This is a genomic window from Bacillus sp. AFS088145, assembly GCF_002564465.1.
Lineage (GTDB): Bacteria > Bacillota > Bacilli > Bacillales > Bacillaceae_G > Gottfriedia.
Genome location: NZ_NUUX01000009.1, coordinates 136,957 through 219,283 on the forward strand (window position 1 = coordinate 136,957; position 82,327 = coordinate 219,283).

At 32.6% G+C, this 82,327-nt stretch carries 79 protein-coding genes and 1 riboswitch; of the genes, 63 read left to right on the forward strand and 16 right to left on the reverse strand.

Annotated features, from left to right (window positions below):
* Positions 1–23: 23 nt before the first annotated feature.
* From COI44_RS06685 to COI44_RS06730, 10 genes are all read left to right on the forward strand, one after another.
* Positions 24–1,094: a GerAB/ArcD/ProY family transporter gene (locus COI44_RS06685; RefSeq protein ID WP_098427220.1), complete on the forward strand. Its 1,071-nt coding sequence runs from the start codon at positions 24–26 to the stop codon at positions 1,092–1,094.
* Complete coding sequence (locus tag COI44_RS06690; RefSeq protein WP_098427221.1) at positions 1,091–2,557, forward strand: spore germination protein; 1,467 nt, start codon at positions 1,091–1,093, stop codon at positions 2,555–2,557. Before COI44_RS06685 ends, COI44_RS06690 begins: the two co-directional genes overlap by 4 nt.
* 8 nt (positions 2,558–2,565) lie before the next feature.
* Complete coding sequence (locus tag COI44_RS06695; protein WP_179887030.1) at positions 2,566–3,681, forward strand: Ger(x)C family spore germination protein; 1,116 nt, start codon at positions 2,566–2,568, stop codon at positions 3,679–3,681.
* A gap of 126 nt (positions 3,682–3,807) precedes the next feature.
* The gene (locus COI44_RS06700) at positions 3,808–4,527 is read left to right on the forward strand and encodes a hypothetical protein (protein WP_286163796.1); all 720 of its coding nucleotides are present in this window, start codon (positions 3,808–3,810) and stop codon (positions 4,525–4,527) included.
* Positions 4,528–4,589: 62 nt separating this feature from the next.
* The gene (gene cobU, locus COI44_RS06705; RefSeq protein ID WP_218926911.1) at positions 4,590–5,156 is read left to right on the forward strand and encodes a bifunctional adenosylcobinamide kinase/adenosylcobinamide-phosphate guanylyltransferase; all 567 of its coding nucleotides are present in this window, start codon (positions 4,590–4,592) and stop codon (positions 5,154–5,156) included.
* Positions 5,157–5,166: 10 nt separating this feature from the next.
* Entirely contained in the window at positions 5,167–5,907 is a 741-nt protein-coding gene (cobS, locus tag COI44_RS06710; RefSeq protein WP_098427223.1) for an adenosylcobinamide-GDP ribazoletransferase, read from the forward strand.
* Complete coding sequence (locus tag COI44_RS06715; RefSeq protein WP_098427224.1) at positions 5,904–6,503, forward strand: histidine phosphatase family protein; 600 nt, start codon at positions 5,904–5,906, stop codon at positions 6,501–6,503. Before cobS ends, COI44_RS06715 begins: the two co-directional genes overlap by 4 nt.
* Positions 6,504–6,517: 14 nt before the next feature.
* Positions 6,518–7,015: an ECF transporter S component gene (locus tag COI44_RS06720; RefSeq protein WP_179887032.1), complete on the forward strand. Its 498-nt coding sequence runs from the start codon at positions 6,518–6,520 to the stop codon at positions 7,013–7,015.
* Positions 6,996–7,766 (forward strand): hypothetical protein, encoded by a 771-nt coding sequence (locus COI44_RS06725; RefSeq protein WP_098427226.1) that lies wholly within the window; start codon positions 6,996–6,998, stop codon positions 7,764–7,766. Before COI44_RS06720 ends, COI44_RS06725 begins: the two co-directional genes overlap by 20 nt.
* 34 nt (positions 7,767–7,800) lie before the next feature.
* On the forward strand, positions 7,801–8,889 hold the full coding sequence (locus COI44_RS06730; RefSeq protein ID WP_098427227.1) for a DNA alkylation repair protein: 1,089 nt from the start codon (positions 7,801–7,803) through the stop codon (positions 8,887–8,889).
* Between the two features lie 231 nt (positions 8,890–9,120).
* Here COI44_RS06730 and COI44_RS06735 read toward each other — a convergent pair whose 3' ends face one another.
* Both COI44_RS06735 and COI44_RS06740 read right to left on the reverse strand, forming a co-directional pair.
* Entirely contained in the window at positions 9,121–9,993 is an 873-nt protein-coding gene (locus COI44_RS06735) for a hypothetical protein (RefSeq protein ID WP_098427228.1), read from the reverse strand.
* A 479-nt stretch (positions 9,994–10,472) separates the two neighbouring features.
* Positions 10,473–11,723, reverse strand: a complete 1,251-nt coding sequence (locus tag COI44_RS06740) for an MFS transporter (RefSeq protein WP_179887033.1) — start codon at positions 11,721–11,723, stop codon at positions 10,473–10,475.
* 550 nt (positions 11,724–12,273) lie between these two features.
* Between COI44_RS06740 and COI44_RS06745 the strand changes: the two genes are divergently transcribed.
* From COI44_RS06745 to COI44_RS06825, 17 genes are all read left to right on the forward strand, one after another.
* Complete coding sequence (locus COI44_RS06745; RefSeq protein ID WP_056471423.1) at positions 12,274–12,648, forward strand: hypothetical protein; 375 nt, start codon at positions 12,274–12,276, stop codon at positions 12,646–12,648.
* A 506-nt stretch (positions 12,649–13,154) separates the two neighbouring features.
* The gene (locus tag COI44_RS06750; RefSeq protein WP_098427292.1) at positions 13,155–14,033 is read left to right on the forward strand and encodes a LysR family transcriptional regulator; all 879 of its coding nucleotides are present in this window, start codon (positions 13,155–13,157) and stop codon (positions 14,031–14,033) included.
* Positions 14,034–14,281: 248 nt separating this feature from the next.
* Positions 14,282–14,827 carry an NADPH-dependent FMN reductase gene (ssuE, locus tag COI44_RS06755; protein ID WP_098427230.1) on the forward strand — a complete coding sequence of 182 codons (546 nt, stop codon included), beginning with the start codon at positions 14,282–14,284 and terminating at the stop codon, positions 14,825–14,827.
* A 28-nt stretch (positions 14,828–14,855) separates the two neighbouring features.
* Entirely contained in the window at positions 14,856–15,671 is an 816-nt protein-coding gene (locus COI44_RS06760) for a transporter substrate-binding domain-containing protein (RefSeq protein WP_098427231.1), read from the forward strand.
* A 26-nt stretch (positions 15,672–15,697) separates the two neighbouring features.
* A complete protein-coding gene (locus COI44_RS06765; protein WP_098427232.1) occupies positions 15,698–16,480 on the forward strand; it encodes an amino acid ABC transporter permease in 783 nt (260 codons plus the stop codon).
* Positions 16,477–17,187, forward strand: a complete 711-nt coding sequence (locus COI44_RS06770; RefSeq protein WP_098427233.1) for an amino acid ABC transporter permease — start codon at positions 16,477–16,479, stop codon at positions 17,185–17,187. Before COI44_RS06765 ends, COI44_RS06770 begins: the two co-directional genes overlap by 4 nt.
* Positions 17,184–17,936 (forward strand): amino acid ABC transporter ATP-binding protein, encoded by a 753-nt coding sequence (locus tag COI44_RS06775; protein ID WP_098427234.1) that lies wholly within the window; start codon positions 17,184–17,186, stop codon positions 17,934–17,936. The genes COI44_RS06770 and COI44_RS06775 overlap by 4 nt, the downstream gene beginning before the upstream one ends.
* A gap of 17 nt (positions 17,937–17,953) precedes the next feature.
* The gene (locus COI44_RS06780) at positions 17,954–18,964 is read left to right on the forward strand and encodes an LLM class flavin-dependent oxidoreductase (protein ID WP_098427235.1); all 1,011 of its coding nucleotides are present in this window, start codon (positions 17,954–17,956) and stop codon (positions 18,962–18,964) included.
* A gap of 25 nt (positions 18,965–18,989) precedes the next feature.
* Positions 18,990–20,156 (forward strand): amidohydrolase, encoded by a 1,167-nt coding sequence (locus COI44_RS06785; protein WP_098427236.1) that lies wholly within the window; start codon positions 18,990–18,992, stop codon positions 20,154–20,156.
* 10 nt (positions 20,157–20,166) lie between these two features.
* Positions 20,167–20,640, forward strand: a complete 474-nt coding sequence (locus tag COI44_RS06790; protein ID WP_098427237.1) for a DinB family protein — start codon at positions 20,167–20,169, stop codon at positions 20,638–20,640.
* A 16-nt stretch (positions 20,641–20,656) separates the two neighbouring features.
* A complete protein-coding gene (locus COI44_RS06795) occupies positions 20,657–21,190 on the forward strand; it encodes a GNAT family N-acetyltransferase (RefSeq protein WP_097976595.1) in 534 nt (177 codons plus the stop codon).
* 14 nt (positions 21,191–21,204) lie between these two features.
* Entirely contained in the window at positions 21,205–22,533 is a 1,329-nt protein-coding gene (locus COI44_RS06800) for an LLM class flavin-dependent oxidoreductase (RefSeq protein WP_098427238.1), read from the forward strand.
* Between the two features lie 146 nt (positions 22,534–22,679).
* A complete protein-coding gene (locus tag COI44_RS06805; protein ID WP_098427239.1) occupies positions 22,680–22,961 on the forward strand; it encodes a hypothetical protein in 282 nt (93 codons plus the stop codon).
* 329 nt (positions 22,962–23,290) lie between these two features.
* Positions 23,291–23,962, forward strand: coding sequence for a response regulator transcription factor (locus COI44_RS06810; protein ID WP_142329235.1), 672 nt, complete (start codon positions 23,291–23,293; stop codon positions 23,960–23,962).
* A gap of 8 nt (positions 23,963–23,970) precedes the next feature.
* A complete protein-coding gene (locus COI44_RS06815) occupies positions 23,971–25,206 on the forward strand; it encodes a sensor histidine kinase (RefSeq protein ID WP_098427241.1) in 1,236 nt (411 codons plus the stop codon).
* Between the two features lie 497 nt (positions 25,207–25,703).
* Entirely contained in the window at positions 25,704–27,194 is a 1,491-nt protein-coding gene (gene glpK, locus COI44_RS06820) for a glycerol kinase GlpK (RefSeq protein WP_098427242.1), read from the forward strand.
* A gap of 148 nt (positions 27,195–27,342) precedes the next feature.
* Positions 27,343–28,989 carry a glycerol-3-phosphate dehydrogenase/oxidase gene (locus COI44_RS06825; RefSeq protein WP_098427243.1) on the forward strand — a complete coding sequence of 549 codons (1,647 nt, stop codon included), beginning with the start codon at positions 27,343–27,345 and terminating at the stop codon, positions 28,987–28,989.
* A 79-nt stretch (positions 28,990–29,068) separates the two neighbouring features.
* On the opposite strand, the gene COI44_RS06830 is transcribed toward COI44_RS06825, so the two are convergent.
* The gene (locus COI44_RS06830; RefSeq protein WP_098427244.1) at positions 29,069–29,650 is read right to left on the reverse strand and encodes a DNA-3-methyladenine glycosylase; all 582 of its coding nucleotides are present in this window, start codon (positions 29,648–29,650) and stop codon (positions 29,069–29,071) included.
* Between the two features lie 218 nt (positions 29,651–29,868).
* On the opposite strand from COI44_RS06830, the gene COI44_RS06835 reads away from it, so the two are divergent.
* From COI44_RS06835 to COI44_RS06865, 7 genes are all read left to right on the forward strand, one after another.
* Positions 29,869–32,256, forward strand: coding sequence for an immune inhibitor A domain-containing protein (locus tag COI44_RS06835; RefSeq protein ID WP_098427245.1), 2,388 nt, complete (start codon positions 29,869–29,871; stop codon positions 32,254–32,256).
* A gap of 551 nt (positions 32,257–32,807) precedes the next feature.
* Positions 32,808–33,827 (forward strand): Bug family tripartite tricarboxylate transporter substrate binding protein, encoded by a 1,020-nt coding sequence (locus tag COI44_RS06840; protein ID WP_483295465.1) that lies wholly within the window; start codon positions 32,808–32,810, stop codon positions 33,825–33,827.
* A gap of 64 nt (positions 33,828–33,891) precedes the next feature.
* Positions 33,892–34,344: a tripartite tricarboxylate transporter TctB family protein gene (locus COI44_RS06845; protein ID WP_098427246.1), complete on the forward strand. Its 453-nt coding sequence runs from the start codon at positions 33,892–33,894 to the stop codon at positions 34,342–34,344.
* Between the two features lie 45 nt (positions 34,345–34,389).
* Positions 34,390–35,895 (forward strand): tripartite tricarboxylate transporter permease, encoded by a 1,506-nt coding sequence (locus tag COI44_RS06850; RefSeq protein WP_420488132.1) that lies wholly within the window; start codon positions 34,390–34,392, stop codon positions 35,893–35,895.
* Positions 35,896–35,964: 69 nt separating this feature from the next.
* On the forward strand, positions 35,965–37,599 hold the full coding sequence (locus COI44_RS06855) for an ATP-binding protein (protein WP_098427247.1): 1,635 nt from the start codon (positions 35,965–35,967) through the stop codon (positions 37,597–37,599).
* Positions 37,565–38,266 (forward strand): response regulator, encoded by a 702-nt coding sequence (locus COI44_RS06860; RefSeq protein WP_098427248.1) that lies wholly within the window; start codon positions 37,565–37,567, stop codon positions 38,264–38,266. The genes COI44_RS06855 and COI44_RS06860 overlap by 35 nt, the downstream gene beginning before the upstream one ends.
* Positions 38,267–38,502: 236 nt before the next feature.
* The gene (locus COI44_RS06865; protein ID WP_098427249.1) at positions 38,503–39,042 is read left to right on the forward strand and encodes a GNAT family N-acetyltransferase; all 540 of its coding nucleotides are present in this window, start codon (positions 38,503–38,505) and stop codon (positions 39,040–39,042) included.
* Between the two features lie 106 nt (positions 39,043–39,148).
* On the opposite strand, the gene COI44_RS06870 is transcribed toward COI44_RS06865, so the two are convergent.
* Positions 39,149–40,108, reverse strand: coding sequence for an ABC transporter substrate-binding protein (locus COI44_RS06870; protein WP_098427250.1), 960 nt, complete (start codon positions 40,106–40,108; stop codon positions 39,149–39,151).
* A gap of 169 nt (positions 40,109–40,277) precedes the next feature.
* Between COI44_RS06870 and COI44_RS06875 the strand changes: the two genes are divergently transcribed.
* The 5 genes from COI44_RS06875 to COI44_RS06895 are packed head-to-tail and all read left to right on the forward strand — an operon-like array spanning position 40,278 to position 44,709.
* Positions 40,278–41,279: a FecCD family ABC transporter permease gene (locus COI44_RS06875; RefSeq protein ID WP_098427251.1), complete on the forward strand. Its 1,002-nt coding sequence runs from the start codon at positions 40,278–40,280 to the stop codon at positions 41,277–41,279.
* Positions 41,276–42,328 carry a FecCD family ABC transporter permease gene (locus COI44_RS06880; protein ID WP_142329236.1) on the forward strand — a complete coding sequence of 351 codons (1,053 nt, stop codon included), beginning with the start codon at positions 41,276–41,278 and terminating at the stop codon, positions 42,326–42,328. Before COI44_RS06875 ends, COI44_RS06880 begins: the two co-directional genes overlap by 4 nt.
* Before the next feature lie 4 nt (positions 42,329–42,332).
* Complete coding sequence (locus tag COI44_RS06885) at positions 42,333–43,133, forward strand: ABC transporter ATP-binding protein (RefSeq protein ID WP_098427252.1); 801 nt, start codon at positions 42,333–42,335, stop codon at positions 43,131–43,133.
* Positions 43,134–43,193: 60 nt separating this feature from the next.
* Positions 43,194–43,916 (forward strand): phosphate ABC transporter ATP-binding protein, encoded by a 723-nt coding sequence (locus COI44_RS06890; protein WP_098427253.1) that lies wholly within the window; start codon positions 43,194–43,196, stop codon positions 43,914–43,916.
* Between the two features lie 13 nt (positions 43,917–43,929).
* Positions 43,930–44,709, forward strand: a complete 780-nt coding sequence (locus COI44_RS06895; RefSeq protein WP_179887035.1) for an ABC transporter permease — start codon at positions 43,930–43,932, stop codon at positions 44,707–44,709.
* Positions 44,710–44,763: 54 nt separating this feature from the next.
* Here COI44_RS06895 and COI44_RS06900 read toward each other — a convergent pair whose 3' ends face one another.
* The 3 genes from COI44_RS06900 to mprF form a co-directional block, all read right to left on the reverse strand.
* Positions 44,764–45,183, reverse strand: a complete 420-nt coding sequence (locus COI44_RS06900; RefSeq protein ID WP_097976564.1) for an organic hydroperoxide resistance protein — start codon at positions 45,181–45,183, stop codon at positions 44,764–44,766.
* Between the two features lie 26 nt (positions 45,184–45,209).
* On the reverse strand, positions 45,210–45,662 hold the full coding sequence (locus COI44_RS06905; protein WP_098427255.1) for a MarR family winged helix-turn-helix transcriptional regulator: 453 nt from the start codon (positions 45,660–45,662) through the stop codon (positions 45,210–45,212).
* 205 nt (positions 45,663–45,867) lie between these two features.
* Entirely contained in the window at positions 45,868–48,390 is a 2,523-nt protein-coding gene (gene mprF / locus COI44_RS06910; RefSeq protein WP_098427256.1) for a bifunctional lysylphosphatidylglycerol flippase/synthetase MprF, read from the reverse strand.
* 624 nt (positions 48,391–49,014) lie between these two features.
* On the opposite strand from mprF, the gene COI44_RS06915 reads away from it, so the two are divergent.
* The 10 genes from COI44_RS06915 (at position 49,015) to COI44_RS06960 (ending at position 59,495) form a co-directional block, all read left to right on the forward strand.
* Complete coding sequence (locus COI44_RS06915; protein WP_098427257.1) at positions 49,015–50,610, forward strand: FMN-binding glutamate synthase family protein; 1,596 nt, start codon at positions 49,015–49,017, stop codon at positions 50,608–50,610.
* A 270-nt stretch (positions 50,611–50,880) separates the two neighbouring features.
* Positions 50,881–51,150 (forward strand): hypothetical protein, encoded by a 270-nt coding sequence (locus COI44_RS06920; protein WP_098427258.1) that lies wholly within the window; start codon positions 50,881–50,883, stop codon positions 51,148–51,150.
* Between the two features lie 287 nt (positions 51,151–51,437).
* Entirely contained in the window at positions 51,438–51,962 is a 525-nt protein-coding gene (locus COI44_RS06925; protein WP_286163799.1) for a DinB family protein, read from the forward strand.
* Positions 51,963–52,099: 137 nt separating this feature from the next.
* Complete coding sequence (locus COI44_RS06930) at positions 52,100–52,678, forward strand: TMEM175 family protein (RefSeq protein WP_098427259.1); 579 nt, start codon at positions 52,100–52,102, stop codon at positions 52,676–52,678.
* A gap of 48 nt (positions 52,679–52,726) precedes the next feature.
* Positions 52,727–53,074 carry a VOC family protein gene (locus COI44_RS06935; protein ID WP_098427260.1) on the forward strand — a complete coding sequence of 116 codons (348 nt, stop codon included), beginning with the start codon at positions 52,727–52,729 and terminating at the stop codon, positions 53,072–53,074.
* 148 nt (positions 53,075–53,222) lie between these two features.
* Positions 53,223–53,405, forward strand: a complete 183-nt coding sequence (locus tag COI44_RS06940) for a hypothetical protein (RefSeq protein ID WP_098427261.1) — start codon at positions 53,223–53,225, stop codon at positions 53,403–53,405.
* A 276-nt stretch (positions 53,406–53,681) separates the two neighbouring features.
* Positions 53,682–53,821, forward strand: a riboswitch (cyclic di-AMP (ydaO/yuaA leader).
* 88 nt (positions 53,822–53,909) lie between these two features.
* Complete coding sequence (locus tag COI44_RS06945) at positions 53,910–54,089, forward strand: hypothetical protein (RefSeq protein ID WP_098427262.1); 180 nt, start codon at positions 53,910–53,912, stop codon at positions 54,087–54,089.
* A gap of 187 nt (positions 54,090–54,276) precedes the next feature.
* Positions 54,277–54,960 (forward strand): response regulator transcription factor, encoded by a 684-nt coding sequence (locus COI44_RS06950; protein ID WP_098427263.1) that lies wholly within the window; start codon positions 54,277–54,279, stop codon positions 54,958–54,960.
* Positions 54,957–56,282, forward strand: a complete 1,326-nt coding sequence (locus COI44_RS06955) for a sensor histidine kinase (RefSeq protein ID WP_098427264.1) — start codon at positions 54,957–54,959, stop codon at positions 56,280–56,282. Before COI44_RS06950 ends, COI44_RS06955 begins: the two co-directional genes overlap by 4 nt.
* Positions 56,283–56,393: 111 nt before the next feature.
* On the forward strand, positions 56,394–59,495 hold the full coding sequence (locus COI44_RS06960; protein ID WP_098427265.1) for an efflux RND transporter permease subunit: 3,102 nt from the start codon (positions 56,394–56,396) through the stop codon (positions 59,493–59,495).
* Positions 59,496–59,681: 186 nt separating this feature from the next.
* Here the strand turns inward: COI44_RS06960 and COI44_RS06965 are convergent, their stop codons facing one another.
* Positions 59,682–59,972, reverse strand: a complete 291-nt coding sequence (locus COI44_RS06965; RefSeq protein ID WP_098427266.1) for a HesB/YadR/YfhF family protein — start codon at positions 59,970–59,972, stop codon at positions 59,682–59,684.
* A gap of 178 nt (positions 59,973–60,150) precedes the next feature.
* The gene (locus COI44_RS06970) at positions 60,151–60,849 is read right to left on the reverse strand and encodes an FTR1 family protein (protein ID WP_098427267.1); all 699 of its coding nucleotides are present in this window, start codon (positions 60,847–60,849) and stop codon (positions 60,151–60,153) included.
* A gap of 153 nt (positions 60,850–61,002) precedes the next feature.
* On the opposite strand from COI44_RS06970, the gene COI44_RS06975 reads away from it, so the two are divergent.
* The 6 genes from COI44_RS06975 to COI44_RS07000 all read left to right on the forward strand — a co-directional run bounded on the left by COI44_RS06975 (position 61,003) and on the right by COI44_RS07000 (position 67,131).
* On the forward strand, positions 61,003–61,338 hold the full coding sequence (locus tag COI44_RS06975; RefSeq protein ID WP_098427268.1) for an MGMT family protein: 336 nt from the start codon (positions 61,003–61,005) through the stop codon (positions 61,336–61,338).
* Positions 61,339–61,676: 338 nt separating this feature from the next.
* A complete protein-coding gene (locus COI44_RS06980) occupies positions 61,677–62,294 on the forward strand; it encodes a DUF4004 family protein (RefSeq protein WP_098427269.1) in 618 nt (205 codons plus the stop codon).
* 20 nt (positions 62,295–62,314) lie between these two features.
* The gene (locus COI44_RS06985; protein WP_179887036.1) at positions 62,315–63,127 is read left to right on the forward strand and encodes a polymer-forming cytoskeletal protein; all 813 of its coding nucleotides are present in this window, start codon (positions 62,315–62,317) and stop codon (positions 63,125–63,127) included.
* Positions 63,128–63,360: 233 nt separating this feature from the next.
* Positions 63,361–65,037 (forward strand): glycoside hydrolase family 13 protein, encoded by a 1,677-nt coding sequence (locus tag COI44_RS06990; protein ID WP_098427271.1) that lies wholly within the window; start codon positions 63,361–63,363, stop codon positions 65,035–65,037.
* A 606-nt stretch (positions 65,038–65,643) separates the two neighbouring features.
* Entirely contained in the window at positions 65,644–66,102 is a 459-nt protein-coding gene (locus tag COI44_RS06995; protein ID WP_098427272.1) for a C40 family peptidase, read from the forward strand.
* A 252-nt stretch (positions 66,103–66,354) separates the two neighbouring features.
* Positions 66,355–67,131, forward strand: a complete 777-nt coding sequence (locus COI44_RS07000) for a prepilin peptidase (protein ID WP_098427273.1) — start codon at positions 66,355–66,357, stop codon at positions 67,129–67,131.
* A 58-nt stretch (positions 67,132–67,189) separates the two neighbouring features.
* Here the strand turns inward: COI44_RS07000 and COI44_RS07005 are convergent, their stop codons facing one another.
* A complete protein-coding gene (locus COI44_RS07005) occupies positions 67,190–67,747 on the reverse strand; it encodes a thioredoxin family protein (RefSeq protein ID WP_098427274.1) in 558 nt (185 codons plus the stop codon).
* A gap of 128 nt (positions 67,748–67,875) precedes the next feature.
* Between COI44_RS07005 and COI44_RS07010 the strand changes: the two genes are divergently transcribed.
* The 3 genes from COI44_RS07010 to COI44_RS07020 all read left to right on the forward strand — a co-directional run bounded on the left by COI44_RS07010 (position 67,876) and on the right by COI44_RS07020 (position 71,677).
* Positions 67,876–70,272 carry a penicillin acylase family protein gene (locus COI44_RS07010; protein WP_098427275.1) on the forward strand — a complete coding sequence of 799 codons (2,397 nt, stop codon included), beginning with the start codon at positions 67,876–67,878 and terminating at the stop codon, positions 70,270–70,272.
* Positions 70,273–70,530: 258 nt separating this feature from the next.
* Positions 70,531–71,403 carry a patatin-like phospholipase family protein gene (locus COI44_RS07015; protein WP_098427276.1) on the forward strand — a complete coding sequence of 291 codons (873 nt, stop codon included), beginning with the start codon at positions 70,531–70,533 and terminating at the stop codon, positions 71,401–71,403.
* 16 nt (positions 71,404–71,419) lie between these two features.
* Positions 71,420–71,677, forward strand: coding sequence for a hypothetical protein (locus COI44_RS07020; protein ID WP_142329237.1), 258 nt, complete (start codon positions 71,420–71,422; stop codon positions 71,675–71,677).
* An 8-nt stretch (positions 71,678–71,685) separates the two neighbouring features.
* Here COI44_RS07020 and COI44_RS24045 read toward each other — a convergent pair whose 3' ends face one another.
* Together COI44_RS24045 and COI44_RS07025 are read right to left on the reverse strand one after the other, a co-directional pair.
* Complete coding sequence (locus COI44_RS24045; RefSeq protein WP_179887037.1) at positions 71,686–71,829, reverse strand: hypothetical protein; 144 nt, start codon at positions 71,827–71,829, stop codon at positions 71,686–71,688.
* A 188-nt stretch (positions 71,830–72,017) separates the two neighbouring features.
* Positions 72,018–73,319 carry an NCS2 family permease gene (locus COI44_RS07025; RefSeq protein WP_098427278.1) on the reverse strand — a complete coding sequence of 434 codons (1,302 nt, stop codon included), beginning with the start codon at positions 73,317–73,319 and terminating at the stop codon, positions 72,018–72,020.
* 184 nt (positions 73,320–73,503) lie between these two features.
* Here COI44_RS07025 and COI44_RS07030 point away from each other — a divergent pair, with 184 nt between their 5' ends.
* Positions 73,504–74,370: an SDR family oxidoreductase gene (locus COI44_RS07030; protein WP_098427279.1), complete on the forward strand. Its 867-nt coding sequence runs from the start codon at positions 73,504–73,506 to the stop codon at positions 74,368–74,370.
* Positions 74,371–74,418: 48 nt separating this feature from the next.
* On the opposite strand, the gene COI44_RS07035 is transcribed toward COI44_RS07030, so the two are convergent.
* Positions 74,419–74,631 carry a DUF1540 domain-containing protein gene (locus COI44_RS07035; RefSeq protein WP_056471273.1) on the reverse strand — a complete coding sequence of 71 codons (213 nt, stop codon included), beginning with the start codon at positions 74,629–74,631 and terminating at the stop codon, positions 74,419–74,421.
* Between the two features lie 172 nt (positions 74,632–74,803).
* Here COI44_RS07035 and COI44_RS07040 point away from each other — a divergent pair, with 172 nt between their 5' ends.
* The gene (locus COI44_RS07040; RefSeq protein WP_098427280.1) at positions 74,804–76,528 is read left to right on the forward strand and encodes a phospho-sugar mutase; all 1,725 of its coding nucleotides are present in this window, start codon (positions 74,804–74,806) and stop codon (positions 76,526–76,528) included.
* Positions 76,529–76,569: 41 nt separating this feature from the next.
* Here COI44_RS07040 and COI44_RS07045 read toward each other — a convergent pair whose 3' ends face one another.
* A complete protein-coding gene (locus tag COI44_RS07045) occupies positions 76,570–76,827 on the reverse strand; it encodes a YhdB family protein (RefSeq protein ID WP_098427281.1) in 258 nt (85 codons plus the stop codon).
* A gap of 772 nt (positions 76,828–77,599) precedes the next feature.
* Here COI44_RS07045 and COI44_RS07050 point away from each other — a divergent pair.
* The 3 genes from COI44_RS07050 to COI44_RS07060 all read left to right on the forward strand — a co-directional run bounded on the left by COI44_RS07050 (position 77,600) and on the right by COI44_RS07060 (position 79,757).
* Positions 77,600–79,021: a SpoVR family protein gene (locus COI44_RS07050; RefSeq protein ID WP_098427282.1), complete on the forward strand. Its 1,422-nt coding sequence runs from the start codon at positions 77,600–77,602 to the stop codon at positions 79,019–79,021.
* 158 nt (positions 79,022–79,179) lie between these two features.
* Complete coding sequence (locus COI44_RS24515) at positions 79,180–79,320, forward strand: VanZ family protein (protein ID WP_286163803.1); 141 nt, start codon at positions 79,180–79,182, stop codon at positions 79,318–79,320.
* Positions 79,321–79,496: 176 nt separating this feature from the next.
* Positions 79,497–79,757: a hypothetical protein gene (locus tag COI44_RS07060; RefSeq protein WP_098427283.1), complete on the forward strand. Its 261-nt coding sequence runs from the start codon at positions 79,497–79,499 to the stop codon at positions 79,755–79,757.
* A gap of 243 nt (positions 79,758–80,000) precedes the next feature.
* On the opposite strand, the gene COI44_RS07065 is transcribed toward COI44_RS07060, so the two are convergent.
* Positions 80,001–81,122 (reverse strand): IS110 family RNA-guided transposase, encoded by a 1,122-nt coding sequence (locus COI44_RS07065; RefSeq protein ID WP_218926912.1) that lies wholly within the window; start codon positions 81,120–81,122, stop codon positions 80,001–80,003.
* Positions 81,123–81,434: 312 nt separating this feature from the next.
* On the reverse strand, positions 81,435–81,863 hold the full coding sequence (locus tag COI44_RS07070; protein WP_098427284.1) for an ASCH domain-containing protein: 429 nt from the start codon (positions 81,861–81,863) through the stop codon (positions 81,435–81,437).
* Positions 81,864–82,327: the final 464 nt, after the last annotated feature.

Sequence of the window (82,327 nt, forward strand, 5' to 3'; positions counted from 1 at the left end):
AAGGATTTGTAGGGAGACTTTTTATGAATAAAAAGTTTATATATTCAACTCATATTTATATCTTGATTATTATGTCTACCGGATTTATGTTGCATGTGTTTATCGTTCCAGGTATTTTGACATCTACTCATAGAGATTCATGGGTAACGGTTGTTGCTAGTATTCTCCCTTTCGTGATTTGGACAACTTTAGTTTTTTATTTGTATAAAAAGCTTAAAAATGAAGATATTTTATCTGTGATGTTTAAAGTATTGTATAAACCGATAGCGTACATACTATCCACCATCTTTGTTGCCTACTTTTTATTATCAGCTTTTGTTACCTTTCGATTTACCCTTATTTGGGCAAATACAAATTATACCCAAGATATTCCGGATATTATTGTAGCGTTTCTAATTTTAATGATCTGCTTTTATGCAGCATTTAAAGGGATTCGTACTATTGGTACGATTGCATTTTTGATTTTACCACCAGTTGTTCTGTTTGGTTTTTTAGTCGGTATAGGGAACGATAAGAACAAAAATTATAGTTTACTATTTCCTATTTTCGAAAAAGGATATCATGATTTTTTTCATGGTTTCATATATACTTGCTCAGGATTTTTTGAAATCATTTTCATATTATTTTTAAATTCCTTTTTAAAAGATAAAGTAAAAGTAAAATGGTTAATGATCGTAAGTTTTATATTATTAATGTTAATCCTAGGGCCACTGACAGGAGCGATTATGGAGTTTGGACCTGTTGAGGCAGAAAAAATGAGAAATCCAGTTTATGAACAATGGAAACTTCTAACGTTAGGAATGAATATTACTAGATTGGATTTTTTATCAATTTTTCAGTGGTTGTCAGGTGCATTTATTCGGATCAGTTTAAATCTATATATTGTAAATTACATCATCAATTATAGTGGAAGAAAAAAGTGGAGTTTACCAGTATTGTCCCTTTTTTTATTAGTAGCAGTAATGATTCCCTGGAATGCATCGTCATTTTATAACTTTTTACAATACTACTATTTTCCAATAAATTTAATCTTTTTATTGTGTACCATGCTAATATTTTTAGTTATTTTAAAATTAAAAGGTGATTCAGCATGACTAAAGATTCGACAACTTTAGAAAACCTTAATTTATTAAAATTTATGGAGTCTTTTAATCATTCATCGGATATAGATTTCCGAACGAAATCATATAAGGAAGGAGAAGACTCGCATTTTGTCATTATAATGTTTTGTCCAAATTTGATTGACACTCAATTTAGTAATCAAATCATTAATGATATCTTTAATGTGATTAAGAAAGAAGAGAAATTCAATTTTGAGTTATTAAGTAACTTAGTCGAGACTAAAAGGTTGAAAGAAATATCAAATATTAAAAAGGAAGTTGAAGAAAATTTATTTTCTGGAGATTTAGTCATATTTAGTTCGTATTTAAATGATGTATTCTTTATACAAGTAGCGAATCCACCAAAACGAAATCCAGAAGAATCTAATTTAGAAAATTCAATTCGTGGCCCAAGAGATGGATTTGTAGAAAATATTTCCGATAATATGGCATTAATTCGTCAAAGACTTAAGACCTCAACATTAAAAAGTGTCGAATTTACAATCGGTGAACGAAGTCGAACGAAAGTTCTATTAGTTTATATGGAAGATATTATTAATCCTTCGATTCTATCTGATGCAAAGCAACGACTAAACTCAATAAAAAAAGACGTAATTGTAAGTAGCTATGAAATTGAGGAGGCACTATATGATCAACCATTTTCAATTTTTCCACTAATAGATAATATAGGTAGACCCGATTTCGTTGTACAATCAATAAATCAAGGAAGATTTGCCATAATTGTTGATGGTAATCCAACATGTTTATTAGGACCAACCAATTTAAATCAACTTGTTTATTCACCTGAAGATATACATGCGAGCTTTTATTATATTAACGTAGTTAGATATCTTAGAATTATTGCTATTGCAACAACCATTTTCCTACCGGGATTTTATATTGCATTAGTGACATTTCATATAGATCAAATACCTTATCAATTACTTGCCACGATTGGTATGGCTAGGAATGGACTACCATTTTCAGCACCATTAGAAGCCTGTTTAATGCTAGCATTTTTTGAATTATTTAAAGAAGCTGGGATACGCTTGCCGAAAGCAGTAGGACAAACTGTATCTGTTTTAGGGGGACTATTCATTGGTGATGCCGCGATACGCGCAGGATTAACATCACCTTCTATGCTTGTCGTAATAGCTTTAACTGTTATTTCAGGCTATACATTAATTAATCAAAATATATCAGGAAATATTGTAATCCTACGCTTTTTTGTTTTATTTTTATCGTCTATTTTAGGGTTGATTGGCTTTTTTACTGGCTTTTTTCTAATTAGTACGATGATTGTTTCGTTAGAAAGCTTTGGTCAACCGTATATAACTTTATTATCAGTTCCGAAACTATCTGACTTCTTAAATGTAGTTTTTAAGTTGCCTCAAAAGTATAAGAAGACAAGACATCAAGCTCTCAATCCAATTGATAAAGACCGTCAAAAGGAGTGATGTATAGGATGAAAAAATTACTAATCATCATACAGATGGTCTTTTATTTATTCACTTTAACAGGATGCTGGGGAGAGCGAACGATTATTGATCAAACTTTGGTGACGAGTTTTGGAATTGACTATAAGGACAATCAGTATATTGTAACAATTCAAGCGCTTAACTTTTCGAATATAGCGAAGCAAGAAAGCGGGGCATTACAAGTACCTGCTCCTCCATTAATCGGTCAAGCAACAGGGAAAAGTATACAGTCAGCATTTACTAAATTGGAATCAAAATCACCAATACCTTTATATTTTGGTCATGTTAACAGTGTCATCTTAAGTAAATCGGTAATAGAAAAAAAAATGAAAGATGTCAATTCATTTATTAGCGGAAGACCGTTATTAAGATACACAATGTGGTTCTATGGTACCGAGTTGGAAATTAAAGAAATCTTGTTAAGTCAAAGTTTTTTTAATTTACCCTTTTTATATACAGTAGTGAATAACCCTGCTGAAAAGAGCAGAGGTAGCCTAATTCTTTTAAGTATGCAATTTCATAACTTTATTTCAAGATATACTCAGCCAGTAGGAACAGTATTGATACCATCACTAGATATTGAAGATAAGAATTTTAATGAGCAAAAAGAGGATAAGATAGCCTATATTAATGGCGCATATGTAATCTCGCAGCAAAAATATAAAGGTCAAGTAAAATTAAAAGATATAAAATCACTGGATTATTTGCAGCAAAAAAATTATAATTTGCCACTAATACTAGAAAAAGATAAATTGAATATAGAAATTAGAAGCTCAAATGGTTCAGTTAAAGTCATAAAAGGTGGTAAGAAGCCAAAGTATATTATAAATATAAAAACAAATGTAGCTATTGTACAGAACGAGAATAATTTAAGTAGAAAGAAAATTGCTTCTAAAATCAGAAATAAAATGAAAACAGAAATTATAAAGACAATGAAAAAAGGAGAAGAGCTTCATGCCGATCTCTTAAATATTTCGGAAAAGCCTTATCGATTTAATCGAAAAGAATGGGATTTAAAGGCCTTGAATGATGTTGATACTAATTCGATAAAAGATATAAAAGTAAATGTGCATATTATAGGAAGTAAAGTTTATAAAAGATGAAAGTTGTTTTGAATTGAGAAGAGCGAAAAGGAAGGTTAATTTTTATTAAAGAGACCTTCTTTTTTATGCTCATTTTTATTAAAAATGAATTATGATAGAAATGAACTGAATAAAAGGAGTAGGATTATGAATGAAAGAGTAAAAGATAATTGGTTTCCAGGTCGTTGGTTAGGTGGGACCTCTCTAATATTAGGGCCAATTTTTATGCTTACAGGTGTCATTTTAAGAAGTAGATTTCATTTCTTCTTTCCGGATCAACTTGAAGCATACAAAGCTCATCCAACTTTACTATTTTTATCTTATAGTTTCTTTATTGCTGGGAATGTCTTATTGTGGCCAGCAGTTATCTCACTTTGTAGATTAATCAGTATAAAAAAGCCAAATTGGGCAGTATGGGGAGGAAGTTTTGCGATATTTGGCCTTTTTGCTCGTACTTTTCATGCAGGAATTGATCATCTAGCTTTTCAGCTTGTACGAATTCAAGGTGTTGATTCTACAACAAAAGTAATGGCGCAATCTTACGGAGCGTTTCATATATTCCATAGCCTATCCCCATTAATTATGTTTGGTTGGATTATTTTAGCCATTGGTTCATATCGAGCTAGAGTAATGGGGGTAATTCGCTCTATAATGTTAGGACTTATGAGTTCACTACCACTAGGCGTACTAAAAGGTACAACTCCATTTTCAATTGTAGCTACATTGGCACTTTGCATTGCACTTGTACCACTTGGGTTAAGAGTTTTAAAAGATGGTTCGAGACCTAGTATGAAGAAAATAATTGGTTCAGTTATATTAATAATCATTTTGTTAGTTGGTTTATTTGTACTTGGAGAGTTAGGATAATTAGGACAAGATATTGCGGTCCTTTAATTAGGTAAATTATTTTATACGTGGAGGTGAAGGCGTTGATTCTAATTATTGGTGGGGCTCGTAGTGGAAAGAGTTCCTATGCAGAAAGACGAATAAAGGAGTTACAAACAACCGCAAATGATGTAGTTTATATTGCTACAGCAATCCCGTTTGATGGAGATATGAATACAAGAATTAAAAGACATCAAGATGATCGTCCGAACAATTGGCATACCATTGAGCGCTATAAACATTTTAATCAACTAAAAACGCATGAAGAATTTATACAATCGAAGTATGTATTATTAGATTGTATGACAGTTATGGTGACAAATTTAATGTTTGATCATTATACTGATGTTGATTTTGAAACGATTAATAATGAGCAAATAAACAAGCTAGAGTTAGATATAGAAGTTGTAGTGAACGAGTTGATTGACATGTGTGAGCAGCATAGTAAGACATTAATAATTGTAACGAACGAGGTAGGATATGGGCTAGTTCCATCTTATCGATTAGGCAGGATTTTTAGAGATATTGCTGGGCGTATAAATCAAAAAATTGCTGCAAGAGCAGAAGAAGTTATACTCGTTACAGCTGGTATACCATTAAGAATAAAGTAGGAGTACCAATATGAATCGATTTAAAATGATCCTCAGTTTTTTTTCAACCATCCCGGTTAAAAATTACGATTTTATTGAAGCCGAACTAGGAAAAGGAATTAGATTGGTTCCATTAGTAGGTGTGTTATTTGGTTTAATACTTGTTAGTTTGAATACTGGAATTTCATTAGTCTTGGACAAAGAAGCCAATGCATTTCTTATTCTATTAGTCTATTTATTCTTAACAGGTGGATTACATTTTGATGGAGTAGCTGACACGTCAGATGGAATTTTTAGTTATCGTTCAAAAGAAAGAATACTAGAAATTATGAAAGATAGTCGCATTGGCGCATTTGGGGTCATTTCCTTAATTGTTTTATTTTTAGGAGATTGGTTATTTTTATCAAATAGTACTACATTTGTTATTTTTTTATTTCCGATTATTGGAAGATGCATTGCCTTATTTACATGCAGAATAAGTACGTATGCTAGAAATGAAGGATTTGGAAGTCAATTTATAATCGAAGCCAAAAAATCTAATTCATTATTTGTTCTAATTGCATACGTGTTACTTATTTGTGTAAGTAGTGTATTAATGAATGAAATAGCTATTATTTTTGCGGTATGTATCACGTTTATTTTTATTACATTTGTAACGAAAAGAATCAATCAAAAACTTGATGGAATTACAGGAGATGTAATTGGATTTACAATTGAAGTTTCCCAATTATGCTTTTTAATTTTTGCTGCTATAGGTGAGAGATTAGTATGAGAATATTTTTAATTAGACATACAGAAAGCATTGGAAATAGAAAAAAGGTTTATGCAGGAATGACTGATTTTGATTTAACAGAAAAAGGCCTAAGTCAAATAGGTAGTGTGATAACCCAGTTTACGATAATGATTGAGCCTACTTCACGCTATACTTTGTATTCTAGTCCACTTCGTAGATGCACGTTATTAAGTGATGCGATAGAAGATTTAATAGGAGAATCGAAAATAGTTGATCATCGGTTACAAGAGACAAATTTTGGGCTATTTGAAGGAAAAACATATACTGATCTTTTAATTGAAGTGCCTGAAGTTGTAGAAAAGTGGAATGAAGATTTGATTCATTTTCAAATTCCGAATGGGGAAAGCTTAAAGCAGTGTGCAGAAAGAGTTAATACATTTTGTCATGACATTAGATCAAAAAACGAAGATGTAATAGTAGTATCACATGGAGGAATTATGAAGCTACTACTCTTAAATTTACTTCATTTAGATTTAAGTCATTTCTGGAAATTTTATACTAGTAATGGATGTATTATTGAAATTGAGTATAAAGACGGTTTTGGATTTTTAAAAAATATCATTCAACTAAATTAAGAGGATGGAGAAACTTGAACACAAAAAAAATTGTTTTACTTTCATTATTTATCGCATTAAGTGCAGTACTGTCTAATATAAAAATAGTTTATTCTATTGCATTTGATTCATTGCCGGCTTTTCTGGCTGCTATGATGATTTCACCGATTGCCGGCGGGATTGTAGGGGCACTAGGTCATCTTCTTACAGCAATTACTTCGGGTTTTCCTTTTACAGTACCAGTGCATCTATTTATCGCAATACAAATGTTTGTGATTGTTTGGATTTTTGGCGTATTATTTAAAAAAATGAATCAATACATAGCGATGGTCGTTGCAATTATTTTAAATGGTCCAGTGGCAACTTTATTAAGCGGTCTATTAATTGCTTATTTGAATCACTCGTTTACAGTAAAGACTGTTAGTAGTTTTTTTATCTTAATGGTTGTGCCATTGACTTTAGCTTCAGCGGCCAATATTGTTTTAGCATTTATACTTCAAAAGGTGATGAAACGTGCAAATTTCAAAATATAGAGATTTAACTTTAATGCATATAGATAAGAATCGTTATTTTACAATTGCTTGTGATAGCTGCGGTGGAATAGGGATGAGTGAGCTTGATTTCATAAAAGTTGATGAAGAAATTGTAGGTTATTTAACAGCCAAATTATGTTTAGTTGAAACATTAGCATTTCGAGCTAAGCCTACTGTTTTAATTAATACTTTATGTGTAGAAATGAATGGAAGAGGTAAGCGAATAATAAACGGGATTGAAAAAGCAATTAAAGAATATAATGAAGCTAATTTTTATGAAGACAACTTAGAAATAAATATTACTGGAAGTACAGAAGAAAATATTCCAACAAAACAAACAGGTTTAGGAATTACTTTAATGGGAGAAATTTATAATCCATATATTAGAAAAGAAATCATTTCAGGGGACCGTGTAATATTAATTGGTTATCCAAAAGTAGGAAATGAAGTATTAGAGGATTTAAATGAAAATAAAAACGAGATTATTAATTTTAATTCATTAAAGCAATTAACTAATAGCGAAGATGTCTCAGATCTATTACCAATCGGTTCAAAAGGCGTTCAATATGAATTGAATCAGTTGATGGAAACAAATAATATCGAAATAAAATTAGTAAATCAATCTAGTATCCCATTACATAAATCGGCAGGTCCCGCGACATGTGCTCTAGCAATTATTAAAAAGGATGCGATTGAGAGATTAAAAAGGCAAATCTTACAGCCAATCACATTACTAGGTGAGATCGTTTAATGAATCGATTGAAATAAAAATATGGAGAAATAATATGGCAGAAGCTTTAAAAGATTTATATAACTACGATTTAATTTCAAAAATTGCAAACGAGATCAGTATTGTCTATACAGACTTTAATCGTGAAACATTTATGAATAAGGTTTTCAATGAAAGTTGGGAAGAAAAAACATTAAAGGAAAGAATGAGACATATTACGATTTGTTTGGGAGAGACACTTCCAAACAAATATGAAAAATCAATAGAGATTTTAAGGAGTATATTAGAGAACTTTCCAAAAGGCCAATTAAGTAGTATTTTTTTTCCTGATTTTGTTGAAGTGTATGGCTTAGAACATTGGGAAAAATCAATAGAAGCCCTAGAATTATTCACAAAGCACTCAACATCAGAATTTGCTGTTAGACCGTTCATTGTACAAGACCAAGAACGAATGATGACACAAATGCTAAAATGGTCTACTCATCCAGATGAACATGTAAGAAGACTTGCAAGTGAAGGATGCCGTCCAAAATTACCATGGGGAATGGTTCTAAAAAGTCTAAGAAAAGACCCAACTCCAATTCTTCCTATCCTAGAAAACTTAAAGGCAGACGAGTCATTATATGTTCGAAAAAGTGTAGCGAATAATTTAAACGATATTTCGAAAAATCACCCAACTCTAGTATTAAAAATTGCGAAAGAATGGTACGGTAAAAATCCACATACCAATTGGATTATAAAGCACGCATGTAGAACCCTATTAAAAAAAGGTAATATAGAAGCTTTAACGATTTTTGGATTTCAAACGACAAAAGCAATTCATATAGACCAATTCCAATTACTATCAGACAAGATCGAAATTGGTGGAGATTTAAACTTTTCATTTACCATTCATAGTAACGAACCAACCACCACAAAACTTAGAATCGAATTCGCAATTGATTATGTAAAGTCAAAAGGTAACCGTACAAGAAAAATCTTTAAAATATCCGAAAATACAATTGAAAATGAAAAAACATTATCATACAACAAGAAACACTCATTCAAAAACTTATCAACAAGAAAACACTACCCAGGCCAACATAGCATCACAATACTGATCAATGGAGTGGAAAGTGGAACTTATGACTTTACGGTAAACTAAATAAGAGATTCAAATTTTTTTGGAATCTCTCAGACTGTTGACAAACGCTCGCTTTCTTCGTTGCTTCGCCTGTCTGCGGTGCTCATTACCGTCAAAGGTAACTCCGCTCCTCACCAGGCTTCGCGCCTCGAAAGACAAGCGCTTGCAATCAGTCTGAAATTCACTATGAGATTCAGATTTTTTGGAATCTCTCTATGTTTTTTAAAACTCAGTTTTCTTTCCCTCTATCACTTAACCCTGTCTCTTGTGCATCATCACATCTTCAGTTAGTGGAGTAAAGCCAAGTTTTTCTTGTAACACACTTTTAGGAATTTGTGATTTAGTGATTGTAACTACTGTAACTTTTCGATTGATGTTTTCATTATGGATGATCGACATTATATCATAAAAATAAGGTATAGCTGTTTCAGTATAAGCAACAGCTAATATTTCTGAATACCCAGTATCTGGTCGTATTGTCATACCAAAATAGGCAATGACTTGATTTTCTAGCTTACATTCAACTGCATAATCAAATTCAATTGAGCTATAATACTCATTCATCATGGCAACTTGTTCGTTAGTAAGAATTTGTTGCTTCATCTTTAAATCTTTCCAAACATTAAATTGAAATTGATCTTTTATCTCGTACGAAAATCCAGGAATACTTTGGATTGTTTTTATAAGAAGTGGATAATACGCACCAACTATTTGAGTACGATTGGTAATGTTGAAGCCTTTTGATAAGAAATAGTCTATTTGTTTTGACCACTGTCCTCTAAATCGCTGTGCAAATAATTTTCCACCGTATTCCTCACTAACAGCAAATTGATAAACTCTTTCAAACAATTCATCTCGCACAGTATCCTCATATTCTGGCAATACCCATGGATAACCTAATGAAACAAACTCTCCTTTACCAGAGAAACTCATATAACCTATAAGTTGATCACCGTCAAAAGCAAAGCATCTAGATTTTTCATTAAACTCAGATTGTTGTTCAAATAATTTTGGAGATAAAGTTGCTTTCCAAGCATATGGTAGAGATTCGGTCATCTTATTCCAAAAATCAAACTGCAAATCAAGATCTGTTGGACTCTCATAAAAACGATAATCTATAGTCATATCAAAATCCTTTCCTAAATCGTACTAATTTTAATAGTATCAAATTCATTTGGATTTGAATCTTCAAGAATAGCTAATTTTACTAAAAAAAACCAGTAACATCTAAATAGGGCCAATTAAATAAATATCACATTAATTAAAGTATGATTATATAGTCATTCTGTTGCCTATAAAAAGAGCATTGAGCAAGAAGTTTAATTAGAGTCTGTACAGGGGCTCTTTTTTTGTTTCACTTTTTTATTATTGAAGAATGGTCGTTTTTAATAAATAATTACATATTTATACTCCTTAAGGTAACGCTATGAAAATGATGTTTGAACTTGTTTTTCTAAAAATTAGCTCTTATTTATTTTTAACTTCTTAAGAATAAACAATTACTAAAATTTGTTGATCTTATAAAACCGCTTAACATTAAAATCATTATTAGATCATCTAAAATTCTAAAAGGAGTTCAATAGTTTGAACTCCTTTAATTTTATTTAGAGAGATATTTTATTTTCCTTATAATCTAATTGTTTTGAATGCGCCATTTTATAGGCCATCACTCCAAAAAATATTCCTGCCAATCCTCTGAATATCGTTGAAATAATCATCGCAATATTCATACTGAATGATTCGAGTAAAAACACACCAAATTGTGGAGCGATGAAGGCAACGATTGAAAGTAGGAAATTATAATTGGCAATATAAGAAGTGCGATGTTCTTCTTCGGTAGCTTCTAGTAAGCTATTAAATAATATTAAAACTGTACCAGATACAAAAAATCCGGATGTAAAGTTTACAATAAATAAGTATACATAATTTGTTGATAAAATATTTAAAATAGGTGCTGAGGCCATTCCGATTGAAATCCAAATTAATAATTGAGTATTACTATAACGGTTCGCCATCTTTGCCCACCAACGAAAACTTACGATTTGTGAAAGTTGGTTGCTTACTGTAAATAAACTAATCCAAAAAGCAGTTGCATGAGCAAATCTTATTTGATAAATCGAAAATAATGACCAGGCCATTTGCCACGCGAAGTTAAAAAATAGTGCACAAACTAAAAATGAGATATAGGGTTTATACTGAAAAAGATGTTTTGAGAAAGGAGAATAGTGATTAGAAATTTCAATTTTTTGCTTCTCCTCTTTATGTTTTAATATATAAAAGAACTCAATCATTCCGAATATAAATGCGAATAAAAAAAGTAATTGATATGGAAGGGCACTTTTTGGGCTGATAGATTTCATACATATTCCTGCTACAAGCGTTACAATCATTCCAGTAAAGGTAAGTATTCTATTTCGATTGCCAAAAAATGTGTTTCGACGATCTGCTGGAATTAAATCACCAATAAATGCTTGCCAGCCTAAATTTAGAAATGTGCCGGGAAAATTCATTAATGCAATTAAAATAACAAAAAACCATGCGATATGCTCTGATTTAACAAATGGAAGAAATACCATTATTAATAGAAAAAAACGAGTAAAGAAAATGGAGTAAGCAGTGAATTTTCTTTTTTCTTCTAACTTATTAACCATAAAAGCAGCTGGGAGCATTGCGGCCATTCCGACAATTGAAGGTAAGGAAGAAATTAAACCAACTTGATAATTGGTAGCACCTAAAATTGCTATAGCAAACAAAATAAAATAGTTATTTGATAAACTGATTGCGATTGTAGATGCAGCTCCATTTTTAATGCTCTGGGATTCATTGTGTAGCACATCCTGTTTACTGTAAATCAACTGACGTTCCTTCTTCCTTTGTATTAATTTCCTAATTTTAAACAAAATTCAAAATAGAATATTTGATTTTAAATTTTTAAATAATTCATTAGAACAATAGCATATTTATTCATTAAATACTATGTTTTAGAACTAAGTTTTAATGTAAAATAATGGCTTTATCTTGAACAGAAATTCCCAAAAATTAGCTATTAATTTCAGTGTTTAAAAATTGCATTTTATAATAATTTTTAATAAAATAGAATAATCTGTCTGATGTAATAAGAATCATATTTTAAACATATTAAATATTGGAAAGAACATTTTTTAATAGTTAAGCCATACTAATATTAAAATTGACGTAAAAATAATTTATTTATTTCATCGTCAATTTTTTATTGCACTTTAAAGATAGTATAAGTTGGCAGCGATGATGAGTAGTCGACGTAGTAGCCAATTCTAGGAGTAAAGTATAAGTGCACCAACGTTTCTGACTTCGCTTTAAAGGCTGGCCAATCGACAAGTTTTCTTTATTTACATATGAACAATATAAGGCAAGGAGAAGAGACATATGTTTTCACCAGTTTACAAAGTAAATGATGATGGAGAAATTTACTTAAGTACAAAAGGCTTTTCAGTAACCTACGACCAATTTAAAGAGGATGAACAAGGGAACGCATATGTAATCGTAAAAAGCGATGAAGAACCACTAATTAGAGTAAAACTACTTCTACATAATATTGGTAATGCAAAAACACCAGAATTAGAAGTAAAAAACAAATCTGGATTAGGTCAGGTGGAAATAAGATTACTTCGAGTAAAAATTAAAAAATTTAAAAATGGATGGGGAGCAAAAATTGCTCTATCAAATGGAGAAGTGACGATTAAAGGTGATATACCTAAACACGTCAAGATCCAAGTAGTTCGAAAAGTTAAGTTATCGTAATTTTTTTATTTAATAATACCAATGAATTAGAGTTCCATTATTTTTTGTACTTATTATGTTTATGCGTTTAATTTTTAAAAAAACTAATTTATCGACAAGTAGCAGGTTATTTAAAATATTATCTTCCTTCTATTAGTCTAAATTGAAATTATATTAATCAAATAAAACAGGGAATCTGAAACAATTTAGCCCCTACCTAATAGCCTGAGTTCTTTATTAGAACTTGGGTTTTCTTTTAATCATCTTGATTAGTTATATATAATTTTGTACTACAATCTTTTATTTAAGAAAAATGAATAAAAAATGTTCAGAATGTAGTATATAAGAAAGGATTTTATATGCTTCGAAAAATATGTAAAAGATCAAAATATAAAAATAATATTTTCTAATAGACTTTATTAATGATAATATTTTAAAAAATGAGTTGTAAGATCGAATCAACTGAATTGAATAAAGATGAATAAATAATGTATATATCTATACTGTTATTTAAGGATGTGAAAGAAATTAATATTGAAAATATAGAAGCGTTTATCCATGTAATTCACTATGGTAGCTTTAACAAAGCTGCAGAATCACTTTTTCTGTCACAACCAACTGTAACAGCTAGAATTCAATCGTTAGAAAGAGAATTAAATTGTCAGCTTTTTCACCGTACGGGTAAACAAGTTAATATAACAGAAGAGGGGAAGCGCTTCTTACCATATGCTCAACAATTAGTTCATATATACGAAAAAGGGAAGATGCACATTAATCAAAAAAAATCACACAATAATGAATTGAAAATTGGCTGCACCGTTTCGGTTTCAAACTATGTTATTTCAGAAATACTGCCAAAACTTTCAGTAAGTAATGAAGATTTACATTATAAAGTTATTACAGGTAAGAGTGATGAACTAATTAATAAAGTGTTAAATAATGAAATTGATATAGGTTTTGTTCGGAAAACTAGTCACCCTAGCTTACAATCAATTAAATTATTTGAAGATCCTATTACACTTTATGTTTATAAAGATCATCCATTTATTTCAAGAAAATCAATTACAATTCAAGATATTGCTCAGGAGAATCTAATTTTCTTTGAATGTGGTTCTTTGGATTGGCTGAGAATACATCGATTATTTGAAAATTTAGATGTCCCCCCAAACATAAGAATTCACACTGATAGTTCAGAGATGGCTAAAAAGCTTATTTTAGAGCAATTTGGAATTGCTTTCTTACCAAGTATAAGTGTAAAGAAAGAAGTTAATGAAGGATTGCTATATCCAATCTATATTGAAGAGACAAAAGGAATTTATCTACAAACAAATATTTTCTGTAATCGTGGAGAGTATTCAGATTTAATGAATGAAATAGTTAATTTAAGCAAAGAGTTGGTGAAATAGCCAACTCTTTTTTTTATAACAAACTAATAAATAGAAAGAAATATAAGAATTGAGGTATCTCAATCAACTATATCGTATAAAGGGATCACTAAAATTAATGAGCTAATTCAAATATTTAATAAAACGATAGAAAAGTTCTATTGAAAATTACGTTGACTAAATATTCTGTCAGTGATAAAGTTTATAACAATTAATTCCTAGTTAACCAATAAGAAATATTGGTTTTAAGATTATAAGGAGGGAAATCATTGAAGGATATCGTCATTATTTCAGCTAGTTCGTCACCAAACTCAAGATTGAATGGCATACTCCAATTTGTAAAAGAAAAGTGGGTTAAAGAAGGTAAGAATGTATGTGAAGTAAATGTTGGTGATTTACCGCCGGAGTCTTTAATTAAAAGTGATTTTAATAATGAAAAAATTAAAGAGGCACTTAATAAAATTGAAAATTCGATTGCTGTTGTTATTGCAGGACCTGTCTATAAGGCATCTTATTCGGGGGTATTAAAAACATTTTTAGATTTAATACCTCAGAGTGGTTTGAGAAATAAGGTAGTCCTTCCTATCTTTATTGGTGGAACAATTGCTCATTTACTAAGTTTAGAATATGCATTAAAACCAGTCCTCTCTGTTCTTGGGGGAAATCATTTTGTTTCTAGTGTTTATGCAATTGATGATTGGGTAATAAGAGATGATCAAAATCATTTTTCATTATCTAATGAATTAGTAGAAAGACTAAATAAAGCAACTGAAGAATTATCAGAAGAATTAATTTGGTTAGCAGTAAGACCCTAAAAAAATTATCAGAAATGAGGAATTGAGAATGAAAAAGTTTGTGATTACACTTGTATCCTTGGCAGTCGTAGTTTTAATCATTACATTTGCTTTAAAAAATAAAGATAAAGAGGCAGCAACAGCTACTGGTTCAAAAGTTCAAAGAATTGTTGTAGGTACTGGTACACAATTTCCAAATGTGTGCTTTATCGATAAAGATGGAAATCTAACTGGTTTTGACGTTGAACTTGTAAAAGAAATTGATAAAAGATTGCCAGAATACAAGTTTGATTTAAAAACATATGAATTTTCGAGCTTATTGCTAAGTCTAGAAACTAAGAAAATAGATTTTGTTGCTCACGAAATTGAAAAAAATCCTGAGAGGGAAGAAAAGTATTTATTTAACAAAGAAGCTTATGCGCATTGGAAAAATAAAATCGTCGTTGCAAAAGGTAATAATTCGATTCAATCAATTGATGATTTAAAAGGTAAAAAGGTTTTAACATCCGCTACAAGTGCAGAAGCACAAATTCTTGAAAACTATAATAAAGAGCATAATAACGCAATTAAAATTGTTTATCAGAATGGTGGAGCAAATGACACTGTGCAGCAAATTACTTCAGGGCGTGTAGATGCTACAGTCTCTGCAGATTTTACCTTATCTTTGATTGATCCAAAAGGCGAATTGAAAGCAGTAGGGCCAGCTTTAACCGAGGCTGATGTATTATTTGCCTTTAGAAAAAATGATACAAAAGATCAAAAATTAGCAGATGCAATTGACGAAGCACTATTAAAAATAAAAGCTGACGGAACACTTGCTAACTTAAGCAAAAAGTGGTTAGGTGCTGATTATACAGAAAATTAAAGCTAAAACCAAAAGGGTGAGAAAGAATGGGTGCTGATTTTAAAGCTGGATTGATCTTTGAATATTTTATTAAATTACTACCTTTTATAAAGATTTCATTAATCATTGTAGGGAGTTCTATTTTAGTAGGGTTAGGTGTTGGCTTACTTGTAACCTTACCTAGAATGTATAAGGTACCAATTTTTCAAAGAATCTCGCAAATATATGTTTCATTTTTTAGGGGAACTCCTATTTTAATTCAATTATTTTTAATTTATTATGGCGTACCTGAGCTATTAAAACTAGTAGAAGTAGATGTTAGTAGAATTGATGTTTTATATTTTGTCATTTTAACATACGGATTACACAGTGCAGCTTTTATTTCAGAAGGTATTCGTGCATCAGTTAGTGCTGTAGATAGAGGGCAAATTGAAGCAGCGTATTCTGTTGGAATGGACGGATATCAGGCTTTTAAGAGAATCATAGCACCACAAGCATTCGCAATATGGATCCCTATTTTAGGAAACTTATTAATAGGAACACTAAAAGATACATCATTAGCATTTACTCTTGGGGTAATGGAGTTAACAGGGCAATCACAAACATTAGGTTTACTAAATCGTCATTTTATTGAATCCTATCTTGCACTTGCTCTCGTTTATTTTATTTTAAGTGTTTTCCTTGAAAAAGGATTTATCTTATTAGAAAACCGATTTGGAAAATATGAAAGATCAAGTGTTGAAAAGAAAGATAAAACGTTTAAACTCCGTAACTTATTTGGAAAAATGAACCGCGATGTCGTTGTTGTGAAAGAAGGAACGAGATTATGAAACTAGATTTCTCATTTATTTGGGAGGCATTTATACAAATACTACCTGCAATTCCGACTACACTTTTCATAACCGTTTTGTCAGTCCTGATTGGTTTTGTAATAGGAACTTTTACAGCTATTGTTCGTATTTATAAAGTTCCAATATTGAGTCAGGTAGCATCTAGTTACGTTACGATTATTCGAGGGACACCGATGATTACGCACTTGTTAATTATTTATTATTCAATCTCAATGCTTTTAGATTCACTTGCTAAACATGAACATTTTGCTTTTAATTCATCATCAATTCCGATGACGGCTTTTGCAATTATTTCCTTTTCTATTACAGCAGGTGCGTATTTATCTGAAGTGGTTAGAGCTGGAATTACAAATATCGATCGAGGACAAATTGAAGCTGCTTATTCAGTTGGTATGACAACAACACAAGCACTAAGAAGAATTGTATTTCCACAAGCCTTCGCTGTAAGTTTACCAAATTTATCAAACACATTTATTGGAATGCTGCATGGATCAACTTTGGCATTTATTGTTTCTGTTGTGGATATAAATGCAAAGGCACAAATTGTAGCTTCTACTAATTGGAAGTTTTTTGAAGCATATATTGCAGCAGCACTAATTTTCTGGGGAATTACATTAGTCATTGAAAGAATGACAAGTTTATTAGAGAAGAGATTTAGCGTCTTTAGTCGAGGGGGAGTGAAATGATTACTTTAACGAATGTAACAAAGTCCTTTGGAAAAAATCATGTGTTAAAAGGTATAGATTTAACGGTTAATAAAGGCGAAGTCGTCGCAATTCTTGGACCAAGTGGATCAGGAAAAACAACTTTACTTCGTTGTATAAATTATTTAGAGAAACCAAATAAAGGAAAAATTGCAATAGACGATTTTAAAGTAGATTTTAGTCAAGCATCAAAAAACGAAATTCTATCATTGCGCCAGAAAACAGCAATGGTATTTCAGCAATTTAATTTATTTAAAAATAAAACAGTTGTAGAAAATGTAATGGAAGGATTAATAGTAGCTAAAAAATGGTCCAAGGAAGCTGCATACAAAAAAAGCGCTGAGTTACTTGAGAAAGTAGGCTTAGGAAACAAGTTAGATTCTTACCCTCTACAGTTATCCGGCGGACAGCAACAAAGAGTAGGAATTGCTCGGGCGCTTGCTTTAAATCCAGAGGTTATTTTATTCGATGAACCAACGTCTGCCTTAGATCCTGAATTAGTAGGTGAAGTATTAGCGATTATACGCAAAATAGCAAAAGAAGGAATTACAATGATTATCGTTACACATGAAATGGCATTTGCTAGGGATGTTGCTAATCATGTTGTGTTTATGGACGGCGGCATCATTGTTGAAGAAGGGGATCCTAAGGCTATCTTTCAATCACCTAAAGAAGAAAGAACAATTCAGTTTTTAAAACGATTTTCAGAGGAAGACATGTACTATATTTAAAAAATGGAGGAAAGAATATGGGACTTAAATATGGATTCTTAGATCAAAGTATTATTTTTCCAGGTCAAACTGCAAATGAAGTACTTATAAACACTATAAATCTAGCAAAAGAAGCTGAAAGATTAGGATTTAATCGATTTTGGGTATCTGAGCACCACAATTCACAAGGAATTGCTGGATCATCTCCTGAAGTGCTTGTTTCTCATATTCTTGCTAAAACTGACCGAATTTCGGTTGGTTCAGGTGGGGTAATGCTACAGCATTATAGCCCGTATAAAGTAGCAGAAAACTTTAATGTATTAGCAAATTTGTCTCCTAATAGAGTAGAACTTGGGATTGGAAGAGCACCGGGAGGATTTCCAAAATCAAGTCTGGAGCTGCAAAAAAACTTGAAAGAACCTCAATCTCTTGAAAAGAAAATTGATGAACTAGAAAATTTTTTATACCAGGATGCATCAGAAGTAAGTTCATTTGATTCTTTACAAGCTTCTCCATTACCACAGATTAGAGTTCCGCTATTTTTATTAGGAACAAGTGTATCAAGTGCAGAATTTGCAGCTAAAAAGGGCTATCCATATGCATTTGCATTATTCATAAATAATGACTCAGTGGCAGCAAAGGAAGCAATCAAGGCTTATCATCATTCATTCAATCATCAAAGTGGTCGAAAACCCAAGTTTATTTTAGCCTTGTCTACGATTGTAACTGAAACGGAAGAGGAAGCACTAAAATTATCAGATCAATTACAAACTGTGCGAGTTACATTAGGGAATGGGCAAATTGTAAATGTGGGTACGCTTGAGCAAGCAGAGATTTACGCTAAACAAGCAGGCCAAACCTATACTACAGAAGTACGAGAGGCGGATGTTCTAAAGGGAACAAAAGAAACTTTCCAAAAAAGAGTTTTTGAATATCAAAAAGAATACGGTATTGATGAATTTATTTTTACATCATTAATTCCAGATTTTGAACGAAGAGTTCGTTCGCTTCAATTAATTAAAGAGGCTTTTACAGAAATTACAGTTTGACTTAACAGTTTAGGAGTTGAAAACTATGCAATTTGATCTATCTGATGCGCTACTTGAAAAGCTAATTCAAATAAGAAGGAGTTTACATGCAATTCCAGAGTTAGCGTTTGAAGAATATGAAACAACAGCCACCCTTGTTCAACTTTTAACAGAGTATAACATACAAATCCTTTCTTTACCGTTAAAAACTGGTCTTGTTGCTGAAATCGGTGATGGTACGAAGGGTCCTACAATTGCAATTAGAGCAGATATTGATGCACTTCCAATACAGGAGGAAACAGGTTTATCTTTTTCTTCAAAGATTCCTAATAAGATGCATGCTTGTGGACATGATTTCCACACAGTTGCAATTTTAGGTACAGCTATTTTATTAAAGCAAATAGAAAATGAGTTACCCGGAAAAATACAAATCATTTTTCAACCAGCAGAAGAAATTGGTAAAGGTGCTTTAGAAATTCTTAAAACAAATGTATTAAAGGATACAAAAGTGATTATTGGTATGCATAATAAACCGGATTTAACAATTGGAACTGTTGGAATAAAGTCAGGTCCTTTAATGGCAGCCGCTGATGGATTTACTGTTGAAATAAATGGGAAATCGAGCCATGCAGCGGTACCTGAAGCTGGGCTAGATTCAATTCTTACTGCATCACATATTGTTACGTCGCTTCAATCGATTGTGAGCCGTAATATTAGTCCACTAGAAAATGCAGTTGTAAGTGTAACAAAATTCCATAGTGGTAAAGCATCAAATGTGATCGCAGACAAAGCGGTTTTTAGTGGGACGGTTCGTACTTTTAAGAAGGAAGTCAGACAGACCATTCAAAATCGATTAAATGAAATTAGTAAGTCTGTTGGTGATGCTTTTAGAACGGATGTTCATACGATTTGGAATCCTGGTCCACCCCCTGTTGTTAATGATGAAAAATTAGCTCGAATTGCAAGAGATGCAGCAAGTAAACAAGGCTTATATGTGATTGAGCCGTCTGTATCTGCAGCAAGTGAAGATTTTTTCTATTATTTAGAAGAGATTCCAGGTTTATTCGTATTTTTTGGAACTTCAGGAAAATATGAGTGGCATCATCCTAAATTTGATCTTGATGAGAAAGCAATCCCGTTAAGTATTAGATTTTTTACAGATTTTTCGATCGCAATACTGAATGAACTTTCTAAAAGTGTAGTCAAAATATAGGAGGAAATAGATGAGTACTTTATCAATTGAAATAAGTGAATTTAATCAACTTTATGATTTACTATCGCAAAAAACTTTCAATCTTCCAAAAGAGAAACTGCATTGGAAGAAAAATGAAAGATCGTGGAGTATTTTAGAAGTGCTAACTCATTTATTAGATCATGCATTTGTAGTGAACTTTCGACTAAGGGAAGTTTTAGCTGGATCAAGTGCTCAATTACCTGCTTTTAATCAAGATAAATGGATTGCAGGGCAATATGCAAACGATGGAAATATTGCAGATGTACTAGAAACATACCGTGTTATTTTATATTACAATAGTCAATTGCTTAAAAGACTAACAAGTGATGATTGGAAGAAGAGCGGAATAAACCCTCAAAATGCAATCGTTACAGTTGAAGACATCATTAAATCTTTTATCTCACATGTTCATCTTCATTTAAAACAAATACAACGTATTTTGTATGAATACAGCTTAGTTTAATTAGAGGAGGTAGGTTATGTCTTCAAATCGTTTAATTATTAGAGAGTCCCAACCAAATGAAATAGATAAAATAAAAAAAGTGTTAATCGATGCGTATGAACAATATGCTGCTATTCTTTCAAAAGAACAATGGGAAAACTATAAAAATAGTATTATTGATGCAACTGATAACAGCCACACTAAGACAAAGCTTGTTGCGATTGTCGATAATGTTCTATTAGGTGCATGTTTTATCTATGACTCTGCTGAAAAAGCATATGGATTACCTGAGTTAGAGATTAATTATCCTATTATTCGCTTAATAGGTGTTTCCCCTAAAGCAAGAGGATTAGGGATTGCGACAGAATTAATAAAAGCAAGCTGCAATCTTTCATTAGAGTGGGGAACAGACAGAATTGTTCTTCACACATCAGATATGATGAAATCTGCTATTAGTTTATATGAAAAAATTGGGTTTCAACGAGCTAAACAATATGAGTTTATGAATGGAGATATACTTGTAAAAAGCTATGAACTAAATATTAAAGATACGGCAATTTTATTAAATTAATGGAGGGGAAAAAAATGACAGAAAGAAAAAAACTAAAGCTTGGAGCACTAGTTCATGGAGTAGGAGGCAGTATGTCTGGCTGGCGTCATCCAGAGGTTCAAACGGACGCAAGTGTAAATTTTTCCTATTACCAAGAGCAAGTGAAATTAGCTGAGAACGGAAAATTTGATTTAGTTTTTATTGCAGATGGATTATATATAACAGAAAAGTCGATACCACATTTTTTAAATCGCTTTGAACCAATTACCATCTTATCGGCATTAGCAGGAGTAACAAAGAATATAGGCCTAGTTGGTACGCTCTCAACTACTTATAGTGAACCATTTACTGTAGCGAGACAATTCATGTCAATTGATCATATAAGTAATGGGCGTGCAGGATGGAATTTAGTTACTTCTCCACTTGAAGGCTCTGCTAAAAACTATAGTAAAAATGGTCACCCTTCACATGATGATCGATATAAAATTGCAGAAGAGCACTTAGAAATAACTAGAGGTCTATGGGATTCTTGGGAAGATGACGCGTTTGTTCGAGATAAAGAATCAGGTGTATTTTTTGATCCGAAAAAGCTACACAGATTAAGTTATGAAGGGAAGTATTTTCAAGTAGAAGGTCCTCTTAATATCGGACGCTCTAAACAAGGTCAACCAGTAGTGTTTCAAGCTGGATCTTCAGAGAGCGGTAAGGAATTAGCTGCTAAAGCAGCTGACGCAGTATTTACTGGTCATGATAATATAGAAGAAGCTAAGCAATTTTATAAAGATGTAAAGGATCGGGCAGTAGCATACGGCAGATCAAAAGATGATATCGTTATTTTCCCTGGCATTGCTCCAATAGTTGGGCAAACTGAAGAGGAGGCAGAGCAAAAATATTTAGATCTTGTTAATTTAACAAGTATTGAAAATGCATTGGATTATTTAGGTCGTTTCTTTGAGCATCATGACTTTTCACAATATCCTTTAGATGAACCTTTCCCAGATATTGGTGATTTAGGGAAAAATAGTTTTAGAAGTAATACAGATAAAATAAAGAAAGATGCGAAAGAAAAAGGTTTAACACTTAGACAGGTAGCATTACAAGCTGCTACTCCTAGAAGTGCATTTATTGGCACCGCGGAAAAAATAGCTAATCTAATTCAAGAGTGGTATGAACAGGAAGCAGCTGACGGTTTAATGGTATATTCGGCAATTCCAAGTGCATTAAAGGATTTTACGGAACAAGTCATACCATTATTACAGGAACGAGGAATCTATCGTACAGAATATGAATCGTCTACTTTGAGAGGAAACTTAGGATTACAAATTCCTCAAAATCGTTATATTACTAATCTAGTTAAAAACTAATCTTAAATTTTATCGAAAACCATCTTAGACAGGTGGTTTTTTTTATGATTTTTATTCTAAAACAGTCAAAATTAATTAGTTGTTAAGTAAAATTTAAGGATTCTATTACATAATTCAATTAATTGAATTTAAGGAGTGGAATCAAGATGGAAGATTTGGAATCAAATTTAGTAGAAAAAAATCAAAAAACGAATTTGAAGAATCGTTCAACTATGGGTGCGTTTTCGCCTAAAGTCATTTCTATTTTATTAGTTATCAATTTAGTAATTGGCATTTTTACGTTAATTGGAATCGGCTATTTAAGTTATAAAAATAATAATCGAACGGAAATGATGAGAAACTTCCGAAATGGAGGAGGATTCCCACAAAATGGTGGCGGAGGTTATTTCAATCAACAACCAGGAGGTTCATCAGGTAGCAGCAATTAAGGATTATAAAAACTTCAAACTACAATCGGTAAAGTTGAACAAGATTCAAATATACAATTACAATTTTTAATCGAATCATTCGTACTTAGCTCGTTTGGTGGTATGATAAGTGTAAGTGTAACAAAACTGTATTCAATTACAGTTATTGCATTCCATTTACCTGTTATCTTATTATCATTTACATTTTCACTATTAGTTGGGGTGATTTTTTAGGGTATTCCTTGAAGAACTTCAAATATGGGCCAATTCAAGCAGTACGATTTGAATAAATAAAGGGGAGCGTTGTTATATGATGAACGCTTCTTTTTAGTCTAATGGAGGCAAAAAAAGTGAGAATTTTAGTTGTGGAAGATCATATAGAAGTTTTAAATTCAATCGTTGAATTATTATCAAATGATTTTAAAGTAGATAAGGCTTTAGAAGGAGAAGAAGGCTTTTTCTTGGCGATGCAAAACATTTATGATGTGATTGTATTAGATGTCATGCTGCCTGAGAAAAATGGTTTTGAAATTGTTAAGGACTTGAGAAAAGTAGGGGTACATACACCAGTTCTTTTTCTAACTGCCAAAGATTCACTAGAAGATCGTGTTGAAGGATTAAACTTAGGAGCGGACGATTATTTAGTAAAACCATTTCAAGGGCCGGAGTTACTAGCAAGAATTTATGCATTACTTAGAAGAAGTGGTAAATTAACAATTGATAGTAAATTGAAGTATCAAGGAATCATTTTAAAAGGAAAAGAGCATCCTGTTGAAATAAATAATGAATCGATCCATTTAACAATTAAACAATATGAGTTACTAGAATACTTTATTCAAAACCAAGGCAAGATTTTAATGAAAGAACAAATTTTTGATAGAATTTGGGGATTTGATTCTGATACGACTGTTGCGATCGTTGAAGTATATGTACACCAACTCCGAAAAAAACTAGAGCCATTTAATTATGGTAGTATGATTAAGACAGTCAGAGGAATCGGATATATTATGAAAGATGACTAGGTGAAGAGATGTTTAAGAAAACAAAAATTCGATTAACGATTATTAATTCAGTAGTATTTATCTTAATAATTGGAATCCTTTCTTTCATTATTTATTCATATACAAATAATCGTTTATATAAAGAAGTTGATCAATCACTTTTATGGAATATTAATCGGATACAAAATAGTGATAATCCAAATCGTTTACCAATTTCCAATCGAGATCCGCGTGTTTTAATGATCATGTGGGATGAAAATAAAAAATTAGTAAATCCCATGCCAGGTATGAATGCGATTATTCTACAAGATGAACTTAAATATCCTACAAAAATAAACGAAATCTATAATGATAAAATCGGTGATATGAATTATCGAACAATCTCAATTCAAGGTGAGACAAATCGAGGGAAAATTACACTACAAATATTACGAAATATCGACTCCGAAAAGGATTTAGTTGATACATTATTAATCATATTAATCGTTGGTTGGGTTTTGGGAAGTGCATTATCAGTTGTAGCAGGTTATATTTTGGCTGGACGTGCACTCGTACCAATAACAAACGCGTGGCAAAAACAACAAGAGTTCGTATCAGATGCTTCTCATGAAATTCGAACGCCTTTAACGGTCATTCAATCACGTTTGGAGTTATTGCTTAGAGAGCCAGGCGCAACAATCGAAGAAAAGGCACAAGACTTTTCAATTATGTTAAAAGAGAATAGGCGCCTTTCCAAACTAGTAGCAAGCTTATTAACCTTAGCTAGATCAGATTCAGGGCAAATACAATTAAATAAAAAAATATTCTCTTTAAATGAATTATTAGAAGAAGTTGTTTCACACTTCACTGAAATCATTTCATTTCAAAGTAAAGAAATATTTTTATCTATTAAAGATACGTATTTTTATTTTGGTGATCAAGAAAGAATTCACCAATTACTTGTGATTTTAATCGATAATGCAATGAAATTTACAAACGAAAATGATACGATTCAGATTAGCTGTAAACAAGTGAAAAATAATTTTCTAATTAAGATTATTGATAGTGGAGTGGGTATAAAGGAAGAAAACCTTCCTCGAATATTTGACCGTTTCTTCCAGGAAGATGTCTCACGTACATCCAAAAATGGAATTGGACTCGGATTATCAATTGCAAAATGGATTGTTGAAGAACATGGTGGGAAAATCAAAGTTCATAGTAAAAAAGGAGAAGGCACTAGTTTTGAAGTATCTTTACCGATTATGCCCTCTTCAAAAAACAGTTAAATGCCAAGACATCGTAGCTACTTAAGAAAGTCATTTGGTGATTTCCCAAGAAAATAAAGTCTATTTCCGACATTATTTCCTAAGAAATAACGATAAACTACAATAAATTAATTAAATCAAAAGAATTTAATATTAAGTGAGAAAATCTACTGAACTAAGTAGGTTTTTTTTATGTAAGAATAAATGAAGGATTTCCAATACATTAATTGAGGAATGAAAGGAATCATTAATTATCGAATAGAATATGTATTTAAAAGATTAAATGTAATATTCTGGAGCTTTTTTATATAATTAGTTGTGTCTTAAATGAGTAAACCATAATTTAATAAATGGTGTTTGCAAATAACAACCTTCTACCGTTACAGTTATTAGTTCTTTGATTTAGTTCCTGCTTTTCTGAGATTAAAGTGTGGAAATCAACATTCCTCTTTAAATAGATACTAAGTCGCATTTTTAAATCACACCGACATAAAATAATAGTAAGGAGGTCATTTGAGATGGAAAAATATATTTTATCACTTGACCAAGGGACGACTAGCTCAAGAGCAATTTTGTTTGATAAAAAAGGTAAGATTGTACATACAGCTCAAAAAGAGTTTACACAATATTTTCCACATCCAAGTTGGGTAGAGCATAATGCAAATGAGATTTGGGGTTCAGTACTTGCGGTCATTGCAACGTGCCTTGCAGAATCAAATATTCGTCATGATCAAATTAGTGGAATTGGGATTACTAACCAACGTGAAACGACTGTAGTTTGGGATAAACAGACAGGGGCTCCAATCTATAATGCCATCGTTTGGCAATCAAGACAAACAGCAGAAATTTGTGAGGAACTGAAAGCGAACGGTTATGATTCAATCGTTCGCGAAAAAACGGGCCTATTAATTGATGCTTACTTTTCTGGTACGAAAGTAAAATGGATTCTTGATAAAATTGATGGTGCTAGAGAAAAGGCTGAGGCAGGAGATTTATTATTTGGAACGATTGATACTTGGTTAGTGTGGAAGCTTTCTGGAGGCAAGGCACATGTTACAGACTATTCAAATGCTTCTAGAACGATGATGTATAATATTCATGAATTAAAATGGGATAAAGATTTATTGAAAATATTGGATGTTCCGGAGTGTCTTCTTCCAAGTGTCCGCCCTTCTTCAGAAGTATATGCTAATACTGTAAGTTATCATTTTTTTGGAAGTGAGATTCCAATTGCTGGAATAGCTGGTGATCAGCAAGCAGCTTTATTTGGTCAGGCCTGTTTTGAAAAGGGAATGGCTAAAAACACATATGGAACCGGATGCTTCATGCTTATGAATACGGGAAATCATGCTGTTAAATCAAATCATGGATTATTAACTACAATTGCATGGGGAATAGACGGAAAAGTTGAATATGCACTTGAAGGAAGTATATTTGTTGCAGGTTCTGCTATTCAATGGCTACGTGATGGTTTAAGAATGATTAAAAATGCTGTAGATAGTGAGAAATATGCTACTAGGGTAACCTCATCTGATGGAGTTTATATTGTACCTGCTTTTGTAGGTCTAGGAACACCATATTGGGATAGTGATGTCCGTGGAGCAGTTTTTGGGTTAACAAGAGGTACATCTAAAGAACATTTTATCCGTGCTACATTAGAAGCTCTTGCATATCAAACAAAAGATGTGCTTACAGCAATGGAGGCGGATTCAACTATTTCTTTAAAAACGTTACGAGTAGACGGGGGAGCTGTTAAGAATAATTTCTTGATGCAATTTCAAAGTGATATTTTGAATGTCCCTGTCGAACGGCCTTTAATAAATGAAACAACAGCCTTAGGTGCAGCATATTTAGCTGGCTTAGCAGTTGGATTTTGGAAAAACCGTGAAGAAATAGCCGGACAATGGCAAATGGATCGATGCTTTGAACAACAAATGACAAATGACTTAAGTAATGAGCTTTATTCAGGCTGGAAAAAAGCAGTTAATGCAACTTTAGCATTTAAATAAGTAACCCACTAAAATAAATTTTAATTGTAAACTCTAGGACCTTTCTACATGCAGATATAATTGTAGCGGTCCTTTTTCATTTTAGATTGATTTCTTTTGTGCCGGCTTTTTAAGACAACTAGAAAATTTGTTGAAGTGAGGTTTTACAATGAAAGAACAATTTTCAAGTTTAAATAGGAAAAGGATTAAGAAAACATTAGCTGAAAAAGAGTTCGATTTATTAGTAATTGGCGGAGGAATAACAGGTTGTGGTATTGCACTTGATGCAACTACTAGAGGGATGAGTACCGCTCTAGTTGAGATGCAGGATTTTGCATCGGGCACATCTAGCCGTTCTACTAAACTAGTTCATGGTGGTTTACGATATTTAAAACAGTATGAATTTAAAATGGTAGCAGAAGTTGGTAAAGAACGTGCAATTGTTTATGAAAATGGTCCACATGTGACTACACCTGAAAGGATGTTACTTCCCATCTATAAGGGTGGAACTTTTGGTAAGTTTACTACATCTATTGGCCTTAGATTATATGACTACTTAGCTGGTGTAAAAAAAGATGAGCGGAGAAAAATGTTAAATCGAAGAGAAACGATCGAAAAGGAGCCATTAGTCAAAAGAGAGGGGCTTAAAGCTGGAGGATATTACGTTGAATATCGAACGGATGATGCTCGCCTAACAATTGAAGTTATAAAAAAAGCAGTTGAACACGGAGCACAGGCGATCAATTATGTAGAAGTGACAGATTTCATCTATGAAAAGAATAGAATAGTAGGAGTTAAAGCAATCGATTTAATAACGAAAGTACCTTTTACAATTCGGGCAAAGAGGATTGTTAACGCAACCGGACCATGGGTTGACCAGCTTAGGGAAATGGAACGATTAGAAAGTGATAAAAATCTTAGACTAACAAAAGGGGTTCATTTAGTAATTGATCATAAGAAGTTTCCTTTAAATCAGTCTGTCTATTTTGATACGGTGGACGGTCGGATGGTCTTTGCAATTCCAAGAGATGGAAAGACTTATGTTGGTACAACAGATACATTTTTTGACCGAGATACCTCTAATCCAAAAGTAAGTAATGAAGATCGGGAATATATATTAAACTGTGTTAAGTATATGTTTCCAACATTAAAGCTGGAAGATACTGACGTTGAATCAAGTTGGGCTGGCATTCGTCCTTTAATTTTAGAAGAAGGTAAGGATCCTTCTGAAATCTCAAGAAAAGATGAGATTTGGGAATCATCCACTGGGCTAATTTCAATAGCTGGGGGAAAGTTAACAGGCTATCGTAAAATGGCGGAGACAATCGTAGACCTAATTTCAAGAGATAATGAAAATCGATTTAAAGAATGTCAGACCAAAACTTTACCAATATCCGGTGGTGATGTTGGGGGCTCAAAAGGTTTTAATTATTTTAAAAAACGATTTTCATCTGCTGGTATCGCAATTGGATTAAGTGAATCAGATTATAAAAGATTAAGTGGAATATATGGATCGAATATAGAACATTTAATGAATATATCATTTAGTGAATTGAAAAATGATACTAATCTACCACTATCATTATTTTTACAACTAGAATATGGAATTCAAAACGAAATGATTGTAAAACCAGTCGACTTTTTTATTAGGAGAACTGGATTTTTATATTTTCAAATTAATCTAGTTAATAAGTATAAAGATGAAGTGATTCGATATATGGTGAATAGATTAAGTTGGAATAAGTACCAAACTTTAGAATATCGTTTGGAATTGGAAGAGCAAATAAAAAATGCAGTTTCTCCTTCTGATGAATGATGTTTAAAAATAGGTTCCTAAATTAAGAAGACCCAGACTGTTTGAAAGCGAGAGTTCATCAACAACCTGGGTATTTTTATTATCTTGAAACAAATTTATTTTCCGTAATCCAAAATCTCCATGGATAGTCCCTCGCTTCACCGGTATTTTCAATACCGATTCTAGGTCCACTACTAATATGTTCTGTTTTAATTCCTTCTTTGATGTAAACGGGTGGTAGCCAAATCGGTTTTCCATAAGACTCCATCGTAATATTCAATGCTTTTGTAAGCTTACCTGGTCCATTCGTTAAATTAGAAATGGGCTGATTTTTTCGAAATTCGATCATTTTTTCAATTCCGTCCAAAGGTTCTAGTGCTCTAATTAATATTGCATTAGGTATGCCAACTTCCCCGCAAACAACATTTATTAAGGTATGAGTGTGCATTTGATAAGTATAGATGAATCCTGGCTCATGAAACATAATTTCTGTCCGTTTCGTACGTCGGTTTTGAAAACTATGTGCAGCACGATCATCTGGGCCCATATATGCCTCGGTCTCTACGATTATTCCAGAAAGTTCCAATTCATCAGTACGATGAACTAATATACAGCCCAATAGCTCCTTTGCTAATTGTAAAGTTGGTTTTAAAAAGAAATCTTTTTTAATTGTCGAATTCATAATAAACTCCTCGAAATTTGATTGATAAAAAGAGAAAATGTATTTTCTTGTCACCATAATAAGAATATGTACCTATTCCTAATGTTAAAAAATCATTAAAAATGGATTAAATAGATTAAGTGAACCATTAGAAATTATTCATAATTACTCATTGTACAATACCCCTTAAGCTAGTACTATTTAATTTGTTAGAAGATTCTGAAAAGGGGTGTAGATTTATGGCAAGACCATCATACTGGAAGGTATTATCGAGTGTATCACTTGCTGCAGCATTAAGTATGTCCATTTTTTCAACTGGAGTTACTTCAAAAGCAGCAATTCCTACTGAAAGTGAAAGTAAGCAGTTAGTAGAAAGTCCTTATTTAGATTTAAACGTAGTGGATGAAGAAAGATTAGAAAAAGCTTTAAGAGACAGAGGCGAGATCAAAGAATCTGATAGCGCTGAAGTAGCTAAAGAAAAAGTACAGGCATACATAAAAGAAAAACAAAGTGAATATAAAGAGAAAGTTCAAGCACAGTCACAATCAGAAATTGCTGATAAACAAAGAGCAACATTAGAAAAACGTAAAGCTCAACTTTTATCACAATTAAATAAAGGCCATGAAAACTATAAAAAAGGCAAACCAAATGGTGTAGTAAAAGTTGATTCTGCAAAACAAGCTGGCTATAACGGCGGAGTACGTGAAGATAAAGTATTAGTCATCTTAACTGAATTTGCTGATTTCAAACATAACAATATTGATAAACAACAAGGGTATATGTACGCTGATGATTTCAGCAAGAAACATTACGAAGACATGCTTTTCGGAGATAAAGAATTTACTTTATACGATGGATCTAAGGTAAAAACGTTTAAACAATTTTATGAAGAGCAATCTGGTGGAAGCTATACTGTAAAGGGTACAGTTACAAACTGGTTAACAGTTGATGGAAAAGCAGCTGATTATGGTGATGATAGCCCAACTGGTGGACATGATAACTTAGCACCAAAAGGTCCTCGTGATTTAGTTAAAGAATCACTACGTGCTGCTATAAATTCAGGTATTAATTTAGCTGATTTTGATGATCTAGATATTTATGACCTAGATGGTGATGGCAACATTAATGAGCCTGATGGTTTAGTAGACCATTTAATGGTACTTCACGCTGGAACTGGACAAGAAGCTGGCGGAGGTAAGTTAGGTAATAACGCAATCTGGTCACATCGTTGGACTTTAAATGGGGTAACTCCTTTCGCTGGAACAAAATCAAAAGTTCCATATTGGGGCGGACAAATGGCTGCATATGATTACACAATTGAGCCAGAAGATGGAGCAGTTGGTGTATTCGCTCACGAATTTGGTCATGATTTAGGATTACCAGATGAGTACGATACCGGGTACACTGGAAATGGTGAACCAGTTGCTTCTTGGTCAATCATGAGTGGTGGTAGTTGGAACGGAGCAATCGCAGGAACGACGCCTACAAGTTTTTCACCGCAAAATAAAGAGTATTTCCAAAAAACAATTGGTGGAAACTGGGCTAATATGACAGAAGTAGACTATAAGGATATTGATGAAAAAGGTATTGCTGCTATTATCGATCAAAGTGTTACTAAATCAAACAACCCTGCGATCGTAAAAGTTAACTTACCTAAAAAAGAAGTAAAAAGTAAAATTCAACCTCAATTTGGTGCTAAGTATTACTATAGTACAAAAGGTGATAACCTCCATACTACGATGACTTCACCAGTATTTAATTTAACAGCAGCTACAAATGCAAGCTTCGCTGTAAAAACAAACTATGAAGTTGAATACAATTATGACTATCTGTATGTAAATGTATTAGATGCAGCAACCGGTGCTAAACTTGCAACAATTGATACAATTGGTACTAAAAATATTGCAAATGGACTTGATACATCTAAGGGGCTTTGGGTAGATAAAGTTTATGACTTATCTGCATATAAAGGCAAAAATGTAAAAGTTCAATTTGAATATGTTACTGATGGTGGACTAGCTCCTGCAGGATTTGCTTTCGATGAAGCAAAATTAACTGTTGACGGTGCAGTTAAATTTAGTGATGGTGCGGAAGGAACTCCTGCATTTACATTAGACAAAGCAACTGTATCAAATGGTACTGAATTTAAAGATCACTTCTACTACTTAGAGTGGAGAAACTATGCTGGCTCTGATAAAGCATTAGAATATGCTCGTGGAGTTAAGTATAATACTGGTTTAGTAGTTTGGTATGGGGATGATAGCTACACAGATAACTGGACAGGTGTACATCCTGGTGAAGGTTTCTTAGGTGTAGTAGATGCTCATCCAGAGGCAATGATTGGTACATTAAATGGTAAACCATCTGTATCACAAAGTACTCGTTACCAAGTAGCTGACGCTGCTTTCAGTTACGATAAATCACCTGAATTCTACTTTAACTCACCATCCCGTGGGATCTTTGACTATGATGGATTACCTGGTGTAACAGAATTCGATGATTCACATAGTTACCAAAATACATTAATTCCTGATGCAGGAAGAAAAGTACCTAACTATGGATTAAAATTCCAAGTAATTGGAGAAGCAAAAGATAATTCAGCTGGTGCTGTTTGGATTCATAAATAAGAAAGAAAAAGAATGCGAGTCTGATATAATTTCAGACTCGCATTCTTTTTTTTGTTTTTATAGACTGCTCGAGAAATGATTTTTTCAATTAGTCTCTTATAGTAGGGTGTTGTGGTTGATTTCCATTATTCTTTGTTATGAGGAAGTAATTTACAAAATCTAGCGCTTATAGTACCTCATGAACCCGTTATGAGGAAGTAATATTCGAAATCCAGCGCTTATAGTACCTCATGAACCCGTTATGAGGAAGTAAATTTCGAAATCCAGCGTATCAAGTACCTCATGAACCCGTTATGAGGAAGCAATTTTCAAAAACTAGCGTATATAGTTCCTCATGAAACTACTATTAGTAAGCAATTTTTAAAATCCTAACTACGCCCCTGTTTCCGCCTAAAGGTTCCGTAATCGGAGAGTTTTCTTTATCGTGGTTTTTATGAACAAAATGGTTTTAATGGACTTTACGTCTTTAACGTTCATAAAAACTTTTTTCAGAATTATTAAATTATAATACTTGTATTAGAAAGCGTTTTCAAAAAAGGGAGGAACTAAAGGTGAAATTTAAAAAGACTAGTTTGTTTGTAATGACTTCTTTAATCGCAGTAAGTCTTGCAGCATGTAAAAGTAGTAGTGTAACAACAGGAAGCAGTAACTCATCTTATCCAAATAAGACAATTTCTGTTGTAGCACCATCAGGAGCAGGAGGCGGATGGGATTTAACAGCTAGATCGTTCACTAAAGTATTAAGTGAAACAAAACTTGTTAAAGAACCTATGACGGTAGAAAATAAACCAGGCGGTGGCGGTACGGTTTTCATGGCTGAGTATGCTACACAGGATAAAGCCAATAATGAAAAATTATTTGTAAACTCACCACCTATTATTATTAACAACCTGAAAAAAGAGGGAAATAGTCCTTATGGCTATAAAAATAGTACACCTTTAGCTCAGCTAACAAAGGATTATGGTGCAATCGTTGTAAAGTCTGATTCTAAGTATAAAGATCTAAAATCACTTTTAGAAGATATTAAAAAGAATCCGAAGAGTATTACTTTAGCTGGGGGATCTGCTCCAGGGTCAATGGATCATTTAATCGGAATTTTACCTGCTTATAAATTTGGTATTGATCCTACGAAAATTAAGTATGTATCCTATGATGGTGGTTCAGAAGCAATAACAGCATTATTAGGAAATAATGCGGATGTCATTTCGACAGATGTTTCTAGTACGCTTGAGTTTGTTAAATCAGGTAAGGTTAAAGTTTTAGCAGTAACATCACCTGAACGTTTACAAGGGGATGTACTGTCTGAGTTTCCAACAGCTAAAGAACAAGGAATAGATGCTGAGTTTATCATTTGGCGTGGGGTTTTTGGGCCAGAGAAAATGTCTAAGGATGCATATTCATATTGGGAAAAAACAATTTCAAAGTTAGTTGAAACAAAAGAATGGAAAGAAGAAGTAGAGAAGCAAGGCTGGCAGCCGGAATATAAAGATGGTAAAGAATTTAATTCGTTTTTATCAGAACAAGAAACACAGGTTCAAGATCTATTAAAAGCATTAGGAATGAAAAAATAGTTGAAATAAAGAAGGGGGAAAACACTCCTTCTTTTCCATTACTGAACATAAAGAGGTGAGATACATGAATAAAAAATTTGATCGATTAGCAGCAATCATTTTTCTTATTACAGGTATTACTTTTATTATAGAAAGTCGGAGTATAGCAGCCACTGCTTATGGAAGTGTAGTTGGACCGAACGTTTTTCCATTTATACTTGGCTGTGCGCTTTCTATATTAAGCTGTAGGTTATTTTACGAAACATTTTCTTATAAGGGAAAAGAAAAGGAAGCAGTTCAATATAATTATAAGCAATTTTTTATCATCCTAGTTTCAGCAATTCTTTATGCAATTTTACTTGAGAAAATCGGTTTTATTATTAGTTCGTTTTTATTCTTAATTGTAGCAATTCAAACAATGGAGCGTGGAAACTGGTTAAAATCACTTTCGATTTCATTAGGTTATTCACTCATTATTTATTTTATTTTCGTCGATGTTTTAAAAGGAACTTTACCAGTTTGGTCAATTTGGTTTTAGAAAATAGAAGGGAGAGTTATTAACTTGAGTACTTTTCAATATTTAATGCAGGGATTTGAAACTGCATTTACATGGTACAACTTATTGTTTGCTTTTGCCGGAGTATTAATTGGTACAGCAGTAGGGGTATTACCTGGTATTGGGCCAATGAGTGGGGTCGCTTTATTAATACCTGTTACTGCTTCTGTAACTGGTTTTTTAGGACCTGAGCAAGCAGCGGGCAGTGCAATTATATTATTAGCTGGTGTATATTATGGTGCTATGTATGGAGGTTCTACTACATCAATTCTATTAAACACGCCAGGTGAATCTTCATCGGTGGTGACGACTTTAGATGGCTATCAAATGGCTAAAAAAGGTAGAGCGGGAAGTGCTTTGTCAATCGCAGCAATTGGTTCATTTGTAGCAGGAATATTTACCCTTATTGCACTGATCGTATTAGCAAAACCATTATCGGCATTAGCAATTAAGTTCGGTCCAGCTGAATATTTTTCATTAATGCTTCTTGGTTTATGTGCAGTAAGTGGACTAGCAGGAAAGTCAGTAACAAAAGCATTAATTATGACGATCTTCGGATTACTACTAGCTACAATTGGAATTGATTCCGTATCAGGCGTTTCTCGTTTTACATATGACATTCCATGGCTATATCAAGGGTTAGAATTTTTAACAGTAGCGGTAGGATTATTTGCGCTAGGTGAAGTATTTAAAACAATTATTGAAAATGAAGTTGAAGATGGTGAGATGGCAAAGATTAATAATTTATTACCATCTAAAGAAGAATTAAAAGAAAGTGTAGCACCGATTGCTAGGGGCTCTGTTTTAGGATTTTTCGTCGGTTTATTACCGGGAGCGGGTGCTATTTTAGCTTCATTTTTCGCTTATATTTTAGAAAAGAAAGTTAGTAAAACGCCAGAAAAGTTTGGAACTGGTACAATTGCTGGAGTTGCATCTCCTGAGTCAGCAAACAATGCCGCATCTGGGGGAGCGATGATTCCTTTATTAACTTTAGGTATTCCAAGTTCAGGAACAACTGCAATCCTAATGGGTGCTTTAATGATGTATAACATACAACCGGGACCACTTCTTTTCGATGAACATCCTGATGTTGCATGGGGGTTAATTGCGAGTATGTTTATTGGTAACGTAATGCTGATTATCTTAAACATGCCTTTAGTAAAAATATTTGCAAAGATTATTCAAACGCCAAAGAAATACTTATTGCCACTAATTGTAGCCATTTCAATATTTGGTGTTTATGCCGTACAGGTATCTGTAAATGATTTACTTCTATTAATAGCATGTGGTATTTTTGGATATTTCCTTTCTAAAAATGATTTTCCAATAGCACCACTAGTATTAGGTATCGTTTTAGGACCAATGATTGAGAATAATTTAAGAAGAGCTTTAACTGTATCAAATGGTGATTATAGTATTTTCTTTACTCATCCTATTTCATTAGTATTTCTAATAATTGGTGTACTTTGGATTCTTATTCCAATTATTATTAAATTGAAGGGTAAAGAAGTAGTTATTAATGTAGAAGCTTAAAATATTCTAACAAAACTCCTTTAATAAAAGGAGTTTTTTGATTATTATAAAAATAGAAGGGGAAATTTTATGCGTTTACATTATAAGTTAATCATCTTTATTTCTGTTCTCATTTTAGTTATTAGTAGTGTTTTTGAAATAGTATCTCAAGAAATGTTTCTAAAAAACCTCAAACATGAAAAGGGACTAAAGGCATTAGCTATTTCTCAAACAGTGGCAAATATGCCAGAAGTCCGCGAAGCATTTTTAAGTGAAAATCCATCTGGAATTATTCAGCCAATCGTTGAAAAGATCCGAAAGAAAGTTGGAGCAGAATTTATTGTTGTTGGAAATAAAAATGAAGTACGTTATTCACATCCAACCCCATTCCTAATAGGGAAGAAAATGGTTGGAGGAGATAATGATAAAGTATTTAAGGGACAGGAAATCGTATCGGAATCGACTGGTACACTCGGCCCTTCTTTAAGAGGAAAAACTCCTATTTTTGATGATAATGGCAATGTAATTGGAGTTGTTTCTGTAGGCTACTTAATAAAGGATATCGATCACGAGGCAAAAGCGTTTAGTAAAAAACTAATAAAAAATAGTATTGTCATATTATTACTTGGAATAGGGGTAGCTTTTTTAATTTCATTTAATATTAAAAAATCGATATTCGGATTGGAGCCGAAAGAAATTGGAAGGATGTACAAAGAAAAAAACGCAATTTTAGAATCGATTCATGAAGGGATCATTGCGATTGATGAATATGGAGAGATTACGGTAGTAAATGAAAATGCACATAAAGTACTTTCTATTCCTAATAATATAAAGCTTAGAGGACTAAAAATAGAAGACATATTGCATAATTCGCAACTGAAGAAAGTAGTTGAAACTGGTAAGCCAATTTATGATTTAGAGTTTTTAATAAACGAAAAAGTAATGATTATTAATTGTATACCGATTGTTGGAGTGAATTCTAAAATTGTTGGAGCAGTAACAACCTTTAGGGAAAAATCCGAATTGAATAAATTGCTAAATGAACTATCGCAAATAAAAGCATATTCAGAAGGCCTTAGAGCACAGGCACATGAATATTCGAATAAGTTGCATACTATTTTAGGTTTAATTCAGCTTGAATCCTATCAAGAAGCGATTGAATTAATTTCAAAGGAATCAAATATAACTCAAAATATTATCCATTTTATTATGGAAGAAATTTCAGACCCAGTTGTAGCAGGACTTCTATTAGGCAAAATAAGTTTAGCTAATGAGTTAAAAGTAGATTTTAACATTGATTATAATAGTAGTTTTGCAGATGTCTCAAAAGATATAAATCGGGAAGATTTAATAACGATAATTGGAAATCTATTAAATAACGCATTCGATGCAGTATTAGAAACGAATAAATCAGAAAAGCTTGTTTCACTATTTCTTACTGATTTAGGTGAAGATTTAGTGATTGAAATTGAGGATAATGCAAATGGTATCCCTGAGGAATTAATCGATGAGATTTTTGAATATGGTATATCTACTAAGGAGCAATCTAAAAATTCAGGGATTGGACTCCACCTAGTCCAGAGATTGCTCCATAAATTAAACGGACAAATTACTTTTCATTCAAACGAACATGGGGGAACTACATTTATTGTTGCCATTCCGAAACGCCAAAAGGAGAGTAACAGATACGATGAAAAAGAATTTAATAGAAGTGTTAATAGTTGAAGATGATAGTAGAATTGCAGAAATTCATCAGCGATTCATTGAAAGAATAGAAGGGTTTAGTGTAATTGGTATTGCAACAAATTACCAAGAAGCAGTTGATTTAATTGAGATTATCAAACCGCAGCTAGTATTATTAGATGTGTATTTTCCGGATATGAATGGTTTAGATTTTTTACAATGGATGAAGAAAAATTCAATTTTGGCAGATGTTATTATGATTACAGCTTCCAAAGAAATCGATTCAGTTAATAAGGCCTTACATTATGGTGTATTTGATTTTATTATTAAGCCAGTCATTTTTGATCGTTTTAAAAAGTCTCTAATTCGTTATGTAAATCATTCAAATAAAGTACAAAGCCTACAATCCAAAAGTGCTTATCTAACTCAGGAAGAAATAGATGGTTTAATCGGAAAAAATAATTCGATGATTGAAGAGCAAAGTATATACCCTAAAGGTATTGATAAGCTTACTTTAGATAAGGTGTTATTTGTGATAAATGAAGTTCATAACGGTATGACTGCTGAGAATATAGGACTGGAAATTGGCGTTAGTCGTACTACTGCCCGGAGATATTTAGAATATCTAGTATCTGAAGGAAAAGTATTAGCCGATTTAGCGTATGGAACGATTGGTAGGCCGGAAAGAGTATATTTGATAAAAAACTAGATTATTTGATTTAGTAAAATTTACTTAATGACTATGACAAACCTAACATTTCTGTAACAAGAATTGAGAAAAATCATGAAAAGAGAATTAGCTAAACGCTTGGTATACAAGCGTTTTTTTATGTTTTTTACAAATTTATGACAATGTGAGTTTACTAGAGTCTAGCTTTTGAAAGCGTTGAAAACCTTCCATTTGTTATATAAAATATACTTTGCAAGAATTACGGAGGGATATTTATGAAAATACGTTTATTAACTAAAGAAGATGCTGAAATCTATCTTAATATTCGTTTAGAAGGTTTAAAAGAGAATCCTGAAGTTTTTATTACAACTATGGATGAAATACTTGATCAAGATGACCCTATTGAATACAAAGCAGAAATATTGGATCAAGATAAAAACTATACGATCGGTGCATTTACTGACAAAGGTCAATTAATTGGAGTAGCAACTTTAAAAACATTTGAAAAAGTTAAAGCAGAGCATAAAGGGAAAATTGAGTCTGTCTATGTTTCTCCTAGCGCTCGAAAAATGGGGGCAGGCTATCTTTTAATTGAAGAAGCGATCCACTTAGCAAAAAGCTTTGGACTTGAACAACTTACATTAAATATCGTAGAAGGTAATGAAACAGCAAAAAAACTGTATGAGAAACTAGGATTCAAAACATTTGCTAAAACACCTAATAGTTTAAAATTTAACAATGAATATTGGGACCAGGAGCATATGATGCTTACGCTAATTGCAGGAAATGCTGAAGATGCAGGGAAAGCGGGATAAGCAAGTATAGCAGGAATGGAAATTAGCTAAATACCGACTTTAACAAAAAAAGTTTACCTAAATTGTCATTCGATCTGACAATAAAGGTAAACCTTTTTAAATTCTATTATTTAGTAAAAGTCTTTTCAATATCATCTAACATTAAGTAAGCAGCCTTGATTCCACCTGCAGTATTCCATGTAACATCATTTACTTTAATGACATGTCCATTTTTAGAAGCATTTAACTTTTTGAATAAAGGGTCTTCTGTAAATTCTTTTTCAAGCTTAGATCCAGACTCTTTACCGTCATCAAACGTAAAGTAGAATAGGTAATCTCCATCCATCGCTGGAATACGTTCTTTTGTTACGCCTCTTTCAGCAAAATCAGGAGCATTTTGTTCCTCTGGACGTTGGAATCCTAATTGTTTAAGAATTACACCAGAGAATGTATCTTGGTGATAGATTCGTACATCAGCACCCATGAAACGCACCATTGAAATTTTTTGATTTACTTTATCGCCTAATTCAGCTTTTAGGTCATCGACACGTTTTGAATAATCAGCTAATACTTTTTTGCCTTGTTCTTCTTTGTTTAAAACTTTTGCATAAAATTTGAAATTTTCTTGCCAATCTCCACGTAATGTTTCAGCAAAAACTGTTGGTGCAATTGCACTTAATTGCTCATACACTTTTTCTTGACGCATTTTATTTCCGATGATTAAATCTGGTTTTAAACCAGCTATTTTCTCAAGGTTAACTTCACTTTCCACACCTACAACTTCTACGCCATCCATATCTTTTGAAATATGATCGTACCAAGGGTTCCCTGTCCATGATTTAACAGCACCAACTGGTTTCACACCTAGTGCTAGTAAAGCTTCAGTTCCTTCGTTTGTTAATATAACAACTCTTTTTGGATTAACAGGTACTTTTGTCGTACCCATTGCATGCTCAATTGTAATTGTATTTGCTTTTTTACTTTCTTTACCAGAAGCTTCGTCTGATTTTTTTGTGCCACAAGCACCTAATACCATAATTGCTGCAATGAATAAAGCAATTAGTGAAGAAAATTTTAGTTTTTTCATAGAATGGTCTCCCTTTATAGTTGATAATGATTATCATTTATCTTGACAAATAGTATTATAGATTAAGATTTGATTAGAAGTCAATAAGAAAATGAAAATCATTCTCATTGACTTGATAATTCATATCATTTAGACTAATAAAAGAGAATAGAATAGTAGGAGATATAAAATGCTTATTCATCCAAGATCAAGAGTTATTGTATTAGTAGCTTGTTTTTTATTATTAGTAATTTGTTTTTTTTCTAGTATTTTACTAGGATATGCGGATACTAGTTTTACAAGCTTAATTCATTCATTTACACAATTTGATGGGTCTAATGAACAGTTAATTATTCAAAATGTTCGAGTTCCAAGAGCGATCATTGCTTCAATAGTAGGAGCAAGTTTAGCAATCGCTGGTTTATTTATGCAAGTTTTAACTAAAAATCCTCTAGCATCACCAAGCGTTCTAGGAATTAACGCTGGTGCCTCGATGTTAATTGTACTTAGTATCACTTTTTTTCATTTACAATCACCTAATGCGACTATATGGCTTTCATTTATAGGAGCTACATTATCAGCGGTAATCGTATTTGGGTTAAGTTCAATAGGGAAAGACGGAGCGACACCATTAAAAATTACTTTAGCTGGTGTTTCAATTGCAGCTATGTTTAGCTCAATAACCCAAGGCTTACTAGTAACTAATGAAGTGGCATTAGAGCAAGTACTATTTTGGCTAGCTGGTTCAGTTCAAGGGCGTTCACTTGATTCTTTACAGATGGTACTACCATATATCGTAATAGCTTGGGTAGTGTCAATTGCACTTGGTGGAAAGATTAATACATTCATGTTAGGAGAAGATGTATCTAGAGCTTTAGGTCAAAATACTGCTTTGTTAAAAACGACATTAGTCGTATTAGTCATCATTCTAGCCGGTGGTGCTGTAAGTATAGCAGGACCAATAGGATTAGTTGGTATAATTGTCCCTCAAATAGTTAGAATGTTCGTTAAAAATGATTATCGCTGGATGATTCCGTTTTGTGGTATTTTCGGAGCAATTTTACTCCTTTTAGCTGATGTAGGATCTCGTTACATTTTAATGCCAGAAGAAACGCCAGTTGGTATTATGACTGCAGTAATTGGTGCACCATTTTTTATTTACTTAGCAAGAAAAGGCGGTACTGTAAAATGAACATGATCAAATTAAGAAACAAGTACTTTTCACTACTATTTAATAAGCGATCATTTTCCGTTTTAATAATTGCTCTTCTTTTACTGATTAGTTCATTTATAGTGAGCTTAACGCTAGGTGACCGTTACATCGCAATTCCAAAAGTATTATCTGTTATTTTTGGTGAAGGTGAAAAAATAGATGAATTATTTATTCAAGCATTTCGAATGCCACGAATCTTCATTGCAATTTTTGCTGGGATTTCTTTAGCGATTGCTGGGGCAATTCTTCAAGGGTTAGTTAGAAATCCACTAGCATCTCCAGATATTCTTGGGATAACAGGTGGAGCAGGTGCTGCCGTTGTATTATTTTTAGCTATTTTTAGTGATAATCGTACAAATCAATTAACAATAAGTATAAAATGGCTACCATTAGCGGCATTTATCGGTGCCATCATAAGTTTAGTATTTGTTTATGCTTTTGCTTATAAGGATGGGGAATTAAAGCCATTAAGATTAGTTTTAGTAGGGGTTGGATTTTCAGCATTAGCTCAGAGCACAACTTCATTCTTTATGATTATTGGACCTATTTTTAGGGCAACTGAAGCGAATATGTGGTTAACTGGTAGCGTCTATGGAGCGAACTGGCAACAGGTTAAAATCATTACAGTCTGGACGCTAGTTTTTATCGTGTTAGCTTTATCGTTTATTAGACATATCAATACGCAACAACTTGGAGATGAAGTTTCAACAAGCTTAGGTGTTCAAGTAGAAAAAAATCGATTAATCTTGTTATTTATAAGTACAGCATTAGTAGCTGGTGCAGTTGCATTTGCAGGAGCAATCGCATTTGTTGGACTAATTGCACCTCATATTGCTCGGAAAATAGTTGGTGCTTCTTACGGTGCATTGATACCATTATCTGGAATCATCGGTGCCATCATGGTATTGGTAGCAGATACAATTGGAAGAACGGTGTTTAGTCCAATTCAAATACCTGCTGGTGTATTTACTGCCGTAATTGGTGCACCATATTTTATCTATTTATTATTTAAGACTGGAAAAAGGTGATAAGATGTCAACGAGCGCAATCGAAACAGAAAAGTTAACGTTATCTTATGATGATCGTACAATTATAAACGAATTAAATTTTCAAGTCCCAAAAGGAAAAATCACAGTTTTAATTGGAGCTAATGGCTGCGGAAAATCAACATTGCTTCGTTCACTTGCAAGATTACTACAACCAAAAAGTGGAACCATCTTACTTGATGGTAAAGAAATAAGTAAGCGACCTACAAAGGAAATTGCACGCAATCTTTCAATCCTGCCCCAAAGTCCTGTTGCACCTGAAGGTTTAACTGTTTTTCAATTAGTAAAACAAGGAAGATATCCATATCAAACTTGGTTAAAGCAATGGTCAAAAGAAGATGAAGAAAAAGTAAATCATGCCTTAAAAATGACAAATATGTACGAATTAAAGGATCAATTAGTCGATTCTTTATCTGGTGGACAACGTCAACGTGCTTGGATTGCGATGACATTGGCTCAGGACACAGATACTATTTTATTAGATGAACCAACAACATATTTGGATTTAACACATCAAATCGAGATTTTAGACTTACTTTACGAATTAAATGAAAAAGAACAGCGTACAATTGTTATGGTACTACATGATATAAACTTAGCATGTCGATATGCACACAACGTTGTTGCAATTTCAAATGGTAAAGTTTACGCAGAAGGAGACCCAGAAAACATCATTAATCAGAACTTAATCTGTGACGTTTTCTGTATGAACTGCGATATTGTGAAGGATCCATTATTCGGAACGCCACTTTGCATACCTCATGGGCGAGGAAGAAAAATAATTTAATTAATTTTAAAAAGGTGTCCTTGGATGGGGCACCTTTCATTTAGCAAGAGGTGAGATAAAATGACCTTATCAATTAACAATATAAGTGTAGATATTCTAGGAAGTTCGATCCTTAAAAACATTAATTTTCAAACGAATAAGGGTGAAATTTTTTGCTTGATTGGAACTTCGGGTGCGGGGAAATCGACATTACTTCGGACATTAAATCGATTACAGTCGATTAGCAAAGGTGAAATTCATTTAAATGGACAATCAATATACAAAATGACACCTCAAAGTTTAAGAAAAAGTGCAGTAATGATCCTACAAACTCCTTCATTATTTGAAGGAACCGTTGAGGATAATATTTTGTTTGGAATCAAATTAAACGGTAGCTATGATAAGACAGATTCCAAAACAGTAGCGAAATCTTTATTAGAAAAAGTAGGATTAGAGACAAAATTACTTGATCGGAATGCTTCAACACTTTCGATTGGTCAACAGCAAAGAGTATCGATCGCAAGAGCAATAGCCATGAAACCAACTATTTTATTATGTGATGAAATTACTTCAGCATTAGATCCACAATCGACTCTACATATTCAGGAGCTTCTAGTAACTTTAAAAAGAGAAGAAAATTTAACGATTATTCTTGTTACACATAATATGGATCTAGTTCAACAAATAGCTGATCGAGTAGGGTTACTGATTGACGGTAAATTAGTAGAAGTGAGTACAGTTAATGAGTTTTTTAATAACCCAAGCACAGAATTAGGGAAAAATTTTCTTTCTACAATTGCTTAAAAGAGGTGAAATGATGGAAGGTAATTTGCATATTACTGGAGTATCTCTGACATTTTTATTAATTATTATTGCGATCGGAATATCCTATTATCAAAAACTTGGTGTTGAAAAAGACATTGGCGTTTCTTCAGTAAGGACCGTCATTCAATTAATGATAATGGGGTATGTACTTGAATACATACTGCAAATTGAGCATTTTTTAATTGTCATCATTATATTATTTTGTATGATTTTATTCGGTGCTTATACTTCGAGTAAAAGGTCACAACAAATTGAAGGAGCATTTTTTATTTCATTTATTAGTATTTTGCTAGGCGTCATGATTTCTTTAGGAGTCGTATTGATAGCAAACAAAATTGCGTTGAAAGCTCAGTATGTTATTCCGATTTCAAGTATGATTATTAGTACATCAATGAATGCAAATAGCTTAGCTTTAACAAGACTTAGGGCAGAAATTCAGGCAAGTAAAAATCAAATTGAAGCTGCATTATGCTTAGGGGCAACAACTAAACAAGCTTCAAATAATGTCATAAAAAATTCAATTAAAGCTGCTTTAATTCCATCAATTGATCGAGCTAAAACTGTCGGAATTGTTACTTTACCAGGCTCGATGACGGGAATGATTTTTGCTGGAATAAGTCCTTTATATGCGATTAAATATCAATTGCTAATAGAATGTATTTTAATTGGCGCAATTGCGATTAGTGTATTCTCCTCAACACTTCTATCCTATAGAAAATTCTTCACAAAAGACGATTCATTAAAATATGAAACGATAATAGAACAAGAATAAGGATTAGGGAGAAGGGGTAATTAAAAACTTTTCCTTCTCCCATTATGCTAAATATTATCCGATTACTCTTAATTGTACATCCATGTTTCCTCTAGTTGCTTTTGAATATGGACAAACGCCGTGGGCTGCTTTTACTAGTTCTACAGCTACTTCTGTTGGAACACCTTGCACTTTTACATCAAGTTGAGCAGCTAATTTGAATCCTCCATCAGCAGGGTCTTTACCAATTGTTATGTTTGCAGTAACTGATGTAGATTCTAATTTAATTTTTTGTTGGCGAGCTACTAAATTTAATGCACTGTCAAAGCAAGCTGAATAGCCAGCCGCAAAAAGTTGTTCTGGATTCGTTGCTCCACCTGGTCCGCCTAATTCCACTGGTGGTTTAAGTGATAAGTTAATAAAATCATCTGATGAAATAACTCTTCCGTCGCGTCCACCTGTTGCAGTTGCTGTAGCAGTATATAATTTTTCCATTATGTTCTCTCCTTAATAAAAATGATCTATTTTTTATCTTCATTTGCAGATTGAATTTTCTTTAATAAAGCTTTTGTTTGATTTAATACTGTTAAAAGTTCCTCTTTAGTGGTATTACTTTCCTTTAAAAATTTCTCGGGTATACAGAAAGCTTTTTCTTTTAATTTAGTACCTTTTTCAGTTAGTGTAATAAATACTTTTCTCTCATCATTTGAATCACGTTTACGGGAAATTAGTCCCGCAGATTCCATCCTTTTTAGCATTGGTGTAAGCGTACCTGAGTCTAAAAAAAGTGTCTCCCCAAGTTCTTTCACAGTTTGTTGGTCTTTTTCCCAAAGTGAAAGCAATGTAAGATATTGCGGGTACGTAATACCGATCCCATCTAAGATTGGACGATATAACTTAGTAATTTCTCGAGAACAAGCATAAATTGAAAAACATACCTGATTTTCTAGCAAAAGCTGATTTTCTTTATTCATTCGATCAACATCCTTCTATATTAGTTGTGCGCAACTTAATATGACACAATCATAATTGATAGAAAATAATTTTGCAAGTGATAATAACTATTATTTTTTACCAATTTATTTATTTTGATTAATAATTGAGTAAATTTGGAGTGGAAAATAGCCTATTCACAATAAAAAAGCCAGTCAATGTTCAATACATTAACTGGCTATAAATTTAATTTTTTCTAGACCTAGAAATTAATGAAGTTATTTGTAGCATTGTAATTGGTAAAGATGTTTTTTTATGATACGCCAAAAACTTAGGCGTCCATGAATTAACATATTTCTCTTTGAAACTTCTTAAACCTTGAAAGTGATATAAAAATTGTCCATATTGATAAATTTGCGCTGCAATTTTTTCACTTGTAAATGAATACTTAGATAGCCCCACGTTTGCTAAAGGTGTCATACCGACATTAAAATAATGAAAATTTCTGAACCTAAACCATTCAATTAAGTTAACAAACATAAAGTCCATAATTCCTTTTGGAGCGTCAACTCTATGACGCATTAAATCAATTGAAATCGTATGCTCATTATAGTTTGGCATAATGGATGCAAAAGCAATCATTTTATTTTCATTGTTTTTAATAATAGCTACTGGCGCAAGTTTGATGTAATCCTCATCAAAATAGCCAAGTGAAAACCCTTTTTCTTTTCGCCCTTTCAACCACTCTTGTGATAATTCCTTTAATTCCGTAAAGAATTCATTTGAATAAGGTGGTTCTATCATTTCAAAACTATATTCTTCGCGTTCAAATTTATTGTAAAGTGCACGAATTCCTTTATTACGTTTTCCAGATAAAGTGAAAGTTGATATATCAGTAAATCCTTCTTCACCAAGTTTAAAGAAATCAAATCCGTTTTCATGTAAATAGGAAAGTGAATTTGAGTTTACTTGGTAGAAGACGAGTGTATATCCAAATTGATCGGCATAGTTTAATAATTCTTCAATAGCAGGATATAAACGAGATTTTTCACCAACCGGGTCACCTAAAATAACTAATTTGTCTGCATATGGCTGAAAAATAAATAATACTGTCTCATCTTGAGCCCAGAATAAGTATTTATCATGTAAAAAAACCAAATGTGAAAGTTCTGTACCACCATACTTATTAAAATGTTCTTTTATTTTTTCTTCTTCAGCTTTTGTATTTATAAATTCAAATTGTTTTCTTTTAACTTTAAAAAATGCGATATAAAAAAATAGTAAAGCAGCTGCAAAACCAAGAACTGCACTAATCACGATATCTCTTGAATTAACAAGTATATAAGGTAAAAATTTAGCAGGTATTTTGACATTTGTTTGAGGTAGATTGATATAAGCAATAAGTAAATAACTACCTAAAAAGAAGAATAAAATAAAATTATCGACAATAAGCTTACCCCAAGTTAAAACGAAGCTTTCTCTATAAAATTGTTTCTTTGAAATAAATAATATAAAAGCAACTGCTAATACAAAAAGAGCTTCTTCATAATCTAATCCTTTTGAATACGTTGTAACTGCCCCAACAATTAGCATGAAAAGTGTAATATACCATGCTCTTTTATCTTTATAATCGATTCCCCGAGAGAGTCCTAGCAATGTAAAGCCTGCTGTAACCGAAATTAAATGTGAAATATTAATAATTGTCCAAGGTAAAATTAAATTTAAAAGACTAATTCTCAAAAGCACGCTTGGTACAGCAGCAGAAACTAATAGAATAACGCCAGATAAAAATATTAAAATCGTTAAAAGTTTATGCCCCAAATAAGTTGAAATTTGATTTGGAATATTATTAAATGATTGATTTATTTTATTCCATAATAATTTAAGAGCTAAAATAATACCGCAAGCAAACGGGAAAAAGAAATAACTGAAACGATAAATCAATAAAACAAGAAGTGTCGTTTCCTTATCGATTCCAAAGTATGTAAAACCTAATAGGAATATAAAATCAAAAGATCCAAGACCGCCTGGAATCATACTTAAAAGTGCTGCAACAGACGCGACTAAAAAAACAGGTAATACTTCTATGATTGAAATGTCGATATGTAAAAATAAACAAATGAAGTAAATGAATAATAAAATAAAAGACCATTCACATAAGGAAATGACAACCAATGAAAGCATATATTTTGCGGAAAAATTCTCCGAGAAAAAATTACGTTTTAAATAAACGACTAAAAACATTACCGGGAAATAACAAATTGCAATGATGATAGCGATATATAAATACTTATATTCATTTAAAAATGATAAATCGAAAATTCCAGTAAATAAAACTAAGCTCAATATCGATAATCCAGAAAGTAAGAATATCGTTACACTACTCACTGCTTTAACAATTTCGGGTCCGGTGCGATCTTTTCGATAAAATAGAGTTCGAATGGTAGTACCTGCAACCCCACCAAGACCAATTAGGTTTGAGGAAGTATTCGCAAGCCATGCTACCATTAATATTTTTCGAAAACTGAAATCTAATTTTAATAGTCTTACAAGTACGAAGTCATATAAAAACATTGGAGATACTGCTAAAATTCCTAATGCAAAAATCAAAAAGTACTGTATTAATGTAAGGGACTCCATATAGTTAAAGAACATTTTAAAGTCGAAGTTTAAAAGCACGTTTTTTCCAACAAATATAAATGTAACTAGTAATATTGAAATGAAAAATAGTTTAAATAAACCTACTTTACTAATCCGAATCTTATTCATAAGACACTCCTGAAGTTATTATTCAACAATTAAAATAATAGTTATTAGCTTTAGTATTCCATATTATTCCACTATTTAACAAGAAGAATATTAACACGTCCTAGAAAATTTAATAACTTATTATTTTGGAGATGAAAAGTTAATTAGATTTTAATTTTCAAGACTATTTTGTGATTAGTATTAATGAAAAAAAGACTTAGGTTTCCACTCGTTTTCTATGGAGCGAGGCCTAAGACACTTCCATTTTCCATTGGAGTCGGGGTATTAAAGTTCAATTATGAGAGGACTATTTTATGATTTATTGAATATCTATAAATGAAAATATTAAATGGGTTCAATAAAAAAAGGAAGACCTCTTATTTGAAAGAGAAGAAAATACTAACCTCTCTTGAAGAATATTTAAATGATCAAAAGAAAATGTTAAATAATGATTGGAGCCATCCAACACTAATTTTTTTCTAGATGGCTTTATAGCTGAATAAGAGTGTATTCGATGATGCTTGCATTGTATAAATTTGAAGGAAATATGTAAAGAATAAAATGTAAACTCGATTAAAGAGAGTAAGAATATTTAAAATAAATTTGATAGTAATATTACGGAACTTTTTCAAGGGGGAATTATAATTGAATATAACAAATGTTTTAATTATCCTTGGATTCATTTTTTTTGCCTTAATACTTTTAGTATTAATAGTAGGTATACTATATTTGTTTTTTATAGATCGAAGACAAAAGCAGCATCCAATACTCCGAAATTACCCAGTAATAGGACGAGTTAGGTACTTCTTAGAAACGATTGGACCTGAGTTACGTCAGTATTTATTTAACAATGACTTAGAAGGTAAACCTTTTTCTAGAGAAGAATATGAGCACATAGTCAAAAAAGCAAAATATAAACGAGATGTCCTTGGGTTTGGGTCTAAAAGAGACTTTGAAGAAAAAGGATATTATATTAGAAATTCGATGTTTCCAAAACTGTCAGAAGAATTAAAAATGGACCAGCAAATAAACGTAACAACAAATCGATATTTATTGATTAAAGAGCCTTTATTTACACAGAAGGAAGAAAGATTAGAGAAGAATGATTCACTTGCATTTTTATTGGATGATAGTGATGCAATTGTGATCGGTAAAAACACGAAGTATCCTTTTATTGTAAAAGGCCAGATTGGTATGTCTGCTATGAGCTATGGATCCTTAGGTGAAAAGGCTATTACTGCACTTTCAGAGGGATTAGCAATTGCGAAAGGGACATGGATGAATACAGGTGAGGGTGGTCTGTCTGAATACCATCTAAAGGGTGGCGTTGATATTATCATGCAAATCGGCCCAGGGTTATTCGGGGTTAGAGATAAAGAGGGGAATTTTAATTGGGATGCCTTGATAGAAAAAAGTAAAATTCCCGAAGTGAAAGCTTTTGAACTTAAATTAGCTCAAGGTGCCAAAACACGCGGTGGGCATATTGATGGGGAAAAGGTAACAGAGGAAATTGCAAGAATAAGAATGGTAGAACCGTTTAAATCAATTGATAGTCCTAATCGTTTTCGAGAGTTTCAGGACTTTCCTTCGTTGTTTGACTTTATGGAACAAATTCGAGAACAAACTGGAAAACCAGTAGGAATGAAAGTGGTTATTGGAAGTGGTCACGAAGCTGATGAATTAGCAAAACATATAAAAAGTACTGGGAAGGGCCCTGACTTTATTACTGTAGACGGTGGTGAAGGGGGAACTGGTGCCACTTACCAGGAACTGGCGGATAGTGTAGGGTTGCCAATTAAATCTGCACTACCTTTAATGGATCATGCTTTAAGAAAATATGGCGTACGTGATCAAGTTAAAATAATAGCTTCAGGAAAATTATTTTCGCCAGATCGAGTAGCAATTGCACTGGCAATGGGGGCTGACCTTGTTAATATCGCAAGAGGATTTATGATTACAATTGGTTGTATTCAAGCATTAAAATGCCACTCCAATGCATGTCCAGTCGGTGTGGCCACAACAGATCCTGATTTACAAAAAGCCCTTGTCATTGATGAAAAAAAATATCGAACAGCAAATTATCTAATTTCAATGCGTGAAGGTTTATTTCGGTTAGCTGCAGCTGCAGGTTTGGATTCTCCTGCCCACTTTCAAAGTGAACATGTCATTTATAAAGATGAAAAAGGGAAAGTGTGGTCACTGAAGGAAATTTATCAATCACTTGTAGAAAAAGTAGATTAAAAATAGTACCTTTACTTTACGTTTTTTTGCCACTAGACCGGACTTTAAAGAGAGACTACTTAGGTAGTCTTTTTGTGTGATGGATAGTCGCATAGGGTAAGGAGTCACGATATAAAAGTATATTAGCAATTGTTATGACTGTGATGTTCACCTAAAAATTTTTAAGCCGTGCTTATAGCCTATTCCGCAAACTCCCTAATCTACATATATTATAAAGATTTGAAAGCCCAAGATTGCATAATACGTTATTCAAAAGGGAGGAAAGTTAATATGAATTTCTACAACTATGTACCTTATAATCACAATGATTATTATAGAAATCCACAGCAAGCTGTAAATCCACAACAAATTCTAACAGTAATAAACCCAGCTGTTAGCCATGGATTAAAAGAAGCACAACACCTTGGCTATCAACATGCATTAACAGAAGCAGTTGCTATAGGTTACTTGATGGGAAAAGGTTACGACTATAATACTGCTTGGAAAACTGTTGAATCTTGGTGGAGACCACCAGGAACACCTATACCTACTCCATATTAAAAGTTAAAAAGTTATTTGAATAGTATCATAGTTAAAGAGAATTTTTGAGGAAGATTAATTTAGGAGATTCCTTTTTTGTGTTTGTGAATCTATATAAATAATACTTCATTTAGTAATTAGGACTCTATTATCGTTCATATGTAAAGTATAATTTAGATGGACAAAAAAAATCGACTGCAAAGTCGATTTTTTAATTGAGAAAATGGTAGGTATTTTGAAGAAGGTATTTGTTAACGAATATTGAATGATTAGTTACATATGCAAAAAATGTAAAATTTTAGATTTAAGTGAATACAAAGGAGGAATTACCCCTGAGCGAAATTGAACTGATTAATACATACAAAAACGAGCTTCAAAATTACTCATTGGAACAGTTAAGGTATAAATCTGAAGAGGAGGTTTGGTCTATTGGTCAAATGTATGACCATTTAATCATTTGTGCCCATGAATATCTAGATTGCATGGAAACTTGTGCCAACGTAAATGATGAACAACCCCTTGGAAAAACGGAATTTGGTGAGCAGTTATATAAAATTGGGGGATTTCCACCAATTAAAATTAGATTGCCAGATGAACTAAATGACCCACCTAATAATTCAGATAGCAAGGACGAGCTTATCAGCAGAATTAATCAAGTAATTCTAAGGTTGAGCCAATGGGAATCGAAAGTGGACCTTATCAACCCAAATTATAAAGTCCAGCATGGAGGGTTCGGATGGCTAAATGCAAGGGAATGGTATGATTTGGTTTATATGCATTTTCGTCATCACTTGCGCCAAAAAAGTGAGCTAGAACATAGGCTTGTTAAGTGACGGGCATTAGATGTGACTTTAAAATGCATTCTTTAAACTAACCGATATGATATTTTTAATTTTACGAGGAAATAAGGAATCTAAATAGATAGAAATATAAATTAAACAAAGAGACAATTAATTATAGGGAGTAAACAATGAATAAAAATCGGTTGGAAGCTTTTAGTGACGGTGTACTTGCTATTATTATTACAATTATGGTCCTAGAAATTAGGATTCCTCACAGTCCAAATATACAAGACTTATTACAACTTTTCCCAACCTTTCTTAGTTATTTACTTAGTTTCATTTATGTAGGGATTTACTGGAACAACCATCATCATATGATACACACTTTACAAAAGGTAACAGGATCGATAATGTGGGCAAATCTACATTTGCTTTTCTGGTTATCCTTAATTCCTTTTGCATCTGGTTGGATGGGAGAAAACCATTATAAACCTTATCCGACAATGCTTTATGGTGTAATACTCTTAATGGCAGCAATAGCTTACTTCATATTACAAGGTATAATTATCCAAAAAGAGGGAAAGAATTCAAAGTTAAAACAAGCAGTAGGTAATGATTGGAAAGGAAAAGTTTCAGTGGTTTGTTACTTATCTGCAGTTTGCACGTCTTTGATCTGGCCTTGGTTCGCTCAAATAATTTATGTAATCGTTGCAATTATGTGGTTATTACCGGATCGACGAATAGAGAAGGTTATGCAAAGTAAGTAAACAAAAAGTTTTTTATAAATTTATAAAAAAGTGAGGGAGTAGATTATGATGATAAAAGGTTTCGGGGGAATATTTTGGAGGACTAAAAATCTGGATGCTTTAAAAAAATGGTACAGTAAAGTGCTGAATGTTGAAATAGAAAATTGGAATGGGACTATTATTAAACCCGATTCTGAAAATGAAACGATCTTTTCTTTCTTTACGGAAGAAGACAATTATTTCCCAATAGAACAGCAAGTGATGTTAAATTTTCAAGTTTATAATCTAGACGAGACGATAAAGCATCTTGAGCAAGTTGGTGTACCTCTTGCAAAGGAAAAAGAGATTAGTGATTATGGTAAGTTTGCATGGATTAAAGATCCTGAAGGTAGATTGGTTGAACTTTGGGAGAAATAACCTGCGCTAAGAAAGGGTTGCTGCGGCAATCCTTTTTTTTATTTGTACTAGTGGTATTTTAGTTTAACAAGGAATAAAAAGAATCTCTATAGAATATTAGTTTATTTAGTAACTTCGAGTTTAGAGATTACTCAAAGGAGAATAAACTATGTCAGACTTATTTATTTTTTTGCCACTATTAATTCTAATTTTAATAATAGCTATTATTGTCTTCTTAATTAACAAATTTGCAAAGAAAAAGAATAAAAGCACAGGAAGAATTGTTGGAACCATCTTATTTATATATGTCACCTTTAATTTAATAGTGGGGGCAATTACTTATTTTAGTTAACGATTACATATGTAAACTGTGAATTAGGGTTTTATTAAAGAGATGGACTCATGCCCTCTTTTTGAGTAAGTGATATTGAACAACTTTCTTTCTAAAAATCAACTAGGAAAAGATTATTATAATGGTCATTTATTGGCCCAGCATTTTTAATCAAAAGACATATTAGTTTCTTTAAGTAGTAAAATAGTTTACAATTTAGTAGTTGAATTGTAATTTAAGTAATATACATAAAATTAAATGACCATAGATCGCTGAGTTTTAGTTGAGTGTTTCTCCTATTTATTAGAGACATTTCAATTTAGAAGCGGGGGAACCAATTTTTGTACAATTGTACTTGGGGGTGAATCCTTTTTAGGTAGGGCTACTTTTTAGGTCCGAATCCGACAGCTAACCTCGTAGGCGTGTAGGGAGAAGGTTTCCAAAATGATGTCTTTTTAAGGCACTGGAGATTTTCCTAGTGTCTTTTTTGCATTCAATTTTGATAAAGTAAGTGGGGGTTATGTAGTGCTAGAAATGTATATATTTGGCGGGATTCTTATTTTAACTATGTTAATAGCAGTATTTATGACTCGTAAGGATTCTGTAGTAGATGATGAAAATGGAAAATATAAATGTAGAAAGTCTGGGAATAGAAAAAGAATCGTTAGAGAGAGAAAATCAGGTAAAGTCGTGAGAATAGATTGATTAGTATTATAGAAGATCAAGAATTTAAAATAGGTCGATAAAATAGTTAAAATTTCCTTAAGAGAGTGGTCAATTAAGCCATTCTCTTTTTTATATAGTTAGTTTTGGTTTCATAATTCATATTTAGTTCATAATGAGTTTATATAATAAGTACATAATTATTTGTAAATGTAAGTAGGTGAATTTATTGAATCATGTAAAAGTATTAGTTGTCGATGATGATGCAAATATTCGGGAGTTAATCTCTATTTTTTTAAGTGGTGAAGGCTATACAGTTATTGAGGCTGAAAATGGTCAAGAAGCATTAACGTTGCTGGAAGAAAATAATATTCAAATAGTGGTAGTTGATGTGATGATGCCTGAAGTAGATGGATATGAGCTGACAAAAGAGGTTAAAAAGTATTATGATATTCCGATTTTAATGGTTACAGCAAAAGGTGAATCTCAAGATAAATTAAAAGGCTTTGATCTTGGGGTAGATGATTATGTTGTTAAGCCGTTTGATCCTTTGGAAATTGTAGCCCGCGTAAAAGCCCTATTAAGAAGATTTCAATTACTATCTGATAAAAATATCTTTGTAGGTAATTTAACGATTAATCAAGTTAAATATGAAATTACGGCGAATGATCAATCGATTACATTACCATTAAAGGAATTCGAATTATTGTTGAAGCTTGCAAGTCAAGCTGGAAGAATTTTTACGAGAAATGATTTGATTGAGCAAATATGGGGACTTGATTATGAAGGAGATGAACGCACAGTTGATGTGCATATAAAGAGAATACGAGAGCGTCTAAGAGAGTTAAAGGCTACAGTCGAAATCGTTACAATAAGAGGTTTAGGTTATAAATTAGAGGAAAATCACGCATGAAAAGCATGTATTCGAGATTGGTTTTAATCTTTATTTCAGTTATTTTATTGAGTTTAGTCATTACTTTTTTTATCGCTTCAAAATACTTTATAAAACATGTTGAAACAGAAGTACAAAGTGATTTAATTGATGTTGGAGAAAATTTTATTTCCATATATTCTAAACAAGATAATCAAAATGGAGTAGATGCGACCTTAAAAATTCTTAGTAAAAATTTTTATCTATCACTGTATGATGAGTCGGGTAAAATCGTTTTGAAAAATACAGCACTAAAAAAGAAGAATATAAAAAAAGAACAAGTATTAAATGTACTAAACAAAAGTGATGTTCAAACAAAAGGATATCTCATCGGTCTACCTTTTGAAAAAGATGGGCATCAATATGCTTTATTTATTCAGCCTAATATTGATCGTGGGTTCTTTAAAATGCGGAGAGTTTTATTTTTTAGTTTACTGACAACATTAATCATTGGATCAGTAACGTTTTTATTTGTTGCTAAGTTATTAGTAAAGCCAGTAAAAGAGCTAATTCGTGCTACAAAAGAACTGGCTAAAGGTAATTATGACGTTCAAGTAACGATTAAACGTAAGGATGAAATTGGATTACTTGCTTCAAACTTTAATTTGATGACGAATAAATTAAACAAGTTAGAAGAGATGAGAAGTGAATTTGTTTCAAATGTTTCGCATGAAATTCAATCACCGTTAACATCTATTAAGGGATTTGCAAAGGTTTTAAGAAAAAAGCAAATAACTGAAGAGAAAAAGGAACATTATTTATCCATTATTGAGGCAGAGAGTGAACGTCTTTCTATGATGAGTGAAAGATTATTAAAGTTAGCTTCATTAGACTCTGAGCAACATCCATTCCAGCCTACGACCTACAAATTAGATGAACAAATTCGAAAAATTATTTTGGCATTAGAGCCACATTGGGAAGGTAAAAAGCTTCAATTAGTTTTAAATTTGCCACAAACAGAAATAGTTGCGGATCGTTTACTACTTGAACAAGTTTGGATTAATTTACTTCAAAATGCGATTAAGTTCTCAAATATAGCTGGGTACATTAAAGTAGATATTTTGGAATTGGATCATAATATACACGTCATCATTAGCGATAATGGGCTAGGAATAAGTAAGGAAGATATTGAGCGGATATTTGAACGCTTTTATCAAGCAGACCGTTCAAGAAATAAAAAAGGAACCGGGCTTGGTCTTTCGATTGTACAAAAAATTATCGAAATACATCATGGGAAAATAGAGGTTGAAAGTGTGGTTGGAAAGGGAAGTAGCTTTACGATTATCCTTCCGAGAAACTTGTAAAAATAAAAAGTTAAAATTATGTTCTTAATTGTTCATATTCTGTTCATATTGATTTGATAAACTAATCACGTATTAGAATTGTAACGAATCGAAAGGGGAAATAGATACATTATGTTTGCAGGCTTAACGAAATTAAGTTTGAAGAACACAATATCAGTTATTATTTTAAGTGTTCTTGTTTTAATAGGGGGAATTTATTCTGCCCAAAAAATTCAAATTGAAACATTTCCTGATGTTTCATTTCCAGCTGTTGCAGTACAGGTAGTATACCCTGGTGCATCATCTGAGGATATAGAAACTGAGGTCACTAAACCAATCGAATCAGGTTTAATGAAGCTTGAAAACTATGATCAGTTAACAAGTACTTCAAGTGAAAATATGGCTTCAATCTTTTTGATTTATCCTTTTGGATCGGATATGGATAAAATTGAAAAAGACGTTGATAATGTAATCAATAAAACAAAGTTACCTGATAAAGCAGAAGCGACTGTTCAACGTATTGCGATGGATTCTGCTCCTATTTATCAAGTTGCGATTGCAAATAACGGACAAGTAAAAGATTTACAACAATCAATTGAAAAAGATTTACTTCCTCAAATTAAAAAAATCACTGGTGTTAGTGATGTAAGTCTTCAAGGAACAAAAGATGAAGAAATACAAATCGTTGTAGATAATACAAAGGCTGAAGAAAAAGGGATTTCTTTAGACACTATTAAAACGGCAATTCAAGGTCTAGATTATGCAGTGCCATTAGGATCTGTTGAGAATAATGGAAAAACAGTTTCTGTTCGCATGAAAGGTACGTTAAACTCAGTCGATCAAATCAAAAATACAGTTTTATCTAGTGCGGCTGCACAGGGTACACAAATGGGTACGATGACTCAAGGAGCACAACTAGGTAGAGGTGCAGGACAAGCACAAACAGTTACGCCAAAAAATGTTACGGTTGCTGACATTGCAGATGTAAAAGTAGTATCAGTTCAAGATCAAATTTCTAGATATAACGGAAAAGAAAGTTATATTTTATCTGTTTCTCAAACACAAGATTCAAATACAGCGGATGTAGCAACAGCTGTTAAAAAAGAAATTAAATCATTTAAGAAAGACAATAATGTAGAAACGCATGTCATTATGGATAACGGTAAAGAAATCGAGAAATCCGTTAGTTCTTTAATTAAAGAAGGTCTACTAGGTGCGTTATTTACAGTAGTCGTTATTCTGTTATTCTTAAGAAATATTAGAGCGACATTAATTTCAATTTTATCTTTACCAATTTCAATCTTTGCAACAATATCAGTATTAAATTCATTAGGTTATACATTGAACATTATGACTCTAGGTGGTCTAGTTGTTGCAATTGGACGTATTGTTGATGATAGTATCGTTGTAATTGAAAATATATACAGATGGAAACAACAAAAAAATAATCAATATAAGAGAAAAGAAATGGCATTATATGCAACTAAGGAAGTAATTGGTGCCATTGCATCATCTACATTTGCGACTGTAGTAGTATTTTTACCTTTAGCATTTGTAAGTGGTATTATTGGAGAATTCTTTAGACCATTTGCTATTTCAGTAGTAGTTTCTATTTTAACTTCACTAATTGTTGCGATCATTTTAATTCCAACATTAGGAGCAAAATTCTTATCAAAACCATTAAAAGAGCATAGTAATGATACGCGTTTTATGAGAGGTTACGAAAAGTTACTTCGTTCAGCACTAAAACGTAAATGGATTGTTATCTTATTATCAATCGTTTTATTAGCTGGTTCATTATCGATGATTCCTTTATTAGGATTCTCATTCTTACCAGGTAGTGTAAATAAAACACTTCAAGTGACAGCAACTCTTCCATCAAATAGTACTGTGGACCAATCAAATGTAGTTGCAAAAGAATTAGAAAAATACTTTGCAGATTCAGACCTAATTGACAGTGTACAAGCTACTGTTGGTGGTAAACGTGATTTTATGATGAATATGGATGGTGGCAAAAATAAAGCGATCTTCCAAATCAATCTAAAAGATGGAAAGAACATGGATAAAGAACTTTCAAAAATCAACAAAGAAGTTCCTTCAATTGTTGATGCGAAAGTAAAAGGTACAACAATCACAGCAAAAGAACTTTCTCAAAATGGTCCTCCAACAGGGAACAATATTGAAGTAAATTTATATTCTGCTAACTTTAATGATTTAAAAGAAGCAGCATCAAAAATTGAAAAAGAATTAAATAGTGATGATCGTCTAAAAAATGTTTCTAATAATTTAAAAGATGTACAACCTAAATTAGAAATTACATTAAACGATAAAGCACACGATGAAAATATTTCAATGTTCCAAGTTATGGGAGCTATTAATGAAAAAATTAACGACGTTGAAATCGGTGATTACGATTTAAACGGAGAAACAAATAAGCTTACTGTAGGTTATAAAAATAAAGCAACTTCAAAAGAAGATATTGAAAAAATTAAATTTATGACTGCAACAGGTCCAAAAGAAATTAAAGACTATGTAACAATTTCTCAAAAGGATGCACCAGTTTCTATCAACCATGATGATGGAAAAATGTTTGCATCAGTAAGTGCAGAAGTAAAAGGTAAAGACACTGCAGCAATTACAAAAGATGTAACAAGTCACTTAAATAAAATTGATTTACCAAAAAGCGTCGATATGAAAATTGGCGGCGGTTTAGATATGATTACAGATGGATTCAGCAGTTTAGGAATAGCAATGGTAGTTGCTGTTGGATTAGTATTCTTAATCATGAGTATGACATTTGGTGGCTTAAGAACACCGTTTGTTATTTTAACATCATTAATCTTTGTACCAATCGGAGCTTTCTTAGCGTTATTTATTGGCAAACAAACACTATCAATGAGTGCAATGATCGGACTATTAATGTTGATCGGTATTGTTGTAACGAATGCGGTTGTATTATTAGACCGAGTTGAACATAACCGTAAAAATGGATTAGATGTAACTGACGCATTAATTGAAGCTTCAAAGACAAGATTACGTCCAATCTTAATGACAGCATTAGCGACAATCCTTGCATTAGTACCAATGGCCCTTTCAAATTCAACTTCTGGCTTAATTTCGAAAGGATTAGCAGTAACTGTAATTGGTGGTTTAACAACTTCTACATTCTTAACACTAATCATCATTCCAGTTATTTATAAGTTAGTAAGCAAAAAGAAAAAGATTGAAGAATAAATGATGAAGAGTGCCTCACATAAATAGTGGGGCACTTTTTTGTATTTAAAATAAAACTCTGTTAAATGAAAAACTAAAAAAGAGGCTGTCTAATAAGACAACCTTTAGGCAATATCTTACTATCTACTTCTACAGAACCCAAAACAAAAAAGAGCTTAGGCATAAACTCTGCCTAAGCTCCTCTTATTATTTAGGTTCATAATCAAAATGTAATTCATTATTTTCATTTACAATTACATTTAAATTATAATCTTTAAAATACCATAGATCTGTTTCGTTAATAAAATAGACTACGTTATCAATTGAAATAGATTCTCCGATATCCACTGGTTGTTCTTTAGTAACACCTAATGAATAGCCTTTATGTATTGTACTATTTCCACCATATCGCGCGAAAAAACGAATTGTATCTCCTTCTTTTACATTCATCTCATCTTGAAACCATTTTAATGCATCTTCGGAAATTGTAATTTTCATTGTAACCGACCTTTCTTTATCTTATAAAAATATTATAGTATGAATGTGAAAAACTATACAGAAAAGTGATGTTAAGTGCAAAAAGTGTAACTAAAATAAAGAAGAAAACCCACATTAGCTTGCAGGTTTTCTTCTATAATTGAAGTATTTAAAGACAGGCGTATCAGACAAAACTATCCTATTTTTTGAAAAATGATAGTATGTTGTTTTTAAATAAAATAAATAGTGATATGACGACGAATCCATAATAGACGATTTGTTCAACTAGTGGGGTAGCATCGATAAAAGAGAAAAGACCTTCAGTGAATACTTTACCTCCAAAGAAAATTAATAAAATACCCAACAATGTAAAAATCACTTTAATATTTAAATTAAGTGTAGTTTTAATAAATAAATATGCGATTAAGACAGATGCAATAATTCCTAGTAAAATAGAAATCATACCAACAAGGGCGATTGTATGTGCATTTGATAAAACAAACAGAACTAGCTCTAAGCCTTCGCGGATCACAAATACGCTTGCCATTAAAAATAATGAAATACTACTATCCATAATTTTAACTTCTGATTTTAGTTTATCTGAAATATTAATGCTACTTTGACTACTTAACCAGTAAATGAAATAGAAGATTAGCAATGCTGCAATTAATTGGATTACACCTTCGATTGTATGCTCAACATTTCCATCTAGTTCACCGAATGTTGAAAATAAGAAAAAGCCAGCAAAAATACTAACTACTACTCCAAGTATTGTTCCGTATACTACTGATTTAATTAAATGCTCTTTTTTACTCTGAATTAAAGTAATGAGTAAGTACCCGATTACTAATGAAACCTCAAGGCCTTCTCGTAAAGCTATTAAAAAATTAGCATTCAATTCACTATCATCCTCCCGATTATATTTAAATCTACTAACTAGACTATTCTTTACTAGTAGAAACGGACACTATTTTATTAATAAATAGGCTTAATAAGTTATGTGGTAAAATTAATATAAAAAATCCCAAAACGTGAATTAGAAGGGGAAAAAATGGAATCTTTTACAAGTAGAGCGATTGAAATTATTAAAAATATACCACCAGGAAAAATAATGACATACGGACAAGTTGCAAAATTAGCGGGAAGTCCAAAAGGAGCTAGACAGGTTGTAAGAATCTTACACTCGATGGGCCAAAAATACCAATTGCCATGGCATAGAGTTATAAATGCTAAAGGTGAAATAGGGATCCAAGATGAAGAAGGATTTTTAAAGCAAAAGCGTTTGCTCCAAGACGAAGGGGTCAAATTTACGAGCGAGAGAAACATTAACTTGAAGGAATATCAAGTAAGTGTAGTTCTTGAGAAAGAAGATGTAGATTTAATTTAGGATGAAAGAAAAGGTGCATTCTAACTAAATAGATTTAGAATGAAATTGCTACTCAAAATTCATTAATAAATGGATTTTGGGTATTTTTTTCACTTTAAGAAATATGGTGAGTGCTCAATGTAGTAACCAATTCTATGAATAAAGTATAAGTGCAACTAAGTCTTTGTCTAAAAGCTCGTCAATCGACGAGTTTTCTTTATATGAAAATGCCAATAATTAAAACATTGTTACGCACAATATTGTTGTGAAATTGGAAAAGTGTTTTGTCGAATGTGTTACGTTTGAATACTTTACAACGAAACATTGTTTTGTTATACTCATGTCAGGAGGAATGTCATATGAGTGAAGAATTAATTTCCAAAAAAGATTTACTACAACTTACAGGCATATCGTACGGACAGCTTTATAGATGGAAAAGGAAAAACATCATTCCTGAAGAGTGGTTTATGAAAAAATCAAGCTTTACTGGACAGGAAACGTTTTTTCCAAAACAGAGAATTTTGGATCGGATTGAAAAAATAAAAGAGTTGAAGGATGATCAATCATTAGATGATATTGCTAGAGTGTTTTCAATCAATGAAGAAATCGTTTCTGATCGTGGGAATGCTACTTTATCTTTGGAGCAAATCCCTAAACAAGTCGTACAAATATATCAATCACTTTTTCCAAATACTAAATTAGAGCATTTAGGTACGGTTCAACTATGTTCATTACTTTTTGTAAACGAGTGGCTTTCAAATGGAAGTGTAACAATAGATGAAATAACGCAATTTTTAAATTTGGTTGAAACGCATAAAAACCAAATTAACATGGATGAAGCGACTGTCATTTATATTCGAAAATTTGGTATGGGTACATGGATTATTGGAAATCAACATGAAACGTTTGTTGATCAAAAGGATTCCATCTTAATCAATGTTACTCTCTCTAGCTATTTAAATAAATTGATTAAATAAATTATGGAGGAGAGATTATTGTGAGCGTGCAATCAAAGCAGAATGCAATTATTAACGGTTCAGGAACAATTGGTACTGGCAAATATGATGACGTTAGAATTAGTGGAAGCGGACGCATACTTGGTGATATTTTTTGTCATGAAGTGAAAGTAAGTGGCTCAGCAAAATTCAATGGAAAAGTCGAAACTGAATATTTTAACTGCAGTGGGAGCGCTAAATGTCTAGGTGATGTTGATGCAAAAAAAATGAGTGTCAGTGGATCGGCTTCGATTGATGGAAAAGTTTCTGGTGGAGATGTGAATGTTAGCGGTAGCTTTAAAACAAAGGGCGACTTAAATGTTCAGAGTATTAATGTTTCAGGTTCAATGAAAACGACGGGAATAGTGAAAGCAGAAGTAATTACTGTAAAAGGGTCGCTTTCTACAGAAAAAGGGTCTGAATGTGAAGTATTTACAGCTAAAGGTCACTTATCAATGAATGGTTTATTAAATGCAGAAAACGTAAAAATTACCCATGGTGGATTTGGCTATTTACCTCATAATGGATTTAGCTATATACCTGAAATTGGTGGAGAAACAATTGAAATTAGTCGATTTGATGACAATAATCTATTTTCACGTGTTTTTACTAAACTTTTTAACAATCGAATGAACTTCAAATCAGATGTAATTGAGGGAAGTGCTGTAAAGATTGATTACACGACAGCAAGTGTAGTAAGAGGTGATGCTGTAACAATTGGACCAAAATGTGTAATCGACCTTGTAGAATATACAGAAGATGTTCAAATTCATCCTTCAGCAAAAGTAAAGGATGTAAAGAAATTAGAAATATAAGTGGCTTAAGGGATATCCTAAGTTGCTTTTTTTTTGTGAAAACGATTTTTAAATAAGGCAGCTAGGAAGTTAGAATTGAAAGTTCTCTCTATTTCGGTTATTGAACTATAGTTAGTTGAATGTTAAGATAATAATGTGCAAACGGTTGCAATAAAATTGTACTTAATTTTTATTGAAGACTACTAATATGATCGATAATGAAAACGCTTTTATGCATTTGGAGGAGAGAGATTATGACAAATCAAAGTTGGTGGAAGGAAGCGGTTGCTTACCAAATTTATCCACGTAGCTTTATGGATTCAAATGGTGATGGAATTGGTGATTTAAGAGGTGTAATTTCGAAATTAGATTATTTAAAAGAACTTGGTATTGATGTAATTTGGATCTGTCCATTTTACAAATCACCAAATGATGATAATGGTTACGATATCTCAGACTATCAGGACATTATGGATGAGTTTGGCACAATGGCTGATTTTGATGAGTTATTAGAGAATGTTCACGAAAGAGGAATGAAGTTAATTTTAGATTTAGTAGTCAATCATACAAGTGATGAGCATCCTTGGTTTTTAGAATCTAAAAAATCAAAAGATAATCCTTATAGAGACTACTATATTTGGAGAGAAGGAAAAAAATCAGGCCAAGAGCCGAATAACTGGGAAAGTATTTTCGGTGGATCTGCTTGGGAATATGATGAAGCAACGGATGAATATTTCTTACATTTATTCTCAAAAAAGCAGCCTGATTTAAATTGGGAGAACAAAGAAGTAAGACAAAAAGTCTATGACATGATTAATTGGTGGTTAGATAAAGGAATCGACGGTTTCCGAGTAGACGCGATTAGTCATATAAGAAAACGACCAGGTTTTCCAGATATGCCAAATCCGAAGAAAGAGAAATATGTGGCAAGCTTTGATATGCACATGAATCAAGAGGGAATTCACAAATATCTGGATGAGCTAAAACGTGAAACATTTGATAAATATGACATCATGACAGTTGGAGAAGCAAATGGTGTAACAACGAAAGATGCACATCTGTGGGTTGGAGAAAAACAAGGTAAGTTCAATATGATTTTCCAATTCGAAAGTTTAGATCTTTGGAAGAAAACCGATGAATCAGAAACTTCGATCGCCGATTTAAAAGAAGTACTTACTAAATGGCAAACTGGATTAGAGGGATATGGATGGAATGCATTATTTATTGAGAACCATGATATACCTAGAGCAGTCAGTACATTAGGAAATGATGATGAAGCATTTTGGGAAATTTCAGCAAAAGCTATTGGAGTAATGTATTTCTTTATGCAAGGAACGCCATTCATTTACCAAGGGCAAGAAATTGGAATGACAAATGTTCACTACACATCAATCAACGATTATAATGATGTAAGTGCAAAAAATATGTATAATACAATGATTGAAAATGGTTCGACTGAACAAGATGTTCTAGATATTTTATGGAAAACAGGCCGTGATAATTCTCGCACACCTATGCAATGGAACAGTACAAAGAATGCTGGATTTACAACGGGTAAACCTTGGCTTAAAACGAATGATAACTTTAATGAAATAAATGTTGAAATCCAAGAAATAGATGCAGACTCTATTTTATCATTCTATAAAAACATGATTACATTACGTAAAGAAAATAAAGCACTAGTTTATGCACCGTATGAATATCTAGACGTTAAAAATGAACCTGTTTATGCATACACTCGAAATGGTGAAAAAGAAACATTCTTAGTGATTACTAATTTATCATCAGAGAAACAAAAATTTACTTTACCGAAAGAACTTACGGAAAAGCATGCACAATTAAGTTTGACGAACATTGAATTAACAGATCATCAATTAGTTGAAAACATGGAATTTAAACCTTTTGAAGCTAGAGTCTATCGTTTAATTTAATTATTTTATATAGTATTTACTGAACAGACTGTCACATGACAGTCTGTTTTCATTTTATACAGGATGATTGCTTTCCATGGGTCAAATCTGTGGAGGTGCAAAGAAAAAGGCTGAAACTCAATTAAATTTGGCAAATCTTCAAATAAAAAAGTCAAACCTGCAATATAAACTTTGAAAACCGCAAATAGGGCTATGAAACAAGAGCTAATAGAGTAATATAATCAAAAAAATAGAAGAAATAACATTAAATTAGACTTTGAACCAACCAAAACTAAACATAATCCAGTAAAACAAATGAAATCTTCTCAATAATTGTCAAAGAATGATCCGAACTTTTTAACACTAGATTTCACCGTAAAATTAAGTAAGAACACGCCTACATAACGGGGTGCACAACTTGATGAATTAGGGGCAATTAATGTTCAAATTTTTCAATACCCTAAAAAATGGCTGTCGAATGATCGTCATTTTTTGCTGCATATTTTTGGCAAAAAACTACAAGGATTTATAGTATTACAAACACTTCGACAATTTGTAACACTCCTGTAATGGCTTTCAAAATTGTATTTTGTTAGACTTACATTATCAATGAAGGGGGAGAAAGAGATGAAAAAGCAAATCCTTATAGCTTTCGTATGCTTACTGAGCATGGTATTTTTTACGACTAAATCACAAGCAGCATCTACATATAACCCATACTCAAAGAAAAATCAGGTAACAAAAATCGCTAAACAATATACTGGCGTGCCATATCGTTTTGGTGGTACAAGTACTAAAGGTTTTGACTGTTCAGGTTACGTAGGGTATGTATACAAAAAAGTAGGTACTACATTACCTCGAACTGCTTCGTCAATGTATACTGTCAGCTCAATTGTTAGAAAGCCTGTTCCTGGAGATTTAGTTTTTTTCAAAAATACATACAAAAAAGGTATTAGCCATGTAGGAATTTTCATGGGAAATAATAATTTTATTTCGGCGACTTCAAGTAAGGGAGTAGCTGTTGTAAGTCTTTCTAATTCATATTGGAAACCGAAATTCGCTGGCTCAGGTAGTGTAATTAAATAAACATAATTATAAATGCAATTTACTTTTTTTAAGAATGGTAGATTGCTTTTTTTTGTACTTTAAGAAAGTATAGATTGGCAGCGAGGAGGAGTATTCTACGCATTATCAATTTTAGGAATAAAGTAAAAGTGGAACTACGCCCCTGGCTCCGCCAATTGGCAAGTTTCCTTTATCTTTTCATAAAGTTTTCTTTTTTAATAAATAAGTAGGTTATGTTCCAATGATATAATGACCTTTAACTAAACTAGTTGAATGACTATAAAGGAGCTGATAATCATAGCATTAGTCTATTTTACTTTTTTTTTATTAGGCATAGTATTTGGTTCTTTTTTTAATGTTGTGGGGTTAAGAGTACCAATCGGGAAATCGATTATTTCACCGGGTTCCTCATGTTCAAATTGCGGACATAAATTGAGTTCCATAGAATTAATACCGGTATTTTCGTTTTTACTCCAAAGAGGGAAATGTCGAAGTTGCGGGATGCTAATTTCCAAACTATATCTATTAATTGAAATTCTAACAGGTATGTTATTCGTTTTATCCATTTATGAAACTGGTTTTCATAAAGAGTTAATGATCGCTCTTTCGATAATATCTTTATTAATCATTATTGTTGTTTCAGATGTGAACTATATGATTATTCCTAATCGGATTCTACTAATCTTTTTATTTATTTTTAGTTTTGAACGAACCTTATTTCCTTTGGACCCTTGGTGGAGTAGTATAGTAGGAGCTTCAGGAGCATTCTTGGTTTTGCTTCTAATTAATCTGATTAGTAAAGGTGGTATGGGAGGGGGAGACATAAAGTTATTTAGTGTCCTAGGAATAATTTTAGGTTGGAAACTAACACTCATTGCATTTATGCTTGCATGTTTTTCAGGCGGTATTTACGGGTTAGTTGTAATATTGTCCGGAAAATTAAAGCAACGAAATCCGATTCCATTTGGTCCATTCATCTCAATGGGTGGATTAATTAGTTATTTTTATTGTGAAAATCTATTAGAATTTTACTATATAATGTTTTATTAAGCTGATAAATAAAAAGGCTATTTAATTGAAGAATTCTTCAACTAAATAACCCGTACTTTTACTTTGAGAATAATTTCTCTTCTACACTATTAATAACTGAATTCCAATATTTTTTGTCTTCAACGAAGTTTGTTCGAATCGCTTTAAAAACAGCAGTTTGTTTTTCTTGGAAATTCGGATCATCTTTATCTGGAAGCTCTTTTTTCATTTCAACTACAATTTCTTCAATCTCCGCAGAACGTGGGCCCCATACATTTACTTCATTCCCTTTTTCATCCATAAAAACAAAAATTGGAATAGAACGAGATTTACCATTGGTTAAATATTGATCCATTAATTCTATGTTTTCATCTCGAATTAGGAATCTAGTATCTATATTTGCTTTTTCCATCATTTTCTGAATAACTGGTACATTAAGTAATGCATCTCCACACCAATCTGCAGTTAAGGTAACAACCTTCCAATGACGATTCTTTAATTGTTCAAGTTTTGCTTGTGTACTTTCAGGAATCGTAACTTCATTATAGATTTTTAGAAGTTCTTCTTTATTCACATTCATTGCTTCTACATATTCTTGAAAAGTCATGCCTTTTTCGAACCAAGAATTTAATGACATTTCCATACACTCCTTTAATGTTAATAAATAGTATTATACCCTATTCGTCATAAGAAGGAATGCAATAAGACTTGCAGAATTAATATACAGTATGTATTTTAAATACAGTTTTAGCAGGAGGGAGAAAAATGAGTGCGCCTATTGAGATGTCAAAAAATCGGAAGCGCTTTCCGAAGTGGATTAAAGTTACATCAACTATCTTAATCGTTATCGTCTTAATCGTTGCGGGCACCGGCCTGTACTTAACCAAAAAATCATTACCAAGCATTAAAGGAAATTTAACGATTAGTCCGTTAAACCATAAAGTAGAAGTAGTTAGGGATGGTAAAGGAGTACCTCATATTAGTGCTAAGAGTCTGCATGACATGTATGTTGCGCAAGGGTTTGTAACTGCACAAGATCGATTATTTCAAATGGATTTAAGCAGAAGACAAGCTTCCGGACAATTAAGTGAAATAATTGGTGATGCTACAGTGGAGCGTGACTCATATTTTCGAACGCTTGGTTTAAGAAGAGCAGCTGAAGCTTCTTACAGCAAATACGATAAAAATGGACAAAATGTTTTAAATTGGTATGCAGAAGGAGTAAATGCGTACATAAAATACGCAATAAAGGAAAATAAACTACCAGTTGAATTTAAAATTTTACAATATAAGCCAACTAAATGGACGGCAATTGACTCACTAGTAATTGGTAAATATATGGCATTTGATTTAGGTGGACACTGGAATGAACAAGCATTTCGTTATTATGCTATGAATAAATTTCCAAAGGATAAGGCTTTGGAGCTATTCCCAGCTAATAATGATATAGATCCGTATATTATTCCAAGTAATACTTCAAAAATAGACGTAGAAAAGAGCTTTGCAAGCGCAATTATTCCACCTATTTGGAATGGAAGTAATGATTGGGTTGTTAGTGGATCTAAAACTAAGTCCGGTAAACCGTTATTAGCGGATGATCCTCATTTAGGATTAGCGACACCGGCAATTTGGTATGAAACTCAATTAAAATCCGGTGATATGAATGTAAGTGGTGTAATTTTTGCAGGGGTTCCGGGAATCATCGTTGGTCATAATGAACATATTGCCTGGGGAGTTACAAACGTAGGCCCAGATGTACAAGATTTATATATTGAAAAACGAAATCTAAATAAGCCAGACGAATTTTTATATGATGGTCAATGGGAAAAGGCACAGGTTATAAATGAAACGATCAAAATAAAAGGTAAAAAGAATAAGGTTTTACCTGTTATGATTACGAGACATGGTCCAGTGATTTCGGAATTTGCGAGCGAAGCTGGAAAAGATACTGTCTTCTCTTTACAATGGACAGCACTACAACCAACAACGGAGCTAGAAGCTGTTTTAAAGTTTGACGTTGCAAAGGATTGGAATTCGTTTAAAAAAGGTTTGGCTTTATTTGAAGCTCCTGCCCAAAATTTTGTATTTGCATCGGATGACGGAACAATTGCTTACCGAGCAAATGGAAAAATTCCAATCCGTAAAAAAGGTGATGGACTAATGCCAGTTCCAGGTTGGACTAGTGATTACGGATGGAAAGGTTACATTCCTTACGATGAACTACCAACAATCATTAACCCAAAGGAAGGATTTATTTCATCTGCAAATAATAAAGTAGTTTATGATTCATATCCATACCATATTTCAAATTCATGGGCACAGCCTTACCGTCAATTACGTATTCAGGAAGTATTAAAAAAGAATGACAAATTGACTGTTAAAGATATGCAAAAGCTACAAATGGACGAAATGAACTTACAGGCGAAAGAACATGCACCGAAGTTTATTAAGTCAATAAAACAAAATAAAGATCAATTATCATCTGTTGAAAAATCAGCTTTAAAGGAACTTGAAAAATGGAATTTTATAGATGATAAAGATGAAGCTTCTCCTCTCATATTCCAAATGTGGATGACTGAAATAAATAAAGCATTGTTCGATCAACAAATCTCAAACGATATGATGGATTTATTTGGCGACCGCAAAGTCGTAGTCGATCAATTGCTACGTGACAGCTTAAATGGGAAAAAAGTAATCTGGGTTGATGAACAAGGTGGAATTGATAAACTTTTATTAAAAACCTTTAAAACAACAATTAAAAATATTAGCAAAACTGACGGTGAAAATGCAGCTAAATGGGATTGGGGTGATCACCATAAAGTTGCTTTCGAACACCCATTATCCAGTATTAAAATCTTTAGCTATTTCTTTAATGCAAGAGATCCAATCCCAGTAGGAGGTAGCGCAACTACCGTTAAAGCAGCGGGATATGATGACCAAGGAATCGTAGATCATGGTGCATCATGGAGAACTGTTGTTGACTTTGCAGATTTAAGTAAATCAGTAAACGTAGTTGGACCAGGACAATCCGGAAACCTCGGAAGCAAATGGTATAGTGATCAAATGGAAGATTGGGCAAATGGAACATATCATACTACTTCTTTGAAAAGTGTAAAAGGTGTTAAAGAAATGTTCGAACCGGGAAAAACAAAGAAGAAGTAGGAAGGCAGTATAGAGGGCAGACCTTTTAGAGGTCTGTTTCTTTGTTTGAGAAGTGAAAATGTAGTGATTTAATTGCGATACCTGATTATTAATTGCAGCTTCAATGAATTTAATATCACTTTAAAGGCTAAATCAAGCAACTAAGATTTGATCACCCTATCCAGCACGCAACTCTAATTTCTTCCCTTTCACCACCTCATATAATAAAATATTTAAATAGATTGTCCAAAAAAATTTGAAAAAAGGGGGGCTGTGAAAATGAATGGAATGGGCTTAGTTCTCGAAGGTGGAGGAATGAGAGGGATTTATACTGCTGGTGTTCTTGATTATTTTCTAGAACAAAATATAGAAATTCCTTATGTGATAGGTGTTTCTGCGGGTGCTTGTATGGGTACTTCTTATTTATCAAAACAACATGGTCGTAATAAACGAGTAAATACGGAATTTTTACAGCATCCAGATTATATTTCTTTTAAAAATTTAATTCGTAATAAGCAGCTTTTTGGCATGGACTTATTATTTGATATTATTCCTAATGAGTTAGATCCATTTGATTTTGATTCTTTTTATAATGCTGAGCAAAAATTTGTAGTTGGTACGACTGATTGTATTACAGGAGAGCCTGTCTATTTTGATAAAGATCAAATTGTAGAATCAACAGATATGTTAAATATTATTCGGGCATCAAGTTCTTTACCGTTAATGGCTCCAATCATTAAGTTTAATGATCATTTCTTGATGGATGGTGGTATTGCAGATCCGATTCCGATCGGTAAATCTGAAGCGGATGGCAATCGTAAAAATATAGTTGTTTTAACTAGAAATGCTGGTTATCGTAAAAAGCCTTCAAAGGGAACTTGGTATTTGCAAAAAAAGTATAAAGATTATCCCGGACTTGTTCAGGCCGTACTAAAAAGATATGAAGTTTATAATAAGCAGTTAGAATATATTGAGGAGCAAGAAAAAGCTGGAAATATATTAGTCATTCGTCCTGTACAAAAGTTAAAGGTTGGACGAATTGAACGAAATAAAGGTCGTTTATTAGAGCTTTATAAAGAAGGGTATGAAGATGCTAAGCGACTTCGTGAACAAATTTTAGAATTTATATCATATGAAAAAACGACCTGTTAATCAGGTCGTTTTAATATTGTTGAAAATTAAACTATTCAGTCTGAATGAAAACGCTAGTCTTTCAGAGTACGAAGCATGTTATAAAAGCGATACAACTGAGAAAGCGAGCGTTTGTCAGCAGTCTGATCAACCTGCTAATTTCAGGTTGTTTTTTATGGGGGAGGGAGAAAATAGATTAATCCTTATTATTATTATTATTATTATTATTTTTGTTGTTATTATTGTTCATCATGTTTTTCATCATCATTTCAAACATTACCATATCGACACCTAAACACGGATTCATACAGCCACAGTTACGTTTCCTTCTAGTACAACAGCATCTGCATCTGCAATGACAATCATGGTTATGGCAATCACAACGATCACGATGGCAATCATCACAATCGCAACTTCTTCTTCTGCAATCGTCACAATCACAGTCATTACGTCTACATCTACTTGAGTTCATGTTGACTTGATCTTGGTTGTTCCACATCGTAGAACACCTCCTTGAATAATCTACATAAACAAAATATGCATAGATGTCCCATCAAGGAAAGGCTAGTACCTAAATAAAAAATAAAAAGGCACATTAATCTTTTTAAAGATTATGTGCCTTAAAATATTTATTATTAATGTGGGAAGAAAACCAATTGGATTAAGAATAAAATACCAAATATATAAATTACTGGTTTAACATTTTTAGCTTTCCCTTTCACAACTTTTAATAATGGATAGGTAATAAACCCAAGAGCAATACCTGTCGCAATACTTGATGTAAGTGGCATTGTGATAATAACTAGAAATGCTGGGAATGCTTCTTCAAAGTTATCCCACTCAATATGACGAACACTACCCATCATTAAGCAGCCTACTACGATTAATGATGGAGATGTAATTGCCGCTACATCAGAAATTGAATTAACAAGTGGGCTAAAGAATGCTGCAAAAACGAATAGTAATGCAACAACTAGTGCAGTTAAACCTGTTCTACCTCCAGCTGCAACACCTGCTGTAGATTCGATATAAGCTGTTGTAGGTGAAGTACCAAACATAGCTCCAATTGTTGTACCGAATGAATCAGAAAGCATCGCACGACCAGTACGTTTTTCATCTTTTTTATCTAATAAACCAGCTTGTGAAGCTACACCTAAGAATGTACCTGTCGTATCAAAAATTGTAACTAATAAAAATGAAAAGACAACCGAATATAGTCCATAATGAATGACATCTGAAGCTGCTGTAATTGGATTATCAACAATGATATGCTCAGGTAATTTAGGTAAAGAGAAAATACTTCCTTTAATGTGTAATTTTCCAGCAAATCCCGCAATGATTGTTGTTGCAACCATTCCAAAGAATAAAGCTCCATTTACATTTAAGGCAAATAAGATAACTGTAATTGCAATTCCGACTAAAGTAAGAACTACTCCTGGAGAATGAAGATCGCCTAATCCTACAAGATTATCTTTGTTAGCAACGATTATACCTGAAAGACGTAAGCCTATAAAAGCGATAAATAATCCAATTCCAACACTAATTGCATGTTTTAATGTATTTGGAATTGCTTCTATTAAATGAGTTCTAAATTTTGTTAAAGATAGAATAACGAATAAAATACCTGTAATAAATACAGCTGAGAATGCTAAATGATACGAAATGCCATGTGCTTTTGAAACAACTGAATAGGCAAAGTATGCATTCATTCCCATTCCGGGAGCAATTGCAATTGGGTAGTTTCCGAACAATGCCATAAATAATGTTCCGACTAAAGTTGCTATGATTGTTGCAGTAAATGCTTGGTCGAATGGAACGCCAGCCGCAGATAATATGATAGGGTTAACAATAATTATATAAGCCATAGTTAAAAAAGTAGTAAAGCCGGCTATAATTTCTGTTTTAACGGTAGTGTTAGCCTCTTTTAATTTAAACATAATAGTTCTCCTTGTAAAATACGAATGATAAACTCAACAGTTATTAATAATATTCGTTTTATTGTGAAAGTGCAAGTTTTTTTATTAGATTAACCTCTTTTATCGAATTCAATTATGTTTAGTATTCCTAAAAGTATGATTTGGGTATGCTAAATCTGAATTATTTAAAAGGAGGATGTCGTAAATGAATCAGAAACAGTTTCCGACTAAATTTAATCCGCAACATCAAAATAAGCAACCAGGTATCGAAAAGGAAATGACGCCAATACCGATATCAGATGATCCAAACTACACACCAAGTGGTAAATTAAAGGAAAAAGTAGCCATTATTACTGGGGGAGATAGTGGGATTGGAAGAGCAGTTGCAATACTTTTTGCAAAAGAAGGGGCATCAGTTTTTATTCCGTATTTCGACGAGGATGTTGATGCACAAGATACAAAGAAATTTATAAATGATTTTGGTGGAAATTGTGAAATAATGAGATGTGACATTAGAACAGAGGAAGCTTGTAAACAAATCGTTCAAAATGCAATTCAAACCTTCGGAAAAATTAACATTTTAGTGAACAATGCTGCTGTTCAATATCCACAAAAGAATTTGGAAGACATTACGGAAGAGCAATTAAAAAGAACATTTGAAACAAATATTTTTTCAATGTTCTTTTTATCAAAAGCTTGCCTTCCACATCTGAAGCAAGGGGACTCTATTATCAATACTGCGTCAATAACTGCTTATAAAGGACATGATCAATTATTGGATTACTCTGCGACGAAAGGAGCGATTGTCACATTTACTCGTTCACTTTCTACAAATCTTGCTCAAAAGGGAATTCGTGTTAATGGTGTAGCTCCTGGGCCAATTTGGACACCATTGATCCCAGCAAGTTTTGACGAACAAGAAGTAGCAAAGTTTGGTAGCACAACTCCAATGAAACGAGCTGGACAGCCAGTAGAGCTCGCACCGGCATATCTTTATTTAGCCAGCAATGAAGCTTCCTTTATTACAGGACAAATCATTCATGTAAATGGTGGAGTAATTGTGAACGGATAAACTAATAAAATGGTGCCATTTACGAAAAATGTAAATGGCACCATTTCATTAATATTTAGGTCGAAATGTATGACAGCAAGTTTCACCACTATGTACAGCAGAAGTAGTTATCTCACCGTCTAAGACTGCATTTTGAATCGTTAAATCAAAGTCATTTGAGTACTCGTATGCTTCGGTTTGAACAAGAATTGAGTCTGCTTGGCAAAAGTTTCCCTGCCCCCAAAAATTACAATTTGCAACACTACATCTAATTTCTGGCATGAACTCGCCCTCCTTTAGTTTTATTTTCTACATACTTTGCAATCTCATTCAGATTTAAAATAGTGCATTTATAGAAATTTTAGTGAGAATATTGTAAACTTTTGTTATATAGAAGGAGTTCTTAAGACTTTTATCGAATCTGAACTCTGATTAAGTATAGGAGGAGAACAAAATGAATTGGGAAACAACTTATGAAAAATGGATTCAATCACCGACATTAGATCAAGAACTTAAAGAACAATTAAACAATCTTGAGAATAATCACCTTATACTTAAGGAAAGCTTCTATCAAAATTTAGAATTTGGAACTGGTGGAATGCGTGGAGAAATCGGACCTGGAACGAATCGTATGAACATCTATACTATTCGTAAAGCATCTGCTGGTTTTGCAAAATATATTGAAAGCTTTGGAGAAGAAGCAAAAAATCGTGGAGTTGCAATTGCTTTCGATTCTCGCCATAAAAGTCCTGAGTTTGCAATGGAAGCAGCTAAAACACTTGCAACATATGGTATTAAAGCGTATGTATTCAATGAATTACGTCCTACACCAGAATTATCATTCGCAGTACGTGAGTTAAACTGCTTCGGTGGAATTGTCATTACGGCTAGTCATAATCCACCTGAATATAACGGATTTAAAGTTTATGGTGATGATGGTGGTCAATTGCCTCCAGCTGCTGCTGATCAAGTAATTGAATACGTTAATTCATTTGAAAATGAGTTAGAAATTGAAGTATCTTCTGAAAAAGAATTAGTTGAAAAAGGCTTAATACATAGATTAGATGAAGAAATGGACAAATTATATGTAGAGCAACTAAAAAGTGTTGTTGTTAACAACGATTTAGTTCAAGAACATGGTAAGGATTTAAAAATTGTCTTTACTCCATTACATGGTACAGCATTACTACCTGCAACGATGTCATTAAAAGCAGTTGGCTTTGAAAATGTAACAATTGTTCAGGAACAAGCAAAAGCAGATCCGAATTTTACAACTGTAAAATCACCGAATCCTGAAGAACACGCAGCGTTTGAATATGCAATTCGTTACGGTAAAGAGATTGATGCAGATGTATTAATTGCAACTGACCCTGATGCTGACCGATTAGGAATCGCTACGAAAAATGAAAACGGTGAATATGTAGTCTTAACTGGTAATCAAACAGGAGCATTAATGCTTCATTATTTATTAAGCCAACAAGATGTACCTTCAAATGCACTATTACTTAAAACAATCGTTACATCTGAATTTGGTCAAGTAATCGCATCAAAATTCGGTGTTAAAACAATCGATACACTAACTGGATTTAAGTTTATTGGTGAAAAAATTAAAGAATATGAGCAAACGAACGAATACTCATTCTTATTCGGTTATGAAGAAAGCTATGGCTATTTAATTAAACCATTTGTACGTGATAAAGACGCAATTCAAGCAACAGTACTTGCTGCAGAAATAGCTACTTATTATAAAACAAAAGGTATGACTTTATATGAAGGCCTAAATAGCCTATATGAGCAATATGGCTATTACTTAGAAGGATTAAAATCACTAACATTAAAAGGGATTGAAGGTACAGAAAAAATCCAATCGATTTTAACAAATTACCGTCAAAACCCTCCTGTTGATATAAATGGTCTAAAAGTTGTTACAGTTGAAGATTATAAACTTCAAGAGAAAACGACATTAGAATCAGGAGAAAAAGAACAAATACTTCTACCTAAATCAAATGTATTAAAGTATCAACTTGAAGACGGTTCATGGGTATGCTTACGCCCATCTGGAACTGAACCAAAAATCAAGTTCTACTTTGGAATTGTTGGACAATCCCGTCAAAATAGTATCCAAAAATTGGATAGTTTACAACAAGCATTTATGGAAAAAATTGAAGTATTAGTCTAAAAAAAGAGCGACTATTTAGTCGCTCTTTTCATTTATTTTAGTTAAAGCTCTAATGATGAAATGAAAGATTGTTCTTCAATGCTTTCTTCCCTAGTAGCATGCTCAATATGTTGGAACATACCTTTTAGTTTTTCATCAATGATCGCTAAGTCCCTCTCGTATTTAAAAGCATGTAGAAAATGTTCGATACGCTTTGAAAAAAGTTCGTCTTTCGTATTTACCATTAACACGAGAAGCTTATCCCATTGACAACAATAAGTGTAATACAATGCTAAATCATAATCGGATTGTACTTGCATTGTGAACCTCCTTTTTAGAGGGTACACATAGTTTATGGCGAAAAAAATTAATTAGCCATGAGAGAATTTAACAAAAGGTTACGGTAGAGGTTAGGTAAAAATAGGATGGTTAAGTGCTGGACCGATAGGGAAAACCGGAAGTAAAGTGATGTGATTTTTCGTATTTTAGAAATACTTTATGGTTTTGAACAAATTATTAAAGAAATGGCTTCAATTTAGTTAAATGGAATTCAAAATAGGATGAAAAAGGGCCAAAATATATTAATTACTGTTTTTTTGCATTTGCCTTGGAATTTAATTGCGATTCCCGAAATTTAATTGCGATTCCCAAAGTTTAATTGCGTTTCTCGGAATTTAATTGTGATCCTGGAGTTTAATTGCAATTCCGGATTTAATTACGACTACTGCCATTAAACCGAAAACTTCCCCCAGGATCAGATAAAATCTTTTCCAAAACTTAAAGTATACTTTTATTAGAAACAGGGATAATAAGCTTAAAATAATAAGCAATACTGGAGAAACTATGTAATCCAAACTGCATTTTCTATTTTTCTTAATCAAAAATAAAAGAATTCAAAAAATGGAGTTATATCAATCATATTGTACAAATAAAATGAACTACCGTATGAATTTTTTTCATACGTTTTTTTGTGTTTATGATTAAAAAAAATTTTGAATTAGGCAAATGAATATAGTAGAGATATGACTATTTTTACATTAATTCAATTTTCAGTTCATAGAATAATATAAGAAGAGACAGGAGGAGAGTGTGATGAAGGCGAGTGATTATAGAGCGTTGGAATATGCTATTGACGAAATTACAGAGATTGCGAGAGGATTTGGGCTAGACTTTTACCCAATGCGCTATGAAATCTGTCCTGCAGATATCATTTATACATTTGGCGCATACGGTATGCCTACAAGATTCTCCCACTGGAGCTTTGGAAAACAGTTTTATAAAATGAAGCTTCATTACGATTTAGGGTTAAGCAAAATTTATGAATTGGTAATCAACTCTGATCCATGTTATGCGTTTTTATTAGATACAAACTCTCTTGTTCAAAATAAATTAATCGTTGCACACGTTTTAGCTCACTGTGACTTCTTTAAAAATAATATTCGTTTCTCAAACACGAAGAGAGATATGGTTGAAAGTATGGCAGCTACTGCTGAACGAATTAAACACTATGAACATATATACGGAAAACAAGAAGTAGAAAATTTCCTAGATGCAGTACTCTCAATTCAAGAGCATATTGATCCATCATTAATGCGACCAAAACTAGCTTATGATTTAGAAACTGATTTTCCAATAAAAGAGAAAAAAAGAGTTACTCCATATGATGATTTATGGAATATGGATCAAAGTAAAGAAAAGAAAAATGATTCAAACCTTATCCCAATTAAACGTAAACAATTCCCACCACAACCTGAAAAAGATATCCTTTTATTTATCGAAGAGTACTCCAGAGAACTAGAAGAATGGCAACGTGACATCCTGACTATGCTACGAGAAGAAATGCTTTATTTCTGGCCACAGCTTGAAACAAAAATTATGAATGAAGGCTGGGCAAGTTATTGGCACATACGCATCATGCGTGAACTAAATCTAGACTCAAATGAAGCAATTGAATACGCAAAACTAAATGCAGGTGTTGTTCAACCATCAAAAACAAGCATAAATCCATATTACTTAGGACTAAGAATGTTTGAAGATATTGAAGAGCGATATAATAATCCAAGCAAAGAAATGATAGAGTTAGGTGTTAAACCTGGCAGCGGTCGAGAAAAGATGTTTGAAGTACGAGAGTTAGAGTCTGATAGTTCATTTATACGAAACTACTTAACGAAAGATCTTGTCATGCGTGAAGATATGTATCTATTCCAGCGACAAGGTAAGGAATATAAAGTTACAGATAAGGCATGGGAGAATGTAAGAGATCAACTTGTCGTTAGTCGGGTAAATGGTGGATTCCCTTATATAGTAGTTCAAGAAGGCGATTATTTAAAAAATGGTGAGCTTTATTTGAGGCATTCTTATGAGCATATGGAACTTGATGTGAAGTATGTTGAGAAGGTAATGCCTTATATTCATCAGTTGTGGGGTAGAGGGGTTCATTTAGAAACGAATATTGAGAATAAGTCAGTGTTGTTTAGTTATGATGGGAAGAATATTCATCGGAAGTATATTTAAAGCCACCTTTTTTAGGTGGTTTTCTTAATGGATTAGAAAGTATAAAATTCTTTTATTTATTATTTGTTTTTAGCTGACATAAATTTAAATATTAGGATTACAAACTTAGTTGGAAACATTAAGGTTTTGTACCTTTTGGTTTCATCCTTCCAATATTATTGAAAAGGTTCAAAAATTTTAAAGTTATTGTAATTGCAACTTTTAGTTTAAGTTTAACTTACGAATTAATTCAGCTATTATTTGACTTTGGAAGTTTTGACATTGATGATTTAATTTTAAATACTCTTGGAGGTTATTAGGTTATATACCAATTAAACTCATTGAATTAATTAATAATAGGAAAAACCAACTAAAAATAACCACTGATTTATAACAAAAATATGATTAAACGATAGTTACATAAGACTTTGAGCTACGATCATCAGACCTCGTAGTAAGGAATATAAGTTCTAATCTATATCAGGAGGAATTGAAAATGGAAGATCAAATTAAAGTAGAAATTCAAATAAGTGCTGTTGGTGAAGTAACAGTAGATGGTTATGATGATGCATATAAAAACTATGAAATAGGAAGAACAAAAAATCTTGCAAAATCAGTTACATTGGGAAATCTTGAAGAAATGATTAATGAACTTTTTGAAGAAGTTCAATTAACATATGACAACCCAGAGCAATTAACAGCAAAAATAGTTATTAGAGCGAAAAAAGATCAAAATAAAATTAGGTATCTTGGATAATAAAGTTAAATACCTTATGCAACTGATATGAACGAAACTGTCAAACCACCAAACCAAAAAGGTTTTAATTTAGAGATTTTTCAATTTTTAGACAGACTTAAATTAGGACTACCAACCTAGAATTTAAAAATTAGATTTTCTAAGTCTGTGAATGACAACTTTATAATAGTAGATATTTTTAGTTTCTAAAGAAAAGATAATGTCTTAAAAGCTTGGCACGAAGGCAAATTAATTAACGGTGATTTACAGTCTGATATGCGTGGGTTGGTTACCACATTTCATTTTATCCGTTACGGAGCTGCATCGATCTAACGGCGCATGTGCGACTACTGCGAATTTACCTGTTTTCCCTCTAGCAGTGATTCGACTGTATTTTAAATTAAGACGGTGTTGAGCTTTCCAGGCAATTCTTTGTGCTTCGAGTGGTTGACCAATTTGTCTCTTTTTTAATTCACCTTTTAGTGATGGACGATGGCGATAAGACCAAGAAACTTCCACTAAAGAACGTCGGATATGTGAATTTCCAACTTTGGTAATCGAACCTTGCCAACGATTTGATCCACTAGAATATTCTTTCGGAACAAGTCCTGCATAGGACATTAGTTGCCTTGGATTTGAGAAACGAGAAAATTGCCCAACTTCAGCGACTAGTGTTACAGCCGTAATCTCAGCTATTCCTCTTAAGGTCTGAAGTGCTTGAATGACAGGCGCATGTTCGCTTTTTATTGCTTCTTCATGAATCTGTGCTTCAATTCGTTTCATCCTTTCCTCAACTTCGAATATAGAATGAAGATATTCTTGGAATACAATACGTAAAGAAGTTTTTTCGAAAGTAAGTGTATTCAACCAAGTACGATATTTGACTGTCCAATTTTTAACACCTTGAGGTGAGCGAATTTCATGGCGTAGTAAGAAGTGAACAAGTCTTTGACGTGCTCTTTGTAAATCTTCACGAGTATCAAATCGAGCACGAATTAAATCTCTTAAAGCTTCATGATTTTCATCAGGTACCCAAACAGAAGTTAGCTCTCCAGCTCGAAGAAGTTGAGCTAGTCTTAGTGCATCACGACGGTCTGTTTTTACTCGATCACCAGCTCTTTTCGGAATTAGAGTAGGTGCAACGACAATACACTCTATATCCATTGATAAAAGCTGACGGTAAATACAATACCCACATGAACCTGCTTCATAGCAAACTAGTAGTTTTTCTGGATCGCCTAACTTCTTGAAAAGTTTACGAATGCTTTCAGGTGTGTTTTGAATATTACCGTGAAATCGTGGTTCTCCACGTCCTTCTTCAGCAAAACCAACAGAAATAATGTCCTTTGAAACGTCTAAATCAATAAATTTTTGACTATCCTTCATAATATAAACGGCTCCTTTTTGTTTGTAGCTCTACATTTGGAATGGGTAGGCTTTTACTTAACTCCCATTATTGCCAAGTGCAACCTACGCTAAGCAAAAGGAGCCGTTTCGTTCATTATGACTAACGCAAGCTTTAATTGAAGAACAAAAGGGATGATCATAAATCAATCATCCTCTTCTTCACTATATAGTAGGATGGTCGGCAAAGAAGATTTCTCTAATATATACAATACAATTAATAAAATTTCATACTGAAAATATTCACTGTTAAGCGATAACGCATTATTAGTGTGTTTTTCCAGAAGTAAACAACTAATTTATATCGTATTCCCATAAACCTAATTTCCCTTTAGCTGGTATAAAATCGATTAACATTTCTTTATTGGAAACTTCCCAAATATAATTCCCTACTCTAAAATCTCCTAAGAAGTAGTCATTTCCTGAAACAATACGTCCATCTTCCAATACTGCACTTTCTTGAGTATCTTCTATTACTTTTAAACAATTAATAAGATTACAGACACCAATAATCATGCCGGTTGGTAGATTGCTCCTATTCAACTCGTGCTTACTAAGCAAATGCTGAATTGCATTGTTATTACAAACATTACTATCTATTTTTTTACTTGTGTGAATCGCCAATGGACCACGATATTTAGTTTTCCATGTTCTTGTTTCGTATTGTGCTTCATTAAAAAGGAAAAGGCTGGCCCAAGGTTGAATCATTGAAAGTACCTTCATATATGTAATTACACTTCCTTATAAATAATATATATCATATGGAAAAAGCCGTATTCCGAAGAGTACGGCTTTTCTTCTTGTTTTTAATTATGGTTTTAGAATGACCTTGGTACGTGACTGCTTTGATGTGTTGCCTCCTGAATTTATGATACTTCCATAAAATATCCAAATGAAATAAACGTTATTCAATGCAATTTTTAAAAATTCTTTTGCTTTTCTTAATGCAAATGTGTAAAGGAAAATACCTTTTTGTAGAATCAAGTCGCCGCAGTCAACTCAAAAAAGTTCTGATGAATCAATTACTAGAAAAAGACATTTAGGCTTACGCATAATACAGTACGTAGAGAGTAAACAAGAGTTCACATTAAACATAACCGAAGTGTTAGTTTTCCAAAAGTACAATAAACTAAAAAAAGCAATAGTTTGTAGATTGAATCTCCTATATAACTATCCTGAAAATATAA

What these genes read in the sequence shown, in the direction of transcription:
- COI44_RS06685 (WP_098427220.1), top strand. Translation starts at nt 24, where the DNA reads ATGAATAAAAAGTTTATATATTCAACTCATATTTATATCTTGATTATT.
- COI44_RS06690 (WP_098427221.1), top strand. Translation starts at nt 1,091, where the DNA reads ATGACTAAAGATTCGACAACTTTAGAAAACCTTAATTTATTAAAATTT.
- COI44_RS06695 (WP_179887030.1), top strand. Translation starts at nt 2,566, where the DNA reads ATGAAAAAATTACTAATCATCATACAGATGGTCTTTTATTTATTCACT.
- COI44_RS06700 (WP_286163796.1), top strand. Translation starts at nt 3,808, where the DNA reads ATGAATGAAAGAGTAAAAGATAATTGGTTTCCAGGTCGTTGGTTAGGT.
- cobS (WP_098427223.1), top strand. Translation starts at nt 5,167, where the DNA reads ATGAATCGATTTAAAATGATCCTCAGTTTTTTTTCAACCATCCCGGTT.
- COI44_RS06715 (WP_098427224.1), top strand. Translation starts at nt 5,904, where the DNA reads ATGAGAATATTTTTAATTAGACATACAGAAAGCATTGGAAATAGAAAA.
- COI44_RS06730 (WP_098427227.1), top strand. Translation starts at nt 7,801, where the DNA reads ATGGCAGAAGCTTTAAAAGATTTATATAACTACGATTTAATTTCAAAA.
- COI44_RS06735 (WP_098427228.1), bottom strand. Translation starts at nt 9,993, where the DNA reads ATGACTATAGATTATCGTTTTTATGAGAGTCCAACAGATCTTGATTTG.
- COI44_RS06745 (WP_056471423.1), top strand. Translation starts at nt 12,274, where the DNA reads ATGTTTTCACCAGTTTACAAAGTAAATGATGATGGAGAAATTTACTTA.
- COI44_RS06760 (WP_098427231.1), top strand. Translation starts at nt 14,856, where the DNA reads ATGAAAAAGTTTGTGATTACACTTGTATCCTTGGCAGTCGTAGTTTTA.
- COI44_RS06765 (WP_098427232.1), top strand. Translation starts at nt 15,698, where the DNA reads ATGGGTGCTGATTTTAAAGCTGGATTGATCTTTGAATATTTTATTAAA.
- COI44_RS06770 (WP_098427233.1), top strand. Translation starts at nt 16,477, where the DNA reads ATGAAACTAGATTTCTCATTTATTTGGGAGGCATTTATACAAATACTA.
- COI44_RS06775 (WP_098427234.1), top strand. Translation starts at nt 17,184, where the DNA reads ATGATTACTTTAACGAATGTAACAAAGTCCTTTGGAAAAAATCATGTG.
- COI44_RS06780 (WP_098427235.1), top strand. Translation starts at nt 17,954, where the DNA reads ATGGGACTTAAATATGGATTCTTAGATCAAAGTATTATTTTTCCAGGT.
- COI44_RS06785 (WP_098427236.1), top strand. Translation starts at nt 18,990, where the DNA reads ATGCAATTTGATCTATCTGATGCGCTACTTGAAAAGCTAATTCAAATA.
- COI44_RS06790 (WP_098427237.1), top strand. Translation starts at nt 20,167, where the DNA reads ATGAGTACTTTATCAATTGAAATAAGTGAATTTAATCAACTTTATGAT.
- COI44_RS06795 (WP_097976595.1), top strand. Translation starts at nt 20,657, where the DNA reads ATGTCTTCAAATCGTTTAATTATTAGAGAGTCCCAACCAAATGAAATA.
- COI44_RS06800 (WP_098427238.1), top strand. Translation starts at nt 21,205, where the DNA reads ATGACAGAAAGAAAAAAACTAAAGCTTGGAGCACTAGTTCATGGAGTA.
- COI44_RS06805 (WP_098427239.1), top strand. Translation starts at nt 22,680, where the DNA reads ATGGAAGATTTGGAATCAAATTTAGTAGAAAAAAATCAAAAAACGAAT.
- COI44_RS06815 (WP_098427241.1), top strand. Translation starts at nt 23,971, where the DNA reads ATGTTTAAGAAAACAAAAATTCGATTAACGATTATTAATTCAGTAGTA.
- glpK (WP_098427242.1), top strand. Translation starts at nt 25,704, where the DNA reads ATGGAAAAATATATTTTATCACTTGACCAAGGGACGACTAGCTCAAGA.
- COI44_RS06825 (WP_098427243.1), top strand. Translation starts at nt 27,343, where the DNA reads ATGAAAGAACAATTTTCAAGTTTAAATAGGAAAAGGATTAAGAAAACA.
- COI44_RS06830 (WP_098427244.1), bottom strand. Translation starts at nt 29,650, where the DNA reads ATGAATTCGACAATTAAAAAAGATTTCTTTTTAAAACCAACTTTACAA.
- COI44_RS06835 (WP_098427245.1), top strand. Translation starts at nt 29,869, where the DNA reads ATGGCAAGACCATCATACTGGAAGGTATTATCGAGTGTATCACTTGCT.
- COI44_RS06845 (WP_098427246.1), top strand. Translation starts at nt 33,892, where the DNA reads ATGAATAAAAAATTTGATCGATTAGCAGCAATCATTTTTCTTATTACA.
- COI44_RS06850 (WP_420488132.1), top strand. Translation starts at nt 34,390, where the DNA reads ATGCAGGGATTTGAAACTGCATTTACATGGTACAACTTATTGTTTGCT.
- COI44_RS06855 (WP_098427247.1), top strand. Translation starts at nt 35,965, where the DNA reads ATGCGTTTACATTATAAGTTAATCATCTTTATTTCTGTTCTCATTTTA.
- COI44_RS06860 (WP_098427248.1), top strand. Translation starts at nt 37,565, where the DNA reads ATGAAAAAGAATTTAATAGAAGTGTTAATAGTTGAAGATGATAGTAGA.
- COI44_RS06865 (WP_098427249.1), top strand. Translation starts at nt 38,503, where the DNA reads ATGAAAATACGTTTATTAACTAAAGAAGATGCTGAAATCTATCTTAAT.
- COI44_RS06870 (WP_098427250.1), bottom strand. Translation starts at nt 40,108, where the DNA reads ATGAAAAAACTAAAATTTTCTTCACTAATTGCTTTATTCATTGCAGCA.
- COI44_RS06875 (WP_098427251.1), top strand. Translation starts at nt 40,278, where the DNA reads ATGCTTATTCATCCAAGATCAAGAGTTATTGTATTAGTAGCTTGTTTT.
- COI44_RS06880 (WP_142329236.1), top strand. Translation starts at nt 41,276, where the DNA reads ATGAACATGATCAAATTAAGAAACAAGTACTTTTCACTACTATTTAAT.
- COI44_RS06885 (WP_098427252.1), top strand. Translation starts at nt 42,333, where the DNA reads ATGTCAACGAGCGCAATCGAAACAGAAAAGTTAACGTTATCTTATGAT.
- COI44_RS06890 (WP_098427253.1), top strand. Translation starts at nt 43,194, where the DNA reads ATGACCTTATCAATTAACAATATAAGTGTAGATATTCTAGGAAGTTCG.
- COI44_RS06895 (WP_179887035.1), top strand. Translation starts at nt 43,930, where the DNA reads ATGGAAGGTAATTTGCATATTACTGGAGTATCTCTGACATTTTTATTA.
- COI44_RS06900 (WP_097976564.1), bottom strand. Translation starts at nt 45,183, where the DNA reads ATGGAAAAATTATATACTGCTACAGCAACTGCAACAGGTGGACGCGAC.
- COI44_RS06905 (WP_098427255.1), bottom strand. Translation starts at nt 45,662, where the DNA reads ATGAATAAAGAAAATCAGCTTTTGCTAGAAAATCAGGTATGTTTTTCA.
- mprF (WP_098427256.1), bottom strand. Translation starts at nt 48,390, where the DNA reads ATGAATAAGATTCGGATTAGTAAAGTAGGTTTATTTAAACTATTTTTC.
- COI44_RS06920 (WP_098427258.1), top strand. Translation starts at nt 50,881, where the DNA reads ATGAATTTCTACAACTATGTACCTTATAATCACAATGATTATTATAGA.
- COI44_RS06930 (WP_098427259.1), top strand. Translation starts at nt 52,100, where the DNA reads ATGAATAAAAATCGGTTGGAAGCTTTTAGTGACGGTGTACTTGCTATT.
- COI44_RS06935 (WP_098427260.1), top strand. Translation starts at nt 52,727, where the DNA reads ATGATAAAAGGTTTCGGGGGAATATTTTGGAGGACTAAAAATCTGGAT.
- COI44_RS06940 (WP_098427261.1), top strand. Translation starts at nt 53,223, where the DNA reads ATGTCAGACTTATTTATTTTTTTGCCACTATTAATTCTAATTTTAATA.
- COI44_RS06955 (WP_098427264.1), top strand. Translation starts at nt 54,957, where the DNA reads ATGAAAAGCATGTATTCGAGATTGGTTTTAATCTTTATTTCAGTTATT.
- COI44_RS06960 (WP_098427265.1), top strand. Translation starts at nt 56,394, where the DNA reads ATGTTTGCAGGCTTAACGAAATTAAGTTTGAAGAACACAATATCAGTT.
- COI44_RS06965 (WP_098427266.1), bottom strand. Translation starts at nt 59,972, where the DNA reads ATGAAAATTACAATTTCCGAAGATGCATTAAAATGGTTTCAAGATGAG.
- COI44_RS06975 (WP_098427268.1), top strand. Translation starts at nt 61,003, where the DNA reads ATGGAATCTTTTACAAGTAGAGCGATTGAAATTATTAAAAATATACCA.
- COI44_RS06980 (WP_098427269.1), top strand. Translation starts at nt 61,677, where the DNA reads ATGAGTGAAGAATTAATTTCCAAAAAAGATTTACTACAACTTACAGGC.
- COI44_RS06990 (WP_098427271.1), top strand. Translation starts at nt 63,361, where the DNA reads ATGACAAATCAAAGTTGGTGGAAGGAAGCGGTTGCTTACCAAATTTAT.
- COI44_RS06995 (WP_098427272.1), top strand. Translation starts at nt 65,644, where the DNA reads ATGAAAAAGCAAATCCTTATAGCTTTCGTATGCTTACTGAGCATGGTA.
- COI44_RS07000 (WP_098427273.1), top strand. Translation starts at nt 66,355, where the DNA reads ATGACTATAAAGGAGCTGATAATCATAGCATTAGTCTATTTTACTTTT.
- COI44_RS07005 (WP_098427274.1), bottom strand. Translation starts at nt 67,747, where the DNA reads ATGTCATTAAATTCTTGGTTCGAAAAAGGCATGACTTTTCAAGAATAT.
- COI44_RS07010 (WP_098427275.1), top strand. Translation starts at nt 67,876, where the DNA reads ATGAGTGCGCCTATTGAGATGTCAAAAAATCGGAAGCGCTTTCCGAAG.
- COI44_RS07015 (WP_098427276.1), top strand. Translation starts at nt 70,531, where the DNA reads ATGAATGGAATGGGCTTAGTTCTCGAAGGTGGAGGAATGAGAGGGATT.
- COI44_RS24045 (WP_179887037.1), bottom strand. Translation starts at nt 71,829, where the DNA reads ATGACTGTGATTGTGACGATTGCAGAAGAAGAAGTTGCGATTGTGATG.
- COI44_RS07025 (WP_098427278.1), bottom strand. Translation starts at nt 73,319, where the DNA reads ATGTTTAAATTAAAAGAGGCTAACACTACCGTTAAAACAGAAATTATA.
- COI44_RS07030 (WP_098427279.1), top strand. Translation starts at nt 73,504, where the DNA reads ATGAATCAGAAACAGTTTCCGACTAAATTTAATCCGCAACATCAAAAT.
- COI44_RS07035 (WP_056471273.1), bottom strand. Translation starts at nt 74,631, where the DNA reads ATGCCAGAAATTAGATGTAGTGTTGCAAATTGTAATTTTTGGGGGCAG.
- COI44_RS07040 (WP_098427280.1), top strand. Translation starts at nt 74,804, where the DNA reads ATGAATTGGGAAACAACTTATGAAAAATGGATTCAATCACCGACATTA.
- COI44_RS07045 (WP_098427281.1), bottom strand. Translation starts at nt 76,827, where the DNA reads ATGCAAGTACAATCCGATTATGATTTAGCATTGTATTACACTTATTGT.
- COI44_RS07050 (WP_098427282.1), top strand. Translation starts at nt 77,600, where the DNA reads ATGAAGGCGAGTGATTATAGAGCGTTGGAATATGCTATTGACGAAATT.
- COI44_RS07060 (WP_098427283.1), top strand. Translation starts at nt 79,497, where the DNA reads ATGGAAGATCAAATTAAAGTAGAAATTCAAATAAGTGCTGTTGGTGAA.
- COI44_RS07065 (WP_218926912.1), bottom strand. Translation starts at nt 81,122, where the DNA reads ATGAAGGATAGTCAAAAATTTATTGATTTAGACGTTTCAAAGGACATT.
- COI44_RS07070 (WP_098427284.1), bottom strand. Translation starts at nt 81,863, where the DNA reads ATGAAGGTACTTTCAATGATTCAACCTTGGGCCAGCCTTTTCCTTTTT.